General features: G+C 40.1%; 110 protein-coding genes, 2 tRNA genes and 1 pseudogene. 57 read left to right on the top strand and 56 right to left on the bottom strand.

The features are described 5' to 3' along the window. Positions 1-103: 103 nt before the first annotated feature. The 5 genes and pseudogenes from M5F03_RS07650 to M5F03_RS07630 form a co-directional block, all read right to left on the bottom strand. Positions 104-514 (bottom strand): annotated as a pseudogene (locus M5F03_RS07650) (guanosine-3',5'-bis(diphosphate) 3'-pyrophosphohydrolase); the annotation flags it as partial. A 159-nt stretch (positions 515-673) separates the two neighbouring features. Beyond that, positions 674-1,360, bottom strand: a complete 687-nt coding sequence (locus tag M5F03_RS07645) for a GntR family transcriptional regulator (protein WP_249707827.1) — start codon at positions 1,358-1,360, stop codon at positions 674-676. 2 nt (positions 1,361-1,362) lie between these two features. Further along, positions 1,363-4,962 (bottom strand): urea carboxylase, encoded by a 3,600-nt coding sequence (gene uca / locus M5F03_RS07640; protein WP_249707826.1) that lies wholly within the window; start codon positions 4,960-4,962, stop codon positions 1,363-1,365. 19 nt (positions 4,963-4,981) lie between these two features. Further along, positions 4,982-6,796, bottom strand: coding sequence for an allophanate hydrolase (gene atzF, locus M5F03_RS07635; RefSeq protein ID WP_249707823.1), 1,815 nt, complete (start codon positions 6,794-6,796; stop codon positions 4,982-4,984). A 456-nt stretch (positions 6,797-7,252) separates the two neighbouring features. Continuing rightward, positions 7,253-7,328 (bottom strand) — tRNA-Arg (locus M5F03_RS07630). A 188-nt stretch (positions 7,329-7,516) separates the two neighbouring features. Here M5F03_RS07630 and M5F03_RS07625 point away from each other — a divergent pair. The 7 genes from M5F03_RS07625 (at position 7,517) to M5F03_RS07595 (ending at position 14,008) form a co-directional block, all read left to right on the top strand. Beyond that, entirely contained in the window at positions 7,517-8,452 is a 936-nt protein-coding gene (locus M5F03_RS07625; RefSeq protein ID WP_180120765.1) for an ABC transporter ATP-binding protein, read from the top strand. Then, the gene (locus M5F03_RS07620; protein ID WP_180023368.1) at positions 8,449-9,222 is read left to right on the top strand and encodes an ABC transporter permease; all 774 of its coding nucleotides are present in this window, start codon (positions 8,449-8,451) and stop codon (positions 9,220-9,222) included. Before M5F03_RS07625 ends, M5F03_RS07620 begins: the two co-directional genes overlap by 4 nt. Beyond that, entirely contained in the window at positions 9,222-10,040 is an 819-nt protein-coding gene (queF, locus tag M5F03_RS07615) for an NADPH-dependent 7-cyano-7-deazaguanine reductase QueF (protein WP_111883994.1), read from the top strand. Before M5F03_RS07620 ends, queF begins: the two co-directional genes overlap by 1 nt. Positions 10,041-10,057: 17 nt before the next feature. Continuing rightward, positions 10,058-10,708 (top strand): hypothetical protein, encoded by a 651-nt coding sequence (locus M5F03_RS07610; RefSeq protein WP_180108306.1) that lies wholly within the window; start codon positions 10,058-10,060, stop codon positions 10,706-10,708. A 788-nt stretch (positions 10,709-11,496) separates the two neighbouring features. Continuing rightward, positions 11,497-12,498: a lytic murein transglycosylase B gene (gene mltB, locus M5F03_RS07605; protein ID WP_078191987.1), complete on the top strand. Its 1,002-nt coding sequence runs from the start codon at positions 11,497-11,499 to the stop codon at positions 12,496-12,498. Between the two features lie 286 nt (positions 12,499-12,784). Continuing rightward, a complete protein-coding gene (locus M5F03_RS07600) occupies positions 12,785-13,399 on the top strand; it encodes a septal ring lytic transglycosylase RlpA family protein (RefSeq protein WP_078190310.1) in 615 nt (204 codons plus the stop codon). Positions 13,400-13,552: 153 nt separating this feature from the next. After that, on the top strand, positions 13,553-14,008 hold the full coding sequence (locus M5F03_RS07595) for an Mpo1 family 2-hydroxy fatty acid dioxygenase (protein WP_078191988.1): 456 nt from the start codon (positions 13,553-13,555) through the stop codon (positions 14,006-14,008). Between the two features lie 253 nt (positions 14,009-14,261). On the opposite strand, the gene M5F03_RS07590 is transcribed toward M5F03_RS07595, so the two are convergent. From M5F03_RS07590 to rpsB, 3 genes are all read right to left on the bottom strand, one after another. Beyond that, positions 14,262-14,771: a DUF3465 domain-containing protein gene (locus tag M5F03_RS07590; RefSeq protein WP_249707822.1), complete on the bottom strand. Its 510-nt coding sequence runs from the start codon at positions 14,769-14,771 to the stop codon at positions 14,262-14,264. Between the two features lie 174 nt (positions 14,772-14,945). Then, entirely contained in the window at positions 14,946-15,821 is an 876-nt protein-coding gene (gene tsf / locus M5F03_RS07585; protein WP_078191990.1) for a translation elongation factor Ts, read from the bottom strand. Positions 15,822-15,962: 141 nt separating this feature from the next. Then, a complete protein-coding gene (gene rpsB / locus M5F03_RS07580) occupies positions 15,963-16,709 on the bottom strand; it encodes a 30S ribosomal protein S2 (protein WP_078190314.1) in 747 nt (248 codons plus the stop codon). 207 nt (positions 16,710-16,916) lie between these two features. On the opposite strand from rpsB, the gene map reads away from it, so the two are divergent. Further along, a complete protein-coding gene (gene map, locus M5F03_RS07575; protein WP_078191991.1) occupies positions 16,917-17,744 on the top strand; it encodes a type I methionyl aminopeptidase in 828 nt (275 codons plus the stop codon). Positions 17,745-18,013: 269 nt separating this feature from the next. Then, complete coding sequence (locus tag M5F03_RS07570) at positions 18,014-19,240, top strand: pyridoxal phosphate-dependent aminotransferase (RefSeq protein WP_249707820.1); 1,227 nt, start codon at positions 18,014-18,016, stop codon at positions 19,238-19,240. Positions 19,241-19,343: 103 nt separating this feature from the next. On the opposite strand, the gene M5F03_RS07565 is transcribed toward M5F03_RS07570, so the two are convergent. Then, positions 19,344-20,036, bottom strand: coding sequence for a DUF2711 family protein (locus M5F03_RS07565; RefSeq protein ID WP_249707818.1), 693 nt, complete (start codon positions 20,034-20,036; stop codon positions 19,344-19,346). 535 nt (positions 20,037-20,571) lie between these two features. Here M5F03_RS07565 and M5F03_RS07560 point away from each other — a divergent pair. Further along, the gene (locus M5F03_RS07560; RefSeq protein WP_249707816.1) at positions 20,572-21,018 is read left to right on the top strand and encodes a PaaI family thioesterase; all 447 of its coding nucleotides are present in this window, start codon (positions 20,572-20,574) and stop codon (positions 21,016-21,018) included. A 51-nt stretch (positions 21,019-21,069) separates the two neighbouring features. On the opposite strand, the gene M5F03_RS07555 is transcribed toward M5F03_RS07560, so the two are convergent. Continuing rightward, positions 21,070-21,528: a hypothetical protein gene (locus M5F03_RS07555; protein WP_180115018.1), complete on the bottom strand. Its 459-nt coding sequence runs from the start codon at positions 21,526-21,528 to the stop codon at positions 21,070-21,072. A 251-nt stretch (positions 21,529-21,779) separates the two neighbouring features. Between M5F03_RS07555 and M5F03_RS07550 the strand changes: the two genes are divergently transcribed. Both M5F03_RS07550 and M5F03_RS07545 read left to right on the top strand, forming a co-directional pair. Then, positions 21,780-21,855: transfer RNA gene (locus M5F03_RS07550), tRNA-Asn, on the top strand. Between the two features lie 88 nt (positions 21,856-21,943). After that, positions 21,944-23,017, top strand: a complete 1,074-nt coding sequence (locus tag M5F03_RS07545) for a hypothetical protein (RefSeq protein WP_249707812.1) — start codon at positions 21,944-21,946, stop codon at positions 23,015-23,017. 62 nt (positions 23,018-23,079) lie between these two features. Here M5F03_RS07545 and M5F03_RS07540 read toward each other — a convergent pair whose 3' ends face one another. From M5F03_RS07540 to M5F03_RS07485, 12 genes are all read right to left on the bottom strand, one after another. After that, positions 23,080-23,904, bottom strand: a complete 825-nt coding sequence (locus tag M5F03_RS07540; RefSeq protein ID WP_249707811.1) for a DUF4198 domain-containing protein — start codon at positions 23,902-23,904, stop codon at positions 23,080-23,082. Positions 23,905-24,040: 136 nt separating this feature from the next. Next, positions 24,041-24,694: a MiaE family protein gene (locus tag M5F03_RS07535; protein ID WP_078191997.1), complete on the bottom strand. Its 654-nt coding sequence runs from the start codon at positions 24,692-24,694 to the stop codon at positions 24,041-24,043. Between the two features lie 16 nt (positions 24,695-24,710). After that, complete coding sequence (gene pdxJ, locus M5F03_RS07530) at positions 24,711-25,436, bottom strand: pyridoxine 5'-phosphate synthase (protein ID WP_249707810.1); 726 nt, start codon at positions 25,434-25,436, stop codon at positions 24,711-24,713. A 9-nt stretch (positions 25,437-25,445) separates the two neighbouring features. Beyond that, complete coding sequence (gene recO, locus M5F03_RS07525) at positions 25,446-26,162, bottom strand: DNA repair protein RecO (protein WP_180126509.1); 717 nt, start codon at positions 26,160-26,162, stop codon at positions 25,446-25,448. 8 nt (positions 26,163-26,170) lie between these two features. Next, a complete protein-coding gene (locus M5F03_RS07520) occupies positions 26,171-26,365 on the bottom strand; it encodes an NF038104 family lipoprotein (RefSeq protein WP_078192000.1) in 195 nt (64 codons plus the stop codon). Positions 26,366-26,396: 31 nt separating this feature from the next. After that, positions 26,397-27,425 carry a GTPase Era gene (gene era / locus M5F03_RS07515; RefSeq protein WP_067765139.1) on the bottom strand — a complete coding sequence of 343 codons (1,029 nt, stop codon included), beginning with the start codon at positions 27,423-27,425 and terminating at the stop codon, positions 26,397-26,399. After that, entirely contained in the window at positions 27,425-28,123 is a 699-nt protein-coding gene (rnc, locus tag M5F03_RS07510; RefSeq protein WP_111883979.1) for a ribonuclease III, read from the bottom strand. Before rnc ends, era begins: the two co-directional genes overlap by 1 nt. Next, positions 28,095-28,466 carry a DUF4845 domain-containing protein gene (locus tag M5F03_RS07505; protein ID WP_078192003.1) on the bottom strand — a complete coding sequence of 124 codons (372 nt, stop codon included), beginning with the start codon at positions 28,464-28,466 and terminating at the stop codon, positions 28,095-28,097. Before M5F03_RS07505 ends, rnc begins: the two co-directional genes overlap by 29 nt. A 20-nt stretch (positions 28,467-28,486) precedes the next feature. Beyond that, positions 28,487-29,314, bottom strand: coding sequence for a signal peptidase I (gene lepB, locus M5F03_RS07500; protein WP_180156028.1), 828 nt, complete (start codon positions 29,312-29,314; stop codon positions 28,487-28,489). A gap of 21 nt (positions 29,315-29,335) precedes the next feature. After that, positions 29,336-31,153 (bottom strand): translation elongation factor 4, encoded by a 1,818-nt coding sequence (gene lepA, locus M5F03_RS07495; protein ID WP_111883977.1) that lies wholly within the window; start codon positions 31,151-31,153, stop codon positions 29,336-29,338. Positions 31,154-31,348: 195 nt separating this feature from the next. Then, on the bottom strand, positions 31,349-31,798 hold the full coding sequence (locus M5F03_RS07490) for an acyl-CoA thioesterase (RefSeq protein WP_249707808.1): 450 nt from the start codon (positions 31,796-31,798) through the stop codon (positions 31,349-31,351). 119 nt (positions 31,799-31,917) lie between these two features. Continuing rightward, positions 31,918-33,300, bottom strand: coding sequence for a Do family serine endopeptidase (locus tag M5F03_RS07485; RefSeq protein WP_111883975.1), 1,383 nt, complete (start codon positions 33,298-33,300; stop codon positions 31,918-31,920). Between the two features lie 229 nt (positions 33,301-33,529). On the opposite strand from M5F03_RS07485, the gene nadB reads away from it, so the two are divergent. Then, on the top strand, positions 33,530-35,176 hold the full coding sequence (gene nadB, locus M5F03_RS07480) for an L-aspartate oxidase (RefSeq protein WP_249707805.1): 1,647 nt from the start codon (positions 33,530-33,532) through the stop codon (positions 35,174-35,176). Positions 35,177-35,230: 54 nt separating this feature from the next. Here nadB and M5F03_RS07475 read toward each other — a convergent pair whose 3' ends face one another. The 6 genes from M5F03_RS07475 to pabC all read right to left on the bottom strand — a co-directional run bounded on the left by M5F03_RS07475 (position 35,231) and on the right by pabC (position 40,227). Beyond that, positions 35,231-36,097, bottom strand: coding sequence for an arginase family protein (locus tag M5F03_RS07475; protein ID WP_249707803.1), 867 nt, complete (start codon positions 36,095-36,097; stop codon positions 35,231-35,233). Positions 36,098-36,108: 11 nt separating this feature from the next. Then, positions 36,109-37,065 (bottom strand): hypothetical protein, encoded by a 957-nt coding sequence (locus M5F03_RS07470; RefSeq protein WP_249707801.1) that lies wholly within the window; start codon positions 37,063-37,065, stop codon positions 36,109-36,111. 195 nt (positions 37,066-37,260) lie between these two features. Next, positions 37,261-37,680, bottom strand: a complete 420-nt coding sequence (locus tag M5F03_RS07465) for a PaaI family thioesterase (protein WP_180076822.1) — start codon at positions 37,678-37,680, stop codon at positions 37,261-37,263. 68 nt (positions 37,681-37,748) lie between these two features. Next, on the bottom strand, positions 37,749-38,354 hold the full coding sequence (gene tmk / locus M5F03_RS07460) for a dTMP kinase (protein WP_180040130.1): 606 nt from the start codon (positions 38,352-38,354) through the stop codon (positions 37,749-37,751). Positions 38,355-38,363: 9 nt separating this feature from the next. Continuing rightward, complete coding sequence (gene mltG / locus M5F03_RS07455) at positions 38,364-39,416, bottom strand: endolytic transglycosylase MltG (protein ID WP_249707799.1); 1,053 nt, start codon at positions 39,414-39,416, stop codon at positions 38,364-38,366. A 1-nt stretch (position 39,417) separates the two neighbouring features. Then, a complete protein-coding gene (pabC, locus tag M5F03_RS07450; protein ID WP_180120752.1) occupies positions 39,418-40,227 on the bottom strand; it encodes an aminodeoxychorismate lyase in 810 nt (269 codons plus the stop codon). Positions 40,228-40,388: 161 nt separating this feature from the next. Between pabC and M5F03_RS07445 the strand changes: the two genes are divergently transcribed. The 8 genes from M5F03_RS07445 to M5F03_RS07410 all read left to right on the top strand — a co-directional run bounded on the left by M5F03_RS07445 (position 40,389) and on the right by M5F03_RS07410 (position 48,457). Further along, a complete protein-coding gene (locus M5F03_RS07445; RefSeq protein ID WP_180063416.1) occupies positions 40,389-41,396 on the top strand; it encodes a sulfate ABC transporter substrate-binding protein in 1,008 nt (335 codons plus the stop codon). A gap of 176 nt (positions 41,397-41,572) precedes the next feature. Then, positions 41,573-42,586 (top strand): sulfate ABC transporter substrate-binding protein, encoded by a 1,014-nt coding sequence (locus tag M5F03_RS07440; protein ID WP_249707797.1) that lies wholly within the window; start codon positions 41,573-41,575, stop codon positions 42,584-42,586. Positions 42,587-42,619: 33 nt separating this feature from the next. Continuing rightward, a complete protein-coding gene (locus M5F03_RS07435) occupies positions 42,620-43,225 on the top strand; it encodes an alpha/beta hydrolase (RefSeq protein WP_249707795.1) in 606 nt (201 codons plus the stop codon). Between the two features lie 85 nt (positions 43,226-43,310). Next, complete coding sequence (cysT, locus tag M5F03_RS07430; protein ID WP_249707793.1) at positions 43,311-44,144, top strand: sulfate ABC transporter permease subunit CysT; 834 nt, start codon at positions 43,311-43,313, stop codon at positions 44,142-44,144. Next, complete coding sequence (gene cysW / locus M5F03_RS07425) at positions 44,141-45,028, top strand: sulfate ABC transporter permease subunit CysW (protein ID WP_078192018.1); 888 nt, start codon at positions 44,141-44,143, stop codon at positions 45,026-45,028. The genes cysT and cysW overlap by 4 nt, the downstream gene beginning before the upstream one ends. Positions 45,029-45,039: 11 nt before the next feature. Further along, entirely contained in the window at positions 45,040-46,101 is a 1,062-nt protein-coding gene (locus tag M5F03_RS07420; protein ID WP_111883965.1) for a sulfate/molybdate ABC transporter ATP-binding protein, read from the top strand. Positions 46,102-46,156: 55 nt separating this feature from the next. Continuing rightward, positions 46,157-47,080: a CysB family HTH-type transcriptional regulator gene (locus tag M5F03_RS07415; protein ID WP_180129325.1), complete on the top strand. Its 924-nt coding sequence runs from the start codon at positions 46,157-46,159 to the stop codon at positions 47,078-47,080. Between the two features lie 162 nt (positions 47,081-47,242). After that, complete coding sequence (locus tag M5F03_RS07410; RefSeq protein WP_249707791.1) at positions 47,243-48,457, top strand: OmpP1/FadL family transporter; 1,215 nt, start codon at positions 47,243-47,245, stop codon at positions 48,455-48,457. 58 nt (positions 48,458-48,515) lie between these two features. Here the strand turns inward: M5F03_RS07410 and carO are convergent, their stop codons facing one another. Beyond that, complete coding sequence (carO, locus tag M5F03_RS07405) at positions 48,516-49,226, bottom strand: ornithine uptake porin CarO (RefSeq protein ID WP_180023341.1); 711 nt, start codon at positions 49,224-49,226, stop codon at positions 48,516-48,518. 374 nt (positions 49,227-49,600) lie between these two features. On the opposite strand from carO, the gene dapD reads away from it, so the two are divergent. From dapD to M5F03_RS07380, 5 genes are all read left to right on the top strand, one after another. Beyond that, complete coding sequence (gene dapD, locus M5F03_RS07400; protein WP_078192022.1) at positions 49,601-50,422, top strand: 2,3,4,5-tetrahydropyridine-2,6-dicarboxylate N-succinyltransferase; 822 nt, start codon at positions 49,601-49,603, stop codon at positions 50,420-50,422. A gap of 113 nt (positions 50,423-50,535) precedes the next feature. Further along, positions 50,536-51,246, top strand: a complete 711-nt coding sequence (queE, locus tag M5F03_RS07395) for a 7-carboxy-7-deazaguanine synthase QueE (protein WP_180023340.1) — start codon at positions 50,536-50,538, stop codon at positions 51,244-51,246. A gap of 29 nt (positions 51,247-51,275) precedes the next feature. Further along, positions 51,276-51,947, top strand: coding sequence for a 7-cyano-7-deazaguanine synthase QueC (gene queC / locus M5F03_RS07390; protein ID WP_078190349.1), 672 nt, complete (start codon positions 51,276-51,278; stop codon positions 51,945-51,947). 13 nt (positions 51,948-51,960) lie between these two features. Beyond that, positions 51,961-52,368 carry a hypothetical protein gene (locus tag M5F03_RS07385; RefSeq protein ID WP_249707789.1) on the top strand — a complete coding sequence of 136 codons (408 nt, stop codon included), beginning with the start codon at positions 51,961-51,963 and terminating at the stop codon, positions 52,366-52,368. A 135-nt stretch (positions 52,369-52,503) separates the two neighbouring features. Beyond that, on the top strand, positions 52,504-52,962 hold the full coding sequence (locus M5F03_RS07380; RefSeq protein WP_249707931.1) for a peroxiredoxin: 459 nt from the start codon (positions 52,504-52,506) through the stop codon (positions 52,960-52,962). Positions 52,963-53,022: 60 nt separating this feature from the next. Here M5F03_RS07380 and M5F03_RS07375 read toward each other — a convergent pair whose 3' ends face one another. Then, positions 53,023-53,622, bottom strand: a complete 600-nt coding sequence (locus M5F03_RS07375) for a LysE/ArgO family amino acid transporter (protein WP_249707788.1) — start codon at positions 53,620-53,622, stop codon at positions 53,023-53,025. Between the two features lie 138 nt (positions 53,623-53,760). Here M5F03_RS07375 and M5F03_RS07370 point away from each other — a divergent pair, with 138 nt between their 5' ends. After that, positions 53,761-54,648 carry a LysR family transcriptional regulator ArgP gene (locus tag M5F03_RS07370; protein WP_078192026.1) on the top strand — a complete coding sequence of 296 codons (888 nt, stop codon included), beginning with the start codon at positions 53,761-53,763 and terminating at the stop codon, positions 54,646-54,648. 16 nt (positions 54,649-54,664) lie between these two features. On the opposite strand, the gene M5F03_RS07365 is transcribed toward M5F03_RS07370, so the two are convergent. Together M5F03_RS07365 and M5F03_RS07360 are read right to left on the bottom strand one after the other, a co-directional pair. Further along, positions 54,665-55,231, bottom strand: coding sequence for a YceI family protein (locus tag M5F03_RS07365; RefSeq protein ID WP_249707787.1), 567 nt, complete (start codon positions 55,229-55,231; stop codon positions 54,665-54,667). Between the two features lie 88 nt (positions 55,232-55,319). Further along, positions 55,320-55,889 (bottom strand): nicotinate-nicotinamide nucleotide adenylyltransferase, encoded by a 570-nt coding sequence (locus tag M5F03_RS07360; protein ID WP_249707785.1) that lies wholly within the window; start codon positions 55,887-55,889, stop codon positions 55,320-55,322. Between the two features lie 106 nt (positions 55,890-55,995). On the opposite strand from M5F03_RS07360, the gene M5F03_RS07355 reads away from it, so the two are divergent. Both M5F03_RS07355 and M5F03_RS07350 read left to right on the top strand, forming a co-directional pair. Beyond that, positions 55,996-56,796 carry an enoyl-CoA hydratase-related protein gene (locus M5F03_RS07355; RefSeq protein WP_249707782.1) on the top strand — a complete coding sequence of 267 codons (801 nt, stop codon included), beginning with the start codon at positions 55,996-55,998 and terminating at the stop codon, positions 56,794-56,796. 95 nt (positions 56,797-56,891) lie between these two features. Then, complete coding sequence (locus tag M5F03_RS07350; RefSeq protein WP_180009959.1) at positions 56,892-57,665, top strand: nitroreductase family protein; 774 nt, start codon at positions 56,892-56,894, stop codon at positions 57,663-57,665. A gap of 174 nt (positions 57,666-57,839) precedes the next feature. Here M5F03_RS07350 and M5F03_RS07345 read toward each other — a convergent pair whose 3' ends face one another. Continuing rightward, positions 57,840-58,157, bottom strand: a complete 318-nt coding sequence (locus tag M5F03_RS07345; protein ID WP_249707780.1) for a YqfO family protein — start codon at positions 58,155-58,157, stop codon at positions 57,840-57,842. A gap of 15 nt (positions 58,158-58,172) precedes the next feature. Further along, a complete protein-coding gene (locus M5F03_RS07340; protein ID WP_249707779.1) occupies positions 58,173-59,054 on the bottom strand; it encodes a LysR family transcriptional regulator in 882 nt (293 codons plus the stop codon). Between the two features lie 156 nt (positions 59,055-59,210). On the opposite strand from M5F03_RS07340, the gene M5F03_RS07335 reads away from it, so the two are divergent. After that, positions 59,211-60,953 carry an FAD-dependent monooxygenase gene (locus tag M5F03_RS07335; RefSeq protein WP_249707778.1) on the top strand — a complete coding sequence of 581 codons (1,743 nt, stop codon included), beginning with the start codon at positions 59,211-59,213 and terminating at the stop codon, positions 60,951-60,953. Between the two features lie 41 nt (positions 60,954-60,994). On the opposite strand, the gene M5F03_RS07330 is transcribed toward M5F03_RS07335, so the two are convergent. The 4 genes from M5F03_RS07330 to M5F03_RS07320 all read right to left on the bottom strand — a co-directional run bounded on the left by M5F03_RS07330 (position 60,995) and on the right by M5F03_RS07320 (position 67,244). After that, positions 60,995-61,450 (bottom strand): hypothetical protein, encoded by a 456-nt coding sequence (locus M5F03_RS07330; protein WP_180023331.1) that lies wholly within the window; start codon positions 61,448-61,450, stop codon positions 60,995-60,997. 78 nt (positions 61,451-61,528) lie between these two features. Next, the gene (locus M5F03_RS16630) at positions 61,529-61,657 is read right to left on the bottom strand and encodes a KGW motif small protein (RefSeq protein WP_283773869.1); all 129 of its coding nucleotides are present in this window, start codon (positions 61,655-61,657) and stop codon (positions 61,529-61,531) included. A gap of 328 nt (positions 61,658-61,985) precedes the next feature. After that, positions 61,986-65,822, bottom strand: a complete 3,837-nt coding sequence (purL, locus tag M5F03_RS07325; protein ID WP_249707777.1) for a phosphoribosylformylglycinamidine synthase — start codon at positions 65,820-65,822, stop codon at positions 61,986-61,988. Positions 65,823-66,209: 387 nt separating this feature from the next. Further along, complete coding sequence (locus M5F03_RS07320; protein ID WP_372491131.1) at positions 66,210-67,244, bottom strand: M20/M25/M40 family metallo-hydrolase; 1,035 nt, start codon at positions 67,242-67,244, stop codon at positions 66,210-66,212. A 211-nt stretch (positions 67,245-67,455) separates the two neighbouring features. On the opposite strand from M5F03_RS07320, the gene M5F03_RS07315 reads away from it, so the two are divergent. From M5F03_RS07315 to pal, 11 genes are all read left to right on the top strand, one after another. Then, positions 67,456-68,796: a deoxyguanosinetriphosphate triphosphohydrolase gene (locus M5F03_RS07315; protein ID WP_249707776.1), complete on the top strand. Its 1,341-nt coding sequence runs from the start codon at positions 67,456-67,458 to the stop codon at positions 68,794-68,796. 110 nt (positions 68,797-68,906) lie between these two features. Next, positions 68,907-69,509 carry a Holliday junction branch migration protein RuvA gene (gene ruvA, locus M5F03_RS07310; protein ID WP_180026954.1) on the top strand — a complete coding sequence of 201 codons (603 nt, stop codon included), beginning with the start codon at positions 68,907-68,909 and terminating at the stop codon, positions 69,507-69,509. Between the two features lie 245 nt (positions 69,510-69,754). Then, positions 69,755-70,762: a Holliday junction branch migration DNA helicase RuvB gene (ruvB, locus tag M5F03_RS07305; RefSeq protein WP_168378058.1), complete on the top strand. Its 1,008-nt coding sequence runs from the start codon at positions 69,755-69,757 to the stop codon at positions 70,760-70,762. A 97-nt stretch (positions 70,763-70,859) separates the two neighbouring features. Further along, positions 70,860-71,507 carry a hypothetical protein gene (locus M5F03_RS07300; RefSeq protein WP_249707775.1) on the top strand — a complete coding sequence of 216 codons (648 nt, stop codon included), beginning with the start codon at positions 70,860-70,862 and terminating at the stop codon, positions 71,505-71,507. A gap of 24 nt (positions 71,508-71,531) precedes the next feature. Further along, the gene (locus tag M5F03_RS16625) at positions 71,532-71,657 is read left to right on the top strand and encodes a hypothetical protein (RefSeq protein WP_257223222.1); all 126 of its coding nucleotides are present in this window, start codon (positions 71,532-71,534) and stop codon (positions 71,655-71,657) included. 66 nt (positions 71,658-71,723) lie between these two features. Continuing rightward, positions 71,724-72,131, top strand: a complete 408-nt coding sequence (ybgC, locus tag M5F03_RS07295) for a tol-pal system-associated acyl-CoA thioesterase (protein ID WP_078190367.1) — start codon at positions 71,724-71,726, stop codon at positions 72,129-72,131. Between the two features lie 27 nt (positions 72,132-72,158). Continuing rightward, the gene (gene tolQ, locus M5F03_RS07290; RefSeq protein WP_078192037.1) at positions 72,159-72,857 is read left to right on the top strand and encodes a protein TolQ; all 699 of its coding nucleotides are present in this window, start codon (positions 72,159-72,161) and stop codon (positions 72,855-72,857) included. After that, a complete protein-coding gene (tolR, locus tag M5F03_RS07285; protein ID WP_078190369.1) occupies positions 72,857-73,306 on the top strand; it encodes a protein TolR in 450 nt (149 codons plus the stop codon). The genes tolQ and tolR overlap by 1 nt, the downstream gene beginning before the upstream one ends. A gap of 3 nt (positions 73,307-73,309) precedes the next feature. After that, the gene (gene tolA, locus M5F03_RS07280) at positions 73,310-74,629 is read left to right on the top strand and encodes a cell envelope integrity protein TolA (protein WP_249707760.1); all 1,320 of its coding nucleotides are present in this window, start codon (positions 73,310-73,312) and stop codon (positions 74,627-74,629) included. A 444-nt stretch (positions 74,630-75,073) separates the two neighbouring features. After that, positions 75,074-76,357, top strand: a complete 1,284-nt coding sequence (gene tolB / locus M5F03_RS07275) for a Tol-Pal system beta propeller repeat protein TolB (RefSeq protein ID WP_171263728.1) — start codon at positions 75,074-75,076, stop codon at positions 76,355-76,357. Between the two features lie 68 nt (positions 76,358-76,425). Continuing rightward, entirely contained in the window at positions 76,426-76,995 is a 570-nt protein-coding gene (gene pal, locus M5F03_RS07270; protein ID WP_249707758.1) for a peptidoglycan-associated lipoprotein Pal, read from the top strand. Positions 76,996-77,262: 267 nt separating this feature from the next. Here pal and M5F03_RS07265 read toward each other — a convergent pair whose 3' ends face one another. Next, complete coding sequence (locus M5F03_RS07265) at positions 77,263-77,460, bottom strand: NF038105 family protein (protein WP_078190373.1); 198 nt, start codon at positions 77,458-77,460, stop codon at positions 77,263-77,265. Between the two features lie 184 nt (positions 77,461-77,644). Here M5F03_RS07265 and M5F03_RS07260 point away from each other — a divergent pair, with 184 nt between their 5' ends. From M5F03_RS07260 to M5F03_RS07240, 5 genes are all read left to right on the top strand, one after another. Then, positions 77,645-78,619 carry a class 1 fructose-bisphosphatase gene (locus tag M5F03_RS07260; protein WP_180023325.1) on the top strand — a complete coding sequence of 325 codons (975 nt, stop codon included), beginning with the start codon at positions 77,645-77,647 and terminating at the stop codon, positions 78,617-78,619. Positions 78,620-78,671: 52 nt separating this feature from the next. Further along, a complete protein-coding gene (locus M5F03_RS07255; protein ID WP_078192042.1) occupies positions 78,672-79,448 on the top strand; it encodes a TrmH family RNA methyltransferase in 777 nt (258 codons plus the stop codon). Between the two features lie 160 nt (positions 79,449-79,608). Beyond that, positions 79,609-80,223 carry an RNA polymerase sigma factor gene (locus M5F03_RS07250; protein ID WP_249707929.1) on the top strand — a complete coding sequence of 205 codons (615 nt, stop codon included), beginning with the start codon at positions 79,609-79,611 and terminating at the stop codon, positions 80,221-80,223. Next, the gene (locus tag M5F03_RS07245) at positions 80,220-80,540 is read left to right on the top strand and encodes a hypothetical protein (RefSeq protein ID WP_078190377.1); all 321 of its coding nucleotides are present in this window, start codon (positions 80,220-80,222) and stop codon (positions 80,538-80,540) included. Before M5F03_RS07250 ends, M5F03_RS07245 begins: the two co-directional genes overlap by 4 nt. Then, a complete protein-coding gene (locus M5F03_RS07240; protein ID WP_078192044.1) occupies positions 80,530-80,934 on the top strand; it encodes a DUF3106 domain-containing protein in 405 nt (134 codons plus the stop codon). The genes M5F03_RS07245 and M5F03_RS07240 overlap by 11 nt, the downstream gene beginning before the upstream one ends. Before the next feature lie 84 nt (positions 80,935-81,018). Here M5F03_RS07240 and M5F03_RS07235 read toward each other — a convergent pair whose 3' ends face one another. The 4 genes from M5F03_RS07235 to cxpE form a co-directional block, all read right to left on the bottom strand. Continuing rightward, positions 81,019-83,433: a CSLREA domain-containing protein gene (locus tag M5F03_RS07235; RefSeq protein ID WP_249707756.1), complete on the bottom strand. Its 2,415-nt coding sequence runs from the start codon at positions 83,431-83,433 to the stop codon at positions 81,019-81,021. A 24-nt stretch (positions 83,434-83,457) separates the two neighbouring features. Then, positions 83,458-85,269: a rhombotarget A gene (gene rbtA, locus M5F03_RS07230; RefSeq protein ID WP_249707754.1), complete on the bottom strand. Its 1,812-nt coding sequence runs from the start codon at positions 85,267-85,269 to the stop codon at positions 83,458-83,460. Between the two features lie 118 nt (positions 85,270-85,387). Then, positions 85,388-86,092 carry a DnaA regulatory inactivator Hda gene (gene hda, locus M5F03_RS07225; protein WP_078190380.1) on the bottom strand — a complete coding sequence of 235 codons (705 nt, stop codon included), beginning with the start codon at positions 86,090-86,092 and terminating at the stop codon, positions 85,388-85,390. An 18-nt stretch (positions 86,093-86,110) separates the two neighbouring features. Further along, positions 86,111-87,328, bottom strand: a complete 1,218-nt coding sequence (gene cxpE, locus M5F03_RS07220) for a chloramphenicol efflux transporter CxpE (RefSeq protein ID WP_180021921.1) — start codon at positions 87,326-87,328, stop codon at positions 86,111-86,113. Between the two features lie 134 nt (positions 87,329-87,462). Here cxpE and purM point away from each other — a divergent pair, with 134 nt between their 5' ends. The 3 genes from purM (at position 87,463) to M5F03_RS07205 (ending at position 89,877) form a co-directional block, all read left to right on the top strand. Next, a complete protein-coding gene (purM, locus tag M5F03_RS07215; RefSeq protein ID WP_078190382.1) occupies positions 87,463-88,533 on the top strand; it encodes a phosphoribosylformylglycinamidine cyclo-ligase in 1,071 nt (356 codons plus the stop codon). Positions 88,534-88,542: 9 nt separating this feature from the next. Continuing rightward, positions 88,543-89,172 (top strand): phosphoribosylglycinamide formyltransferase, encoded by a 630-nt coding sequence (purN, locus tag M5F03_RS07210; protein ID WP_111883942.1) that lies wholly within the window; start codon positions 88,543-88,545, stop codon positions 89,170-89,172. 267 nt (positions 89,173-89,439) lie between these two features. Then, on the top strand, positions 89,440-89,877 hold the full coding sequence (locus M5F03_RS07205; protein WP_078192049.1) for an META domain-containing protein: 438 nt from the start codon (positions 89,440-89,442) through the stop codon (positions 89,875-89,877). 84 nt (positions 89,878-89,961) lie between these two features. On the opposite strand, the gene M5F03_RS07200 is transcribed toward M5F03_RS07205, so the two are convergent. Next, positions 89,962-90,771, bottom strand: coding sequence for an alpha/beta fold hydrolase (locus tag M5F03_RS07200; protein ID WP_180059246.1), 810 nt, complete (start codon positions 90,769-90,771; stop codon positions 89,962-89,964). Continuing rightward, positions 90,768-91,793: a signal peptide peptidase SppA gene (gene sppA, locus M5F03_RS07195; protein ID WP_078192397.1), complete on the bottom strand. Its 1,026-nt coding sequence runs from the start codon at positions 91,791-91,793 to the stop codon at positions 90,768-90,770. Before sppA ends, M5F03_RS07200 begins: the two co-directional genes overlap by 4 nt. Positions 91,794-91,920: 127 nt before the next feature. On the opposite strand from sppA, the gene M5F03_RS07190 reads away from it, so the two are divergent. Next, the gene (locus M5F03_RS07190; RefSeq protein ID WP_168378069.1) at positions 91,921-92,892 is read left to right on the top strand and encodes a lysophospholipid acyltransferase family protein; all 972 of its coding nucleotides are present in this window, start codon (positions 91,921-91,923) and stop codon (positions 92,890-92,892) included. Positions 92,893-92,923: 31 nt separating this feature from the next. On the opposite strand, the gene M5F03_RS07185 is transcribed toward M5F03_RS07190, so the two are convergent. From M5F03_RS07185 to M5F03_RS07175, 3 genes are all read right to left on the bottom strand, one after another. Further along, the gene (locus M5F03_RS07185) at positions 92,924-95,383 is read right to left on the bottom strand and encodes a DNA internalization-related competence protein ComEC/Rec2 (protein WP_249707752.1); all 2,460 of its coding nucleotides are present in this window, start codon (positions 95,381-95,383) and stop codon (positions 92,924-92,926) included. Positions 95,384-95,492: 109 nt separating this feature from the next. After that, entirely contained in the window at positions 95,493-96,176 is a 684-nt protein-coding gene (gene lolD / locus M5F03_RS07180) for a lipoprotein-releasing ABC transporter ATP-binding protein LolD (RefSeq protein ID WP_078192053.1), read from the bottom strand. Then, entirely contained in the window at positions 96,169-97,404 is a 1,236-nt protein-coding gene (locus tag M5F03_RS07175) for a lipoprotein-releasing ABC transporter permease subunit (protein ID WP_180023318.1), read from the bottom strand. The genes lolD and M5F03_RS07175 overlap by 8 nt, the downstream gene beginning before the upstream one ends. Before the next feature lie 28 nt (positions 97,405-97,432). On the opposite strand from M5F03_RS07175, the gene M5F03_RS07170 reads away from it, so the two are divergent. Further along, on the top strand, positions 97,433-98,002 hold the full coding sequence (locus M5F03_RS07170; protein WP_249707750.1) for a PilZ domain-containing protein: 570 nt from the start codon (positions 97,433-97,435) through the stop codon (positions 98,000-98,002). A gap of 7 nt (positions 98,003-98,009) precedes the next feature. Here M5F03_RS07170 and M5F03_RS07165 read toward each other — a convergent pair whose 3' ends face one another. Together M5F03_RS07165 and M5F03_RS07160 are read right to left on the bottom strand one after the other, a co-directional pair. Then, positions 98,010-98,915: a DMT family transporter gene (locus M5F03_RS07165; protein ID WP_111883935.1), complete on the bottom strand. Its 906-nt coding sequence runs from the start codon at positions 98,913-98,915 to the stop codon at positions 98,010-98,012. Positions 98,916-98,920: 5 nt separating this feature from the next. Further along, positions 98,921-99,409: a YaiI/YqxD family protein gene (locus M5F03_RS07160; protein ID WP_372491130.1), complete on the bottom strand. Its 489-nt coding sequence runs from the start codon at positions 99,407-99,409 to the stop codon at positions 98,921-98,923. A gap of 266 nt (positions 99,410-99,675) precedes the next feature. Between M5F03_RS07160 and M5F03_RS07155 the strand changes: the two genes are divergently transcribed. Continuing rightward, on the top strand, positions 99,676-100,608 hold the full coding sequence (locus M5F03_RS07155) for a hypothetical protein (RefSeq protein ID WP_078192057.1): 933 nt from the start codon (positions 99,676-99,678) through the stop codon (positions 100,606-100,608). Positions 100,609-101,215: 607 nt separating this feature from the next. Here the strand turns inward: M5F03_RS07155 and serC are convergent. After that, positions 101,216-102,295, bottom strand: coding sequence for a 3-phosphoserine/phosphohydroxythreonine transaminase (gene serC / locus M5F03_RS07150; protein ID WP_078190394.1), 1,080 nt, complete (start codon positions 102,293-102,295; stop codon positions 101,216-101,218). A gap of 348 nt (positions 102,296-102,643) precedes the next feature. On the opposite strand from serC, the gene M5F03_RS07145 reads away from it, so the two are divergent. From M5F03_RS07145 to M5F03_RS07130, 4 genes are read left to right on the top strand one after another with little or no spacing between them, the layout of a single operon-like run. Further along, positions 102,644-104,131 (top strand): TolC family protein, encoded by a 1,488-nt coding sequence (locus tag M5F03_RS07145; protein WP_249707742.1) that lies wholly within the window; start codon positions 102,644-102,646, stop codon positions 104,129-104,131. Positions 104,132-104,152: 21 nt separating this feature from the next. Next, positions 104,153-105,352, top strand: coding sequence for an HlyD family secretion protein (locus M5F03_RS07140; RefSeq protein ID WP_372491129.1), 1,200 nt, complete (start codon positions 104,153-104,155; stop codon positions 105,350-105,352). Then, entirely contained in the window at positions 105,352-106,482 is a 1,131-nt protein-coding gene (locus M5F03_RS07135; RefSeq protein ID WP_249707731.1) for an ABC transporter permease, read from the top strand. The genes M5F03_RS07140 and M5F03_RS07135 overlap by 1 nt, the downstream gene beginning before the upstream one ends. Continuing rightward, positions 106,479-107,597, top strand: a complete 1,119-nt coding sequence (locus M5F03_RS07130; RefSeq protein ID WP_249707730.1) for an ABC transporter permease — start codon at positions 106,479-106,481, stop codon at positions 107,595-107,597. Before M5F03_RS07135 ends, M5F03_RS07130 begins: the two co-directional genes overlap by 4 nt. Positions 107,598-107,716: 119 nt before the next feature. On the opposite strand, the gene M5F03_RS07125 is transcribed toward M5F03_RS07130, so the two are convergent. Further along, positions 107,717-108,265: a hypothetical protein gene (locus M5F03_RS07125; RefSeq protein WP_249707728.1), complete on the bottom strand. Its 549-nt coding sequence runs from the start codon at positions 108,263-108,265 to the stop codon at positions 107,717-107,719. 459 nt (positions 108,266-108,724) lie between these two features. Between M5F03_RS07125 and gltP the strand changes: the two genes are divergently transcribed. Continuing rightward, positions 108,725-110,020, top strand: a complete 1,296-nt coding sequence (gene gltP / locus M5F03_RS07120; protein WP_078190399.1) for a glutamate/aspartate:proton symporter GltP — start codon at positions 108,725-108,727, stop codon at positions 110,018-110,020. 65 nt (positions 110,021-110,085) lie between these two features. On the opposite strand, the gene M5F03_RS07115 is transcribed toward gltP, so the two are convergent. The 4 genes from M5F03_RS07115 to M5F03_RS07100 form a co-directional block, all read right to left on the bottom strand. Beyond that, the gene (locus tag M5F03_RS07115; protein WP_249707719.1) at positions 110,086-110,529 is read right to left on the bottom strand and encodes a DUF3887 domain-containing protein; all 444 of its coding nucleotides are present in this window, start codon (positions 110,527-110,529) and stop codon (positions 110,086-110,088) included. A gap of 73 nt (positions 110,530-110,602) precedes the next feature. Next, positions 110,603-113,587: a DNA gyrase subunit A gene (gene gyrA, locus M5F03_RS07110; RefSeq protein ID WP_249707717.1), complete on the bottom strand. Its 2,985-nt coding sequence runs from the start codon at positions 113,585-113,587 to the stop codon at positions 110,603-110,605. Between the two features lie 290 nt (positions 113,588-113,877). Further along, positions 113,878-114,510, bottom strand: a complete 633-nt coding sequence (locus M5F03_RS07105) for a hypothetical protein (protein WP_249707702.1) — start codon at positions 114,508-114,510, stop codon at positions 113,878-113,880. A gap of 455 nt (positions 114,511-114,965) precedes the next feature. Continuing rightward, the coding region (locus M5F03_RS07100) for an FAD-binding protein (protein WP_249707700.1) at positions 114,966-115,343 on the bottom strand (378 nt) is incomplete at its 5' end.

Raw genomic sequence — 115,343 nt, 5'->3', positions numbered from 1 at the left:
GCAGATATTGAAAATTTTGCTTTGAACTTTGAAATTGAAATCTCGGATAATCTGTTGTTAGATTTAAATCGATCAAATGTAAATGGACGCTCCGAGCACGCTCTAATCTACTTTTAACTTTTAAATATTGTTGATAACGACGTCTATCTTTTGCTGTGACCAAAGTTAAGCGAGACAAATCCATATTGTCGTGTAAATCACTGAGTTTTACTTCACACGCAATTGCATTTTTAGCAGTACGCTGCGCAGCTTGAAATCGGTTCTCACCGGCTGTTTTAGTCAGTGCTAGTATCGCGTCGATAATATGGGCTTGAAAACCCATAGCACGAAGCTCATCCGTCGTTGTCGCAGTATCTTCTAAAATGTCATGTAATACAGCGACGATTTTAGCATCGGGATGTTGCACATTTTGCATCACACGAAGTGGATGCTGAATATAAGCTTGACCCGCTTTATCGACTTGTCCGAAATGGCGTTCAGTCGCCAATGAAATCGCGTTTTCTAAAGTTGAAATAAAGAATCTCCCCTTCGTGGTCTTTTTTATTTTTCTCCATCATATTAACCAATGAATACATCTATTTATAGCTCTAAGTACGCCCCTAACGACACAGATTGACTCGTAAAATACATATCTACCGTGAATTATCGTGAGCTAGATCTTTTGCAAATAGTTCTATGCCATTCGCGCCAACATTTCCAAAGTAATTTTTTTCACCTCTTCTTTACTTTGCTGAATATGGCTGCGCATTTTCTCCAATGCCGCTGTAACATTATGTCCAAGGATCAATTGTAAAATCTGTTGATGCTCTGCATAAGTGGCTTCAATTCGATAATCTTTAGAAAAATCTAAGCGACGAATAATACGAATTTTTTCACTCACATCCCGATGCACCTTTGCCATTTCACTATTACCGATTGCTTCAAGCAATTGGCAGTGAAATGCTTCATCTTGCATCGATAAAGTTTTTAAATCATGCAGAAACTGCTCAGGCGGAATACACCACACATTTACTAAGTCCTGTAAAGCCTGTTTGAGTTGTTCTGGTTCCATTTTGCAGAGCTGCTCAATGGCATAGCATTCCAGCAAAATCCGTAAATCATAGAGTTCTTCATAGGCTTTAAAATTGAGTGGCTTCACCTCCCAACCGCTACGAAAATTTACCCTTACATAGCCATCTTGCTGTAAACGGTATAAAGCCTGCCGTACGGGTGTACGGCTGACTTCATACAATTCTGCAATTTCAGATTCGGTAAAACGTGCACCAGGTTTGAGCTGAAAATCAAAGATATCGTTTTTTATTTTTTGGAAAACCAGCTCAGACAAGTTGTCTGAGCTTTTCCCAACAATAGCTGAGCTCATGTTTATTCCATATAAACTAGCGGTTCACCGCTATGTACCGTTTGTCCTGCACGGCAGATAATCGCTTTCACTATGCCGTCATCATCGGCATAGACTGGAAGCTCCATTTTCATCGCTTCAATAATGGCTACAGTATCGCCTTTCTTCACAGACTGTCCAGCTTCGACAAAAATTTTCCAAATGTTGCCGGTCATCGATGCATTTAAGGCTGCATACTGGCTATAGTCGGTATCATCTTGCAGGATTTCCATTTCCGCAGGTGCATCAAACTCATCTTTCCAGCGTTCAACTTCAGTTGTAAATGCCTGTTGCTGCTGCGCTTTAAATTCTGCAATACTGTCCTTTTCTATTTCCAAAAAGGCTTGATAGGCTGCAAAATCAAATTCAGTTTCTTCAATTTTGATTTCCGCCACACCATTGGCAAAGTCAGCACGGAATTGATCCAGTTCAGCTTCGGTTACTTCATAATATTTAATTTGATCAAAGAAGCGTAAGAACCATTGCTGATCGCCAAACTGCTTGTTCTTTTTAAACTTATTCCAAATGGGCAATGTACGACCAATCAACTGATAACCGCCCGGTGAGTCCATGCCATAAATACACATGTACATACCGCCAATACCGACTGTGCCTTCTGCGGTAAAGGTACGTGCAGGATTATATTTCGAGCTGAGTAAACGATGACGCGGATCAATTGGAACGGCACAAGGTGCAGTTAAATACACATCACCCAAACCTAAAATCAGATAATTGGCATCAAAAATGATGTCTTTGACTTGTTCACGGCTGTCTAAGCCATTAATGCGCTGAATGAAATCGACGTTATTTGGCAACCACGGCGCTTTGGCACAGACACTTTCTTGATAACGTTCCACAGCACCTAAAATGGCCGAGTCCTCAAATGCCATCGGCAAGTGAATAATACGGGATGGAATCTTGATTTGGCTCAAATCTCCCATCTCATTTTCGAGTCCTAATAAGAACTGAATTAAATTCGCTTGGCTGAAACACAATCCATCATATTTAATTTGCAGTGAACGCACACCCGGTGAAAGCTCTAAGATGCCATCAATGTTTGCTTCACGAATCAGCTGCATCAGTCGATAAACACGTAATCGCAAAGCCAAATCGAGGACGTTTTCGCCATATTCCAGCAAGATATAACTGTCACCTGCCTGACGATAGACAGCTTTCGGCGCATGTGCATCTGCTTCACGCACAGCCAATATCCCTTCAGGCTTACACTCAAAATTTGCCAACTCTGACTTTTCAGGCGCTTGAGCAAAGTTTTGAATATCGGCAATTTGCTGAACTTCTAAGGCATTGGCTTGTTCCACACTCATTGGATAGAAACTGATGCTGTCATCTGCCTTCAGTTGACCAATCTTCCAAAGTTCTGCTTTGGCAATGGTGACTGGACAAACAAAACCACCGAGGCTTGGGCCATCTTTAGCCAAAATCACAGGGAAATCACCAGTGAAGTTAATTGCACCAATAGCATATTCGCAATCATGCACATTGGATGGATGCAAACCTGCTTCACCGCCATTTTCACGTGCCCAGCTTGGTGTCGGGCCTGTTAGGCGAATACCTAAACGGTTTGAGTTAAAGTGCACATTCCATGTTGAAGCAAAAAATTCTTCAATATATTCAGGTTTAAAGAAATCTGGTGCACCATGCGGGCCATACAGCACACCAATTTTCCATTCCTTGCCATAGCTTGGAATACGCTCTGCTGCCAAAGCTTGCGGTGCTGCTGTTGCAACCTCCAATCCATCCAAAGGCAGGCTTGGATTAACCATTTTAATCATGTCGCCTGCGCGCAGTACTCGCCCTGCATGACCACCAAAATTACCCAATGCAAAGGTTGAACGGCTGCCTAGATATTCAGGCACATTTAGCCCATTACGGATTGCAAGATAAGTACGGCAACCCGATTCAACTTGTCCGAGTGCCAAAGTTTGCCCAGCTTTGATGCTGATCGGCTGCCAAAAATCGACATTCACACCATCTAGAGTCGAGCTGCATGGCGCACCTGCAAGGGCTACGATGCTGTCGGCATGAAATTTTAGACTTGGCCCTTGTAAGGTAAACTCAAAGCCTGCTGCCGCTTTTGGATTACCCACAACTTGATTAGCCAACTGAAATGCATAATCGTCCATTGGGCCTGATGGCGGTACACCAATATCCCAATAGCCCACACGCCCTGGGTAGTCTTGAATCGAACTTTGCGTGCCCGGTTGCAGCACTTCAATCACATTTGGCACGTATTTAAAATCATCCAGTAGACGTGTCCAGATTTGCATATTTTCAAAGCGTGCATCTGATACTACGGTATGTGCATAATCTAAGTTAGTGCTGATGCCATTCAAGCGAGTTTCCGCCAAGGCTGTTTTTAGCTTGGCAATCGCACTGTCTCGATCTGCAGCATGCACAATAATTTTGGCAATCATCGGGTCAAAATATTGTGAAATTTCAGTGCCTGTAGACACCCAAGTATCCACACGAATGTCTTCTGGAAAATATACATCCGTGAGTACACCAGGACTTGGCTGGAAGTTTTTCACTGGATCTTCCGCATAAATTCGCACTTCAATGGCAGCGCCATTGGGCTGAATATTGCTGAGTTTTTCCCAATCTAAAGCATCACCTGCCGCCACTTTCAGCATGCATTCAATCAGATCTAATCCTGTCACCATTTCAGTGACTGGGTGTTCAACCTGCAAACGGGTATTCACTTCAAGGAAATACACTTCATCACGGGCAGCATCATAGATAAACTCAACCGTACCTGCGCTGCGGTATTTCACCAATTGACCAAGCTCTACAGCAGCACGGTGCAATTTTTGACGTGTTGCTTCTGGTAAGTGCGGTGCAGGTGTTTCCTCAACGACTTTTTGGTTACGGCGCTGCAATGAACAATCGCGCTCCCCAAAGGCAACGACTTGACCTAAACCATCACCAAAAATTTGTACTTCTACATGACGGGCTTTATCGACAAAACGTTCGAGAAACACGCCTGCATCTTTAAAGAACTGCTCGCCTAGACGCTTTACACTTTCATACGCATCTTTTAATGATTGCTCATCATCACAGCGGGTTAAACCAATCCCGCCACCGCCTGCGGTACTTTTCAGCATGACGGGATAGCCAATCTCTGCCGCAGATGCGAGTGCTTCATCTAAACTTGCCAATAAACCTGTGCCCGGTGTCATGGGCACATTGGCTGCCGCAGCCAATTCACGTGCACGATGCTTCAAACCAAACTCTAAAATTTGTTCAGCCGTTGGCCCCATAAAGGCGATACCATTTTCCTCACATGCACGGGCAAAATCAGCACTCTCAGACAAAAAACCATAACCTGGAAATATTGCTTCAGCGCCAGTTTGTTTGGCTGCTTGAATCAATTTTTCAATACTTAAATAAGTCTCTGCAGGTTTGATGCCCTCAAGTGAAACCGCCACATCTGCATCTAAGACATGTTGTGCATAACGGTCTGTCTCTGAATATACGGCAACCGACTGAACACCGAGTTTCTTTAATGTACGAATCGCACGAACAGCAATTTCACCACGGTTTGCAATTAAAACTGTTTTAAACATGATTATTTCCCCGAATTTTTTAAATTGATTTTGCTGTTGTTGCTTGCAGTGATTGGATATAGGCGCGCCAGCCGCCAAATTCACTGATATTTTTTGCACCGTTTAAGCCATAAGGTTCACAAATAAAGCCTTTCACCCAACGTCCATCGGCAAGCTCGATATTGCCCATACCCAGTGGTGTTGGAATTTCGGCGACAAATTCACCAAAGCGAGCTTTTGGAATATCCCAAAGCTCGACAATAATTTTTTGACCCGCTTCCTGACGCGCTAAACCTGGTTTCGGCGGTACTGTGCCCGGCAGTGCATAGAGGGCGTAATCGGCAGAAGTGGTTGTGGTTTCGACATGCACAGCTTGGCGTGTTGTCAGTTGGAAATTGAGTGGCATGCCTGTGAGATGTGCGCCTACAACAGCAACACGAAAATGCTGTGCTGATGGTGCAGACATGACTGAATTTGCTTCAGGCAATGTTTTAGCTACTGCACCGAGTGGTAATTTCAGATGCTTTTGCCATTTTTCGGCAAAATCTGCTAAAGCCGTATCGTGCCAAGCCGGTGCAATGAATGTGATTCCAAAAGGCAGCCCGTCGGCACGAAAGCCTGCAGGTACAGCGATGGCACTCAGGTCTGCTAAATTGGTAAAGTTGGTATAGGTGCCAAAGTGGCTATTATTTTCAATTGGCGATTCAGCCATTTCTGCAAGTGTGTGTATGGTTGGCGAGCTTGGCACCACTAAGGCATCAAATTGCGCTAAGGTTTGCTGAATGTCTCGAGCCAATTCTTGCTTTAAATATTCGGCGTTATAAGCATCAACCGCAGTGTACTGCTGGCCTTTTTGAATAATTTCTAAAACTGTTGGATCAAAATCTTGTACCGATGTTTCTAATAAGTCTGCAACTGCAGCTGTTCGCTCTGCGACCCATGATCCTTGATACAGTTGTACAGCCAATTTTGCAAAAGGACTGAAATCAATTTCAGTTAGTTCTGCACCTAATTTTTTTAATTCAATTAATGCTTGCTGAAATGCAACAGCAGATTGAGCATCACCAAAAAATTCTAATTGTTTTGGAATGGCTAACTTTAATTGTGCACTGAACTTTGCAGGCGCTGTAGCAGGATTCACACGTGAATAACTGTCGGTTACATCAAAACCTTCCATAACTTCTGCCACTGCAGTTGCATCAACGACAGTTAAAGCAAAAATTGAAATGCAATCTAAGCTTTTACACGCAGGCAGTAAGCCAGTATTTGAAAAGCGACCTTTGGTCGGCTTTAAGCCAACAATATTATTAAATGCTGCGGGTATACGCCCTGAGCCTGCTGTATCTGTACCGAGCGCAATCGGGACTAAACCGCGCGCCACTACACTGCCTGAACCTGAACTTGAACCACCGCTTACAAAGTCAGAATTAAAAGTATTCGGCACTGCACCAAATGGCGAACGTGTACCGACCAATCCTGTGGCAAATTGATCAAGATTAGTTTTGCCAACAATGATGGCACCCGCTTGTTTTAAGCGTTGCACCACATAGGCATCTTCAGTTTTTATGTCCGTAAATAATTTAAACGCAGCCGTTGACGCAAAGCCCACCACATCAATATTGTCTTTCACTGCAATAGGCACACCAAATAAAGGTAAGGCCGCAGCATTTTCGATTTGTTTTAAAGCGTCAATCTGTGCAGTTAATTGTTCTATCGATGCAATGGAAATCCATGCTGGATCTGCATGATCAAATTGCTCGACCAAGGCATATAAGTCTTCGAGTTGAATTGTGTTATTCGTGTAGCCCGCTTTCCATTCCGCTAAAGTCCAGCCTAAAGTTTTTATTGGGTTCATTGATGTGCTCATTCTTGTATGCAAGTTTGAATACTGAATTGCATACATCATGCCAAAATTAATTTTTTGTTATTTTTTAGTATGTTAATATTAAAGCACCAATCGTTTTCCTATTTTATTTAGGCAATACAAAACGATAAGTGTTCTATTAAGTTTCCAAGCTCCACTATTTTGGTGCATGACTTTTATAATCGTGTTTTCAATAGATTCTTTTGATTTAGATGCAGATATAAATACAGTGAACTTTCTATTTTCAATATTTATAAGTTTTCGATTTAAATGTTTTGTATGACTTTGAACTTTCAATATAAAGATTGAGAAATATTTTGAAATTTATGTGTTTGGAAAAAGATACATCAATATTGTTTTTTTGAAATTGATTGGGATGAATAGAAATAGAGATATAAAAAAAGCAGTTGATTTGCAAAATTTAGTTAAACAATCAAAACTAAAAAATGGTGCGCTCAGCGGGACTCGAACCCACGCCACAGGCTTCGGAGACCTGTACTCTATCCAGTTGAGCTATGAGCGCTTATTTTGGATTGCGCACATCATAACAAAAAAAACTGTAAGGTAAAGCAACTATATAGATGTTAGGCTTTTTTCTGCTTAAGCTTTATACAACGTTCTATTTATAAAATGCAGAATTCCATACGATTTACTTGGTTTATTTGCCCCGATATCGCACAATACTCACACTATTTATAGAGTGAATTATTTATGACTGATGCACTAACGTTAAAGCAGCTGTCAAAAACCTATAAAAATGGGTTTCAGGCGCTTAAAGGTATTGATTTAACAGTACCCGAAGGTGAATTTTATGCACTTTTAGGTCCCAATGGTGCAGGAAAATCTACCACGATTAGTATTATCAGTTCACTTACCCGTAAAACTTCAGGTTCTGTTGAAATCTTTGGCCATAATTTAGATACCCATCCCTCGCATGCAAAGCAGTGTTTGGGCGTTGTCCCTCAAGAATTTAACTTTGGTCAATTTGAAAAAACGTTTGATATTTTGGTGACTCAAGCTGGTTATTACGGTATTTCTAAAAAGATAGCAGAGAAACGTGCAGAGGAATATTTAGAAAAGCTTGGCCTTTGGGAAAAACGTAGCACCCAAGCACGCATGCTATCGGGCGGTATGAAACGCCGTTTAATGATCGCTCGTGCCATGATGCATGAACCTAAACTGCTGATTTTAGATGAGCCGACTGCTGGTGTTGATATTGAACTACGCCGTTCGATGTGGGATTTCCTCACAGAAATGAACGAAAAAGGTACGTCTATTATTTTAACGACACACTATTTAGAAGAAGCTGAAATGTTGTGCCGTCGAATCGCAATTATTGATCGTGGTGTGATTAAAGAAGACACCAGCATGAAAGGTTTCCTCAGTCAGTTGAATGAAGAAACATTTATTTTCGATCTAGCCGAACCCATTGAACCGATCCATATAGAAATTATTGGTGTCCGTTTCAACTTAGTAGATCCTGTCACCTTAGAAGTCACTATGGATAAAGCCCATACCTTGAATGATTTATTCCAACTCATGGAATCTCAAGGTATTCAGGTTCGTAGTATGCGTAATAAATCTAACCGACTAGAAGAACTGTTTGTCCGTATGGTCGAAAAAAATCTTGAAGGTGCAGCACAATGAATTTTAACCAACTGTGTATCGCCCTCTACACCTTAGTGTATAAAGAAATTCGCCGTTTCATGCGTATTTGGCCGCAAACTCTTCTCCCACCTGCGATCACCATGAGTTTGTACTTTGTGATTTTCGGTAATTTAGTTGGTTCACGCATTGGGCAAATGGGCGGTTTTAGCTATATGCAGTTCATCGTGCCCGGCTTAATTATGATGGCGGTCATCACCAACAGCTATGCCAATGTGTCATCCAGTTTCTTTAGTGCAAAATTTCAAAAAAGCATCGAAGAATTAATCATGAGTCCAGTACCGTTACACATGGTGCTTTGGGGTTATGTGATCGGTGGTGTTTGCCGTGGTGTTTTAGTCGGCTTTATTGTCACTGTGATGAGCCTATTTTTTACTGAATTACACCTGACCAATATCTTCGTAACTATATATACAGTTCTCATTACTTCGCTGCTGTTTTCTCTTGGCGGATTTATTAATGCTGTTTATGCAAAATCTTTTGACGACATTTCGATTATCCCGACTTTCGTCCTGACTCCGCTGACTTATTTAGGCGGTGTTTTCTATGCCATCTCATCACTGAGTCCTTTTTGGCAAAATCTCTCTTTAATCAACCCTGTCGTGTATATGGTAAATGCATTCCGCTACGGTATTTTGGGCCATAGCGATGTGAATGTCGGCATTTCACTGACAGTAATTACTGCATGTTGCGTTGTACTTTATGGCGTGGCGTATCATTTACTTTCTCGTGGTTCAGGAATGCGTGAATAATGAGTGTAGAACAATCCCTTTTAGGTAAAGACACCAACTACCCAACAGAATATCAACCTGATATTCTATTTCCGATTGCACGTGCCACTGCACGTGAACAATATGCCCATGTGGAAGGCATCCGCCAAGGTACAGACTGGTGGCATGTTTTTGAAATTTCTTGGTTAAATGCTTCTGGTGTGCCTCAAGTCGCTATTGGCCGTTTAACTTTGCCTGCAAGTTCAGACAACCTCATCGAATCCAAATCTTTAAAGCTCTACTTTAATAGTATGAACTTTACCAAATTTGATTCTCAGGCAGCGTTTAAAGCAACCGTTGAAAAAGACTTATCTGCTGCAGCCAATGCCGCTGTGACTATTGATCTATTTCATGTTGATGAAGTTGAAATTTCAAAACCGCAAGGCATCTGTATTGATGACTTAGAACCCACCCAGTTAGAAAATCATCCAAATGCAGCTTTACTCTCTTTAGATGAAGATGCAGCGCAAGAAGAAGTTGAAATTCAACTTTATTCACATTTATTAAGAAGTAACTGCCCAGTCACGGGTCAACCTGATTGGGGAACGGTATTTATAAGGTATAAAGGTACTAAGCCTTGTTATCGTAGTATTCTGGCTTATATTATTTCTTACCGTCAGCATAATGGTTTCCACGAACAATGTGTGGAGCAAATGTTTGCCGACATTTGGCAACATTTAAAACCAAGTCAGCTGATGGTATATGCTGCCTATACACGCCGTGGTGGATTGGATATCAACCCTTGTCGTGTATCGGATTTAACATGGATGCCTCGCCCCATTCGATTGGCGCGACAATAAAAAAATTGAGGTTAGTGATGCCATTTTTTGGTTTTATTCCTTCTGAGGAACTTCTAAGCAGTATCCAAACTGGTCACGCGAAAAAAAATTCGAGTGAACCACTTTATCCTTTACGTGATAAAACAGCTTTGCTGATTAATGAAGAAATCATTGGTGCAACTATATTAGCTCCTGTTCATCTGTTTCCTGCAAGCGATAAGCGCGACACAGCAGAAAAACTGGCTGGCTATGTCAAATCAACAGTCGCTGTATTGTTAAAGCAACTACTAGGTAAATCTCCGAATGATGTGGTGAAACAATCAATTGAATTTTCAGAACGAAGTTTATTTCAAGACGCGACTGGCACTTATCGTGTAGGTCTAAGTTTAGATGCAGGACTAGTCACTAACCTTAAAAATAGTTATGCGGAAATTAAATCGGGCGCAGATATAAATAAAGCTGCTTTTGGTGAACTGTATAAACAGTTTGCTGAAGCTGCAGTGCGTCATTTTATGAATGACTTTAATAAAACACTCGATTTAGGCATGATTAAACGTAAAGCAGCCGATATCGGTTCTTCTGCTGTGATTAAAGCTATTCATATTGCAATTGATAAGATTTTCCCAAATTTAACCAAAGAAGAGCTAAGTGCCCTTGCAGAAGCACATGATGCGATGTTTAACAAATAAATCTCGCTTTTCGTCAAAACCTAGCTTTGGCTAGGTTTTTTTATGGCTAAACGCATATAATCGAATCCCGATACAATGACTATATAGTCATGCAAACACAGTTCTAGAATTGAACAGATTTTTATTAAAAGAAAGACAGTACATTGATATCCACAATTTTTAAAAATCTACAAAGAACAGGAAGGACCTGAATATAGATCATATTTTAATGTGAGCCGTCATTTTGGCTTAAATCTCAATGCGTCCATTTTAATATTCAATCTCTTTCTTTTTTATCATTCAGTCTATATTTCTACTATATATAGCGACGTTTTCAACAGCATTGAAGTGCTGACGAACAAAAACTATGCAATGAATAAATCACTGCTTGCATATAGGTGTTTTAGACCGGTACCTTTTTAATCATGTCCCTTTATTTTTAGATATAACATTGCAACTTTTGTAGCTTCTAAACAGTATTTCGCAACGCGATAAAGTTTACTCGTTCTGCGTTTTTATGACGCATGAGTTTTAGAGTCATCTTTATTTCAAATGATTTGTGAATATTTGCAAGTTATGTAAATGAATATGTCACTTTTCAATATGTTAACTGCGAAAAAACCCTTTGCTTTGTCTTTTTTTGTATATCTATTTATGAAAGCATGCGCTGTCAGTGGTATCTTAGTTGCTATTGGTAACGTTTACCTTTAATGAGCTATGAAACCAGAAGGTCATCACAATTTTCAGGATCTTTTCCCCTCGAAATTTTGTTCATACTCATCGCTAAAGCAACTGGAAATTTTTTATTTATGCTAAATCGAAATTTTTATAAAAAACTATCACATATTGCCATTATGGCCGGTTCAATTTCACTGACCAGTTTTTGTCAGGCTAACGACTTCCAATCTCATCCGGCATATGCAAGCTTTAAACAAAATGCAATGCAAACCTATGGTCTGAGTGAAAATCAAATTGATTGGGCAATGCAAGGCAGTAAAAACCTACCCAACATTATTAGCATTATGAATAGACCTGGTGAATCAAAGCCTTGGTACCAATACAAAACCAATTTTTTAGCTGAAAGTACAATTCAACGCGGCGTTCGCTTCAAAAATCAATATGCCGACACTTTAAATCGTGCAGAACAACAATTTGGTGTGCCTCAATCCGTGATTTTAGGCATTTTGGGTGTTGAAACAGGCTACGGCAGCAATAAAGGTAATTTTATTACCCGTGATGCTTTGGCGACCCTTGGTTTTGGCTACGAACGCCGTGCGCAATATTTCCAAGATGAACTTGCTGCACTGATTGCTTGGTCATATAAAGATGGTGTTCCAACCAACTCTGTCGTCGGTTCATATGCAGGTGCTGTGGGTTATCCTCAATTTATGCCAAGTAACATTCCAAAATTTGGTGTGGACTACGATGGCAATGGTCATGTTGACCTGCGTAATTCAGCTGTCGATGCCATTGGTTCAATTGCAAATTATTTAGCAAATTATGGTTGGCAGCGTAATCAACCGATTGCTTTTGCTGCTCGCTATAGCGGAAACAACCCAGATGCTATTATTGCAAAGGATTTAAACCAGCCAACACCCTATGGTGTACTCAAGGCTCAAGGTGTAACCCCTATGAATCCATTGGTAAAAATCGATGATCTCGATTTAGTCAATGTCATCCAATTGCAAGATAGTTATGGACCAATTTATTACATCACTTATCCAAATTTTCAGGTCATTACAACCTATAACAAAAGCCGTATGTATGCGACTGCACTATGGCTTTTAGGCACTGAAGTTACCAGTCGATAAGACTGGTTTTTTCTTATAGAGCAAAAAAGTCAACAAATATTTTCACCAAAATGAGCATTTATTCGACATTTTACACACCTTGTTACATTATTGATTATTTTTTAACCAACTATTGTTAATTTTTTAGACATTTTCAAAGTATTTTAATTAAACACTAGACAGCCTATTGATGGCATGAATATTATCCATCTCGTTAAATATAGTTGCAAAAGTGAAATATCAGACGTGTTTACATGGATATCAGCGACTTAGTTGAACCAGTAAATATGCCATTGGGAGATAAACAATGCAGTCATCAATTATTAAATATGCCTTAGCGGTTGCCACGGCAGTTGCGCTAAGTCAGTCACAAGCTGAGATGGTTCAGTCATCATCATTCAATCATGATAATGACAACTCTCGTCTTGCAGCTCGTGTATTGAATAAAGAAGCTCAAAGCTTCAATTCAAACTTTACGAATTTAAGTAGCCTTTCAATCACTGAGCGTTCTGGCGATAAAATTCGTCGTCAAACAATCGCTGCTAAAATCGAAATTCCTGAAGATGAGCCTTCAGTGATTGAAAAGTTAAATACTGTTGCATCGAATACTGTTCGTAAGTTCACTCAAACAGGTACTGCTTCTTGGTACGGTCGTCAATTCCACGGTCGTAAAACAGCAAGCGGTGAAACGTTTGACATGAACGCACTTACAGCAGCACATCGTAGCCTGCCACTTAATTGCTTTATTCGTGTTACGAATCGCAATAATGGTAAAAGCGTCGTGGTGAAAGTAAATGACCGTGGTCCATTCCATGGTAACCGTGTTCTTGATTTATCTTATGGTGCTGCTAAGCAATTGGGTATTACCAGTGCGGGTACTGCAAATGTGAGCATTGAGCGCGTAGACGGTCCAAATTCTTAATTCTCCAATGAAGTGACTGCATTTAACAGACCACGCCTAGCGTGGTTTTTTTATTTGTGGCCTCTTAGCCTTTCAAATCATCAGTAATCCTGATTTTGACCCTTCCTCCATTCTTGTTTATATTGGAGTCCTTCCCCATGATTAAGGACTATCATGAAAACAATCAACGAATGGTTTGATGAATACAGCGAAAGTCATCAAAATAAAACCAATAAAATGATTCACTGGATTTGCGTACCTACGATTTATTTTTCAATCGTTGGCATATTGGCGCATTTTAGCGCGCTACTTACTGCTGTCTTACTTGCTTTAGCATTTATCTTTTACGCACGTTTAGACATTGTCCTTGCTGTTGCAATGGCCGCGTTAACGTTAATCATGGTATGGCTAATTTGGGTGCTACCAGTTGGTTATGGCTTTTATATCGCACTCTTTGTATTCGCATGGATTGGTCAATTTTATGGCCATAAAATTGAAGGTAAAAAGCCCTCTTTTTTCAAAGATCTCCAATTCCTCCTCATTGGCCCTATTTGGTGTTTAGACACATTTGCAATTAAAGTACTTGGTAATTGGAAAACACGCCATAAATCGCAAATAAAGAGCATTTAAAGCATGATTAATTTCATAGATCTCTTTTTCACTTCTTCCACATCGGTTTTCTTCATATTCGATGCTTAAAACCCTATTGTTTATAGGTGTATTTATCTCTGGTATTTCCAATCATTTTTTCTATTTATACGACCAAAAAGCCAGTGTTTAAACACTGGCTTTTACTCAATATGGTTAATCCAATTTTATGTTGATAGCTTCATCTGAATCATGATCATTTAAATGACTAAAGTTAAAAATGACTACGTGATTTTTATTGATAGGTTTTATCTTGATGCTTTAACCAACCATCCTGATGACGTCCATTCGGATCGTGATGTGTCCAGTGCATCACCCCCCCCTGATCTGAATATTCATATTCACCGTAAAATTGAACTGTATCGCCTTTTTGCAAGTTATCAATTCGTGGGGCTAGATCGATATTATGTGCAACTAAAAGGGTTTGACCATTATTTAAGGTCAAAATGAACTTTTGATGCCGACTACCTTCATTATCATCTCGAAGTACCGCTTTCACTCGACCTGTACCCTCAACCTGAACATTACTAAGTTTATTTTTAAATGCATGCGCAATAACATCTTCAGCACTCTGCCCTTTTTGTTGAGCATCTACAGGTTGTACTGATTCTATTTGTGGCTGTGCGTTTTGTTCCGCTGTCGTCTGAACTGGTGCAGATTTTTGTTGTTGTAAATCAATTCCGAAATAAGCGGCTGCAAGCGCAACAATAATTCCGCCGATGGTTAAATTTGTTTTGTTTGCCATAAGAGAGTTTAAATCTAAATTTTCAACTCATTATAGTCATTAATATGGATAAAAATAGAATCTGTGAACAACAATGTACACAATATAAAGTTTAAATAGCTTTGAAATCAGTAAAGCTACAGCCATAAAAAAAGCCCTCTAAAACGAGGGCTTTTTTCTACAAATAATCAGAGATTATTTTGCAGCAGCTTGAGCAGCAGCAACTTCTTCAGCGAAAGAAAGTTCAGCTTTTTTCTCAATACCTTCACCAACTTCGAAACGTACGAAGTTAGCAACAGTAGTACCAGTTGCTTTAAGAACTTCTGCAACTTTCTTATCGTTGTCGATAACGTACATTTGGTTCTCAAGAACAACTTCGTTCAAGTATTTCTGAACTGAACCAGTTACCATTTTTTCAACGATGTTTGCTGGTTTACCAGATTCAATTGCTTTCGCTTCAGCAATTTCTTTTTCTTTAGCGATAAGTTCAGCAGAAACGCCAGCTTCGTTTACAGCAACTGGGTTGAATGCAGCGATGTGCATAGCCAAACCTTTACCAGTTTCAGCATCACCAGCGTATGCAACTACAACACCGATTTTTAAACCGTGTTTGTAAACTGCAAGGTTGTCGCCTTCAACGATTTGAGCACGACGTACTTGGATGTTTTCACCAATTTTTTGAACAAGCGCGATACGAGCTTCTTCAACAGTAGCACCATCTTCAAGTTTCAATTCAGCAATTTGAGCAGCGTCAGTTACACCAGCAGCAAGCGCAGCAGCAGCAACTTTAGCAGAGAAACCAGCAAAGTTTTCGTCTTTAGCAACGAAGTCAGTTTGACAGTTCACTTCTACAAGGATTGCTTTGTTGCCTTCTTGAGCGATAGTGATCGCGCCGTCAGCAGCAATGTTACCTGCTTTTTTAGCAGCTTTAGCTTGACCAGATTTACGAAGGTTATCGATCGCTAATTCGATGTCACCGCCCGCTTCTGTTAATGCTTTTTTACATTCCATCATTGCAAGACCAGTACGATCGCGCAATTCTTTAACCATGCTTGCTGTAACTGCAGTCATGTTAATCTCCTAAATACGGTAGAAAATGAATTCTTTTTAGAACAGAAACGGCCCAGAGCTGTCTCTTGGGCCGTCTGCATACATGACGCTTACTTTGCCACCATCACGTGTCGCAAAAATGACAAGCTTACGTCAAACGCATTAAGCCTCAGAAGCAGGAGCTTCTTCGCCTTTAGCTTGTGCATTTGCTTGTGATTGAGCATATTCTTTACCAGCAAGAATCGCATCAGCCATAGCAGAAGCGTAAAGAGTAACTGCACGGATCGCATCGTCATTACCAGGGATAACGTAGTCTACGTTGTCTGGGTTAGAGTTTGTATCAACGATACCGATAACAGGAATACCAAGGTTTTTAGCTTCTTTAATTGCAATTGCTTCGTGATCAACATCGATTACGAATAATGCGTCAGGTAAACCACCCATGTTTTTAACGCCGCCAAGAGCGCGTTCAAGTTTTTCCATCTCACGAGTACGTTCTAAAGCTTCACGTTTAGTAAGTTTAGCGAAAGTACCGTCAGTAGATTGAGTTTGAAGGTCTTTTAGACGGTTGATTGACTGGCGAAGAGTTTTCCAGTTAGTCAACATACCACCCAACCAGCGGTGATCAACATATGGTTGACCTGCACGTTGAGCTTGTTCACGAATGATTGCAGAAGCTGCACGTTTTGTACCAACGAACAAAACTTTGTTCTTTTTGCTAGCCAAGTTGTTAGCAAAGTTCAAAGCATCATTTAACGCAGGAACAGTGTGCTCAAGGTTGATGATGTGAATTTTGTTGCGCGCGCCGAAGATGTATTCGCGCATTTTTGGATTCCAAAAACGTGTTTGGTGACCGAAGTGTGCGCCTGCTTGAAGAAGGTCGCGCATGCTTACGTTGTAATCTGCCATTTTCTTTACCTTAAAGTTTGGGTTAGGCCTCCATATACCCGCATTCTCCACCTAAAAAGGCACCCAGAGAAATGTGTCGATATATGTGCGGATTTTATTGCCCCATCGCACAAAGCTCGTGAAAGATATTCACGAAAAAGCATTTGATAAAATGGGCGGCTATTTATACCATAGTCACATACAAATTTCCAAAAGTTTTTAGAGATCATGAACAGTACTTACGAAGCTCCACGTCGATTAATTAAAACGCCTGACGAAATTGAAAAAATGCGCGTCGCGGGTCGACTGGCGGCAGAAGTTTTGGATATGATCAAACCGCATATTGTTCCAGGTGTGACTACCCTAGAACTTGATACGATTTGTCATGACTATATTGTCAATAAACAAGAAGCTATTCCTGCATGTTTAGGTTATGGCGCTGCGCCGGGTCGTCCAGCATTTCAGCACGTTATCTGCACTTCAGTGAACCATGTGGTGTGTCACGGTATTCCATCTGAAAGCAAAAAATTAAAAAAAGGTGACATCTTAAACATCGATGTCACTGTGATCAAAGATGGTTACCATGGTGATACCAACATGATGTATATCGTAGGTGGTGAAACATCTATTTTAGCGAACCGTTTATGCAAAGTTGCCCAAGAAGCCATGTACCGTGGTATGGCGGTGGTAAAACCAGGCGCAACCATGGGTGATATCGGCCATGCGATTCAACAATATGTTGAATCAGAACGTTTTGGTGTTGTACGTGAATATTGTGGTCATGGTATTGGTACCGTTTTCCATGACGAACCACAAGTTTTACACTACGGTCAACCAAATACAGGCATGATCTTAGAAGAAGGCATGACCTTTACCATCGAACCAATGGTGAACGGTGGTGACTGGAAAACCAAACTTCTTGGTGATAAATGGACTGTCGTGACTAAAGATCATAGCTTGTCTGCACAGTACGAACACACGCTACTTGTAACAAAAAATGGTGTAGAAGTGCTAACTGCTCGCCCTGAAGAAGATTTATCGCGTTTTGTTCAATAAGCAAAGTATTTGAAGTATAAAATTTAATTAAAAAGGTCACACATATTGTGGCCTTTTTTATGCCCTTTTTTTATCCGTGACTTTAAGATTTTTCCATAAAATTTGATTAAAAATTTAAGTAACTCAATGTAAATTTTCTTAATTATAGGGTTAGGATGGAATATCACACTTTTTTGCACATTGTTGATTTTGCCACTCCCCATTACTGTGCATTTAAGCTAAGATAGTGTGCTTTTTATTTTTTAATCCCTATAAGAAGGAATACTGCCGTGGACGTACGTCTGTCTGATCGTGTAAATAGCATCAAACCGTCCCCTACACTTGCTGTTACTAACAAAGCTGCTGAATTGAAAGCTGCTGGTAAAAACGTAATTGGTTTAGGCGCAGGTGAACCGGATTTCGATACCCCACAACACATCAAAGATGCTGCAATTGCTGCTATCAACAATGGCTTCACTAAATATACAGCTGTTGACGGTACTCCAGGTCTTAAAAAAGCAATTATTGCTAAATTAAAACGCGACAATAACCTTGATTACACTGCAAACCAAATCTTGGTTTCTTGTGGTGGTAAACAATCTTTCTTTAACTTGGCACTTGCTTTGTTAAACAAAGGTGACGAAGTAATTATCCCTGCTCCTTACTGGGTAAGCTACCCAGACATGGTGATCATTGCTGAAGGTACTCCTGTAATCGTGAAATGTGGTGAAGAACAACGTTTCAAAATTACGCCTGCTCAATTAGAAGCTGCAATCACTGACAAAACTCGTTTAGTGGTTCTAAACAGCCCTTCTAACCCAACAGGTATGATCTACACTAAAGAAGAATTACTTGCTTTAGCTGAAGTTCTACGTAAATACCCTGAAGTTTTAGTTGCTTCTGATGATATGTACGAACCAATCCGTTGGGACGACGAATTCTACAACATCGCAACAGTTGCACCAGACCTTTACGACCGTGTAATCGTTCTTAACGGTGTATCTAAAGCTTATGCAATGACTGGCTGGCGTATTGGCTACGCAGCGGGCCCTGCTAAACTGATCGGTGCGATGAAAAAAATCCAATCTCAATCAACTTCAAACCCAACTTCTATTTCACAAGTTGCTGCTGAAGCTGCATTGAATGGCCCTCAAGACGTTCTTGAGCCAATGATTGAAGCATTCAAACGCCGTCACGACCTAGTTGTGAAAGGCTTGAACGACATCAACGGTATTACTTGCCTTCCTGCTGACGGTGCATTCTATGCATACGCAAACATCCGTCCTTTAATTCGTGCCAAAGGTTTAAAATCTTGCACAGAATTCTCTGCATGGTTGTTGGAAGAAACTGGTGTTGCAGTAGTTCCTGGCGATGCGTTCGGTCTTGGTGGCTACATGCGTATTTCTTATGCAACTGCAGACGAAGTGCTTGTTGATGCGCTTGCTCGTATCAAAAAAGCTGCTGATTCAATCGAAGGCGTTGACGCTGCGATTGCTTCCATTGCTGCTGAAAAATAATCTGCTTTTAAAAAGTTAGATTTAAAAAACCCGCGAATATCGCGGGTTTTTTATGGTTTACATTTCACGGCTTAATATTGTGATGATTTAAAAGCCTCATCGTTTAAATCTCATGCAGTCCCCAATAGACTTCAGTTTTAGGAGTACAGAAGAATCCTTCAAAGGGGTGAATTTCTAGAATCTGATCAATGATTTTTTTTGAAGAACATAAAAAAGTACAGTGACTGTCCCAATGTGTGGCAAATAGAAGCTGATAATCTTCAGTGTAATTACATACGTCAAGCAGATCATTTGCGATCAAATAATCAATCTGCATTTTTTTCGGTTGATTTATCCCATGCTCATCAACCGTCAGCAAAAAGTCATAGCCGATTTCTTTCAATGCATATAAAAGCGGATTTTCTAAAAATGGCGAAATAAGCCCATCATCACATGGATTAATAATTTCACTCTGCTTGTATAAATCAAGAACCTGCTTTTCCCACATTTTATTTTCATATTGTTGTTTAATTCCGCCAATCATCGTCCTTAATGCAACATCAATTTGAGAGACATTCTCCAGCTCAGACAAATTTAAAATTTCATGCCATGCAATTGGATAACAGCCTTTGATAAACTCATTTTTTTCAGGCCACGTTTCAACATTATAACGTTCCAGTTCCAATGTGACTGCTTTATAAAAGGGATGCAAAATGATATACACCGATTCAAAAACGCCCTGATAATATTCTAAAATCTTTCCATCATAAGGATAAGAGGCGTAAATTTCAGGAATTAATACATTATTTTCTTTCATGATTTATATCTTCTAATTTTCATGTTTTTCAGAATACCCTTTCCCTGCCGAAGACCAAACCACCAAGTCAATTCCGGCGAAGACAATTACTTCGGGTAAAATAATATGCCAACTCAAAGGCACACCGATAAACCACATTCTGCCGATAATGGCTAAATACAGCACAGACAATTGAACACTTCTCCGTCACACAGTCTATCTACTTCACTAAGGTATATACAACTTGAGGCTAAATCGCCAAAGAGCATCGATAGAATGATATCTTTGGGCTATTCGAAGCTTTGACAAATAAATCAAAAGCATAAAAGGAATTTCCAGCACAAAATTGGCTAAACAACTTGTCATTTGACAACTTTGATAAAACCTATCTCTCTTATAGCAACGAATAGCTCTATCTATCATCGTACTACACATATAAGTCTTACCAAATCGACTCTTCATTTCATTCTATTTAATTGACGCATCTGCTGTTTTTTGTTTTATTAATAATCAAGTTCCAAAAAGGAACTAAAAACTTAGTAAAAGAAAAAGCACAATGAACCCAAAAGAAATGACTGGACTGCAACTTCTACAAGCCATGTGTGCAGGGAAAATTCCTCCTGCAAGTATTAGCGAAACTATTCCTATGCAGCCTTATGAAGTATCTGAGGGAAGTATTAGCTTTAAGGCTAAAGCAGATGCACGACACTTAAATCCGCTAGGCGACGTGCATGGTGGCTTTGCTGCTACCGTACTCGATTCTGTGACAGGTTGTGCCATTCACACCTTATTAGAGGCTGGTGTGGGTTATGGCACCATCGACTTAAATATTAAAATGTGTCGTCCGATCCCAAAGAATGTTGAACTTACTGCTATAGGAACAGTCATTAATATCAGTAAAAATTTAGGGATTTCTGAAGGGAAAATTATTGATGACAATGGCAAACTTTATGCACATGCAACTGCAACTGCAACTGCAACTTGCATGATTATACGTCCTTAATATTTTTATTTTTCTGCTCGCAATTCAATGCGAGCAGATGATGATTCAAACTTAAATTGCTGAATGTAAGGCGCGAATTAATTGGCCTTCGCTTAGATCAATGCGATTACTGCCCTTTTGAAAGCAGTAATATTTTAAAGCACTATCTAACTCAACACGAAGTTCCCGTTGTTCTGAAATAGACCATACTTTAGAACGATTTGAGCCTGATAATGCATTACCTGCCAATTGGTATAAATACAAGTCTTGCTTGCGTTGCAAAGGCACACGACGACCATCATCTTGATGTTCAAAACGTAAATGACATGGCGCGTTGATCAACCATTTTTCACTAAACCACAGTTGTAATAAATCACCCAATGCCAAGTCACGTCGACCCAAAGGCCAAACGTCAACGTATGCACCTTCGACAGGTGTTTGATATTGCTCTTGATTACTGATAATAGAAAGATAGTTTTCTTGATAAAAAGTAAAGTTTGAAAAAATCTGAGAAATAGTCAGCGTATTCATTCGCTTTCTCCTGTTTAGCCATTTTAGTGCTGGCAAGTTGGGTTTAAATCCACACTGTTTAAACATATGTTTAAACGCTCTTTTGTTGTATTCAGACTATCAATTGAATTTTTTCTTTGCAAGCCTAAGATTCATTTTTTCTAAAAAATCCTTTTTTTTGTTCAAATAAAAAACATCTATCACGCATTTCTCCTCATATTGGTATTTTTAGCTTGACCCTCTTCAAAATCTGCTTATAATCGCATTCAGATTCTCCAATAGCTCAGTCGGTAGAGCGACGGACTGTTAATCCGCAGGTCCCTGGTTCGAGCCCAGGTTGGAGAGCCAAATTCTAAAGCCCATTTATTTAAATGGGCTTTTTTAATGCCTATGATTTACATATAATCTATAAGTCATTGTCATTAAAATAAAAAAAATGTTCATTCAAGTTGATGCAGAATCAAATAAAACTGCCTTAAAACACTATCTCACTGCATTCATTTTTCTTTTAATTTTTATCAGCCCATTTGCAATTTATTTGGTGAGCTGCACACCCGAAAGTGAAATTGAGCAACATTTCAAAACACCACCCAATTTATATAATAGCGAATCCAACACCCTTCTTGACAGCAAGCTACAATGGTTGATTCCACCTCAGCAGTTTCAAAATCACAATACTATTCCCGAAATATCTGAATCTGTATTGAACGATATGACAGAAGGACTATATTGGTCAAGCACACCGATTACGCTGCAAAACCACTCTGATCAGCTATATGTTCATATCGATTTTGCAGGTCAGCAACAAATACGAAAAGATCTTGAAATTTCGGTACTTCCGTTATGCATTGTTAACGAAAAAGAAACACCATGTATGAAAGCTGGATTAAATGCAAGTGGACAACTTTTTAACATCTCAACTCAAAAAAATACGCAATATCGCACATTGGAGACCAATAAATCTTGGATCTTTTATGGCCATGATTTCCAAGAAAATTATATTATTCCACCACAAGCCACTCTCAAATTTTTAGTTAAAGCCAACATCCCTAAATACTTAACCCTGCAATGGCTTCGCCTAAGTATCAGTACCAGCCCCATTGTTGAGAAACAGCAAAATTTTATGCTCATAGCGCAAAAGAATATGAAAATAAAATATGTACTTGCACTATTACCACTCTTCATATTCGCTTTGATGCACATTTTTCAAGGGTTTGAAAGCCTTCGTAATTTATCTATCGGCGCACTTTCAGCACTTTTATTTGTAATCAACACCATCATTTGGGATATCCACTATATGGTGATTGGTTGTCTGATTTTATGTTTTGCAAGTGTCTGTTATTGTTTTGAGAGCCGATATTATCGATTGCTTTATTTAACGGGTTATTTACTAATTGCAGGCTATTCGCAGCAATATTATGGCGGTTTTAATAAACACTTTTTCGCTCAAACCAGTTTAATTTTATTGATAGGTTTATCGATGTTTTATCTTGAACCTAAAGATAGCTAAATCATTTTCATAAAAAAGCTCTGCAAATCGCAGAGCTTTTTCTCATTTAACTACCCTTCGCTTTAGATCACATTAAAACTCAAAGTATATTTATATCGTTTTAATGCGTCTCCCTTCATTTCAAAAGGCTGCTGATAGTCAATTTTCAGTAAATACTGACCACGATCTGCTAGATTAAAATTTAAGTTTCCATCTTGATCAGTTTTAAGCGTTTTATAAACCTTTCCTTCACGGCTGTAATCCGTCGTTTGCTGCAAAATTTCAATCTGCAAACCCGCAACCGCTTTTTTCTGATCTAGCACTTTCAGTTGTACTGACTCATTTTGCATAATGGCATTCGGATGAGTTTTAAATTGCACATCAAAACCATCATGTAAATGATTCACCACATGTGTAGACGTTACACGGCGCGATACAAAAGTTTCAATGATTTCTTGGGTTTGAATACTTTTGATTTGCGACTTTTTAGTCAACTCGGCTGTATAAATGACATTTGCATTCGCAGTTTTTTGAGGATCACGTACACCATTGATTAACGCTTTCCACTGCTTTTGATCATAAGCAAAACGCGCTGTACTTCCCTGCTTTTCACCACGAATACGATACGTGCCATCCTGCTTATTTTCTAAACTATAACTGCTGACTGTTTGAGTTTTTGCCCAATCGGCATCTGTTAGATGCAGCCTTTCACCTGACGGTGTATGTACATGGAAATTAAAATTTTTAATGGCTATTTCAGAAACAAACGGATTGTCATAAAAACCAGAAAGAATGGCACTATGATTATTAAATGTTTGATAGTTTAATGGCGCTACATAAGGATAATGCGCTTCAGCCTGACCAACCGCACACAAAGCGATACAGAGTAAAGTGAATTGTAATTTCATATTGAATAAGTGAGCTTAAATTGTTTGATTCATAGAGATCGTTTCATTTTAGATTCACCCAAGACAATTGTAAATAATTCTTATTATCGTTTATTTTAAGTGCATAAAAAATCCCCCATTTTGGAGGATTATTTTATCAAGCTGCTTTGACTGGCACACCACTATGAAAGCGGAATAAATCATCTGGGCTGCTAATCAGATTTTTTTCAACTTCACGAATATGCTCAATACGCATCTGAATATCTTCTTTCGGGTTCTTTAGCTTATTGGTCGTCGCCACATCCATGGCCAATGCTAAATAGTCCTCATAATGGCGTGATTCAGACTTTAGCAAATAGCGGTAGTACCGCCCCAACTCTTCATCCACATGTGGTGCAAGCGCATAGAAACGCTCACATGACCGTGCTTCAACAAATGCGCCAATCACCAAGATATCAATTAACGCTTCTGGCTCGTAAGTCCGCACTTCTTTACGTAGACCACCTGCATACCGACCAGCACTGATTGCAGTCCATTCCTGACCACGTTTTGCCATCAGTTCCAGCACTTGCTCATAGTGCAGCATTTCTTCACGTACTAGCTGTGCCAGTTTGATTTGTAAATCCGAGAAAAAACTATAACGAAACATCAAATTCATTGCTGTACTTGCTGCTTTCTTTTCACAATTGGCATGATCCTGCATCAGGATATCCAAATTATTTAAAGCTTCATCTAGCCATGCTTTTGGTGTTTCACACCCCAAGAAGCCAATGACTGGCTTCATTAGGGCATCATAATCAATATTTGACATATACTTTACTTAAAAATTAACGTGCGGCTTTAATCGCAGCTTTCATTTGTTTTACAGACTGTGCCAATCCAATAAATACAGCATCAGCAATAATCGAGTGACCAATATTCAATTCATGAATTTGCGCAATGCGCGCAATCGGAGTGACATTGTCAATATTTAAGCCATGGCCAGCATTCACAATCAATCCTTTAGATGCCGCATATTCAGCACCTCGAATAATACGTTCCAGCTCTGCTTTCTGCGCTTCAGGTGTTTCAGCATCTGCATATGCACCTGTATGCAACTCAATCGTAGGCGCACCACAGGCAATCGCTGCATCAATTTGAGCAAAGTCAGCATCAATAAATAATGAAACTTCGCAACCAATCGCCACGAGTGCTTGAGTCGCGTTTTTTACATCTTCAAAATGCCCAACCACATCTAGACCGCCTTCAGTCGTGACTTCTTCACGCTTTTCAGGAACAAAGCATACATGATGCGGCTGAATCTCTTTGGCAAATTCAACCATTTCATTGGTCACTGCCATTTCAAGGTTCATATGGGTTTTTAATACAGAACGCATACGACGTACATCATCATCTTTAATATGGCGACGATCTTCACGTAAATGCAGCGTAATCCCTTCCGCCCCCGCTTGCTCACAAATAATTGCGGCATTCACAGGATCTGGATAAGTTGTCCCACGTGCATTTCGTAGTGTTGCCACATGGTCAATATTTACACCAAGCAAAGCTGCCATAATTCTTTCCTAATGACGTTGAGTTTGATAATTCTGTATCCACAATTGACGACTTTTTAATGGACGATCGCCAAGCAAGGAAGTAATCATTTGTCGGTACAACTTAGACAGTAATTGTAACTGTTCAGAATTAAATTCCCCACCTTTTTCATAATCACACATACTTAAAATATGTTGACCTGACAATGTTGCGCGTGAGGCTTTAATGACAGGTTGAAAACCTTCGTTTAAATGAAATTGATAATTTTCATGAGGCTGAATTTGCTGTTGATTTGCATCAGTTGAAAAATCCAACGCAAAACCCAACTCTTCAAGCAGCACATGCTCAAATTGTCTAAGGATTTGCCGTAAGAATAGATCAGGGTTGGCCTGGACAGACATGCATTGAAGTTGTTCCAAGGTGTGTGCATATTGAGCAAATGTCTCATGCATCTCAACCTCTAACGGACATAGCCTCAATAAGACTTCATTTAGATAAAATCCTGAAAAAAAAGCATCCCCAAAAAAGAAAATCGGTTGATTTACAATTTCGAGTTTACTAAAGTTTTTAAGTTCGGACTTACCAGATGCTTGCAAGCAAATTGGTTGATACTGGGGAGGTGGCGTTTGCCTGAGAATACCATCAATTCGACCATGCTCCTGAGTAAACAAGTGCACAATATGACTTTTTTCACGATATTTACGATGGTGAATTAAATAACCATGCAGTATCTCATTACGCATGATTTGAAATATTAATCCTTGTCTTTCTTTTTCTTGTCGTCTTCATCTTCATCCCCATCTGGAATGACTGCACCCACAACTGCAGCAGTACCTTTAACCACGCCTTTTGTGGTTTTATAAGCCACTTTGACAGGAACAGTAACGATTTTATGAATACACCCTTGTAGAAACAAAACACATGCAACTACGGCCAATACTTTCATCATTACTCTTCCCTCAAAGTTTGTTATTTAACGATTAGATATCGCTATAACCTAAGCTTTTCAATGCACGTTCATCATCAGACCAACCACCTTTGACTTTCACCCAAAGCGTCAACATGATCTTTTGCTCGAACATTTTTTCCATATCTACACGTGCATCCATACCGATTTTCTTCAGTTTGGCACCCTTCTCACCAATAACAATGGCTTTTTGGCCAGAGCGATCGACAAAAATCGTCGCATCAATATAGGTACACGCCGCTTTAGGACGACCAGTTTTTGGATTAACTGTTGCTTCTTCTGTTTTAAACGACTCAATTTGAACGGTTAGATCATAAGGAAGCTCTTCCCCCAATTGACGCATGATTTTTTCACGGATAATTTCAGAGGCAAGGAAACGCTCTGAACGATCAGTCAATTGCTCAAGTGAATACAGTGGTGGTTGGAATGGTAAATATTTCTCAATCGTGCTGCGCAAATGATCTAAATTTGCACCACGTAATGCTGATACAGGAACAATTTCTGCAAAATTCATTAATTTTGCACGCTCTTGTATCAATGGTAATGCATGGTTTTTATTCTCTAGTGTATCAATTTTATTGATCACAAGAATCACTGGCATATCGGCATTTTTTAGCTTTTCTAACACTAAATCATCATTCTGTGTCCATTTGTCTGCATCAATCACAAACAAAACTAAGTTCACATCACGAAGTGCAGAATGTGCCGCACGGTTCATCATTTTATTGATGGCACGGACTTCTTTTTTGTGCATCCCAGGGGTATCTACAAATACCGCTTGAGATTTTTCGCGTGAGTCAATACCCACAATTTTATGACGTGTGGTCTGTGGTTTACGAGAGGTAATGGAAAGTTTTTGACCCAAAATATGGTTCATCAACGTTGATTTACCCACGTTTGGACGACCAACAATCGCCACAAACCCACTTTTAAAATCGGCTGGAATTTCAGTGCCTTGTGCACTAAAAAACTGACTAATTAAATCGTTACTGTCGCCTTGCGACTCGTGATCAGCATCTACGTGATCGGAATGAGTAGTCATTAAGACTTTTTCTCCAAAATTTCTAAGATTTCTGCCGCTACTGCCTGTTCAGCAAAGCGACGGCTTGAACCTTCACCGTATTTAACAGGGAGCCCTTCAACTGTACATTCAACTTTAAAATGTTGGTTCGGAGCATCACCCTGAATATCTACAACCTCGTAAACCGGGAGAGGTTTTTTACGTGCTTGTAAATACTCTTGCAAACGTGATTTAGGATCTTTCAGTTGATCAGTTGGTTCAATATGATCTAAATATGGCACATACCATTTAAGAACAATCGGTTCCAGAATTTTTAAATCCTGACAATCGACATAGATTGCACCAATGATCGATTCAACGGTATCCGCAAGTATAGACTCACGATGATGACCGCCAGATTTCAACTCACCTGTACTCAAGATTAATTCTTGACTGAGTTTTAAGTCATTGGCAATTTTTCCTAGCGCTTCCTGACGAACCAGTGTCGCACGCATACGCGTTAGACGCCCTTCATTTTCATGCGGGTAGGCATGGTACAGATAATTGGCAATTATCATACCCAATAATGAATCGCCCAGATATTCTAGGCGTTCATAATTGTATTTATGGCTCACCGATCGGTGGGTCAAGGCCAGTTGTAACAATTCAGGTTGTTTAAACTGATAACCGATACGACTTGCTAAACGAGCTTCATTTAGCTTGGACTGAGCTTTGATCAAAACTTTTCTCGAACTTCAACACAATATCAATATTCAATAAGAAAGGTTTTCTTATTTCATAATCTGTTTTCACTTGTAGACCATCTACATTAGTGACTTGAGCAATATCTTTAAAATTTAAATCACGTACACCATTCATATCTAAACGCTGTGACATTTGTGACTCAAACTTACTCGGAGCAATATTTTTAGGACTGCTCTTCATCAATTCTTCAATTTCATTGTTGACGAGACGATCGTCAACATACGGTCCCCAAACCGCAATTAAAGCTTTAGCTAAAAAAGCGAAACCAATCACAGCAATTAAAATTGCAATATAAGACGTTCCCCGTTGATGTCTCATTTTATTTTCCTGATGTAAGACTAATCAATACTGCCATTACGACTAAATGAAGGCAGTTTTAAACCAGGTTCCTTATGCATCCACTTGTAAAAAGCACGTCCAGTGAGGTTTTCTTCAGGCACAAAGCCCCAAAAACGACTATCCGCACTTTGATCACGATTATCCCCCATCGCGAAATAGTGACCCTCAGGAACCTTAACTTCCCAATATAAACCATTTTCTGTTGAATATTTACCATTTTCAACATAGTTGATAAATGGTGCTTGGCGCGCAACATTGACGCCTTCAAGCTCACGCATGGTAAACGTATGCTTACCCATGGTTTCTTTATGATAAATCGATGCAGGTGTATCGAGTTGATCTTTTTCACGGCTAAATTCTACAGGAACTTTTGCCACCTTTTGACCATTCACACTCAGTTGACCATGATCATAAATAATATGATCACCTGGTAAACCGACCACACGTTTAATATAGCTAATGGTTGGTTGTGGTGGATAACGGAATACAATGACATCACCACGCTCAGGCTCACCAACATCAATAATTTTTTTATTAATAATAGGTAATCGTACGCCATACTGATATTTATTCACCACAATAAAATCACCTGTTTCTAAGGTTGGAACCATAGAGTCAGATGGAATATTAAATGGCTCATATAAGAATGAACGCATCACCAAAACTATCGCTAGAATCGGCCAGAAATCATAAGCCCATGCGATAACGACATTTTCATTCCCTTTACCTTTGGTCTGCCGTTGCTTCCAGACAAACTTATCCAACAGCCAAATTAAGAAAAAAATGACTGTGGCAGGAACAAGGATCAAATTAAAGTCAAAATCCATGAGCTCATAAACCTCTATTTATTATCTTTCTACTTTCAATACAGCAAGGAACGCTTCTTGTGGGATTTCGACGCTGCCCACTTGTTTCATACGTTTCTTACCTTCTTTTTGTTTCGCAAGAAGTTTCTTCTTACGCGACACGTCACCACCATAACATTTAGCCAAAACGTTTTTACGCATCGCTTTTACAGTTGAACGTGCAATGATTTGTGCACCAATCGCTGCTTGAATAGCCACATCGAACATTTGACGTGGAATTAAATCTTTCATTTTTTCCACAAGTGCAATACCACGATGGCGAGCATCTTGTCGGTGGCAAATCATGGCCAAGGCATCGACCTTTTCACCGTTGATTAACACATCTACCTTAACTAGAGATGAACTCTCAAAACGCACAAAGTTATAATCTAACGATGCAAAACCGCGTGAACATGATTTCAATTTATCAAAGAAATCCATCACTACTTCAGCCATTGGGATTTCAAACGTAATGGCCACTTGGTTCGCCATAAACTTCATATTCTTTTGAACGCCGCGACGTTCAACACATAAAGTCATCACATTACCCAAGTATTCTTGCGGTACTAAAATGTGACATTCAGCAATTGGCTCACGTAAGTCTTCAACTGTTGAACCATCAGGCATTTTAGAAGGACTGTCGATATAAATGGTTTGACCATTTTTCATCACCGCTTCATAAATTACGGTTGGTGCTGAAGAAATCAGGTCCAGATCATACTCACGTTCTAAACGTTCTTGTACAATTTCCATGTGCAGCATACCCAAGAAGCCACAACGAAAGCCAAAACCAAGTGCATCTGAACTTTCAGGTTCAAAGAACAACGCTGAGTCATTAATTTGCAGTTTGTGCAGCGCCTCACGGAACGGTTCAAATTCACTTGAATCGATTGGGAATAAACCTGCATAGACCTGTGGTTTCACTTTTTTGAAACCCGGTAAGCTTTCAACTTCTGGTGTAGTTGCCAAGGTAATCGTATCACCAACTGGAGCACCAAAAATATCTTTAATACCCGCAATCACGAAACCAACTTCACCTGCTTCGAGCATGTCAGTTTCTGTATGTTTAGGATTAAAAATACCTACTGAGGTGATGATGTGCGTTTGACCAGTTGATTTCATCAACATTTTATCGCCTTTACGCACACGACCTTCTTTAATACGAACTAAAGAAACCACGCCCAAATAGTTGTCGAACCAAGAGTCAACAATTAAGGCTTGTAATGGTGCATTACGATCGCCTTCGGGTGCAGGAATGACATTGACTAGTGTTTCAAGCACCCCTTCAATGCCTAGACCGGTTTTAGCTGAACACGTCGGTGCTTCAGTCGCTTCGATGCCAATAATGTCTTCAATTTCTTGAATAACACGCTCTGGCTCTGCTTGCGGCAAATCGATTTTATTTAAAACAGGTAGGACTTCTAAGCCTTGTTCAATTGCTGTATAGCAGTTAGCAACAGACTGGGCTTCTACACCTTGTGCAGCATCGACAACCAATAATGCGCCTTCACATGCAGCAAGTGAACGTGAAACTTCATAAGAAAAGTCAACGTGCCCAGGTGTGTCAATAAAGTTAAGCTGGTATTCTTCACCGTTAGGATGAGTGTAATACAAAGTCACAGACGTAGCTTTAATCGTAATACCACGCTCACGTTCTAATTCCATAGAATCTAGAACCTGTGCCTGCATTTCACGATCTTGCAGGCCACCACAAGTTTGAATAAATCGGTCGGCAAGCGTCGACTTACCATGGTCGATATGCGCAATGATCGAGAAGTTACGAATGTTTTTTATATCAACAGATTTTTTAGCTTGCGCCATGGGCTACCTTGGAAAAATAAAAGCGCTATACATGCAATTCTTTATGCATAGCAAAAGCCGAATAGAAATTGCCGAGGATTATAGCAGATGGATTTTTCAAAGTATCGAAAATAATGCATTGCTTTTATGCTAACCACTTATCCTGCGTGTAGAACTTAACTAGTCTTCGCATTAATATGAGGTTTCAATTAAAACTCAGAGATCATAAGCACTAAAATCAAGCGGATTTATGCTATCTGCGATGGGTTGATAAGCTTGGGTAAATGTTGGCGACATGCGCTTTGGACGGCCTGTAGCAATTTCAATGCATGCCCACTGTGTATTGCCTGTAAATAATATCGCTTTGTCTTTAGGGCGATAAAATACGTACTGCCGAAACGAATACAATGCATTGATATCATTTAGCCAAGTTCGTAAAATAATCTCCTCACCTTCGAGCGCTGCTTTACGATATTGCACATGATGCTCAACAGCGACCATGGCATGCTTCAATTCAATATATTCTTTTAAGCCTAAACCCAAAGCTTCAATATGTGCTGTCGCGACATCTTGCATCCAACTGACGTACACCACGTTATTCACATGATTTAATGCGTCGATATGTTCAGCTTGAACTGTAATTTTTAAATCAAAGATATCGCTCATAGCGTCCTGCAAATTTTAAATTGTGGCCCACAGTCTACCCATTTTTAGCTAAGGGTGAATTGCAAAAACGCTAAAGTTAAAAAACCACTCGCTTGGAGTGGTTTTCATTTAGTAACTCATTACTGAATACGCATGCCCACAATCGCACGCTGTCCCTGACGAATCAAAGAAACACGTGCAATGCTACCATTTTTCAACTCAGAAATAACTTTCACAAAATCTTCAGCATTGTTTACGACTTTATTATTAACTTGGGTGACAACATCCCCCGGCTGAATTCGTGCTTGTGAAGCTATACCTCCTGCACGTACATCTTGAATTAAGACACCGCCTTTTAGACTCAGTTGTTTTAATTCATCTGCGTTTAAGTTGCGAATTGACACCCCAATCACTGGACCTTTTTTCACAGATGTCGTTTCAGCTTTTGCAGGCGTATCATCTGGTGCTGTGATCAAGGTTGCTGAAATATTTTGGCGTTTATCATCACGCAGTACTTCAAGCTGAATACTTTGATTTGGACCTGTACGATTAAGATAATTCAGCAGTTCGCCTGTACGTGAAATTGGTGTGCCATTAAACTTCAAAATGACATCACCCACTTTAAAGCCAGCTTTTGCAGCAGGTGAATTTGGTGCAACTTGAGTAATCAAAGAACCTTCTGGTTTTGAAAGGTTATAAGACTCTGCAAGATTACGATCGATATCTTGTAGCATGACGCCTAAATAAGCACGTGTTACCTTGCCGTTTTTCTTTAATTGGTCTGCAACATCCATTGCAACATCAATGGGAATCGAGAACGATAACCCCATATAACCGCCTGTACCACTAAAGATACGAGAATTTACCCCGACCACCTCACCAGACTGATTAAATAATGGACCACCAGAATTACCTGGATTCAATGCCACGTCGGTTTGAATGAATGGAACCGAGGTTTCTCCCATCATATTACGCATTTTAGCACTAACGATTCCTGCCGAAGCTGAATAGTCAAAGCCAAATGGTGAACCAATGGCCAACACTGGCTCACCTACACGTAAACGGTCAACATTGCCTGTGCGTAGCTCAGGAAAATTTGAACCTTTGACCTTTAACAAAGCCACGTCAGTCCGCTCATCACTACCCACAACTGTGGCATCAATTTCACGGCGGTCATTCAGTACGATGGTGACTTTCGAGGCATCTTCTACCACATGGTGATTGGTTAATAGATAACCATCTTTACTAATAAAGAATGCGCTTCCATAACCGGTCTTTTCTTGCGGCATTTTTTGCTGCGGAATAACCACCTGATTACCGAAAAAGCGTCGTAATATTTCTGGGACTTGTTGCTGCAAAAGCTCTTCTTGACTAAGCTTTTTAACCACATTCACGCTTACGACAGCTGGGCTGACTTGTTCAACCAAATTGGAAAAATCAACAGGACCCGCTGCCTGAGTCTGCACGCTAGCAACCGTAAACACAGCTGCATAGAGTCCCTTTTGTAAATACGATTTATTCATTGTTAGCATTCACTCAATTGTGCTTATCATTTGAAATACGTTAGTTTTTATCACAATGCAAGTCTAAGCTTCGTAATAAAATGTTTGATGATTATTTATGATAAACAATCTTAAACATTCCTTAAATATTACAGATCTATGAATATTTTTCATTATTTAGTTAATTTATAGTCATTGCGTTTATAAGAAAAAACAGTTGTGATGATCGGACATTTTTTAAAATTAGCTGATGGACATGTCTAATTTAAACACGACACATCAATTTGATGTGATTATTGTGGGAAGTGGCGGTGCAGGCCTAAGTTTAGCCCTATCGTTACCAGATCATTTTAATATTGCTGTTTTAGCTAAATCGACGCTGACGGATGCCAGTACATATTATGCCCAAGGTGGTGTTGCTGCCGTCCTCGATAAAACAGATTCTATCGAACAACATATCAATGACACCATGATTGCCGGTGCGCATTTATGTGAAATGGCAGCGGTAAAACAAACCGTTGAAGGTGGTAAATCTTCTGTCGATTTTCTACTGAATCAGGGTGTGCAATTTACTTTAGACGACCAAGAACAGTTACATCTGACACGTGAAGGTGGTCACTCTCACCGGCGGATTATCCATGCAGCAGATGCCACAGGTCGTGCTATTTCCACAACATTGGTTGAACGTGCGCAAGAAAAAGCCAATATTCATATTTTTGAAAATTTTATTGCAATCGATTTAATCACCGCACAAAAATTAAATCCTGAAACTGAAAACCGTGCTCTCGGTCTGTATGCTTTAGATGAAAAAACCGAAAAAGTACATACCTTTTTAGCACCCTTCACTGCCCTTGCCTGTGGTGGTGCCATGAAAGCATATTTATATACATCAAATCCCGACATTGCGACGGGTGATGGTATTGCCATGGCGTATCGTGCAGGCTGCCGTGTTGCCAATATGGAGTTTAACCAATTCCATCCAACCTGTTTATATCATCCTCAAGCTCGCTCTTTCTTAATTACCGAAGCGATGCGTGGCGAAGGTGCCTATTTACGTCTTCCAGATGGTGAACGCTTTATGCTGCGCTTTGATGAGCGTGCCGAATTAGCACCACGCGATATCGTAGCGCGCGCTATTGATTATGAAATCAAACGTCTAGGAATCCGTCATGTTTGGCTTGATATCACCCATAAACCTGCAGAATTTGTCAAAGAACATTTCCCAACATTGTATGCACGCTTAATGGAACTCGGTATTGATATTACCAAAGAAATGATTCCGGTGGTTCCGGCAGCACACTACACCTGTGGTGGCGTTGTGGTTGATGAAAACAGTCAGACCGATATTCCAGGCCTATATGCCATTGGGGAAACCTCTTATACCGGCCTACATGGTGCAAACCGTATGGCGAGTAACTCCTTACTGGAATGTTTCGTCTATGGTATGAGTGCTTCAGCACATATCACATCACAACATCAAGGGACTTATCAGGCGCCTCATGTCCCAGAATGGGATGACTCGCAAGTGACCAACCCTGATGAAGACGTGGTGATTTTGCAAAATTGGGACGAGCTTCGCCAAACCATGTGGAACTACGTGGGTATTGTCAGAACGACCAAGCGCCTCCAACGTGCCCTACACCGCATTGAAATGCTTAAGCGTGAAATCACCGAGTATTACCAAGATTACCAAGTCAGTAAAAATCTGATTGAACTCCGTAACTTAGTACTGGTATCAGAAATGATTGTGCGCTGTGCAATGGAGCGTAAAGAGTCTCGTGGTCTGCATTTCACTTTAGACTATCCTGAACAAGCAGACGAACTACGTAAAACGGTGTTAAGTCCACCCGATTTCACGGTTGATTGCCCTGTAGTTAATACTGAGTTAGTCTCTTAAAACTTTTAAATTAAAAAAGAAGCCGCACATGATGTCGGCTTTTTTTTGATTTTACTACCCATAAATATGTAATGCCGCTTTGAAAGTTTCTAAGTGCAGATTTACAAGATCATTCATATTTTGATAGCCCCCAGCCAATACAAACATCAGCGGAATATCTGCACGTTTAGCCAAGTTAAAGACCATTTCTTCACGTTTTTGTATCAAAGCGGTGCTAAACCATGATGAGCCAAAAGGGTCAGCTTGATGACAATCCATCCCTGCTTGATAAATAATTAAATCTGCACCCCATGCTTTGGCATGCTGTATTCCCTCATGTATAGCCAAAGTATATTGTGCAAAATTTCCACGATCTTTATGCACATGCCGAGTTAAAGAACGTTCATAAGTAGGACAACCAAAACGTAGCCCATAAATACTAAAGTTAAAAAGGTTCTCTAAGCGTCTAGTAAACTCAGCTGTACCATTCCCCCCATGTTGATCGCAATCGAGTACAAAGATTTTTTTATTCGGATTCTGCTGTGCCACCAAAGCCAAACCATTGAATGTGCAAAATGATCCGCCATATTCATACACTGCATGATGAAAACCCTGTGCAACATTTGCTGCAATGCCTTTTTGCAAAGCCATTTCTGCTGCCATCAACTGCCCTGCATTGATTCTCAGCACTGCATCTCGAAGCTGAGTATTCCAAGGCTTAAAACCTGAAAAGGTCGCAAGCTTAGTGGGCTGCCCTGTCATAAATGCGTCCACATAAACAGGATCATGCACTTGGCTTAAAATTTCAGCGTCGATACACTCAGGCTCATGTATTCTGATGTTCTGCCATTGTTCTAAAGCTGTTCCAACCGCCAATAATTTTTCCATACTATTGGTATGGGTATGAGCAAAATATTTTGGCGAAAAGCATACATCTAACATGATGGAAACACTCAAAGTTGCGCTATTGCCACATCAATTAATTGCTGAAGCTCAGTCGTACCTGGGCTATACAGACCATTATCCACTTGCTGCTGAAAATGTGTACTGAAGGCACGCTTTCGATTTTGAGGCGACACTGACAAAGTCGTTAAACGTAAAAACCACCACCCAGAAATAGCCTGATAAGGAATCACAAAGCCTTTAAACTCACGATTCCCCCGTTTTTCAACTAATTGTTCTGGATCATAATCGACGGAAAAAAGTGAACCGGCTGGAATACGGACACCATTCATGAGTACAGGTTTCAAGCTGATACAAGAATGGTTATCCCCCATATTTAACTTTTCCATAAATAAGGGCTGACCGTATTCATCTACAAAAATATTAATTTCACCGCTACGAAATACACGTCGATGTGCAATTTTTAAAAAGAAATTTTCAGCCATTGGACAAGAGCCAACTTTTGGCTTTTTAGCCAGTGCTTGCACTTCAACGATTTGGTTTTCAGTTGATGATTTTGGCAAAATCAGATCTTCAATCAAAGAACAAATAAGCTGACTTTCTTCCAAATTTGCATGTTGCTGGATTTGACGCAAACTTTTTTGAAAATGCAATTCTTTCTGTAAAATCTCGTAAAAGTCTGGGGATTGTTTCAATTGCTGAATATTTTGATTTAAATCTAGATGACGCCAACTAGACAAATCTAAATGATAAGCACGACTTTGATCTAAAATTTTGCGTAAACCATGCGTGTCATATTGATCAAAGAGTTTGAGATCTTGAAATTCATGTGATGCACGCGGCAAATTAATATATTCAGCTAATACACGTGTGGCTTGAGTATATCCACAGCCACGTCGTTCTGTTTGATGTGAGTAATGCTCATTCAGCATTTCTGTCAATTTTTCTGACAAAGGATATGCATGCTCCTGAAAGAGCCGAACAACTTCATGTGCAGTAGCAGTCATGTATTTAACCAATCAAATCTGTGATTCAATTATAGATTTAAAATAACACTTATGAGTTAATTGATTTCTACTAAGTTATTGAAATTATGCAAATTAAAATACACTACGCAGAAAATTCACCAACCAATGCACAATTTATTTAGACAGACTGCTGCATTTTAATCCAATCTAATTGATCAACTGCATATTTTCAGTTCAATATCGCTGCGGAGGAATCGAATAGCTACCGGTAATATGAGCCACAGGCTCTTCAACACCCTCTGAATAAACCAATACCTCACCATAAATGATGCTTTTACCGACTTTAAGTAATCGACATTCTCCCCGCAAATCTTTATTCGCCTCAGGCTTCCTTAAAAAGTTAATATTCATACTTGTGGTGACTGCAAGTCCGACAATTCCAATCTCTGCAAGTATTGCCACATACAATGCAAAGTCCGCCAAAGTCATCATAGTCGGGCCTGAAACAGTATTGCCAGGCCGCAAATCTTTTTCAGTCACATGCCAAATTAAAGTGGCAGCCTTTTCACCAACTTCAACGATAGTGCAATGCTTTAAGCTTGGCGCAAATTCAGTCTTAAGGAAATTGATAATCTCCTGTTTTGTAGCATGCATAAAAAATCATCCATAACTTTTGCTATGAATGATTTTTAAATCAATTGCCTAACAAATACTATGGCATTTTAGATCTGCTGTAGATGCGATAATGCCTGTTGGAAAACATGCTCAGGTGTTTGGGTTGCGTCAAGGCGTTTCATTCGTTCAGGGTGCGTTTGATGAATCTCAGCAAAACCTGATCTTACTTTCTCAAAGAAAGTTGCTTTCTCTTGTTCAAAACGGTCTAAAGCACCACGCTCTCTTGCTCTTAACATTCCTGTTTCAATCGGTGCATCAAGCCAAAAAGTAATATCCGGTATACGCGCAACAAAACTTGCATTTAAGACATTGAGCTTGTCACGATCTAAACCACGTCCTGCACATTGATAAGCAAAACTCGAATCGGCAAAACGATCACATAAAACGATTTTACCTTCTGCCAATGCAGGTAAAATCACGCGCGCCAAATGCTGTGCGCGTGCAGCATACATAAGTAACAACTCTGTATCATCACTCATTGCTTCATCATGATTGACGGCCAAAAGTAATGCACGAATTTGTTCAGCCATAGGTGTACCACCCGGCTCACGTGTAAGTACGACATTTTTACCCAAATTTTGGAAATGATCATGTAATTTACGAATGAGTGTAGTTTTACCCACACCTTCCGTGCCTTCAAAGCTAATAAACATGCTCACTCCTTAGTTTTTCGCACGAATTACAGATAAATATTCTTGTACCGCGCGGTTATGGTCTTGCAAATTACTGCTAAATTTATGGCCGCCATTTCCTGTTGCAACAAAATATATATTGTTAGATGAATCAGGATGCATCGCGGCTTCAATTGCTTTTTGACTCGGCAAAGCAATCGGTGTTGGTGGTAAACCATTAATCGTGTAAGTGTTATAGGCTGTTGGTGTACGTAAGTCCTGACGAGTTATATTACCGTTGTACTTATCGCCCATGCCATAAATAACCGTAGGGTCCGTTTGTAAACGCATGCCTTGTTGTAAACGACGCACAAACACCCCTGATACTTGTTCTAACTCACGATCAAGACTGGTTTCTTTTTCAATAATCGATGCCATGATCAAGGCTTCATATTTATCTTTATACGGTAAATCATTAGCACGATTTGCCCAAGCTTGATCTAGCGATTTCATTTGACGTTGGTACAAATCCTTCAAAATTTTTCGATCAGATTCACCTTTTGCAAAGAAATACGTATTCGGAGCAAATAAACCTTCTGGGTGTGAATAAGGAATACCCAGTTCCTGCAAAATCTTTGAATAAGGCAGATTGCTAATGTCATGCGTTACCAATGGGTCATTTTTTAAAGCATCAATGAGTTGCTTAAATGTCGTCCCTTCAATCACTAAAATACGATTCATTTGCGCATTTTCAGAATTCGAAATCAACTCCATAACTTCTCGTACACTCATACCTTCATGAATTTCATACACACCTGCTTTTAAGGTGTCATTGATCATGAACTTTTGGTACAACTTCAAAATAATAGGAAAATGAACTTGTTTCTCTTTGGCCAGTAGGTCAATAAATCCTGAATAGGTATCCCCTGCACCAATCGCCAACATTTGCTTTTTGCCTTCCACGGGATAGGCTTTAAATAAACTCGACCACAGTAAGATCGCCACAAGTACAACGATGCCAAGTAGCACAACCAAACATGCTTTAAATGGAAAACCTGCTTTGGCAGATTTTTTCTTATTTGTTTTTTTAGACGCGGTGGACATATTAACGAATCTGACTTAATTGAAGTGTTCGGAAAAGTTCAATACAAGCTTGAACATCTAACTCAACTCCATTCAGAGTTGATGCAATTTTCATGGGACTTAAGGCATTACAGAAAAAAACACTCTGAAAATGCGTAATTTCATCCATATTGACGTGACGTTGAGTACATGGAATCTGATGCTGCAGCATCCGTTTTAAAATTTCTGCACGCATGACACCATGCACGCCATTATAACGAAGTTCGGGTGTAATCCATCCTTCATTTGTGCGAATAAAACAATTACTGCTCACACCTTCAACAACTGTACCTTGCACATCCGTCACCAAAGCTTCGCCCCATGGGGTTTGATCCAACTCTGCTTTGAGCATAACTTGTTCTAATCGATTTAAGGACTTCAAACCCACCAAACTTGGCATGGTTAACCCAATGGCTTGATGTAATACACCACTTTCGACAGTTTCGTACTCAAAATCTGCAACAGCTTTGGGGTAATAAAACACCCAAACATCTGCTGGATGCTCAGGCAAACTATAGCCACGCTGACCAATACCACGACTCAACACAATTTTTAAAGTGCCATTGACGATATCTTGTTTACGTAACAATTTTAAAGTGTCTTCAATAAGGTTTAAATCTGCATTTAGCTTTAATCGCTCATTGCTCAATTTTAATCGTGCAATATGCAAAGCTAAAAGTTCTATTTGTCCTTGGCGAATACGTGCCGTGCTAAAACAGCCATCGCCATAGTGAAAGGCTCGATCAAGTAAATTAACTTGTTCTATTTGCTGCGCATTTTTAAAACACTGCATACGTCGTCATCCCAATTACATCACTTTATTTTAAAAAATAATCGCTCAGCATATATTTCTTTTTTGTTCATATTAAATTCTTTTTTAATTATTTTTTCTGCATTAAAACTACAGATATTCTTGCCTCATTCAACAAAACATGTATAAAAATTGAGGACAACATGAATCTATCGAAATTAAAACTTGGGGTTTTGGCTGCATTCATTTCTGCCACAGCATTCAGTGCATCTGCCAAAGATTTCTTAAATGTGTCATATGATCCAACCCGTGAATTGTATGACAACTTCAATAAAGACTTTAGTGTTTACTGGAAAAAAACCACAGGCCAAGACATTAACTTTAAACAATCTCACGGTGGCTCAGGCAAACAGGCTCGTGCAGTTATTGATGGTCTAGATGCAGATGTCGTCACTTTGGCTTTGGCTGCAGATATTGATGAAATTGCTGCACGTGGTTTAGTTGCAAAAGACTGGCAAAAAAAATTCCCGCAAAACTCAACGCCATATACATCGACCATTGTGTTCTTAGTGCATAAAGGCAACCCGAAAGGCATTAAAGACTGGGGCGATTTAATTAAACCTGGTGTCGACATTATTACCCCGAACCCAAAAACATCGGGTGGTGCGCGCTGGAACTATCTAGCAGCGTGGGCTTGGGCAAAACATCAAGCAGGTGGTAATGATGCAAAAGCCCAAGAATTTGTCCGTCAAATTTATAAGCAAACCAAAGTCCTCGACTCAGGTGCTCGTGGTGCAACAACTACATTCGCTGAACGTGGTATTGGTGACGTGTTATTGGCTTGGGAAAATGAAGCACATTTGGCAGTTCGTGAACAGCCAGGTAAGTTTGAGATTGTGACCCCTTCACTTTCTATCTTGGCCGAGCCGCCTGTTGCGATTGTAGAAAAAAATGCCAAGAAAGATGGCAATGAAAATTTAGCCAAAGCGTATTTAAATTATCTGTACTCACCTGCAGGTCAAACCATTGCAGCACAGAACTATTATCGTCCACGTAATGCGGCAGTTTTAGCAAAATATAAAAATGTTTTTAAACCTTTAAAACTCGTCACGATTGATAAAGAGTTTGGTGGTTGGAGCAAAGTACAGAAAAAACATTTTGAAAATGGTGGCGTCTTTGACCAAATCGTGAAGACCAATAATTCAAAATAATGCTTTAAATACTGAAAAGCATCTTCCTTTCGCATAAGGTCGATGCTTTTTTTTCGTAGACACACTTATTATCTTTTTTATTCATATAAAATTCGTTTTTAATTATTTTTTATGCATAAAGATTGGCGCTATTCTTCATCCATGTTACAGACTAAGTAAAAATTATTGAGGTTCACATGAGTCTTTCCGCAAAATTAAAATTGGGTGTTCTTGCAGCAGTCATCTCGACGGTTTCTTTTGGCGCAGCTGCAAAAGACTTCTTAAACGTATCTTACGACCCAACGCGTGAACTCTATGAAAGTGTGAATAAAGACTTTAGCAAATATTGGGAAAGCCGTACAGGTCAAAAAATTAATTTTAAACAATCTCACGGTGGTTCAGGTAAACAAGCACGTGCAGTCATTGATGGCTTAGATGCCGATGTGGTGACTTTAGCACTTGCAGCGGATATTGATGTGATTGCAGAAAAAGCCAAACTTTTACCTGCAGATTGGCAGAAGAAACTTCCACAAAACTCAACGCCATATACCTCAACGATTGTGTTCTTAGTCCGTAAAGGCAACCCAAAAGCAATTAAAGATTGGGGCGATCTGGTTAAACCAGGCGTGGGTATTATTACCCCAAACCCGAAAACCTCAGGCGGTGCGCGTTGGAATTATTTAGCAGCATGGGCTTGGGCAAAACATCAAACGGGTGGTAATGATACAACGGCTCAAGAATTCGTCCGTAAGATTTATAAAAACACCAAAGTACTCGATTCAGGTGCACGTGGTTCGACTACGACCTTTGCTGAACGTGGTATTGGTGATGTATTACTGGCTTGGGAAAATGAAGCACATTTAGCGATTCGTGAACAACCGGGTAAATTTGAAATTGTGACCCCTTCACTTTCAATTTTAGCTGAGCCCCCTGTTGCTGTTTTAGAAAAAAATGCAGAGAAAAAAGGTAATCTTTATTTAGCCAAAGGTTATTTAAACTTCCTTTATTCACCACGTGGTCAGCAAATCGCAGCTCAGAACTTTTACCGTCCACGTAACGCTACAACGCTTGCACAATACGCATCAGTCTTTAAGCCACTTAAACTCGTAACCATTGATAAAGAATTTGGTGGTTGGGATAAAGTCCAAAAAGCACACTTTGAAAATGGCGGCGTGTTTGACCAAATCGTCAAAGCCAACAATGGAAAATAAGGCCATTCATTGACTGAATCAGGAGAACTTGACATGACACATACAGTAATTGTCCCGGGTGTAGGCGGTAGTGAACACGTACATTGGCAATCTTGGTTACAACGTCAGCTCATGTCTAGCTCTCGTGTTCAGCAAAAAGACTGGAATCATCCTGTACTAAAAGACTGGATTAAAGAATTCGTTAAAACCGTACGACCTTTACAGGGTGAAATTCAAATTGTGGCGCATAGCTTTGGTTGTTTAACCACGGTGGCAGCATTGGCCTTGCATCCAGAACTCAATAAAAAAATCAAAAATTTAGTTTTGGTTGCGCCAGCCAATCCAGCTCGCTTTGGTGAAAATGGCTTTGCACGCGACAGTACAACGGATTACAAAGCATTTTTTCATCAGCTGAGTATTCGTGTGCCGACAACGATGTTGATTAGTGAAAATGATCCTTGGCTTGGCTTTGAAGATGCAAAACAACTTGCAGGTGCTTGGAAGCTCTACCCTGTGAATATGGGGGCTGTGGGTCACATTAATGTTGCATCAGGTTTTGGACCGTTTCCTGAAATTTTCAATTACTTAATTTCAGAAAACCACATGAAACATATCAGCTTTACTGATGAAAACAAGTATTTATTTCAATTTGCTTTTTAAGTACTGAGCATTAAGCTTGTCGCAAAATCATTTATTCAATTTTGCTGACCTTTTAAGTCAGCTTTTCTCATTTTGAGGAGTCATCATGTCGCAGCGATCCCGAGTGCTGCCAGGATTTGGTCTTTCTCTAGGCTTTACCCTAGCGTATTTATCCTTAATTGTGCTCATTCCCCTTTCAGCCGTATTTATTAAATCTTTAGGTATCGGTTGGGAAGGACTATGGGAGATTTTAAGCTCAGAACGTATTTTAAAATCGTTACAACTGAGTTTTAGTGCCGCCATTATTGCTGCGTTAGTCAATGTGGTTTTTGGTTTGCTCTTAGCATGGTGTTTGGTTCGCTATACCTTCCCGGGTAAACGTATTATCGATGCATTGGTTGATTTACCTTTTGCATTGCCAACTGCCGTTGCTGGTATTGCACTGACTTCGTTATATGCACCGACTGGTTGGATCGGTCAGTACCTTGAACCCATTGGCATTAAAGTCGCATATACCCCGATCGGTATTACCTTGGCCCTCATCTTTATTGGTATTCCTTTTGTGGTTCGCACTGTACAGCCTGTACTGAGCGACCTAGAAACTGAACTTGAAGAAGCAGCTTCTGCACTGGGTGCAAATCGCTTTCAGATCGTGACCAAAGTGATCTTACCTATTCTATTTCCTGCGCTGTTAACAGGTTTTGCTTTGGCATTTGCTCGTGGTGTGGGTGAATATGGATCGGTGATTTTTATCGCAGGTAACCAACCCTTCAAGACTGAAATTGCCCCATTGATGATTATCTCTCGCCTTGAAGAATATGATTATGCAGGTGCGACCACGATTGCTGTTGTGATGCTGGTGATTTCTTTTGCCATTTTATTCTTAATTAACTTGGTTCAAGCATGGGCAAGTCACCGTACAGGGAGAACTGCACGATGAATACGAACAGTAATGCGCTTGCGGAAAAATTACAGTCGCGTGATGCAACGCGTGAACCGACATGGGTTCGTTATACCCTGATCATCATTGCTTTAATTTTCTTCTTAAGCTGCCTGATTCTGCCATTGGTTTTGGTTTTCGTTGAAGCCTTTAAACAAGGTGTTGGCGTTTACTTCCAAGCACTGGTACATCCAGATACATTATCAGCAGTAAAACTTACGCTACTGACAGCTGTGATTGCCGTACCGTTGAACGTCGTCTTTGGTGTAGCTGCGGCATGGTCTGTTGCCAAGTTTAATTTCCGTGGTAAATCTATTTTAACCACGATTATTGATATGCCATTTTCAGTCTCTCCAGTTATTGCTGGCTTAATGTTGGTATTGATTTTCGGTACTCAAGGTTGGTTAGGCGGCTGGCTGATGGATAACGACATCAAAATTTTATATGCCGTTCCAGCCATTGTCCTTGCTACTGTGTTTATTACCGTTCCTTTTGTGGCACGTGAGTTGATTCCATTAATGGAAGCTCAAGGGACTGAGGAAGAAGAAGCAGCTATCGTATTGGGTGCTTCAGGCTGGCAGACTTTCTGGAAAGTGACACTTCCAAATATCAAATGGGGCTTAATCTACGGCGTGATTCTATGTAATGCACGTGCAATGGGTGAGTTTGGTGCTGTTTCTGTAGTTTCAGGTCACATTCGTGGCGAAACCAACACCTTACCGCTACACGTAGAAATCCTTTATAACGAATATACCTTTAGTGCTGCTTTTGCTGTGTCTTCACTATTAGCGCTCTTGGCGATTGTGACCCTGATTTTAAAAACATGGGTTGAACTACGTCAGGAACGACAAGACAAGCGTAAAGAAGATTCACAAGTTTCTTAAGGAATGACCTCATGAGTATTCAAGTAAAAAATATTGAAAAACACTTTGGTGCATTCCATGCACTTAAAAATATCTCTTTAGATTTCCCTGATGGCCAGCTCGTTGCGCTGCTTGGCCCATCAGGCTGTGGCAAAACCACCCTGCTCCGTATCATTGCAGGACTTGAATCTGCCGATAGCGGTCAAGTCATTCTAGAAGGTGAAGATGCCACTAAAGTTCATGTCCGTGAACGTGAAGTTGGTTTTGTATTCCAACATTATGCACTGTTCCGTCATATGACCGTATTTGACAACATTGCTTTTGGTTTACGTGTACGCCCACGTGCAACACGCCCATCTGAAGCCGAGATCAAAAAACGGGTTACTCGTTTGCTTGATCTTGTTCAGCTTGGTTTCTTGGCTGACCGTTACCCAGCTCAGCTTTCAGGTGGTCAACGTCAACGTATTGCCTTAGCACGTGCATTAGCGGTTGAGCCGCGTGTGTTATTACTGGATGAACCTTTTGGTGCATTGGATGCCAAAGTTCGTAAAGAATTACGCCGCTGGTTACGTACCTTGCATGACGAACTCCACATTACCTCTATTTTCGTGACCCATGACCAAGAAGAAGCGCTTGAAGTGGCCGATCAAATCATTGTGATGAATAAAGGCAACGTAGAACAGATTGGCTCGCCACGTGAAGTTTATGAAAAACCTGCAACACCGTTTGTATTTGACTTTTTAGGTCAAGCCAACCGTTTTGAAGGTCAAAATAGTAATGGCCTTATTCAAATTGGTGAAGACCGAATTTTGTTGCCACAAAATGCTAATGCACCGCAAGGCAATGTCATTGCCTTTGCTCGTCCGGATGAACTGCGTATTCATGCACAGCCGCAAGAAAATGCCATCCAAGCGACTTTTGTACGTGAGCTTTGGATTGCAGGTAAAGTCATTGCTGAACTGCATGACCGCCAAGGCAATCTGATCGAAATTTCATTAACGGCTGATGAAGCGAAAGCGCATCAATTCCGCCCAAATCAAACGGTATGGTTAAGTGCAACAAACTTGCATTTATTTGAAAACCAAGTTGCATAAAACAAAAAGTTGGGGCCGTCACAAGCCCCACTTGCTTTTAAGGTAAAATAAAATTATGAATTTCCAACAATTAAGAATTATTCGAGAAACCGTACGTCAGAATTTTAATTTAACAGAAGCATCTGCTGCACTTTACACTTCGCAGTCAGGCGTGAGTAAACACATCAAAGATCTAGAAGATGAACTTGGTGTACAGCTGTTCATCCGTAAAGGTAAACGTTTACTCGGTTTAACCGAACCAGGCCAGTCATTATTGGGTATCGTTGAACGCATGCTTGTAGATGCAGACAATATTAAACGTCTAGCAGATGACTTCAACAAAGTAGATGAAGGGACATTGACGATTGCGACCACACATACGCAAGCACGTTATGTCTTGCCGCCGATTGTGAACCAATTTAAAAAAGAATTTCCAAAAGTTCATCTAATTTTGCAACAAGCAAGCCCTATTGAAATTACAGAAATGCTCCTTCAAGGTGAAGCGGATATCGGGATCGCAACCGAATCATTAACCAATGAAGATAACCTTGCAAGCGTGCCTTACTACAACTGGCAACACAGCATCATTACGCCTAAAGAGCACCCACTGACCCAAAAATCAAATATCTCCATTGAAGATTTGTCGAACTATCCAATTATTACCTATCACGGTGGTTTTACAGGTCGTTCAAAAATTGATAAAGCCTTTGAAGATTCAGGCTTTGATGTTGATATCGTGATGTCCGCACTTGATGCAGACGTTATTAAAACCTATGTTGAACTTAATATGGGAGTGGGTATTGTCAACGATGTGGCATATGACCCAGAACGTGATTACCGTTTAAAACAAATTCCTACCGATATTTTTGGTGTTAATACCACTTGGATTGCTGTTCGCAAAGGACATTTACTACGTGGTTATGGCTATGAGTTTATTTCTTTATGTTCACCAGATGCTGACATCAAAGCGTTGAAAAAAGTCGCTTACCCAGAAGACTGATAGACCAATTGACGAATTAAAGAGGACACCTGCTGTCCTCTTTTTTTGGTAAACACATATTTTATCTAGGTTTTCTTGGCTTTATTTTTAATTGTGATTAAAATACGTTCAACACAATAAAAATTAAAACTTCATTACTTCCGACCCATAAGCCAGGACTTTATGAAAAATCAATTCGTCGCAGTGGCAGTCGGTATCGTCTGCCCCATACAAATCATGTATGCAGCAGGGATAGAAAACTCAGATCAATCGATCTCGGCCTTTCTTGAACCCGGAAATTATACTGAAGCCAGTTTCGCTTATGTTGATGCTCAAATTGACGCGAAAGTACAGAACCAAGCTTCAATTAGTGAACTAGGTGTAACTGATTTTTCTACAGGGAATCTCGCCCATCAACAATTTTCTGGGAAATTGGCACTCAAAATTCAACCGCATAAAAATATTTCTGCGGGGGTGATTTATGAACAACCCTTTCATACCGATATCAGTTATCAATATAGTCCTCGCTTACCAGATAACTCAAATATCGATATTGAAAGCGCCGATATTAACTTTAGAACGCATAACCTAACTGGACTGGTAGGCTATCAACCCAATAATAATTGGAATATTTATAGCGGTTTAAGCCTACAAACATTTAAAGGTGATTTAAAAATTTCTGGACAACAATATGCTGCTCTCAATGGCTACCATGCCGATTTTAAACAAGATGAAGCGCTTGGTTGGCTGCTCGGATTCAGTTATCAAATCCCTGAATATGCTATTAAAACTAGCCTAACCTATCGTTCAAAAATCAAACATGAAAATAAGACCTCTGAATCAACTTTATATTCAAATGGTCCTTTTCAATTAGTACTTGACACCCATACCTCAATTCAAACGCCACAAAGCGTCAATTTTGATTTTCAAACAGCCATTAGCCCACACAATGTTGTATATGGCACAGTTCGGTGGATTAATTGGAAAGATTTCAACATTCAGCCACCGCAGTTTAATGCCGTGCTTCAATACGCAGCACTCGATCCACAATACCGTGATTTAACTGATATCCAATTGGTGGAATATCAGAAAGATCAATGGTCAGGAAAGTTAGGGATTGCACATCAATTGAATCCGAGTTGGCTCGCTGCTGCAGAGTTTATTTGGGACAACGGGACAGGAAATCCGGCGTCGACCTTAAACCCAAGTGATGGCTATCGAGGTTTAGGTTTAGGTATGATGCATAAATTTAACCCGAACAATTTTCTAGCGACTGGCTTGTATTATATGAAACTCTCAAAACCATCGAATACTGAAACATCTCATATTTCAGGTCTTGCAAGTGTCTCAGACAATGATGCCATGATCTATGGTCTGAAATTTGGTCACAGATTTTAAACGCTTTCTAAAAACAAAAAAAACGAGCCGAAGCTCGTTTTTTTGTTTCAGTAAGAACTTACCAATGGTAGCTCACACCTACTTTACCTACTGGAAGCCATTCATATTTGTCATCTTGTTCGATGCTACGTTCATGGTCAGCAAGTAATTCGCGGTCAGCAGCAGTACCACCAACAGCCGTTAATTTTGCAGTTGGGTTACCAGTGTAATAAGCACCTACTTCACCGAATACGCCCCAGTTTTTATTTAATTTTGGTGCAAAACCAAAACCTAGGTATGGTGCGATATCGTTATCGTAAGACACTTTACCGTTTAGGCGTTCGAAAGAAGTTTCTTTACCATCAATTTCGATTTCACCGCTTTTCGCTGTAGATTTCAAACCATATTCAGTGTCGATATAACCTACACCCGCAGCAACATAAAGACCTTGAGCCCATGGATTAGCACTTGCACCCCAAGGACGAACTTCTGCATTTAAGTAACCAACTTTGTTATCCATATCCATGTCGTATTTTACGCCATCGACAGATAAATCATCAGACCATGAAATATCACCACCGTTATAACCTAATGCAAGGCCGACGTATGGGTTCGCAGTCCAAAGTAACGCACCACCATAACCAGTCGTACCCACTTCTAGACGAGCGCCAGTTGGGATAAGTTGGTTTTGATCAAATGCATAGCCATCATGAACTACAGAGGTATCTGCCATTGCAGTACCTGCAGCAGTAAGTAGAGCAGCTACTGTTAATAAACGTAATGATTTCATGTGTTTCTCCTCAAAATAAACTTTTATTCAGATTTTACAGACTTGTTATATGGCACATGTTAAAAGGAAACACAGCTCAACATTTATGCAAATTTACTGATTTTTTGTTAACTTTTGATACATTTAGATTTTAATATTGATTAATAAAGAGTTTTTGTTTCATTTTTTTAAATATAATAATGATGTTAAGGAACAATTCTGTATATTTTGCGTATTTTTTATACAAACCTTATGAAAATGCTAAATTCATCACTCTTAATTTCTTGGTTTTAGTACTTGCTTAATAATTAATTCCGATCCTAGGCCGATTTACCATCTATTTTTAACTCGATTTAGTGTAAAATCTTGGAAAATTTTTTTCTGGATGGAAGAACATGTCTCAGCTTTCAACAATCATTGAACAAGCGTTTGAAGACCGTGCTAATTTCACTGCAGCTGACTGTCCTGCTGAAGTACGTACAGCAGTAGAAGAAGTGATCGCTGGCCTAGATAACGGTACATTACGTGTTGCTGAAAAAATTGATGGTGAATGGATTGTTCATCAATGGGTGAAAAAAGCCGTTTTGCTTTCATTCAAATTGAACGACAACAAACCAATGGAAGCTTGTGACTTACGCTTCTATGACAAAGTTGACACTAAGTTCTCTGACTGGACTGAAGAACAATTTAAAGCTGCTGGTGTACGTGTAGTACCACCTGCTGTAGCACGTAAAGGTTCTTTCCAAGCAAAAAATGTTGTATTGATGCCTTCATATGTCAATATTGGTGCATATGTTGACGAAGGTACAATGGTTGATACATGGGCAACTGTTGGTTCATGTGCTCAAATTGGTAAAAATGTTCACTTATCTGGTGGCGTTGGTATTGGTGGCGTTCTTGAACCACTTCAAGCGAATCCAACAATTATTGAAGATAACTGCTTCATCGGTGCACGTTCTGAAATCGTTGAAGGCGTAATCGTAGAAGAAGGTTCTGTGATTTCTATGGGCGTATTCATTGGTCAATCGACTAAGATTTATGACCGTGAAACTGGCGAAATCCACTACGGCCGTGTTCCTGCTGGCTCTGTTGTGGTTTCTGGTAGCCTGCCTTCAAAATGCGGCAAATACAGCCTATATGCTGCAGTAATCGTGAAAAAAGTTGACGCGAAAACTCGTGCGAAAACAAGCTTGAACGAATTATTACGCGAAGACTAAGTCTTTATTTCAGCGGAGCATTCGTGTTCCGTGGAGCTTCTATCGCTCCTCGTCTCTACGGTTAGCAATAATCGTAGAGATTTTTTGTTTTTTTATATCTGGTTAATTTTGTTATGAGTACCCTTCGATCTTCCGCTATTCCTGTTTCTGATCCGTCTGCGGGTTTACGTATTACGGAGATTTTTTATTCATTGCAAGGTGAAGCCAATACCGCAGGTTTGCCTACGGTCTTTATCCGCTTAACGGGCTGTCCGTTACGTTGCACTTATTGTGATACAACCTATTCGTTTGAAGGCGGTGAACGCCAATCATTAGAAGAAATTATTCAAACTACTTTAGATTTTAAAACCCCTTATATTTGCGTGACGGGTGGTGAGCCGCTTGCTCAACCGAACGCCCTTCCCCTCATGACTCGTCTGGCCGATTTAGGCTGCGAAGTCTCATTAGAAACCAGCGGTGCTTTAGATGTCTCTAAAGTTGATCCGCGTGTTTCTAAAGTTATGGATTTAAAAACCCCAACTTCGGGTGAAGTTGCACGAAATTTGCTTAGCAACTTCGATCATCTAACTCAACACGACCAAATCAAATTTGTGATTTGTAACCGTGAAGACTATGAATGGTCAAAACAGCAAGTTGAGCGCTATAAGCTAAACGAAAAAGTTAGCACCATTTGGTTCTCCCCTGCATTCGCAGTAGAAAAAGGTGCGGTTCGTTTACCTCAACTTGCACGTGATTTAGCACAATGGATTTTAGAAGACCATCTCCCTGTTCGCTTCCAATTGCAATTACATAAGTTGCTTTGGAACGATGAAACTGGTCGTTAAGTTTTAAAGAATTATTTGGAGTAATGCATATGCGCCCTCGTGCCATAGTTTTATTGTCTGGCGGCTTAGACTCAACCACTTGTTTAGCTTGGGCTCAAGCACGTTATGAATGTATTGCCTTAAGTTTTATGTATGGTCAACGTTCTACGACAGAACTGGATGCTGCTCGTGAGTTAACTAAGCAGGCTGGTGTAGAACATCGTGTCATTAATATCGATTTAGGTAACTTAGGTGGCTCTGCGTTAACTGACCATAGCATTGAAGTTCCTGATCATGAACAAGCCGGTATTCCTGTAACTTATGTACCAGCGCGTAACACTATTTTCTTGTCATATGCTTTAGCTGCGGCGGAAGTTTTTGGTGCAGAAGCAATTGTCATTGGTATCAATGCAGTTGATTACTCAGGCTATCCAGACTGTCGTCCAGAGTTTATCGAAGCATTTGCCAACATGGCTCGCCTTGCAACAAAGGTTGGCGTTGAAGGAAAACCACTTAAATTTGAAACACCTCTGTTACATTTATCCAAAGCAAATATCATTCGCTTAGGTATAGAACATGGCGTAGACTACAGTCAAACGGTGTCTTGCTATCAAGCAGATGACCAAGGTCGTGCTTGCGGTAAATGCGATAGCTGCCGTCTTCGTAAACAAGGTTTCGTTGACGCAGGTGTTGAAGATCCGACACGTTACATACCGAAATAACAAGGTAGGGTTTATGAAAAATTTAAAATCAAACATTATTCTTTCTGCTGCTTTCTCTACAGCTGCATTGTTTGCTTCAGTTGCACACGCTGACAACGACAAGCTTCAACAAGCATATAAGAGCACTAACGTAAAATCTTCGTTAATTAATGTTTGTAAAGAAGAAACTGGCAAAGGTAAAAAACTAACTGCCGCTGAAGTTAGCAAATACTGTACTTGTGCTGTTGAAGCAGATGGTCGTTTAACCAATGCTCAAAAATGGGAAATCCAAAGCACAATCAACCAGAAGAAAAGCCCTGCAACACTCGCTTTTGTTCAAAAACAAAATAAAGACCTTCAAGCATGTTTCGGTCCTCAGTTAACAGGTAAATTAAAAAATTTAACTGAAGAAGCAATGAAATCTGCTCAAGCGAAAAAATAATTTTTCGTCTTAAAAAAGCCTGCAATTGCAGGCTTTTTTATTGCTTTAAGTTCAAAGTAAATTCTGTATGATGGTCATATTTCACATACTTTGTTTAAGCCCGTTTAGGGATAAGACATGAAAAAGGAAATCTTCATGACTGAAATTAGCTTACCAAATCAAACCTTTCCAACAACGACTGGTGAAGTCAACCTTGCAGAACTAAATGATGACTGGCTGATCGTCTACTTCTATCCTAAAGATTCAACACCGGGTTGTACGACGCAAGCCATTGGGTTTTCATGCTTAAAAGATCAGTTTGATGCGCTTAATACCCCAATCTACGGCATTTCTCGTGACTCGGTTAAAGCCCATCAAAACTTCACTGAAAAGCAAAATCTAAGCATTGATTTAATCAGTGATAAAGAAGAAGTGCTATGTCAGCATTTTGACGTGATTAAAGAAAAAAATATGTATGGCAAAAAGGTTATGGGTATCGAACGTTCAACCTTTATTTTCCATCATGGCAAGCTGGTAAAAGAATATCGCAAAGTCAAAGCTGCAGGCCATGCAGAACAAGTCTTAGAAGATTTAAAAGCACTACAAGCAGCATAACAGTAATGATTTGAGCCCGCTCCTTTAGGAATGGGCTCAAACTTAATAAGAAGCTTCTAACTAGAGCAATAATGAGGCTGCAATTCCCCACATCACAACGCCAATAATAAAGTCTAAAACTTTCCATGCCTTTGCACTTTGGAAAAGCGGTAATAAATAGCGCGCACCAAAACCGAGGACAAAGAAAAATACCCATGAAGCTGTAATTGCCCCAATCGCAAAATATACTGCGGTCGATTCAAACTTCGTGGAAATAGACCCAATCAGCACAACCGTATCAAGATATACATGTGGATTTAACCATGTTAAAGCCAAGCAGATTAGTACCAACTTCAATAGTTTGGTTTCATTCTTCTCACTGGGCGCTAAACTGCTCGAAGTTTTGAAGGCTTGCAGAAAATGCTGTGCTCCATAAACTGTTAAAAAAGTTGCGCCCAAATATTTAGCTCCATTGACAATTTCCGGATGACTTTCAACCAATTGGGAGAATCCGAGCACACCTAGCAAGATGAGTATCGAATCAGAAGCAGCACAAATAGCGCAGAGCCAAAAGACATACTGCTTTTTTAACCCCTGCTTGAGAATAAACGCATTTTGCGCACCAATCGCGATAATTAGGCTAAATCCAATTGCGAGCCCTTGCATATAACTGTGCAACATTTTTAACTACACTTTCAAAGCTTTAAATGAATGTTGCTATTATCCAAGCTAATTGCTAAAAATAAGTATTTATAAATAAATATCAATATAACTAAGTTTTTCTTAGTTTGTGAAATTTCTAATGCTCATAGGTGACTCATGTTACAAAGCAAACATAGCGAAGCTTTTCTTGCAGTTGCTGAAACAGGAAGCTTTGAACAAGCGGCACTGCGTTTAAACATTACGGCATCTGCGGTCACGCTCAGGCTGCAAACCTTAGAAAAGAAATTAGGTCATGTACTCATTGTGCGTGAACGGCCCTGCCGCCCAACACTCGCAGGCCAATCTTTATTGCATTATCTACAACACAGCAAATTACTAGAACATAATTTTCTGCAAAATCTAACAGGACAAACGGCGAATGCTTTCTATCAAGTCAATATTGCAACCAATGCAGACTCACTTGCGACATGGTTGCTTCCGCTACTCAAAGATCTCTTAATTGAAGAAAAAATCGTGATTCATTTTCAGGTCGATGATCAGTCACAAACACATCATTTATTAGAAGCAGGACTAGTCAATGCCTGTGTCACAACAGAATCGGAAGCCATGAAGGGCTGCATTGCAGAATATCTGGGTGAAATGCATTATCGATTTGTAGCAACCCCTGATTTTATCCAAAGATGGTTCGGTCAAGGCGTGACGCGAAATGCCTTAAGGGCTGCGCCTGCACTGATTTTTAATGAGAAAGATGACCTACATACGCAATCGATTCAGAAGAATTTCGGGCTCAATCCTTCACAATATCCGCATCATTTCATTCCCTCTTCAACTGCATTTTTTGATGCCATTACGATGGGCTTGGGCTATGGATGGTTACCCGACTATCAAAGCAAAGACTTATTAGCAGCGGGAAAATTGATAGAGCTTTCAACAGAACTCAGTATTGATTTAGCCTTGTATTGGCATCATTGGAACCAACAATCAATTCAATTACAGAAAATAACTGCTGTTATGCTACAACACGCCAAAGATCATATGTGTTGAAGCCAGCAAAATAGGGTTATTCAATCCGCCATTGGCCTTTGAGCTGTATCAATACTTGCTCACCAACACCACCAAGTGCTTTACGCATACCAAAATCACTACGTTTAATGGTTGCTAAAGATTGAACATCCAACACTTTTGGATTTTGTGGACTAGGGGCAAGTGTGGTATCGAAGATCACAGGCTTAGTGATGCCACGAATGGTGAGATCCCCTCGAATCATATACTTGGCATAAGCCACGGGTTCGATTTGTTTACTGACAAACTTCACGTGCTTAAATTCAGCGGCATCAAAATATTCACTGCCCAAGATTAATCCTTTCAAGCTTGGGTTACTAAAACTGATGCTATCCACATCTAACACTAAATGCGCTGAACCTTTATGCGGAATTTCAGGATCAAATTTTAGGTTCGATTGAACCTTATTAAAGCGGCCTTCTACAATAGACAGCCCCACAGATTTAATACCAAAAGTGACCTGACTATTAGGCGTTAGCGTCCATTCAGCAGCATGTAGGGGAAATACGCAAGATAAAGCGAAAGCTCCCATATATTTTGCAAACATTCCCTGACGCAAACTCATGTTTTTCTCCTGAATAAAACACAGCCAAAAAGCACTACAATGTTTATTTTTTTACTCCATTGTGGTGCTAGAAATTTTAGCGTTTTTTTTATAGCAGATTTGTTTTATCCTGAGTCATAAATTTGTGTTGAAGTTGTTTATAAATGTCTGTCTGTTGAAATTTTTGCAAAAAATCAATGGTACCTTGAGGAAAGGCATCTCGTTCAATTTCACCACGAAAATACGCTTCACGTACTGGTGTCGCAGAAATCGCCCCTTCTAGACTTTCCAGCTCAACCATTTCCCACTCGGGGAAGAATTTTAAATAATAAGAAGAATCATCTTTAAAATGTCCAATCAAACCGACTTTTGCATTCGTTTCAACTACATCATCTACCAAAGATTTGACTAACTTTTGCCATTTTTCATCGTTATATACATCAATCACATGCACAAACTTGATTCGCTTCTGATCTTGCTCTGAAAAATTCGACAAGATCATCTGCTCACGTTCTACAGCCAAAAATGGATTTTTGATATTACGTTCATTTTGCGCCGAACCAAGCGCCAGAAGCACATATTGACTTTGTTGCAAGGCAATTTTAATGGTTTGCAGATGTGCTAAATGGAACGGCTGAAAACGCCCAATGAAAACCAAATAATCAAATGTATATTTCATATCAAATCAAACTTTTTATGAACTGAGCAGTTGTGCCACAGGCTGAAATATGCGACATAATGTCGAGCATAAAATCAAAACGAAACTTTTACGCAAGGATAGTACGATGACACTGAGCTGTATTCAACAACCCCATGAACATTTGAATGCGAATTTGGACAATGGCGTACTGACCTTAGCCATTAACCGACCTCAGGCGAAGAATGCGCTGTATACAGAATTATATCTGTGGATTGCAAAAGCATTAGATGAAGCTGATCAAGATACTTCAGTGCGTGTAGTAGTACTCCGTGGTCAAGATGCAGACTTCAGTGCGGGCAATGACATGCAAGATTTTATGAAATCTGCTGCTCAAAAAGGACAAGCTCCAGCTTCAGAAGGCGCACCTTTTATTTTGTTAAAATCTGCTGCTCAATTTTCTAAGCCGCTGATTGCTGCGGTTCGCGGTGTTGCCATTGGGATTGGTGTTACGATTCTGCTTCATTGCGATCTTGTCTACAGCGACAATACTGCCCTATTCCAAATTCCGTTTGTGAGCCTTGGTCTATCGCCTGAAGGTGCATCGAGCAAGCTATTGGTTCAACAAGCCGGCTACCATAAAGCGGCGGAATTACTGTTAACTGCTCAGAAGTTTGATAGTGCGACAGCGCTTTCAGCAAATTTGGTCAATAGCATTGAAGAAGATGCTTATGCGACAGCTGCGAAAAAAGCAGCACAGTTATCTGCACTTCCACTAGCGTCTTTGGTTCAATCAAAAGCATTAATGAAACATAATGTAGATGAAATCGTGGCATGGATTGATCATGAAGCTGAGATTTTCATGGATCGTGTAGGCTCTCCAGAAATGATGGAAGCTGTTGCCGCCTTTATGCAAAAACGCAAATCTGACTTCTCTCAGTTCAATTAATGTTTTAATGTAACTAAAAAACCACTCATATTTGGGTGGTTTTTTTCATCTCAGCCCCAATCTATTTTCTAAATTAAAAAACTGGATGTTTCCACATGACCGCAGTATCACAAACTGAAACTAAACCTGAAAAGAAACGCTACTACGAGCCTGCGCCTGAAGGCATCGATATCGAGAATTTTAAAAAAGTTGTACAAAGCCGTCGTTCTGTACGTAAGTTTACCGACAAGGCCATTCCAAACGACGTTTTAGATGAATGCTTAGACCTCGCCTTGCTTGCACCGAATTCATCGAATTTACAACCGTGGACATTCTATGTCGTTCAGAACCCTGCAAAGAAAAAACAATTGGTGAAAGCTTGCTTAGGGCAACTAGCTGCAAAAACTGCTGCTGAATTGATTGTCTGTGTCGCGCGTACCGACCGTGTAGATGAAATGGCAAAACGGAATATTTCTGAATTTCCATTTCCTGAAGCACCCGCAGCGGTACAGAAGTATTACAAGTTTATTCCTTATAACTATAAAACTGGTTACTTCAACGCCCTAGGTAACTTTAAGAAAGTTGCTTTCAAAGTTGCACGTACACTGGATAAACAATTGCCTGTAACAGCTTTTAATGAAGCAGATGCAAAACTTTGGGCGAGCAAAACCACAGCATTGGCTTGTGAAAACTTAGTTTTGGCTTTACGTGCCTATGGTTTTGACAGTTGTATGATGGAAGGTTTTGATGAACCTTTGGTGAAGAAGATTTTAGGATTAAATGCCCAGCAATACCCAGTGATGGTGATTGGTGCAGGTGAACGGGCTAAAGATGGTGTATTCTTCCCGCAGTATCGTTTTGACCGTGAGCTGTTTATTCAGAAAATATAATTTGCTTTCAAAAGAATAGTCACAACCGCAATCGACTGCATAACTTTAAATATTAGGTAAGTCCCGTCTCCCTTCGGGAAGAGGAGCATTCTTCGTAAGAGGATGAGGGGCATAATCTGATAAATCCTCTCCCTAACCCTCTCCTTTAAAAGGAGAGGGAACTTTCATTATGAATTAAAAACTTACATCCACCATTTGAATGAACTCAAATGCTGGCTCTTCATAAGGATGACTTACTTTTAAAGCCCTTGCGACCTCACTCGCCTTCTCTTCAGGTACAATCATTTCCACTCGCCATTCAGGGATAGACTCTAGCTGCTCCAACTCACCAATAAATGGATTTGCACCTTTTACAGGTTTAAATTGCCCCTTCCCTAAAACTTGCCAAGCACAGTGTTCATAGTTTCCTATACCACCTGCTCCTGCTTCAAATACGGCCAGTTTAGTCGACTCTAAGTGAGACTCAGGTACATAATAAATCAGTTTTAACATTGGTTATTCCAGACGCTATTGTGCAGTTACATTATTTAAAGCACTGTAAATCATTTTCAATGCAACATTATTCGATGCATGCGGATAGGTTGCATATAAACCTAGTTTCGGTAATTCCACATCTGTTTGAATGACTTTGACCGAATCATTTAAAAATTTGAGTAAATATTCGGGCACAAAACTCAGGCCCATGCCCATATTAATCAAATTTAAATGCTGCATGACATTTGTTACCCACAGCATATGATCATGTTGATGCTGATCCAAAGGAATCAAGGCATTTAAGGTATCGTAAAAAACAGGAGAAGCATTTTGTTCACACATAATAATGGTGTGATTTTTTAACTCTTGAAGTTTTAAGATTCGATCTGATGGATGCAGATGCGCTGCACCGACTAGATAGATCTGCTCATTTAAAACCTGAATATTGGTAAAGTCGTCATGACTTAAGTGATATCGCGTAAAACTAATATCCAATTCAGTATTTTTTAGTTTTTGAATCTGCTCTGTACACGTCAAGCTATGTAAATGAATTTTTAAATCAGGGATATGTTGTTTTAATTGCGCCAAAATACTCGGCATAATTTTCAATTCTGCGACATTTAAAAAGCCAATATGTATTTGATTATTTTTGGCTTGCGCCACGTGGCGAGCTGCAGCTACAGCTTGTTTGGCATTTTCTAGTGCTTGCTCTGCATATTTCAGAAAAGCCTGCCCCTCATCGGTCAGCAAGACTTTTCGGGCAGAACGTTCAAATAATTGCACCCCAACCTCTTGCTCTAAGTCTTTAATTTGCTGACTGAGCGATGGTTGTGCCGTAAATAGTTTTTCCGCTGCCTTAGTGAAACTCTGTTCTTTCGCCACCGTCACAAAATAACGTAAATGTCGTAATTCCATTCGCTTCACTCCACACACTCACTACATCACCTGTGTCATGCAGTCAAAATACCAATAGATCTATAGTTTATATGAATATCCATTCTACTCGGAAAATCATTTGCCTAGACTGCGGACTATTCCAAGTTTGCGCTTCACATACACATGGAGTTTTGTATGACACAGCAATACGATACCGATGTTCTGATTATTGGCACAGGGCCTGCAGGTTCTACTTTAGGTTTGGCCTTGGCAAATTACGGCATTCAGGTTCAGCTTTTTACCCAATTTAATTGGTTAGCCAATAGTCCTCGTGCCCATATTACCAACCAACGTGCGATGGAAATGTTACGTGACTTAGGTATCGAAGAACAAGTTCTCGACATTGCCACACCTTGGGAACAGATGGGTGAAAGCCTCATTACCACGAGCCTTGTCGGTGAAGAAATTGCCCGTATGAGTGCTTGGGGAACCGGTGATGAACGTCATGGCGATTATATTAAAGGCAGTCCTTGTCCATTGGTCGATCTCATTCAGCCGAAAATGGAAGCTTTGTTGGTAAAAAATGCGGCTGAACGTGGTGCGATTTATAATTTTAATACTGAATATTTATCACATATACAAGATGAACATGGCGTAACAGCAACCTTTTTAAATCGTATTACAAATACTGAATTCAGCTTACGTGCCAAATATTTGGTCGGTATGGATGGGGCAAAATCCAGAGTCCTTGAACAGCTTGATTTACCCCTTGAAGGGGTGATGTCTCGTGCAGGTACAGTCTATGTAACCTTTAAAGCTGATCTTTCCAAATATGTGCAACACCGCCCTGCTATTTTGCAATGGATTGTTAACCCTGAAGCCAGCTTTGGTGATCTGGGTATGGGCTTACTCCGTGCCATTACACCTTGGAATGAATGGATTATGGGTTGGGGCTTTGATATTTCCAAGGGCGAACCACAAGTCACCGAAGAACAAGTTCGTGCGCGTCTAAATGCCTTTGTCGGTGCTGAAGTTGAAAATGTCGAGATTCAAAAACTATCTTATTGGTATGTGAACCAAACATGGGCAACTGAATACTCGAAAGGTCGTGTATTCTGCGGCGGTGATGCGGTACATCGTCATCCACCATCAAGTGGCTTAGGTTCAAATACCTGTATGCAAGATGCTTTTAACCTCGGTTGGAAATTGGCATATGCCATTAAAGGTTGGGCTGCTCCTACTCTACTTGATTCTTATACATTAGAGCGTGCGCCTGTTGGCAAGCAAATCGTGGCGCGTGCCAATCAATCTCGCTTTGACTATAAGCATCTCAAAGAGGTATTTGGTTTTGACCAAGGCATCACAACTCAAGCTCAAATGATGCAACGTATTTTTGCGAAAGATGAACAAGCTGCAGAAATTCGTCAAAAGCTATATCAAGCCTTAGAAATTAAAAACTTTGAATTTAATGCTCAAGGTGTAGAGTTGAATCAGCGCTATACATCCAATGCCATAATTGCTGAATCTGAGCCTGAGATCTTTGCCAAAGATCAACAGCTTTACTTGCAAGCAACCACGCGTCCAGGGGCTAAAGTTCCACATACTTGGATTATTGATGCCAAAGGCGATAAGCAATCAACTTTAGATATTACAGGGCATGGTCGTTTCACCCTACTGACAGGTCTTTCAGGAAAAGGTTGGAAATCTGCTGCTGAATCGTTGAATCTACCTTATTTAGATGTGATTCAAATTGGTTCCCGTGAATACCGTGATGTGTACGGTACGTGGAATGCTAAATCTGAAATTCATGAATCAGGCACTGTCTTAGTTCGTCCAGATGGTTATGTGGCTTGGCGATACCAAGACAGTACCAATACTGCTTTTGATTTTGAAAATACGTTGAAGGCGGTGTTAAAACAGATTCAATTGGCTGTTTAATCAAAAAAACCACCTTCGGGTGGTTTTATTAATTCAATATTTTAGGATTTTTCTTTCCAACAATGTTGTTTTTTTTCTACACCTATTTCAGCTTTATCTAACAACAATACTAAATTTTGTGTTCGATTATTTGAACTTTTTGGCACAAAACTATTTTGACTATATCCATTTTTATAAACGCAAATCGACCAACTATATTTTGCTGGAAATATATGAATAAATTGCAAACTTTTCTCTGCAGAAAATGTAGCAATTCCGTCCTGTGTTTTTTTTAATGTAGATTCAGTAAAAGACTTGCCTTGCCATGTTGTAAGATTTAAAAATACTTCTGCATCGTCCAACTTTTCATTTTGATCATTGATAACAGTTATATTAATTTTCGGATGCTTCGTTTTTAAAATAGGAAAGCACCCACTTAACAATGTTGACGGAAACATAAAGCCTAAAAGTAAAAATATTTTTATATCTTTTAATAATACAAATTGTTTAAAGCTCATTATTAATTTTTGCAGTTTTTTAATTATGCATTAGTTTACATAAAAAACCGCCTCACGGCGGTTTCAATTGTTCAAATATTACATCTGCAACGCATAACCAAAAAATAAAAACACCAACTGCAAACACACGACTGCACCAAAAAGCTTCCAACCCTTTTTACGCAGCGCAGACTTATCCACTGCCGAATATTCTACTATTTTAATCATGTCATCACCTCATCATGAGTGTTGATACTGAACTCGTTTACTTATCCATCTTTCTTTTATCTTGCTAGTCTTTAATCTTGCATAGTTATTGTGCATAAATTACACACTAGCATGTTTCCACAAATATAAAAGCAAAATCTAAACCAAGTTCAGTGGGAGAAATAAAAATTTAAAACCAACAAAAAACCACCCGCAGGTGGTTAAAAATCGAAAGCGATTATATGTGTAAAAATAAGCATTCACAATAATTAATATATCTTTTGGTAAATTTTAAACATAAAAAAAGCCACCCGAAGGCGGCTCTTTTCTATTATTCATCTATCTAAGATTAACCAATAAATTTACGTGCATTACGGAACATACGTAACCAAGCACCGTCTTGATCCCAATCTTCTGGTTTCCAAGAATGCTGAATCGCACGGAAGTTACGTTCAGGGTGCGGCATCATAATCGTTGCACGACCGTCTTTAGACGTTACACCTGAAATCGCTTCTGGCGAACCATTCGGGTTCATTGGGTAATGCTGCGTTGGGTTGCCTTGACTATCTACATAACGCAAGATCACTTGATCGCCAGCATTCAATGCTGCAATGTTTTCTGCGCTTGTAACCACACGACCTTCACCATGTGCTACAGCGATAGGAAGAATCGAACCTTCCATACCTTCTAACAATACAGAATTTGATTTTTCAACGCGTACGTTTACAGCACGAGCTTCAAACATCTCTGAAGTATTGCGGTGGAAACGAGGCCAAGCGTCTGCACCTGGAATTAATGGTGCAAGCTGAGACAACATTTGACAGCCGTTACAAATACCTAGAGAGAAAGTTTCATCACGGTTGAAGAATTTCTCAAATTGGTCACGAAGTTTAGGATTGAACAATACAGATTTAGCCCAACCGCCGCCTGCGCCCAATACGTCACCGTAAGAGAAACCGCCACACGCGACTAAACCTTCAAAGTCATCAAGACTGATACGGCCAGCAAGCAAGTCGCTCATGTGTACATCTACAGTGTTGAAGCCGACTTTATCGAATGCAGCAGCCATTTCTACATGACCGTTTACACCCTGTTCACGCAGAATCACCATGTTTGGACGGCGTTCATTGATGTACGGTGCTTCGATAGGCTCGTTCAAATCAAATGTTGGTTTTGCAATTAAACCTGCATGTGATTTGTCAGCGATTAACGCATATTCTTGATCCGCAGTTTCTACGTTGTCACGTAGACGTTGGATTTGATGTGACACTTCAGTCCATGCTTGCTGTAATTCAGCACGGTCTAAGCTCAAACCATTTACAGTTAAAGTATCTGTATCATTTACAGTACCTACCACTGCAATTGCATCTTTAAGGCTAGACGCTGCAACTTCAGCTTCTAAGGCAGCCCAATCTGCTTTGCTGATTTGAAGCACTGCACCAATTTCTTCTGCAAACAAGCTTGCAGTAGATTGATCTTCAAGTGCTACACCTAGGCGTGAAGCGAACATCATTTCTGCAACAGTCGCCAATAGGCCGCCATCACCGATGTCATGGTAAGCCTTGATTAGATCGCGGCTGTTCCAGTCTTGAACCAATGCAAAGAATGCTTTGAAGTCATCAAAACTGTCTACATCAGGTGTTACAGAACCAATTGCTTTATAAACCTGAGCAAGGATCGAACCGCCAAGGCGGAATTGACCTTTAGAAAGATCGATACGTACAAGTACAGACTCGATATTTTTAAGTTCAGGTGTCAATGTTTTGCGAACATCCGTCACAGGTGCAAATGCTGTGATCACGCCTGTCATAGGAGATGTTACAGATTTATCAACACCGTCATCATTCCAAGTTGTACGCATAGACAATGAGTCTTTACCTACAGGAATTGCGATACCTAAAGCAGGACACATTTCCATACCGATGGCTTTAACGCCTTCGAATAGCGCTTGGTCTTCACCTTGTTGACCTGCAGCAGCCATCCAGTTAGCAGACAATTTAATGTCACTGATCTGGTCGATTTTTGCAGACATGATGTTTGAAATTGATTCTGCTACAGATAAACGTGCAGAAGCAGCAGGATTCAACAACGCAACTGGTGGACGCTCACCCATTGCCATCGCTTCACCTGTATAACCAACAAGGCTAGTCGTTGTTACTGCAGCATCCGCTACAGGCACTTGCCAACGACCTACAAACTGATCACGTGCAACCATACCTGTAATCGAACGGTCACCAATGGTGATGAGGAACGATTTAGATGCAACAGTTGGATTCTTAAGAACGCGGTAAATCGCATCTTTCAAATCTGTTACTGTTTCAGCAGTGAAGTCATCGCCTTTACGCTCAATGGTTTCGTATGAACGGCTCATGCGTGGTGTACCGCCAAGCATCACTTGCATTGGCATATCCACAGCTTTGTTTTCAAATAATGGATCTTCAACAGTCAAATGACGCGCTTCAGTCGCTTCACCTAGTACGGCGAATGGACAGCGTTCACGTGCACATAGTGATTCAAAGAGTTCTAAAGATGATGGACGGATTGCCAATACATAGCGTTCTTGCGCTTCATTCGACCAGATTTCCATCGGAGACATGCCTTTTTCAAGCGATGGAATTTTACGCAGATCAAGTACCGCACCTAACTCGTGATCGTTCACAAGTTCAGGCATTGCATTTGAGATACCGCCCGCGCCTACGTCATGTACAGACACGATTGGGTTATGATCTTCCATGCGCCAGCAAGCATCAATCACTTCTTGGCAACGGCGTTCCATTTCTGGGTTTTCACGCTGTACAGATGCGAAGTCTAGGTTTTCACCCAACTTACCGCTGTCTACAGAAGACGCTGCACCGCCACCTAAGCCGATGAGCATTGCAGGACCACCCAGTACGATGAGTAAATCGCCTGGTTGAATTGCATCTTTTTCTACATGGTCAGGACGGATGTTACCATAACCACCGGCAATCATAATTGGCTTATGGAAGCCTTTTACGTCGCCATTTACATTTTGCTCAAATGTACGGAAGTAACCATTTAAAGCAGGACGACCGAATTCGTTGTTAAACGCAGCGCCACCCAATGGGCCTTCAATCATAATTTGAAGCGGAGATGCCATACGAGACGGCTTACCGTAGTTTTCTTCCCAAGGCTGTTCAAAGCCCGGAATATTCAAGTTAGATACAGTAAAACCTGTTAAGCCTGCTTTTGGCTTACCACCACGACCTGTTGCGCCTTCGTCACGGATTTCACCGCCCGAACCTGTTGCTGCACCAGCAAATGGTGCAATCGCTGTCGGATGGTTATGTGTTTCCACTTTCATAAGAATGTGAGCAGCTTGGCTCTTGTACTTATAAACATGGTGACCTGTTTCAGCATCTTGCTTTGGATAGAAGCGTTGTGTGTCAAAACCCACAATTACAGAAGCGTTATCTTTATATGCCGACAATACATCTGTAGGTGATTCTTTATAGGTGTTTTTAATCATTTGGAACAATGATAATGGTTGAACTTCACCATCAATTGTCCATTCAGAACCGAAGATTTTGTGACGGCAATGCTCTGAGTTCGCTTGAGCAAACATCATCAATTCGATGTCATGCGGGTTGCGACCCATTTTTGTGAATGCATCGGTTAAATAATCGATTTCTTCATCAGAAAGCGCAAAACCAAATTCAGAGTTAGCTTTCACCAACGCTTCTTTACCTTGACCCAAAATATCAATTGAGTTTAAAGGCTTTGGTTCAGTTTCAGAGAAAAGTGCCGCAGCATCTTCAATAGCATTGAAAACACTTTCGGTCATGCGGTCATGTAATGCTAGTTTTACTTCATCAGAAACAGCAGTTACGCCCTTCAAAGTAAACAAAACACCGCGTTCAAGGCGATGAACCGGTGTATTACAGTTGGCAAAAATGTCTGTTGCCTTAGACGACCACGGAGAGATGGTTCCAACACGTGGCGTCACTAAAATTTGGACTTCGTCACTTGCTGCTTGGTGCAATTCAAAAGATTGACCATCGTTGAGAAGCTGTAAAGCGGATTGCTGTTGTTGCTCGTTGAGCGCTTGGTCAAAAAGGTAAACCCATTGACTTTCAATTGATTGAACAGAACTAATTGACGTTAAACGTGATAATAGTTGAGTTTTCTTAAATGAAGAATGTGCAGGTGCACCGGCAACGATAAACATGCTGATTTTGGCTCCACGGGATGATCGAAAAGACCATGCCACAATGTGACTTGAGAGAGCGCATATTCTACTGTGTATTAGTTAAATCAGCTAGATGTGAAAGTGAAATTGTAGTGCTTATATCGGGAAGTTTAGGCAACAATGCTTTTATTTTTAAATAATAAAATTGAATTTAGTCGCACAGATTAACACAAAATTATCTGATTTTTTCATTTCATCCTAAGAATAATATTCAAACTAGAAAAATGTTTTATTTTTCAACAACAACTCACTTTTTAATCAAGCGTTCAAATCATATTTGAAAATTAATTTCAGGTCTAAATGTGTGAGATTTAAACCTGAAATTCATAAAGACTAAAATCAATTCACATTTGAAATTGAAACATTTTATTTATTCAAATCTGACAATAGATGTTGAATTACATTAAGGGCTAAGTTCAGTGAGTTTACATCTACACCATCAATCGTATCGCAAGCCTTGTGGTAGCACGGTGCAAATTCGAGTTCATCACCTTTCATTTGCTCATTAAATAAAATTAGTGAAGTAACGGGAACTTTCCCTAAAAATGGCAAAGTATCGCTTGCTGTTAAAGTCGTTACATCATCTTTAATCTGCATATTATTGGTTTTAAAATATTGACGCATACTTTGTTCTAATGCAGCATCCTGCGGGTGCTTAGGTAATTGACTCATGCTGTCTAAGATTGGCTGATAATCACTTTGTGCAAGTCCATTGGCTTTAAACTGTGCCGCCATTTCTGCAATTGATGAATGGTCACCATCGGCAATCATGATATTCGGATTCTTTGTTCCCACCATATCAACATTGATATAGGCTTGAATGCCTTGAAGCTGTTTCTCACTGAGTGATTTCACAAAAGCTTGTGAACCTGCAATACCAACCTCTTCCGAATCCCAAAAGGCAAGATATAGTGTGTGTTTAGGTTTTACCTTTTGCTTCGCATAGTCTTGTAATAATGCTAACAATACTGCAACGCCTGAAGCATTATCATTAATCCCCGGCCCCATTTTCACCGAATCATAGTGCGCGCCGACAATCACAGCGGTATCTTTGGATTGCCCTTCAATCTCAATCACAATATTTTGCCCAACGGTCTTTTCTCGATTTTCAAATGGCAACATTTGCGCGTGCAAGCCTGCTTTCTTGGCTTGTTCAAGAATATATTGTGCAGAAGCCAATCCACCTGCTGTACCTACTGCACGATTGCCACCATTTTGTTCCGCAATTTCTTCAAATGTTTGTAAATGATGCATCATGCTATTTTCTGATGCAGCAACATTTTGGTTTGGCTGCACTTTCGTTGTATTTTTTTCTGTATTGAAACTTGTACAACCTGACAAAAAAAATGTCACGCCCAAACTTAGTGCAGTCAAAGTAGGAAGAAATTGTTTTCTATACATTTAAATTATTCTCATTGAAAATTAAAAAATGGGATAAAAGGTAAATTTGCTCATCTATACTAACAGCCCTTTTTTAAATTTCTGTTTTGTTTTGCATTTCATTAAGGCAAATCACTCATACATCTTTTAAGACAAGTTGTGTCGCCCCACACTAGTGCTTTTCTGCTAAGTTTGGCATTATTCAATTCAAGTAATAATTGAATAATGATAAATGACTCAAATGCGTTGGCTTGAACTTCTTTCTACAGTTCGTATTGGTAGCAATAAACACAGTTCTGAACAGGCACGTAGCCCTTTTCATAAAGACTATGACCGCATCATATTTTCGCAGAGTTTTCGACAGCTTAATCGCAAGACCCAAGTTCATCCTTTAACTCAACACGATGGTATTCACACCCGACTTACGCATTCACTTGAAGTATCTTGTATCGGGCGTTCACTCGGCATGTTGGCTGCGGAAAAAATTAAAGATGAATTGCCAATGTGGATTTCGCCTGCCGATGTTGGCGCGATTATTCAAGCCGCTTGTTTAGCACATGATATTGGCAACCCGCCTTTTGGGCATGCTGGTGAATATGCCATTCGCGAATGGTTTGATGATGCATCACATACAGACTTTTTAAAAGATTTAAGCCCAGAAGAAGAAGCCGATGTTCGTCAGTTTGAAGGTAATGCACAAGGCTTACGTTTACTGACTAAAATTGACTATCACCCAAATGATGGTGGTATGCGCCTAACTTACGCAACCTTAGGGGCTTACTTAAAGTACCCATGGCTATCCAAAACCATTGCATCACAAGGAAATACGCCTGCCAGTAAGCGTGCCAAGTTTGGCTGTTACCAAGCCGAAAAAGACATCTTGCAGCAAATTGCAGAACAACTCGGCTTAATTCAACTCGGTGAATATCATTATTGCCGTCATCCTCTGACTTATTTATTAGAAGCAGCGGATGATATGTGCTATGCCCTGATTGATTTGGAAGATGGCATTATTCTCAATATGTTGAGTTATAATGAAGTTGAGCCAATTTTCCTTGACCTGATTGGTGATTATGGTATTCCTGCCGAACTTGCAATGACGGATACCACATGGCAGCAGAAAATTGCCGCTTTGCGTGGCCGTGTGATGAAGCGTTTGGTTGAAGAAGTGACGACAGCTTTTGCACGTCATCATAATGAAATTTTGTCTGGCCAACTTAAAGGCAGTTTATTGCAATATTGCAGTGAAGATATTGAAATCGGGATTAACCGTGCCAAAGAACTGGCTCGTGATAAAATCTTTGAACATCCGCATAAGGCAGGTTTGGAAATTATTGCACACCAAAGTTTGCAAAATATTTTGGATGCCTTTATTCCACTGACCACGCCCAATAAAACTTTGAGCTTTAAAGAGCAACGATTGATGTCTATCTTACATCGTTCAGGAGCACATTTTGGGCCGTTGCATTATGAAAACATCATGCAAGTATTGGATATTATCTCTAAGTTTTCAGATCATCAAGCCTATAATTTAGCGCAAGAGTTACAAGGGAATAAAGTTGGTTTCTTTTAAACCATTAAAATATCGAAGGCTAGCAATTCACTATCCTTCACGCTAATCTCACAACAAATTGAAATTGAGCAAATAGCTCAGACTAAACTGAAATAAAGTGAATAAATGACATGATCGGATGCTTAATTGGCGAAGTGCTGGCATTGGAAGCACCAACAGTATTACTCAATGTAAATGGTGTGGGCTATGAAATTGACACCCCACTTTCAACATTTTGCCAACTACAGAAAGGTCAAAAAATTACCCTGTGGACACATCTGGCTGTTCGTGAAGATGCACAACTGCTGTATGGATTTAGCAATGCTCAAGAAAAACTGATCTTTCGCACACTATTAAAAGTTAATGGCGTAGGCCCTAAAATGGCACTGGGCATTTTATCAACATTAAGTGTTGAAATGCTGATTCACACGGTTGAACATGAGGATGTAAACACTTTAGTCAAAGTTCCGGGTGTAGGTAAAAAAACCGCTGAACGCCTCATGATTGAGTTACGTGATCGCTTTAAAGCCATGGCTTCAGGTACGGCACCAACGAATTCAACTGTTGAACAAATTCAATTTACGGGCAACTCTGCCGTAGCCGAAGCTGAGGCGGCATTGCAATCATTAGGTTACAAGCCAATTGAAGCACAAAAGCTAATTAATGCCGTCAAAGCTGATTATACTGAAGCCAGCGACATTATCCGTGCTGCATTAAAGTCGATGAATAAATAATTTTTAGTTTCTAATGAGCACTGCATCCTTTGCCTTTTAGAGCTATAGACAGTATGTGAATCACGCAGGCGACAAGGATGTCGCCGTTAAACTGTGCTACAAGGACGTAGCATCAGTTTAACAAATGGGTTTTGTCACTTTTGCCCAGTCAAAAGTGAGAATCGCCTATACAATGGCATTTAAAGTTCAATCGCTTTTTGAGGCTATGATTCTTCCACAACGATATAGAGATTAGTTAAATAATTATGCAAGACCGTCTTATCAGTGGTTCAGAAAAACCCGAAGACCACTTCGACCGTGCCATTCGCCCAACATCCCTCGATGACTACATCGGGCAGCCTGTCGTCCGTGAGCAAATGGAAATCTTTATCGGTGCTGCGCGTGGCCGTGAAGAAGCGCTGGATCACACCCTGATCTTTGGCCCACCGGGCCTAGGTAAAACTACACTGGCCAATATCATTGCCCGTGAGATGGGTGGTAACCTAAAATCCACTTCTGGCCCTGTTCTTGAACGTGCAGGTGACTTAGCTGCAATGCTGACCAACCTTGAAGAAGGTGATGTATTATTTATTGATGAGATCCATCGACTTTCACCGGTCATCGAGGAAATTCTCTATCCAGCGATGGAGGATTACCAACTGGATATCATGATTGGTGAAGGCCCTGCTGCCCGTTCGATCAAACTGGATTTACCACCTTTTACCCTTGTGGCAGCGACGACTCGTGCAGGCCTACTGACCTCTCCTTTACGTGACCGTTTCGGTATCGTACAACGCTTAGAGTTTTATTCTGTCAAAGACTTAACGCATATTGTGACTCGATCTGCAAACTTGATGGATGTACCCATGACTGCCGAAGGTGCTCAAGAAGTTGCACGCCGTGCACGTGGTACGCCACGTATTGCCAACCGTTTATTACGCCGTGTTCGAGATTATGCCCAAGTCAAAGGTACAGGCGAAGTGACCCAAGAAATGGCTCAACGTGCTTTAGATATGTTGAATGTCGATAAAGATGGTTTAGACACTTTAGACCGTCGTTATCTTTCAATGTTATTAGAACGTTTTGACGGCGGCCCTGCAGGTGTTGAAGCTTTGGCTGCAGCTATGGCAGAAGACTCAGGGACGCTAGAAGATGTGATCGAGCCTTACCTCATTCAGCAAGGTTATGTCATGCGTACTGCACGTGGACGTATTGCCACCAATATGGCTTATTTACAGTTTGGTATGACACCACCAGAGCCGAAAGATAAATAGACGATTATTCACTGAACGACTTCAGGGAGTTAAATTCTCCCTGAATGTTTATTTAAATTTTTAAATAAATTCAATCCACTACAAACAGCAAACTAAAATGATAAATCTTGAGAATAGAATAATTAACAAAATTAATAGCGAATACATTCAAAACCTACCATTAGACAGTGCCATTGAACACATTCCCAGAGAACAACCTATCAGTTCATTTAGTCCAAAACAAATGAGTGATTTTGAAAGCTTATTCCACACCGAATACAATTATTTTATCACTGTCGAATGTGAAAACATTCTTAGCAAAGAAACCATAGAAGTAAGTGAAGATAATATCTTAGCTATTAAACAATCGCCTTCTGCATATCGTATAAAAAACCTGAGCTTCAACTATACTTCTGCCCTCATTTTTATTGGGACGTACTATCACGACGACGTACAAGCTTTGGTCAAGGAAAACTTTAAGCCAGCAAAAATTAATACATTTTATTTCAGCCTCTCATTCTTTGCTTTAGTCATACTCGTTTATGTGTTTTTCTGGATAGATCTAGCTAATAAACTTTTACTTATGTTAGTTATTGGCCTTGGCTTTTGCTGCTTAACGTATATGTATGAATCTTTAAAGGCATTACTCCCAAAGCAACAGAAAAAGAAAATGGAAGAAACTCACTTTCATATTGCGGGATATTTAGCAGCTCATCTACAGGATTTTGTCGATGCAAAATTTAAATTAGATGAACAAACAAATTAAAAGTAGTCTCTTTTTTAACCAATAATGACAACTACGAAAGTTAAAGATTTACGTGAGTTGAAACCTTGTGCCATTGGACTGATGACTCACGGTGCTAAACTGCCCGTCATTGAAGCACTTGACGAATCATTGAATTATCGCCATTTTTAAATGCTCTAATTCTATGCTGAAGTGCAGAACAATATTTTTCAGATTTTATAAAGACGGAACACTCTCATGGCGAATAAATTCGAATTCAACATTCGTGTATATATTGAAGATACAGATGCAGGTGGCATTGTTTACCACGCAAATCATATTCGCTTTATGGAACGTACCCGCACAGAATGGCTGCGCGCTTCAGGTGTAGACCATTATTGGCATCAAAAAGATTACAACTTTGTCGTTCATAAAATTAATGTGAAATATTCACGTCCTATATTAATGGATGACCTGATTACTGTTACAGCAAGTGTAGTTTCGTGTAAGGCTACGTCATTTGTGTTGCAACAAAATATTTATCGTGGTGATATTATGCTGGCATCAGGTGAGGTAGAATTGGCATGTATCAGTGCAGAGATGAAACCCCGTCGCCTTCCTGATGAAATACGTGAACTGATTCTGAAAGAATTGGAACAAGATTAAAAAAATTATTTGGCACATGTAGTAACTATGGCAACTCAACTAGAATCAACACTCAAAGTTTCAGACCTCATCTTACAAGCAAGTCCTGTCGTACAACTGGTAATGCTCCTGCTGCTCTTAGCTTCGTTATTCAGTTGGTATCTGATTGCCAAGTTACACATGAGTTATAAAAAAGCGCAGGCCGATGATGAACATTTCCAAAAAATCTTTTGGTCTGGCGCCGAACTCAACACTTTATACAACAATGCTCAGCTCAACTCGAAACGTGTTGGCCTTGAAGATGTCTTCTATCAAGGTTTAGGCGAGTTTTTCAAACTTAAAAAACGTAATGCCAGCGCAGAACAATCAATTGAAGGTACAGAACGTATTCTTCGCGTAGGTTTAAGCCGTGACCAAGGACATTTAGAAAATGGTTTAGGCGCGCTTGCGAGTATTGGATCGGTTGCACCCTATGTTGGTTTATTCGGTACCGTTTGGGGCATTATGAACGCTTTTATTGGTTTGGCAGATGTTGACCAAGTCACCCTTGCTACGGTTGCTCCGGGTATTGCAGAAGCATTGATTGCAACGGCCATTGGTCTTTTTGCGGCAATTCCTGCTGTACTTGCATTTAACCATTTCACAGCCAAAGGTGAAGCAGTTTATAACGATCGTGCGCTTTTTGCCGAAGAAATGGTTGCGTTATTACAACGCCAGTCTGTAGGTTCAACTCAGGACAATGACTAATGGCTATTCAACGTTCTGGACGCTTTGAGCGCATCAAAAAACCATTAAAAAGTGACATGAACGTCGTACCTTATATTGATGTCATGTTAGTTCTTTTGGTGATTTTTATGGTGACCGCACCAATGATCACGACAGGTGTTAAAGTCGACTTGCCACAAGCCAACGGTACGCCTATGCAAGCGGAAGATCGCCCTGCGATTGTTACACTTGAGGCGGATGGAACGATCAAACTCGAAGATAAAAATCATCAGAATGATGTACTCACACTTGATGAACTAAAATCTGTTTTAACTGCTTCACAAAATGAAGCGAACGAACAGAAAAAGCAAATGAGTGTCCTGATTAACGGCAGTGAATCTCGTCCTTATGGTGAAGTCATGAAACTCATGTCTGCCCTTCAAGATGCAGGTTTAACACAAGTAGGTTTACTGACTGAGCCATTAAAATAATTTATGAAAGATTTCAACAAGCCGCCTTTTAAACAAAAAGCCGTTGCGATTGGTTTCACACTAGGTGTTCATATCGTCGCTGTGGTTGGCTTACTTTATCTTGGCATGAGTAAACCACCTGAGCCCCCTAAAAAAATAACCACTGTTTTGGTAAAACCGGAAGATTTGAAACCTGTAACTCGTGAAGTCACAGAGTTTGATGAAACCGCGCATGAAAATGTAGCTGAACAAATCACGCAAACAGCAGAACCTAGCGTTGAACCAGCACCCGAGATTCCAACGGCTGCACCACCTAAACCAGCAGAACCACCTAAGGCAGATCCACAGGTTGCTGCTCAACAGGCACTCGCTGCGGCAAAAGCACAGCAGCTTGCTGAACAAAAAGCTGCGGACAATGCAAAGCGTGCTCAAGAACAAGCTAAAGCGGCTGAAGCTGCAAAACTAAAAGCACAACAAGAAGCCAAAGCGGATGCGGCTAAGGCAAAAGCAGATGCTACGGCGAAAGCCAATGCTGAAGCAGCAAAACGTAAAGCAGATGCTGATGCCAAAACCAAGGCTGAAAAAATCCGTGCCGATGCTTTAAGAAAAGCAGAAGCTGACAAAGCCAAAGCTGCAGCAACGGCAAAAGCCAATGCAGATGCAAAAGCCAAGGCCAATGCGGATGCTGCAAAACGTAAAGCAGATGCAGACGCGAAAGCTAAAGCCAATGCGGAAGCTGCAAAACGTAAAGCAGATGCTGATGCAAAAGCCAAGGCCAATGCGGATGCTGCAAAACGTAAAGCAAATGCGGATGCTGCAAAACGTAAAGCAGATGCAGACGCGAAAGCTAAAGCCAATGCGGAAGCTGCAAAACGTAAAGCTGATGCTGATGCGAAAGCTAAGGCCAATGCAGAAGCTGCAAAACGTAAAGCAGATGCCGATGCAAAAGCCAAGGCAGATGCAAAGGCTAAAGCCGATGCCGAAGCACGCGAACGTGCAGCCGAAGAAGCCAAAGCTTCATCAGCTAAAAAAGCAGCTGAAGAAGCCGCACAGAAAAAGGCTGAAGCGAAGAAGATTGCATCTACTGCAAAGAAAGATTTTGAAAATAAAATCCGTCGTGCATGGGACACACCTTCTGACTCTGCGGGTAAATCGGCAACTGCTCGGGTGACATTATCAGAAAGTGGTTCAGTCCGCTCAGTTATTGTGAACTCTAGTGACCCTGATATGAAAGCCAGTATTGAAGCCGCGGTTCGTGCTGCAGCACCGTACCCAATGCCAAGCGACCCTGATGCTAGACGTGAAGCACAAAGCTTTACCTCTACATTTAGATCTTCAAATTAAGTTTGATAAATCCCTGCATTGATTGCGGGGATTTTTTTATATTTCTTCTGAATATGGCAAACTTTGGAAAATTTATTGATTAGATGGGTTCATTCACTGATTTTTTGAATGAAACAAATTCTATTTGGTCGACACTTTTCATAAAATGACATATATATAAGTTTTACTAGCTCAGCCTAATTAAGAGCTACTTATTTCTTCTAAACATTTGATTCAAAAATTAAATTTCAACTATATAGAATTATCATTTCCAATTCAAAATGTGATGTTGTCTGCACCAATTTTAAGATAAACTTCAGTGAACTCGAATAAAATCTCTGCATTTTTCACAGTGTTATAACAGTTCAGTCATATTTTCATGCTTTTAATAATCCAAAATCATGCCATTATGTGACACAACCTAATACAGACAATAACTCACATTTTTAGAGTAGTTAGCGAATGATGGAAATGACGCGTAAACATCTTCTTTGCTTAGCAATTATGACCGCTTTGAGTCCAGTTTTAATCACTCAAACACATGCACAGCTTCATCTTGAAATCACCAAGGCGCCTGAAGAGGCACCTAAAATTGCGATCGTGCCTTTTAGTAATGACTCAAATATTTATCCAGTGGTTGAAAATGACTTGAACCGCTCAGGTAAATTTACCAGTGCCTCTAAAAACTTACCTGCAACTGCAACAATAAATTCACCTAATGCAGAAGCATGGAAAGCTGCGGGCGTACCCTATGTCGTGACAGGCACATCAAAAACAACAGCAGATGGCTCTTATGAAATTCACTACCAACTGTATGATGTTGAAAAAAAACAATACCTGTTAAATGAACTACTCACTGTACCTGCTTCACGTTACCGTCAAGCAGCGCATATGATCAGTGATGCAATCTATCAAGCTTTAACTGGCATTCCAGGTGACTTCAGCGGCCGTATTGCCTATGTATTGCGTAATGCAGCAACACCAGATCAGCGCTATACCCTACAAATTGCAGATACGGATGGTGAACAACCCCGTACCATTTTGACTTCACGTGATCCAATCTTGTCCCCTGCTTGGACACCTGATGCTAAAAAGCTAGCTTATGTTTCTTTTGAAACCAAACGCCCTGCAATTTACATTCAAGACTTAGCAAGTGGTAACCGTGAAAAAGTTGCAAGTTTCCGTGGTTTAAATGGTGCTCCAAGCTTCTCACCTGATGGTAAATCGATGTTGTTTACCGCTTCAATGCATGGCAATCCTGAAATCTATCAAATGGATTTACAGACTCGCCAATTAAAACGTATGACCAATGACACAGCGATTGATACAGAAGCACGTTATGCCCCTGACGGTAAATCATTTATTTTTACCTCTGACCGTGGTGGCTCTCCACAAATTTATACCTACAACTTAAGTGCTGAAAGTGTAAAACGTTTAACTTTCCGTGGTGCATTTAATGCCCGTGGCACTTTAAGTGCTGATGGTAAAAAATTAGCTTTGGTGCATCGTCCTAGCGGTAGTAACTATAAAGTTGCGGTTCAAGACATTGGTTCTGGTGTAACCAATATTTTAACACCAACAAGTTTAGATGAATCCCCAAGCTTCTCTCCAAACGGTCAAATGGTGGTGTATGCAACACGTGAAGCAAACCGTGGTTTGCTCTCGATCATGTCTTTAGATGGTCGTTTCCGCATGAACTTACCAAGTGAACAAGGTGAAGTTCGTGAACCAGCTTGGGCACCGAAATAAACACTGCATGATTTATTCAACAATAACTTTTTAATGAAACATCATAAATAACCGTCATGGAGACCAATATGAAAGCGATGAAACTGATTGCATTACCTGTTTTAGCTACAGCATTAGTAATGACTGGTTGTGCCAGCCGTAAACCTGCAGCAGACACACAAGCAGGACAAAACCCAAATAGCTCAACCACTGTAAACACTTCTGGTTTAAGTGAAGATGCAGCACTCAATGCACAAAACCTAGCCGGTGCATCATCTAAAGGTGTAACTGAAGCGAATAAAGCATTTTTAGCGAAGCGCGTAGTACACTTTGACTACGACAGTACAGAGCTTAGCAATGAAGACTTACAAACCCTTCAAGCTCATGCACAGTTCCTTGTTGCTAATGCAAACTCACGCGTAGCTTTAACAGGTCATACCGATGAACGTGGTACTCGTGAATACAACATGGCGCTTGGTGAGCGTCGTGCCAAAGCTGTTGAAAGCTTCCTGATTACAACAGGTGTAAGCCCTAACCAGCTTGAAGCAGTCAGCTATGGTAAAGAAATGCCAATCAATGCAGGTCATGATGAAAATGCATGGAAAGAAAACCGCCGCGTAGAAATTAACTACGAAGCTGTTCCTCCGCTACTTAAATAAGACTTGAAAAAGTCTGAGCTAAAAAAAAGCACTCATTAATGAGTGCTTTTTTGATTTAACCCGTATCATTTAATTTATATCGTTTCATTTTCATCGTTCTGTTGCAGCGTTCTTTGCTTTAACTCAATTTAGCCCTTTAACTCAGGATAAATTCGATTAGCAGCTTTAGAACTTAAGAAAATATCCAATTAAAAATGCAAATGAACGACTTTTAAAACGATATCCTTAGCTTTACCAACTAGAAAATTAGCTTAACAATCCAAATCATTACGCTTCTGCTTCTGGATGTTCAGCATTTTCTTTTTCTGTTTGCATCGACTCAATGAGATCATGTTTATTGAACTTTTTATACTCTGCTTTTGCTTCGTAACTGCTCCATGCAGCTTTAACGGTATCCGCAGAAATATCGTCTAAATTCAATCCCTCAGTTGCAGTCGGAGTCGCATCAAATTTTTGTGTGGTCATTGTTGTGCTCCCTGTCTTTCGATTTATACATTAGATTCAACATAGCATGTTATTCAGGACTTGCAATGGTAAAATCACGACAAATAGTCTAGTTTAATTTTTCTTTTCCTTCGTTCTCATCTAAAATGTTGCACAATCACATTTTTATCATTTTTGATAAATTAATATTTGGAGTTTTCCGGTTATGTCAAATCTCACCCTTTCCCAATTTCTACAACAACAAAGTGGTAATCTTACTCCTGCATTAGCACAAGTTATTGAAACAATTGGTAATACATGCAAAGACATCGACCTTCTTTTACAAAAAGGTGCTTTGGCTGGTGTATTGGGTAGCGCGCAACACGAAAACGTTCAAGGTGAAGAACAAAAGAAACTTGATGTCATTTCAAATGATTACCTCATCGATGCATTAAAAGTTCATCCACATGTCGGTGGTTTGGCATCTGAAGAATTAGATGAATTCACACCAGCTCAAGAAAATGGCGATTATCTTGTCTTGTTCGACCCATTAGATGGTTCAAGCAACATCGATATCAACATGTGTGTTGGTACAATTTTCTCAATTCTTCCTTCAAAAAATGCCGTAACGCAAGCTGAAGATTTCATGCAAGCGGGTGTTAACCAAGCGGCTGCAGGTTATGTACTGTATGGCCCATCAACAATGATGGCTCTAACTGTCGGTGCTGGCGTAGTCTTCTTTACTTTTGATCCAGAAAGCAAAGAATTCTTATTAACTAAAGATGCAATTGCAGTTGCAGCAGATACTAAAGAATATGCAATTAATGCATCGAACCAGCGTCACTGGGAAGAACCTGTAAAACGTTATATCGACGAACTTCTTGCAGGTAAAACTGGCCCGCGTGAAAAAGACTTCAATATGCGTTGGGTCGCATGTATGGTGGGTGATATTCATCGTATTCTTTGCCGTAGCGGTATCTTCATGTATCCATACGACTTCAAAGATCCGAAAAAAGCAGGCCGTCTACGTTTAATGTATGAAGCAAATCCAATGAGTATGTTGATGGAACAAGCTGGCGGTGCTTCTACAACAGGCCGTGTTCGCATTCTAGACATCCAACCAACAGAACTTCATCAACGTGTTCCTGTGATTATTGGTTCTAAAAACGAAGTTGACCTAGTTACGTCATACCATAATTAATTTCTTATAACGAAAGTCAGTATTTTTGCTGACTTTCGTGGATATCTCCCTCATGGCTCTGATTTATCTCGAATCAAAAGACAACCCGAAAATTAAGCACCTCCGTGGCTTAATCGAACAAAATGCCTACCGTAAAAAACAAGGTCAAACTGTTTTGGAAGGCACACACTTGGTGTTGTCATGGTTAGACTCAAAACGTCCAATCAAATCGATTTTCACCACTGAACAAGCAATTAACCATGCTGATTTCGACCGCATTGCGGAACAATATCAAGGTGCTGTGTTCATTCTAAGTGAATCTTTATATAAAGATATCAGTACACTTGGAACATCGATTGCTTGCTTAGCGATTGTGGATTTACCAAGTTCAAGTGAAGCGCTTAACTTCAGTGAAGACACCTTAATTTTAGACAACATTCAAGACCCAGGAAATGTAGGCACCCTACTCCGTTCTGCTGCAGCAGCAGGTATTGAACAAGTTGTTTGTACCAAAGGCTCTGCATCGCTCTGGTCACCGCGTGTATTACGCGCAGGTATGGGCGCACATTTTTCATTAAATACCTTTGAAAATATTGCCCTTGAAGATATTTTGACTAAATTCAAAATTCCAGTGTATGCAACAAGCTCACATCAGTCTGAAAACCTATATAGCAAAAATTTACGCAAACAATGTGTGTGGATTTTAGGCAATGAAGGTCAAGGTGTTTCTGAGTATGCATTACAACATGCAGAAGCCGTTGCGATTCCTCAACCGGGTGGTCAAGAATCACTAAACGTAGCCATTGCTGGCTCGATCTGTTTTTTTGAAATGGTACGTCAGCGTCAGTAAAATCGTTATTTTATTGTATTTAGCGCTTAAGCCTGAAAAAAATAGACTACACTAGAAAAAATAATAATTCTTTTTGTCAACCTAACCGTTATTTCCATCGTTATTTGTATATGAATATGGAAATAATGGTGGGTATCCGATGACAGGATTTTCCATCTCTATGGATTTAGCACCCAAAAAGTCCGAGACGCAAGACAGCAGTGTTTTAAAAAGCACGGCTGAGTCTCGCCTGAAAAACTTCATGAATGAGGTGACGGGGCGTGCTTTAGTAATGATGGAAAGTGCAACGCATAGTCAACATGGCATTGCCATGGACTTGGTGCAAGAAGCCTTTATTTCCTTACATAAAGCTTATGCTGAAAAGTCCACAGAGGAATGGTATCCCCTGTTTTACACCATTTTAAATAACAAGCTGCAAGACTGGCGTCGAAAAGAAGCACGTCGTTCGCAGCCGTTTTCCTTATTTAGAAAAGTCAGCCTAGATGACGACGATATCGAGATACAGGATGTGGTAGATGAATCTACACCAAACCCTTTCGACTTTCTGGATCAGGCTGTCACTGCAGAGGAAATACAAGATGCTATCGCAGAACTTCCAGTCCGCCAGCAACAAGCATTTATGTTGCGAGCTTGGGAAGGCTTTGATACGCATACAACTGCAGAAATTATGAATTGTTCCGAAGGCAGTGTGAAAACACATTACCACCGTGCCATTCAAGGTTTACGTACCGCTTTGGCACATTTGAATCCACATATGGGAGGATCATCCGAATGAAACAAGATGATTTCTTAAAGCAAGTAACTTCCAAACTTGATGGACTCGCACAGCACCATAAAGACAAAGCAACTGTCATGAATAACGTGCTTGAAGATATTCATCAGCGCGAAACTTCACGTTATGGTTTCTGGAAAATGTCTGGCTTTGCACTTGCAGCAGCAATTGCAGGTTTTGTCATTTTACCAAATGCGACTGTACTGGATGACAAACCACAAAATCAGGTGATTTCAACCCCTAAGCTCTCTCCTCAAATGGTGGAAGATCTTGAAATGTTGATGGTTCTGGGTGAGGACAAAGTTCCACATGGCAGCTAAAAAATTAGCAATTGCATTCTGTGCTTTTAGTTTTTTGCAAACCAGTTTTGCTGGCTTTGATCGCTTTTGGATATTTTCAAAAGATGCAGATACTCAAGTCAATGAAACTTGGGATTCGCTATCTGAAGCAGAACAACAGGCTTTAATTAAAAAGTATCAGGCACTCAAAGAGATTCCTGCAGATCAACGTGTCAGCTTGCAACAGCGCATGGATTGGTTCACCCAACTTCCAGATAGTGAAAAGCAGCGTATGCGCGAAACATGGCAAAAAATGAGTACTTTAGAACGTAAAGAACTCGCGACACGTATGCAAAAAGCTAGTCCTGATGAACGACCTGCTATTCGCGATGAGTATATCAACAAATATTTACAGCCTATCGCTGTCGCTCACTAATCTAAAACAGCAGCATGTTGCGAAAATCAAATCAATTACATTAGTTAAGCCATAAAAAAGCCTCTTATCGAGGCTTTTTTTGTCTTACTTGCTCAACCGACGCTGACGATACATACCTAAACCAATCAGTGTCAACAGCCCAAATAATCCCATCGAACCACCGCCGCTAGAAGAAGAGTTGGTGTTTTTCGCGGTATTCTTAAGGGTCAAAATTGCATTGTTTGATGCAATGGCGTCACTATCGACAACGCTATATTCAACAGGATAGTCAAACTGACTAAAGCCATTTTTTACTGAGAAGGTAATTTTTCCACCGTAGCAGGTTTCCTTTAAATAACTTGCTGGGCAACTGCCACTATACTCAGCTTCAAAGTTTAAACCTGCTGGGATTTTCGTAAAACGAATTGGAATAATTTGGCCTTCTTCATTTTTATGCCATACCGATTTACCCGCTGGCATAGATGCAACTGGACCATCACCATCATCATTAGCATTCTCTAATAAATTATTGACGGTAACAGACAAATTATTTGACGGACTAATTGTGTATTGAGCAGCTTTGGCCACTGGGGTCATATTTTTAAATGCCACACGTACTACACCAGAAGATTCCGCCTGACTCCCTGTCTTTTGTTTTAGCGTATATTTACAAAAACCGTATTCGGTAGGCGCTGTTGTTGCCCCACTAGTGCGATATATAACGATTTGTTTTATTCCCGCATCCCAATCACAATGTAGGTCATGTGGTGGATTACCCACAATACTTGCTTCGCCTGTACTAGACACCGTAATTTCACTGCCAATGCCGATTGGTGAAGTCGTTACAGTGTAGTTGTCAGCATTTAAGGCGATTTGTCGTGTTTCAGCACTTCCATTCACAGACTCTTCTTGAGGTAATGATGCTGGGAATGGATCAAAATAAACTGCACGATACTTAAGGTTATTTTTTAATGCACTTAATACCGCTTCGTACTTTGTTAAATCATCCTGATTGGCAACTTTATATTCTGCATAATTTGGATCTTCGATATCCTTTTTCAAACTATCAATTGTATTTTGATACTTATCTTGCAGAGCTGTTAAAGACTCATTGGTAATATCTGCCATATCTGCTGCGGTTAAATTCATTAACTCAACCGAACCAATATCACATGTGTTTCTTTGCGTAGGTGATAACTGTAAAGTACCATCTGTGATCCGCAAAATGCCCCGTTGATCCGCATCACTACAGCCGTCTAAGCCCAGATTGATCAAGTCAAAACCACTGCCGATTGCTTTCGGGTAATACAAAGGTAAATACAAATTATAAGCAGATTTTGTTTGTAGGGCGCTTAATAAAGTCCCCATAGCATAACTACTTACATCATGGTTTTGCAGAAAGCTTTCCGTACTATTCAGCACACTTTCGGGTAAATCACACTGTGCGGCTGCCAGTTCAAATGCATTATTACTTGCAACAAATTTTTGACTATTATCAGGTACAGCGTTATTGAGATAACGACAAGATTTACCACCAGTATTGTAGGCCAATACATTGAAATACCAAGCCTTTGTACCATTGTTATCATAATAATAGGTACTAGCCGCATTGTTCTCGACTATTGTATTACTGGTTAAAACGAAGCTAGAAAAAGCACTTAAACGTTCCGTTCCCTGAGAAATGGCGCGGATAATACTACCCGTACTTGGATTTGCTTGGTTTTTTGCAATCGTATTTGCTGTCAGTTCAACCTTGGCATTTCCACAGAAGTCCATCACACTATTGCTCGTCGATGAACCATTTTGAATAATACTGCTTTGCTGGAACACAATTTCAGGCTGGGTATCCCCCAAGTTCCCGATACAGTCCATAGCTACAACACTACCTTTAGGTGCGACGTTACCCTGAACTAAACTGCTCACCAATAATGTTTTTTTCGACATATTATGCGCAACGGAGTAGATAGCACCGCCAGCAACTTTGGCCTGAGAGTTTTCTATTGCACCATTATTTAAGGTAAATGCTCCCCCTAAATACAAGGCACCACCACGGTCTTCTGCCATCCCGCCAGTAAGGCGTACATTATTGACGATAAAGTTGGCTTCTGAGCGTGAAGTATTAAAAATACGCGATTTGCCTTGGGCATTAATCGTCGTTCTAATATCTTCATAGGCAGGAAATTTCTGCGTCAGTAAATTTTTTGAATCATAGTTAAAGCGATTTTTCCCCTCAATCACGATCTGATTGAGCGGAACTAACTCACCTTTGGTCAGAAGATATTCACCTGCTTCAAGTTGAATATAATCGGTCTGCCCATTATTTGGGTTACCGACATTACATCCACCAAAAGATTTGTTTTTACGCGCAGTTTCAATTGCTTCACGTAAAGAACATTGATTGAGATTTTCACCATTTTCATCCTCAAAGGTCGTAACTTTGATGATGTTACTTGTCGCTGCCATAGATGACATAGCCGCAAGGACCATGACCGCCAGCAATCCTTTTTTATAATTTTTCATGTGCTGTCCTTAATTCTATCCAGACTATTTTTTAAAGCGACGAAATCCAACTAAGCCAAGTAGTGCAAAAATACCTGCCCAGCCTAGAGCACCACCTGATGTTTTAACTGTTTTACTTTCCATTTCATTGTTTGGTTCTTGGAAAATACGCACTTCTGCAGCTAAATAATTTTTTGCCGAAGTATTAAAACGGGTTGAAGACGTCACCACACGCAATTCAAAAATATCTGCGCCATGCCAATTTCCATTTGGCGTGTATTCAAAATCACCATTCAAATTCAGTGTAAATTTACCTTTTGATTCGGTGCTTTGTACAACTATTGGACAACCATCTTGCCATGGCTCACCTGTTGGATTTGCCATACCCATCACTTTTGTACATTCTTCTTTTGGAATTAAATCACTGTCACCTAAAGCATCTAAGATATTAAACTTCGCCACTTCACCTGTACGTATGTCTTTACCTAAGCGAGGCATGCTCACAGGAACCACAATTTCGATAGCCCCACGATCACACCAAACATCATCCAAATTACGATTTTTTCCACGCTGATCAGAAGACTCACAATACACATGATGCTCATTGCCATCTGCTGTGGTCTTCCCCTTATTTAATATCGGGCTTGAGAAAATCGTTTCGTAATCTAATAAAATACGAGGACGTAAATAACCAATAAATGCGTTGTTTGCTTTGGTAAATGGACAGAAAAGTGCATTACGATCTTCTGTTAAGGTTTTACAGCTACCTTCATCTTCACCCGCGATTAAACTTGTCCCAGACCACACATCATTTAAATTTGCAACAGGCCCAACAGGACAACTCGCAGCCACTAAGTTGTTATAAAAAACAGATTTGTCTGTTCCTGAGTTCACAACTTTACAATCTTGAGCGGTGCCACTGAGCGCATTACCAATCACCACACTATTGGCTAAATAAGCATGCTCAGAGGTACTATTTAGTTCAATACCACCACTGTTCTTCAGTACTGTAATATTATTGAGTGCTAAACCATCACGTAAATTGACAGCAAAACCTTTGTTTTTGAAAAAGGTACTATTGGCAATGATATTTTGAGGGTTACTGAACACCAACTTGCTGATGTCTGCGAGCCCATTTTGATTGTAAACAATCGCTCGACCAGAAGTGCTTTCATTATTTTTAAATAAAGATGTATAGATTTCATAAGCCGGTGCTTCTGAGTAAATTGCACTACCATCTACCGCTTTGTTGTTTTGAAAAATCGTGGTTCGTATATACAGACGGCTTGCTACAGCTGCGCCATCTTCTGAGAATCCAACATTGTAGATTGCACCACCAAGTCGTGCATTACCATCTTCAAACTTTACATTTTCAAGTGTGAGTTTTTCATTATTAAAAAGGATGCCGCCTTTATCAGCGCACTGATCTTGCTTACATCCTTTAAATGAAATTTCTTTAAAATTGATCGCAAGTAGTTCTTTTTCGCCATCATTAATATTAAAAATTTGATCCTTACCCGTCATTTCAATGACGGCATTATTAAGACCGAGTACGACATCTTCATTGACGTTAGTGTCATACACCGTTTTCAGGTTCAATTCCGCTTTAATATCAATTTTTTTAGTGAGTTTATAAACTTCATTTTTCTTCAGAGAAATTGAGGCATAGGAGTCTTTACCCCCGCAACCATTATATCCGGCTTCTGGCATACCATTATTAATATATTCTATGGCTTCACGAAGTGAACATTCCTTGTCATCCTTTACAACATCTTCAGTGGTTGTAACGATAATTTCTGCGCTAAATGCATGACCTGCTATGAGAAGCATGCCAATGCCTATGCTCTGTTTGAGCATATCCATCTCCTTAAATATTTTTTATCTTTTTATTCTTAAGTTGCACAATCCTTGCAACATTAAAATATTTTTATGTACTTTGTCACAGCTTGAGTAATTACTCAAGAATTTTTATTGCTTACCGATATTCATCAATTAGGGCAAAAATTTGTCTTAAATTGGCATGACTCAATTTGACTTTTTCACCTTTTAACATCTGAATCAGTTGTTCTAAAGATCTAAGTAAAATGGATGCCTGATGCGGCCCATGTGCTAACAAGTAATCTACAATTTGTTGATCCATATGGATGCCACGTCGCGCCAAAACAGAGTTTACGAGTGCTTGTCGGTCTGCGTATAAACTACCATTTGGTACTTTTACACTGACAGCCTGAGTTAATCGAGACTGTAAATCTGGCAGTTCAAGTTTGAGTTCAATGGGCGCCAGCCGAGATGAAAAGACCAATTGACCACCTTCTTCGTTATTATAATTAATCAGGTGAAAAACAGCTTTTTGCCAATGTGGAACTCCGCTAATCGCTTCAATATCATCTAAAGCCACTAAGTCATAGCGATCGAGCGAAGTAATCGCTTCAGTGGGAGCATCTAGCAATTCAAGTAATGAAACTTGAATTGCTGATTTGCCAATTTCTAAATAGGAGTCACATATTGCAGACAGTAAATGGCTTTTTCCTGTGCCAGCTCCACCATAGATATAGAAACGATTCATTAAACCAGCATGTAACTGACGAACACCATCGATTACATGCCCCCAACTCGGCCCAGAAAAATCACTAATTCGGGCATCGAGTTGTGGTTCTATATCTAGCTGCAATTGACGCATATCTATATTTTGGCCTTATCAATCTTTATGTTCTGATCTTTCAATGTTACTCGAAATTTCAGGATCTTGCAGCGAATTTGCAGACTGATTTTTGAGCTCAATATCGACAGCAACTTGATTGGTTTCTACGTTTAAAGTGCCACTTGCAGCATCATTTACGACAAGTACATCATTTCGGTATAAATTACTTTTCTCGTAATTTTCGCGTGCATGACGTAATAAGACCACAATAATCGCTGCAACGGGTAGTGCAATGAGCATTCCGAGGAGTCCTGCCAATTGCGCGCCTGCAAGGACTGCAAATACCACTGCCACAGGAGACAAACCAATTTTGTCGCCTAATAAGAAAGGCTGTAAAATATAACCTTCTATTGCCTGCCCTACCATGAATACCACCAGTACTAAGGCCAAATGCACCCAATCCAAACCGAATTGGAACAGGCAAGCCACAATTGCCGAAATAATACCTACCGCAAAACCCAAATACGGAATAATACTGGCTAGACCCGCAATCATCCCAATGATGATGCCAACTTCAATACCGACTAATTGGAGTCCAACCGCATAAACAACGCCCAATAAGAACATTACCAAGAATTGGCCTTTTACAAATGCACCTAAAACTTCATGACATTCGCCCACGATTGTGAGCGTGCTTTTTTCATATTTACGTGGAATAAGTCGACGCATGTTTTCTAACATACGCTCCCAATCTAATAAGAAATAGAAAGCTATGATTGGAATTAAGACAATCGTGCCACCAATCTGTATGAAATTCAGACCCGATTGTGCCACTTTTAACAACATGGCTTGGATACTGTCTGCACTATAGTTGGTTTGAATATACTCCATGATCGCTGCTGACATTTGCTCTGTATCAATTTCCATCGGTACAAGATTAAATGTCTCTGATAACCACGGCAGGAATGTATAGTTGACCCAATGAATATTGCTTGGAATATTGTTTTTCGCATACATCAACTGTTCCCATACCAGTGGTACGAGGAACCACATTGAAAGGAATATAGCGACACCAATTCCAATAAAGACCAAACTGATAGATAACCAGCGCGGCAAGCCAATATTATGTAATTTATCGACTAAAGGGCTAAATAAATATGCAATTAGAAATGCGCCGATAAAAGGAACAACTACAGGCTTTAATAAGTATAAAACCCATATGATCAATGCTATCCCAGCAAGAATAAATATTCGGCGCAAGGTGCGATCACCCATATAAAGTCACCTTTTTTCAATGTAATCGTTATAGAAAGGAAAATATTTTAATAAAGATAACATTTTAGTGCGAAATAGCATAAGAGTTTTCCATATTCAGGTTATAATCCCCGCGCGAATGCGGAGACTTCATTATGAGCAACTCAACTTCTACCCCAAACACTGGTTTAAGCTACAAAGATGCAGGTGTCGACATTGAAGCGGGCGACGCGTTAGTCGATCGTATCAAATCTGTCGCGAAACGTACTGCACGTCCTGAAGTAATGGGCGGTCTAGGCGGCTTCGGCGCTCTTTGTAAAATTCCTAAAGGTTATGAAGAACCTGTTCTCGTATCTGGCACAGATGGTGTTGGTACAAAATTACGTTTAGCATTGAATTTGAACCGTCATGACACAATTGGTCAAGACTTGGTTGCAATGTGCGTAAACGATCTTCTTGTATGTGGTGCTGAACCACTGTTCTTCCTTGACTACTATGCAACTGGCCACCTCAACGTTGACGTTGCAGCAAATGTTGTGACTGGTATCGGTGCGGGTTGTGAACTTGCAGGCTGTGCATTGGTTGGCGGTGAAACTGCTGAAATGCCAGGTATGTATGAAGGCGAAGACTATGACCTTGCAGGTTTCTGCGTAGGTGTAGTTGAGCAAAGTAAAATTATTGATGGCTCTAAAGTTAAAGCGGGTGACGTTTTAGTTGGTGTTGCATCTTCTGGCGCACACTCAAACGGTTACTCACTTCTTCGTAAAATTTTAGATGTGAAAAACGTCGACCTTACTCAAATCGTTGATGGTCGTCCACTTGCAGATACAGCAATGGAACCAACACGTATTTATGTAAAACCAATTCTTCAGTTATTGAAAGAAGTGGATGTACACGCTATGGCGCACATCACAGGCGGCGGTTTACCGGGTAACTTACCTCGCGTACTGCCAAATGGTGCTCAAGCGGTAGTCAATGAAGCATCTTGGGAATGGCCAGAATTATTCAAACTACTTCAAAAAGAAGGTGGTGTTGAACAATTTGAAATGTACCGCACATTTAACTGTGGCGTAGGTATGGTTCTCGTGGTTGATGCAGCCGATGCTGACAAAACTGTTGAATTACTCAATAGCCTTGGCGAAAAAGCATTCACAATGGGTCACATTGCAGATAATGCTGAATCTGTTGAAGGCGCTGACGAAAAAATCCGTGTAGTTTTCGCATAAGCAACGTTCATGATTAAAATTGCTGTACTTGTTTCAGGCAGCGGATCTAACCTGCAAGCCCTGATCGATGCCAATCTATCAGGCCAAATCGTTGGGGTGATTTCCAATAGACCTGACGCTTTTGCACTGCAACGTGCAAGAAAAGCAAAGATTGCAACTGCAGTCATTGAACATAAGCAATATCCAAGTCGTGAAGCTTTTGATGATGTGATGCATCAACAACTGCTCGACTGGGATGTTGATTTGGTCATTTTGGCAGGCTTTATGCGCATTTTAAGCGCAAAATTTGTCAAAGCATGGGAAGGAAAAATGATTAACATCCACCCTTCTCTGCTGCCAAATTATAAAGGTATGCATACTCATCAACGTGTTTTAAACACCGGTGATGTCTTCCATGGCTGTACAGTTCACTATGTGACTGCAGAACTGGATGCTGGTCAAGCGCTTGCTCAAGGCGTGCTTAAAGTCAATGTGCATGATCATGCTGAAAGTCTGGCAGATCGGGTTCACGTGCTTGAGCATGTGATTTACCCTCAAGTGGCAGAATGGATTTGTAATGGCACCATTCAACACACTGAAAACGGTGTTTTATATCGTGGCGAGCCTTTGCAACAACCTGTTCAATTCTGTAAGTTCTAAACAACTGTATAATTTAACAATCAACGCATCTTAGGGTGCGTTTTGTTTTTCAGTGCCAAATAAAACTCTATTTATTACTAAAATCTAAAATCTAAAATCTAAAATCTAAAATCCATTTTTGCAGAATGTTCAACTTTATGATCAATATGTAGTTTTTAGTTAAATTAAAGCTTTTAGCATCATTAAAATAATAAGCTTATATTGCAATTAGTAAACCTTATAAATCTAGAAATATTACATCCTTCAAACAAAAGTGGAGAAAATCACATGTTAAAATCCATCACACTGGCGACTTGTGCATGTATAACACTGGGTATGATTGGTTGTGCTACGACATCAAATCCGGCTACTGATCGTAATTTAGATAAATTACAAAACAAAAATTGGGTTGCGAGTGAAATTCAAGGCGTTAAGCTTGAAGCTGACCCTAACAATTCGAACGTACCCACCATCACTTTCGACGATACTCGTGTAAGTGGTTCTGATGGTTGTAATCGATTCATGGGCGGTTACGCTGTGCAAAACACAAAAATCCAATTTTCAAACCTTGCTACAACACAAAGAGCGTGTTTGACTGCGACAAATATTCCTCAACATTTTTCGCAGGCATTGAGCCAAGTTACTCATTATGATGCCTCTAAAGATCATTTGAAATTTTTAGATGCCAACAACAAAGTTGTTTTACAATTTGAAAATGCGAAATAAATCTCAAAGTAGAAAGTAGAATGTTTCATTCATAAAAAAAGCACTCTATAGAGTGCTTTTTTTATGTGTTGTGGTTTTTAAGGTTTAATGATGACGCTTAGACGATTTGAGTAAATCTTTGATCAATTCCACAGTTTCTACAGGATGTTCTAAGGGGAACATATGACTCCCCGCAGCAACTTTAAATGGAATCGCAAATTTTTTCTCTACCATTTGTGGAAAGTGCCGAGCTAAAAATGGTCCCTGCTCTGCAATTAACTGCTGTACAGGTACTTGCGGTTGAGCATGAGGTAACCACCACAGTGAAGGATTGGTTCGAAAAATATGAACTTCATCATCACGTGAAATCGTCAATTCCACCCCACCACGCAGTTTATCGTCCATCAAGGCATGATCAATATAAGCTTGATAACAGTCTGGATCGAAATCTTTATAAAAACCTTTCGGCCTTAAAAGCTCTGCTGCTTGTTCACGGCTGTCCCAATGATCACGACGACGCTTCGACAATCCTGCTGGGGACATTTTATCGAGGACTTTAAGTTTGAGGAGTTTTGCGATGTGCAAAGCAAAAGACTCTTTACCCATGATCATAGGCGGATCAATCATTAACACTTGTTCAAACAATTCTGGACGTTGTAAAGCAGCCTGAAATGTTAAAACCGAACCTAATGAGTGACCTAATCCAATCACCTTACGACCATTGGCCTGACGTACAATACTGTCAATGACTTGCTGTGTTAAGCTCTTCCAATGGTTATCGATTGGGTAACGCTTATCTGGCCCAAGTAAAGGTACATAGATCACATCATATTCATCACTCAGTAAATCAAACAATTTTTGATAAACCCGTGATGGCACGCCATTGGCGTGCGCAAAATGAATTAACGGTTTCATTGTAATTTCGTGCTGTTTTCAGATTGAACCTGTTGTGACAATGCGCTTGCCAAACCTTGACCAAACGAACTTCCCATACGACCTAGTACAGAATCAAACGGACTATTTTCAATGGTATAGTTCACTGCTTTTTCAGTTTTCAATTCACGTTTCAGGCTATTTAAACTACCTGTACGGTCAGCAATACCTAGCTTCACAGCCTGATCACCCGTCCAAAATAAACCTGAGAAAATAGCTGGATCATTTGATTTTAATTTCTTACCGCGACCTTCCTTCACTGCATTAATGAAATGCGCATGAACATTATCAAGTACACCTTGAACATGTGCTTTTTGTGCTGCATCAACAGGTTGAGTCATGGATAAAATGGCTTTGTTCTCACCCGAAGTCATGGTGCGATCTTCTACACCGAATTTTTGCATCAAACCACTAACACCATAATTCGGCATAATCACGCCAATCGAACCCACTAAACTTGAAGGATTGACAATAATTTCATCTGCCGCAGACGCAATATAGTACGCACCTGAAGCGCCTGTATCACCAATAATGGCATACAGTTTTTTATCGGTATGGGCTTTTTTCAAGTACTGAATTTCTTGCCAAATTTCATCAGACTGAACAGGTGAACCACCTGGTGAATTAATATTTAAAACAATCGCTTTGCTTTGTTTATTTTCATAAGCTTTTTTCAAAGCTTTGATGGTATTTGCGCTGTTTACACTTTGCTTGTCCGCTGCAATGGTCCCAATGATATCAACCACAGCAATATGTGAACCCGCTGTCGCTGCTGGATCAGATGACGACATGCTGCAACTTTTTGCCATCGCAATGATAATAAATAACAAATAAGCAAAGGTTAAAAATTTAAAAAATATACCCCATCTACGTGCTCTACGTTGTTCTTCAACGGAAGAAAGCACGGCTTTTTCTAATATTTTCCATTCATTTCCAGTTGGCTGCTGAATATTGTTTGAAGAACTTTGCTGTTTTTCTTCAGGTTTTGGTGGCCATTCGGACATAAAAAAACCCATTTGATTGTTAATTTGTAGTCATTATATACACGCTAATCGCTATAACTGTCTAATCAATTCATTTTCCCCTATAATTATTTTAAATTTTCTTTCATTTCTTTCAGACTTAAATAAGATGACCGACCAAAATTCACAGGACACCACATATCACCTGTTAAAATTTATCAGCCGTCAACCTATTCAAATTTCAAGATTAATTGCAAAAGGTTTGGCTGGGTTAGTCAATGTTTTAAAAATCTCTAAAACCTACTCTACGATTCAACGCAATCTAAAAATTGCATTGCCTGAATTATCAGAGTCAGCTCGCATTCAACTCACTAAACAAGCGATTCGAAACGAACTTTGTTCTTATTTTGAATTTTTTAACATTTGGGGTGCAAGTACAGAAAAAAATATTCAACGAATTCATCACGTACATGGCGCTGAATATTTACATGAAGCGCTCGCCCTACAAAAAGGCGTTGTACTCGTAGTACCACATTTTGGTACTTGGGAAATCATGAATGCATGGGTTGCGCAGTACACTCAAATGACCATCATGTACAAGCCGGTAAAAAGCGAATCTGCCAACAATTTTGTCCGTGCTGCTCGAAGCCGTGAGCAAGCAATATTGGTTCCTACGGATGAATCAGGTGTACGTCAGATTTTCAAAGCCTTAAAACAAGGTGGGACGACTGTGATCTTGCCAGACCATACCCCCAATGCCGGCGGCGAAATGATTCCATACTTTGGTATTCCACTAAAAACCAGCAACTTAAGTGCAAAATTAATTCAAAAAACCAAAGCACGTGCGCTCTTACTGTATGCCATTCGTAACGATAATCATGGTTTTGATATGCATATCGAACCTATGGATGAGAATATCTATCAAGGCAATGCAGATGATGGCTCTATAGTTATCTTTAAAGCAGTGGAAGATTTAATTCATCGTTATCCAGAGCATTATCACTGGAGCTATAAACGCTTCAAAGCCAACCCAAAATTGAGAAATCTATACAATATTAGTGATGAAGAAGCCGCTCAACGCATTCGTGATATTCGTGAGGAATATCAAAGACAGCAAACAATAAAAAATGTGGCAGAATGACATTTTCAAGCAATACACTTGAAGCAGTTTTCTATTCAGATTCTTTAGATAGCCTGCGATATAGATCGAGCCATTTATACTTTGTCCGCTCTTCAATTAGTTCAATTTGCTGTTTATTTTGCTTGAAATGGATACTTCCACTTTGTGCAGTTTGCAAGAGTGGAATGTCTAATTGTTTGAGGCGTGTTTGGGTCATGTTTGCAGGATGTCCATAACGATTAAAGCGCCCTGCAGAAGCAATCGCCAACTTTGGCTTAAAATGGTTTAAAAACGCATAGGATGAACTGTGCCGACTACCATGGTGTCCGAGCACCAAGACATCGACTTTTAGGTCTGGATAATCACTTAATATTTGATATTCAGTCTCCCAACCCGCATCCCCCATCAATAGAAAATGTCGTGAGCCATTGACGTCTTTGACCGTGACATATAGAACACAAGAACGTTCATTGGCATTCCATTTGGCATCTGTCAGATCTTCAGGCTTTGGCGAGAGTATTTCAAAATAGACTTGCTGATCCCAATTCCACTGCTGACCACGCTGACATAAGCGCTGTGGAGCTTGGTTTATGGTTTGTACCCGCTCATTACTTGAAAGCTGCCCAATATCAAGCTGTTGCTCCAATGAGAAAAAGCCACCGCTATGGTCTTGATCTAAATGAGTCAATAACACCCGATCTAGTCGATGAACTCCATTCACACTCAAAAATGGCCGGATGATATTCTGCCCGACACTAAATTGACTTTCATCATAGTTTCCACCGAAGTCCACCATCATATGATGATCTACAGAACGGATATAGATCGCCTGCCCTTGCCCCACATCTAAAATTGAAAGCTGAAAATTTGCTGAATTTTTCCATGGGATAAACAGAGTAAAAAAGGCAATGACCGCCCAATATTTTGGCAAGATTCCTTCAGGTAAAAATAAGATTACTATGGCGAGTATCAACAGTACGATCTGAGTTGACGTCAATGCGACATCTTGCATTTGTGGTGCAAAGAGTCGATCTAAGCCATAGAGAAACACATGCAATATTTCCAAACACAGATCATTGAATAAAAAAACCAAATGCGCCAAAGGTGTAGAAATATAAGAAAGTGCCCCTCCGATGATATCTAAAGGAACCACCACAGTCCCTAACCACGGGATGGCGAATAAATTACTTAATGGGCTAATCCAAGTCACTTGCTTGAAAAAAATCACCATCAATGGAAATAAAGCGACAAAGATTTTCCATTGTGATTCCACCATCAACCACATTGAATGCTTTAACTTTTGCCAAAAACTGGCTTCCGCTTGAGCCAGTAAATGCTTCCTTAAGGTTTGATAAATCCGCAGTAAAATAAAGCATGCGCCATAAGACAACCAAAATGCCGCGGATAAAATACTAAAGGGATCCACAAGCAATAAAATTGCGGCACTAAAAACCAGCAGTTGAAAAGGCTGAATGGTTTGCCGTAACAAAAGTATGCTACTGGCGACAAGGCAGATCGTCAGCGTTCTTAGCGCCGGTATTTCAAAACCAGTAAATGCACAATATAAAAGGACACAAAAGATAAAGGGCACGACCAATACATATTGTTTGGGCCATTTGAGATAAATTTTGGGACAATATTTGCGAATACCTAACTGCATCGCCCAACAAAGCATACTGGCAAAAACAAGTACATGTGGACCAGATATCGCCAATAAATGACTCATTCCAAAGCGTTGAAATAATTCACTGGTTCCATCAGTCAGTAAACTTTTATCACCTGTAAGCAATGCTAGCAGTAAGCCATGATTCCGCAGCGGCTGTTGGTATATAAATGCTCTTAAATATAAACGCTGCTGTTCGACTTTTATTTTGAACTGATGCAACACACCTTGATGTCGTTGATACTGCTGCCCATAGCCCATCGCAATCACATGTTGAGGTGGTATTAATTCCACCAACTTCACCTTTAAACTGGCATGTATATTTTGCTGTACGCTCCACCGCTCTTGGTCAAATGCACCTTCTGTCACATAGCTTTGGGTAGGTCGTAACTCACCATACATACGATAGTATTGTCCAGGGACCAACTGAATCGTCTGTTCATTATTTTGCAAAATTGAATTGGGTAAATACGCCATAAAATATTGAATCTGCTGATTCACATTGAGCACTTCAATTTTTTGCTGAATTGCTTGGTCTTTGAGTTGGCTGATCTGTGGAATATACGCTATAAACTCGCCTTGTCTGCTCTGATGTTCAACCAATGCCAAACGCTGATCGAGTTGAGTATTGGCGAAACTAAAGCCGAGAATTGCACCTATGCAAAGATTTGCACTGAGCTGTAAGATTTTCGAAAAGATACTTTTTAGTTTTAGTGAAATGTAGAGCTGTAGCACTAGCCAAATCAGGACAATAAAAAGCAACTGAGCTGTCGAGAGTTGTGGATTCCAAAACATGAACCCCATAAAAGAAATACCTAAAATCCAGCCAATACAAAAACTTTGTAACATGAGTCGTCATTATTTTTATTATGTGCTGGCAATAATAAAGCCCACCGCGGTGAGCTTCAATCAAACAATCTTAATCCACTAATTTTTTTTTACAAAATCAATTTAGCGCTTAGTCATCTACCCATAAACCATCTTGCATATGCAAAATCGCATCAGCAGATTGAGCTAAATATTCATCATGGGTCACAATTAGCATTGCCATGTTAAATTCTTTACGTAACTCAGACAGCAACTCAAAAATCTTCACAGCGGTTTTGCGGTCTAAGTTCCCTGTTGGCTCATCAGCCATCATCAACTTAGGTCTTGCTACCAATGCACGAGCCAAAGCCACACGTTGACGTTCACCGCCTGAAAGCTCACCCGGTTTGTGCGTCATGCGGTGGGAAAGTCCAACGCGTTCCAAAAGATATTCAGCTTGCTGCTTCACTTCTTTGAAGTTACTCGACTTACGTAACATCAATGGCATTGCCACATTTTCAAACGCGGTAAATTCAGGCAACAAGTGATGGAATTGATACACAAAACCTAAATGCTCATTGCGGATATAACCACGCTCTGCTTCACCTAAAGTGTCAAAGCGTTGACCATTAATCAACACTTGACCCGATGTTGGACGATCCAAGCCACCCAATACATGCAATAACGTACTTTTACCAGAGCCACTTGAACCAACAATTGAAACAAACTCACCTGCTTTGACTTGTAATGAAAGTCCGCGAATTACATCGACTGTAGACTTACCATCAGTAAAAGATTTGGTAATGTTTTGGGCATCTAAAACTAAATTACTCATAGCGTAGAGCCTCTGCAGGTTGAACTTTAGCTGCACGTAAAGCCGGATAAATAGTCGCGATAAAGCTAAGACCCAATGATAAGGACACAATCACCACAACATCTTGCCATCTTAAATAAGACGGTAAATAGTTGATGAAGTAAGCATCAAACATATTTAAGCCCAGTGTAGTATTTAACCAACCAACTAAATTACTAATACTAGATGCAGCAATAATCCCTAAAATTGCCCCAGACACCGTACCAATCACCCCAATCACTGTACCTTGCACCATAAAGATCCGCGTGATTGTAGCCGGTGAAGCACCTAGAGTACGCAAAATGGCAATATCGGATTTTTTATCAGTGACCACCATCACCAATGAAGACACGATATTAAATGCTGCAACCAATACAATCAGGAACAGCAATAAACTTACCATTGCCTTTTCCATTTGAATCGCACTAAATAGGTTGCCGTGTGTATATGTCCAGTCAGAAGCATAGAAGTTTGCAGGTAAATCACGCACAATTTCTTGAGACACTTGTGGCGCTGCAAAAATATCATCCAACTTCATACGGATGCCTTGCGCACCATCTGGCAGTCTTAATAAAGTCGCTGCATCGTTCAGAGCCACATAGCCCATCATCGAATCAACTTCTGCACCAATACTGAAAATACCCACAATTTTAAATCGTTTAAAACGCGGAACGACCCCAGCCGGAGAAGGTGTTGCTTCAGGAAGCACCAAGGTCACACTGTCATTCAAACCTAAACCCAAGGCATCTGTCATTTGCTTGCCAAGGACAATACCAAATTCACCTTTTTTCAGGTTATCGATACTGCCTTCCACCATATGGTCTTGGATAATTGATACCTTTTTTTCATACTGCGGTTCAATCCCACTGACCATAATGCCAGACACTTGACCTTGTGCCGTCAACATTCCCTGTAATTGGGTGAATGGTGCGACCCCTTGAACATGCTCATGCTGCTCAATTTTTTTTGCAAGTTCAGGCCAATTTGTTAAAATTTGTGTTGAAGAAACAGTGGCTTGAGGTATCATTCCTAAGACACGAGTTTTCAGCTCACGATCGAAACCATTCATCACAGATAAAACTGTAATAAGGACTGCCACACCAAGCGTGAGGCCGATCATGGATACCAGAGCAATAAAAGAAATAAAGTGGTTACTGCGCCGAGCGCGAGTGTATCTCAACCCTATATACAGCGAGATTGGTTTAAACATAACCATCTAGTCCGAGGTAATATATATTATGGAAAACTTACAGCATCAAAGCGTTCAAACTGAACGCCGTGTAATGTCGCGTATCGATGCTGCTTTGCGCATCAACTATCAGATTATCTCTGATGATGTTGCACTGAATGATCCTTACGATCCTAATTTTGTATTGCCGCGCTATTTTCTACTACTTGCTGAATTAGATCAATTTGATCATGCACTCAACTTCGAATTAGAACAATTAGCTGAGAAAGATCAACAAATTGCTCGAATCTTATCCTTATTTAACCAAAAGTTAAACCTTATTACGGGTTCTTTATACGACGCAATTGTACAAAGCATGTTACCAGTGCCTGAGCATGTGAATTTTTCCGAGACCGGTCTGAGCTTTTTTAGCGAACGCGCGATTAAAGAAGGTACTTATATCCATGTGACCTTAAGCCACCCTGAAAATTTCTTCCATATTGCGGCAACTGCGCAAGTGGTTTATAGCCGTGAAGAAGAAAGCAACTTATACCGTACGGGTGCCTATTTTATCACACTGCTCCCTCAAGACCGCGTCAAACTTGCAGAGTGTATCGCACTGACCCAAAACAAAGAGTGATTTTTAATCAATGTTTTAATTTGTGGGCGAGCTCTCTGTTCGCCCGAAAATCTTTATAAAAATAAACAAACAAGCCTGATAATAGAATCACAGCACCAAGTAAAACCATCAATGATAATTTTTCATCATTCAGTAAAGCACCAAAGAGCATAGCAAGCATGGGTGTGAGTACCGTTGTTAAAGACAAAGTTGTCGCCTTGATGTTTTGTACCAGTTTGAAATAACAAAACATTGCAATCAATGAAGCCATAATCACTGCATAAAATAAGCCAATGAGTGCTTTGGTCGAAGGCATCTGTGTCGGTGCATACTGCCAAATAAACGGTAGCATTGCAGCAGAAAATAGTGCTGAGATAAGAATCGAACCCGTGGCTTGAGACATGGGCTGCAATGGCGCATTGACTTTTTTCACCCAAAAAATCGACATACAGTAGACGAATACGCTCATTAACATTAAGACGATGCCAACAGGCTGTACGTGCTGATCACTGCCGCCTAAGCAAATAATGGCTAAACCACAGACGGCAATCAACATCCCCATCCATTGCAAGCGATGCAGATAGGTATGAAAGAAGAAACGACCGATCAGACCCGTCATAATTGGCGCCAAACCAAACATCAGGGCAATAATGCCTGAGCTGAGATAGGCCGTTGCCATATAGGTAAAAATCTGAGAACCAATAAAACTAAATGCCCCCGCCAAATAACTGTGCAGGGAGGTTTTATCCATCGGAAGTTTATGTTTAAAAATAAACAATAATGCGACAGCCAAGGGTAATGCGATAAAAAAGCGTAATGTCAGTGCCCAAAACGCATTGATATCACTGACACTCCAAACGATGGCAAGTGGCGTGGTCGACCAAATGAACACCAACAACGCATAGGTCGTCGCTAGATTTGTTTTAGATGGCATGGTTTTTACTTCTGCGCCGTTTTACGTTTTTGCTTTTGAATGGTTTGATCTAAGCTACTAGAAAATTCGCGCTTATCACGTTCTGAAATCGGGGCTGGACCACCGGTTTGCACACCTGCGCCCCGTAAAGTATCCATAAAGTCGCGTAAGTGTAGACGTGCTTTGACATTTGCTGTGGTATAAATCTCACCCCGAGGATGTATCGCTATACCGCCCCGCTCAATCACTTCAGCAGCAAGTGGAATATCCTGTGTCATCACGATGTCGTGCTCTTTCATGCGCTGAATAATTTCTTTATCCGCTGCATCTGCCCCACTCATGACTTGAATCGAGTTAATTCGCACCGAAGGCGTTATCCCAACATTTTGATTGGCGACAAAAGTGACTTCTAACTGGTAACGATCAGAAGCACGAATAATTACATCACGTAAAATGCGTGGTAACGCATCTGCATCCACCCATAATTTAAATGGCAGCACTGATTTTCCATTCACTTTTAAACATGGCCCATAGTAACAAATCTACATGACAATTTGGGGATCTGCATCCGCTGAATGGATCTACATTTCTCTAATCATGAGAATCGAAAAGCTGCAAAATGACTCCAACTTGGGCTTATTTTCCAATGCTTTTACATTTAAATCCTACTGAAAACATTTTTTATGCATGATTTCATGATAAATATGACGTCGGTGACTTGAAAATTTCAAATAACCCTCGATTTATTAACTATGAAACCAACCCAATATCAATTGTGCATATGAAAAAACAAAATAGCCCTGAAATTATCACTATTGAAGATCAAACTTTTGGTAGTCATGTTGAACATTGGAATTTACTTACCAGTAACCCAGCGACAGATGTGCCGGTATGGTTAGGACAGGCACTCGATGCGCCAATCATGCCAATGGGCTTATGTGCACAAGAAAGTGATATGGATGCTTCTTCATGGCTCATTCAAGGGCCTGCCAAAGCCAGTATTCAATTGTGTCAGGTCATTGCTGTTGAAAATAATAAACCTAAAGCGGTAAAAACGGCTTTTCCAAGCTTTGATAGTCCATATAAAACCAAAGCAACTATTGAGCGAATTATTACCTGTAAATCCAATACGCAAGCTGTGCTTTGCCTCGACTTAGGCGCAAATACCAGTGTGTATGCTTTTGATAGTTTATATAGCGTCAATCACGACCAATATGAAAAAGATGCAACCTACAGTGTGCAACTCAATGCTTGGGCCTATGAACTCGAAGCTGTCGCAGAACATGAACAATTGGTCGTCGATGATCCCGCGTCGATTAAACATCATCGTGCTTTAAACGATATCTTGGCAGCAAATAATGGTATTGCCCCTGCAGACTTACACGAACAGATTAAAGCGTGGCAACCAAAGTCTGAAGATGACAAAGCACCAGTCACCGTCGATTTTTCTAAAATGGTTGCATACCTATATGGTGAAAACCTCGGACAAGAAGACGAAGCATGGTTCCAAGGGCATATTGTTGGCAAAACTGCCATGCAATTTAAAGAGCAAGACTATACGCTGTATGATGTGACCTTAATCCACGAAGAAAACCAAGAAGCGGTGATTGTTCGTGTTGCAACAAGAAATCCGGCGCATAAAGATTTCAATGTTGGGCAATATATTCGTGGCAACCTGTGGATACAAGCCAATATTTACGCAAAATCAGCCTAATTTAAATTGAAAAAACCAATTTCACATAAAAAAAAGCCGCCTCAGTGCGGTTTTTTTTATTTCTCGCTAATCATGTGTATTCGCTGAATATTTAAATGATTGAATATTTCTTATCCATAAACCAGTCAATATATTCTATTTTTAAATTCAAATTAAAATAACTTATCCACAATATTAAATTCAAAATAATGCTGCTAAATAAATCCATCTACAAAGGGTAAAATATAAAAATCTAATATAAATAAATAAGATAGGAAATTTATGAAACTAAATTTATCAATTCAGTTGCTTATTTTTAAATAAACTAAATAGTTTAGTAAGTTTACGGCAGATAGTACTTTATTTAATCAAATAATTATGTTAAAAATGCGTTTAAGAAATAGTAATTAACGATAAATAGATCGGAAAGAATATCTATGAAAGTCGTGCAAGAAGAAAACTTATCGCAAGTTGACCATCACATGGAATCTCGATATCAAATCGAGCCAATGTCCTGCTTATTTTTTATGTTAGGTATGCTGATTTGTGCATACGTTTTACATACTTTTATTTTTTAATCTATTCAATAAAAAAACCGGCATTTGCCGGTTTTTTTATGCCTTTACAATTATGCGTTGCGTTTCGCAAAGTCATCCATAAAGTTAACAAGTGCTTGAACGCCTTCAAGTGGAACAGCATTATAAATACTTGCACGCATACCACCCACTGAACGGTGACCGGCTAAATTCAGCAAGTGGTTTTCTTCAGCTTCTTTCAAGAATTGTTTTTCCAATTCTGGGTTCGCCAAAGTAAATGGTACGTTCATGATTGAACGGAATTCTTTTGCAATTGGGTTCGCATAGAAATCGCTTGAATCGATATAACCATAAAGCAATTCAGCTTTTGCCATATTCGCTTTATAAATTGCGTCTACACCACCCTGCTCAAGTAACCACTCAAAAACAAGGCCAGATAAGTACCATGCATAGGTTGATGGTGTATTCACCATTGAACCATTTTTTGCTTGAGCTGAATATTTCAAGATACTTGGAATATCTGCTTTCGCCTGATCCAATAAATCATCACGAATAATCACCAAAGTTAAACCAGCAGGACCAATATTTTTCTGAGCGCCTGCATAGATTAAACCGAACTTAGATACGTCTAATGGTGCAGATAAAATGCTTGATGAAAAATCGGCAACCAATGGTTTGTCTGTTTCAGGAATGTTGGCAAACTGAAGACCACCAATGGTTTCATTATCCGCATAATGCACATAAGCCGCATCATCAGATAAGTTCCAAGTGCTTTGATCAGTAATCGCAAGTTTACCGTCAATGCTCGTACCCGCTTCAACGACATTAATGTCGCCATAACGCTGTGCTTCTTTCAACGCTTTTTCAGACCAAATACCCGTGTGGATATAGTCTGCTTTGCTGTTTTTACCCAATAGGTTTAATGGGATCGCAGAGAATTGAAGTGATGCGCCACCTTGAAGGAATAACACTTTATAGTTGTCTGGAATATTCATCAGCTTACGAAGATCAGCTTCTGCTTTCTCTGCCACAGCAACATAGTCTTTACTACGGTGGCTCATTTCCATGATCGAAAGGCCTTTGCCTTGCCAGTCAAGCATTTCAGCTTGAGCTTTTTCTAAAACGGCAGTGGGTAATGCAGCAGGACCAGCACAGAAGTTGTACGCGCGCATGAGTTTTCCTTTCAAAGTGAAACACAATAAAATGATGGCATTTAACCATATCTGACGCGTGCTTGCAGTAGTTAAAGCTGAAAATATTCCAATGCTGTCTGACATTTGAAGTCAAAATTTCAATAAAGATCAAAATTAATTCTTATTAATTCAAATTATTAGATTTACTGATATTTTTTATACCTTGAATTGATGCTAATTTAAGGTCTTGATGTGAGAAAAATGATGTGCGCTACAAAGATAAAATTTATTTACATATGTATATGAAACAATACAACAACTTAGTGAATTTACCCAACTTCATCACAATGACTATAATGAACCCATCCTAGCTGTGAGTGTATTTTTATGCCTTTACCTCGAACAGATTATTCTATAAAAATTAAACATACATTTCGTTCAGGTTTACTGCTTGGCCTTGGTTGTTTCAGTGGCTTTTTTAGCCCCACGGTACTTGCGCAAAGTATCAGTTATAGCCAAGCAGAACAAAGTCTACTCACTAGTTCGTATAGTACTCAGGCCAACCAAGCGCTACAACAATCTGCCGAACTTCAAGCTCAGGCCATTAAAGGCCTTGGTTTACCTCGTGTGGATTTAAACGTCCGTGCCTATGCCTTTCATAATGAACTCGATATTCCTCTCGGCGCCTTAAAAAACAACTTAGAACAAACGCTGAGTAATGGCATTAATAATAAAATTGATGAAAGCTTACCGAGTGATTTGGCAGACCCATTAAAAGACAGTCTGCAACAGCCAATCCGTGATGGTGTCGGATTAATTCCAGATTCTTCCCAAGTGGTCTTAGATGATCAAGTGATCCGCCCTACCGTTTCCGTAATGATGCCGCTGTATACCGGTGGGTTAACGTCTAGCGCCAAGGAAATTGCCAATATCCAAGCCAAACGCAGCGCGATAAGCAGTGAACAACAACAAGATGTGCAACGTTTTGAATTAATCCAAGCCTACTTCAATGCTCAATTACAAAAAAAATTAGTCGAAAGCAGCCGCTTCAATTTAAATGCGATGCAACAACACTATGCCAATGCGCTCAAAATGGAACAACAGGGTTTTATTAGCAAAGGCCAGCGTATGCAATTTGAAGTGGCGAAGAATAATGCACTCAGAACTTTTCAAAATACTGAAGCGAATTTTCGCTCTAGCTTATTTAAGTTAAACAACTTAATGCAAAGCAGCCAAATTACTGATCTTTCAACGCCATTATTTATCAATCACCAAAACAATCAAAATATAACCGCCTTACTAAAAAGTTATCAGGATCAGTCTAGTTTGGTGCGTAAAATGCAATTGGACAGTCAATTGGCTGGTGCCAATGTGAAAGCCCAAAGCGCAGCAAAAAAACCCAACGTCTTTGCCTTTGGTGAATATAGTCTTGACGATAAACAAAACTGGATCGTTGGTGTTGCCGCTCGCTACAACTTATTTTCAGGTGTTGATAAAAACAAATCCGTACAAGCTGCTGAACTTCAACGCTATGCTTCTGAGTTAATGACTGAACGTACCAAACAAGAAATTGAAAGTCTGATTTATAGCTCTTTTAATGAAGTCACCAGCGCTCAGCAAAGTCACCTGTTGTTGCAGCAAAATCTTAAAGCCGCACAAGAAAATTTAAGAATCCAACAGCTTTCGTTTAAAGAAGATATGGGTACGGCCACACAAGTCATTGATGCACAAAATGCATTGAACGGGCTACAAAGTGAAATGGCGCTTAATGCTTATAAATACGTGATGTCACTTGCAACATTGCTACAAAGTCACGGGAGCATTGACCAGTTCCAAAGCTATATCAATCAATCACACACCGATTACATCCGTTAAACTTAGACTGGGGAAATGCACATGAATCAGGATTCAACTGATCAACCAAAAGACACCTCAACTGAGGATAAATCATCTGTTACATCAACAAATGATACGGTTGTACCAAAGCCTGTTATGGAAAACAGTAATACGCAAGACGAAATCGCGATGGATAAAAAGCCGACAGAATCTGTTAATTCAACGTCTCTAGAGCAAGACCACTCTTTCTCCCCATCAAAACACCAACATAAGAAATCTATACTGATAAAAATTGCCGTTGGCATTATATTGATACTACTTTTGGCATTGATTGCATTTGGTCTATGGAAAAGTTATCAGCCCAAGCAGGTTGAATTACAAGGTCGAGTGGAGGCTGAAACCATTCACATTAGTACCAAAGTACCTAGCCGTATCGAAGAAATATATGTGCATGACGGTGAAAAAGTACAAGCAGGTCAAGCACTGGTTCGTTTAACAAGCCCTGAAGTCGATGCAAAAAAACAACAGGCTTTAGCTGCACTCCAATCTGCGCAAGCACTGCAATCCACAGCTGAACGTGGCTCTCAACAAGAAAATATTGATAGTTTATATGCCAATTGGCAAAGTCTAAAAGCACAGCAACAATTGGCGCAAACCACCTACCAACGTGGTCAAAACCTCTATAAAGAAGGTGTGATTTCACGACAACGCCGTGATGAAATGCAAGCTGCCGCAGTGTCTGCTGCACAAATGACAGAAGCGTCTTATCAACAATATGCGCGTGCAAAACGTGGCAGTACACCGCAACAACAAAGCTCGGCAGATGCCCAAGTCAAGATTGCGCAAGCCGCGTTGGCTGAAGCCAATGCACTTGAGGCTGAAACCAAATTGTTTGCACCCTCCAATGGCACCATTTCAAAAACCTATGGCAAAGTTTCAGAATTAGTTGCGATGGGTGTGCCCGTTGTAAGCCTGATTCAAGATGATAGCTTATGGATTAGCTTAAATGTCCGTGAAGACCAGTATGCTCAAGTGTATCAACTCAAGACCATGCATGGATTTATACCCGCACTGAACAAATCTGCCGATTTTAAAATTGATCACATCGAAGCCGAAGGTGAATTTGCAACGATTAAAACCACGCGGCAAACGGGCGGCTATGACATTCGTAGTTTTAAAGTCCAACTGAAACCCGCTCAACCGATTGCTGACTTAAAAGTGGGTATGAGCGTTTTGTTTAAAATTGAAGAGCGTAAATAATGTTTAGGGGCATTCTGCGTGAGTTTCGCTATTTGATGCAGCATAAATGGGACTTGTCTATGGTCACACTTGCCCCTGCCCTTGTGATTTTGCTCTTTACTAATATGTTTGCTCAAGGCAAACCAGATCATTTACCCATCGCGATCATAGACCAAGATCAAAGCAGTTTAAGCCGTAACATTACTCATTTTGCGCAGCTCAACCATACGTTAAAAGTAGCCACCATTACACCTAGTATGGACGATGCTGAAAAGCTGATAAATCAAACCCACATTTGGGGCTATATTCATATTCCTGCTGGCGCAGAGCAACGACTGGTTCAAGCAAAAGATGCAGAAATCAGCATTGCCTATAACCAAAGCTATTTTAGTGTCGGCAATAGTATTTCATCAGCCATGTTACTGAGTACACTGCAAGCCATGGCCGATTTTAGTGGTCATCACTATTTACAAAATACCATCCCCTACCTCGATGCACCGACGCCCAATGTTAAAATTTCACCCTTATATAATCCGGGTTTAAATTATGAGTTCTATTTAGAGCCTTATATGATTCCTGCGATTCTGCATTTATTACTGTGTTGCTGTGTAGCATTTTCGGTTGGTCAAGAAATCAAATATGGCACTGTAAATCAATGGGTGAATCCAAGTTCTATCTTTCAAGCTTTAATCGCTAAAAATCTCAGTTATGTTTTCATTTTTACCGCTTGGACATGGGCGTGGATGTTGTGGCTAATCGCGTTTCGAGGTTGGTTTGTTCAGGGTTCATTATTGCTCATTTTGCTCGGGCAATTGTTTTTTTATACAGCCTATGCCTTTATCAGCTCTACTGTAGTTTTGGCGACACGTGATCTCACCAAGTCATTTGGTTTTATAGCGGTATATGGTGGCTCATCACTGAGTTTTGCAGGGGTGACATTGCCGCTGAATAACGCGCCGATGTTTACAAAATTCTGGGCCAATATTATTCCCTATACGCCTTATGCCAAATTACAAACAGAACAATGGGTCATTGGTAGCCCAATCTCCATTTCAATCACACCGCTTGTCACCCTGATCATATACTGTCTGTTCTATTTTGTTCTTGCCAGCTTCTTTTTACGTAAAGTACTAAAGGAGCAAGTCATATGAATGTAATCGTGTCATTTCTATCAAATTTGCTCAGACACTATATTCAAACCTTTAAAGATATTGTGAAGCACAGTTCGATTTTTACCACCTTAGTGCTTTCTGTTTTTCTTTACAGTTTTTTTTATCCCATTGCTTATCAAGCGGAACACGCAGAATCGCTCCCCATTATTGTGGTGGATGAGGAACAAAGCATACTCACCAATACGATTATTGGTGCTGTAGCCAATAGTCCCAATGTAGAAATTCGAGCTGTGACTGGTAATTTTGCGGAAGCTGAAAATATGCTCCGAAGTCAGCAAGCTGACGGGATTTTACTGTTGCCGAGTAATCTTTCAAATAGCATTCGCCGTGGTGAAACCGGTGGAATTGGTTTATATCTCAGTGCTGCAAACTTTCTAAAGACTCAAAAAATTGGCTTAGGTTTAGCCAGTTCTATGGAAAATGCCCTCGTCGAATATGCAGAAAAATTCCAGAACATATCTGATTTTAGCCCTGCTTTGTCTATCCATAAGATTCCATTATTTAATCCACTTTCAGGCTATGGCAGCTATATTTTCCCAGCGGTTGCTCCCTTAATTATTCATCAGACGATTTTATTGGGTCTGTGCATGCTTATTGCGACCTATCGACAAAACACCACATGGCGTCCAAGCTATACACAATTAGCTGGCATTTTCTTGTGTATTTTGACCATTGGAACTTTGGGGTGCTTCTATTTATTTGGTTTTACCTTTTGGCTGAATGACTATCCACGGGGTGGAAATTTGTGGGGCATGTTCATTGCTGTACCCATCTTCCTCAGTTGTATTATTGCGATGACGCTCTATCTCGCCACCTTTCTTGACCTGCCAGAACGTGCAGGACATGTCATCGTTTTTAGTTCTATTCCGCTATTTCTACTTTCGGGAACGGCATGGCCGCATGCAGCTATGCCTAAATGGATGCAAATACTCGCTCAAGCATTACCTTCGACCCAAGGCATTCAAATGTTCCTTCAACTCAATCAGATGGGTGTGCCTACAGTAATCGTCATCCCAAAACTGCTTTACCTCACAAGTATTGGACTGATTTTTTTATGTCTTGCTGTCTGGCGTTTAAAGTTTGCCAAAAGATAAAACTGTTTGTGCTGTAAGACATGTCTGGTCTCAAGCGAAATGCGTTCAAACCTATTCATCATAGACTCGAACGCTTTGCTTCTTAGCATGTCTGAAATTTTAATGCTTTCTGTCGCCAATTAACTGTATGCTGTTGGCGTCACAGTCGATGCCTCATCCACTTGAATATCAAAATCATCTGCATCTGAAGTGATCTCAGTAACCAAATCATCAGATTCTTTTTCTGCAGTGTTTTCAAGCCAGAATCCTTTCACTTTATCGTCCCCATCATGACCTGCAAAGACCACACTCATATACAGTTCTTTTTGCGGATAATCATACTTATACACAATCGTTGTGGTCTCACCTTCTCCCAGCCGAGTATTTGCCATTCGCTGAATCACTTCCGCCTCAGCGCTAGGTTGACCTGCAGGAATCAGCTTTTTCATACGTGAAAACAGCTCTGGATCTGCTAGCATCGCATCACGAACATTTTCTTCAACCAATGCCAAAAAGCTGTCTTGATGGGGTTGGTGTAGTGCTGCGAATAATTTTTCTGACTTGGTACGCTGTGAGCTTGTCTCACTTGGTAGGCTTGATTCGAATTTTGCAATCAAGAAATCGCCAATTTTTTCACAAGCCGTTATAGGTAAGATTAAAGTGATGATGACGAGTAATTTTTTCAACACCGTAAAAGCCCTCTGGTTATTATTAAAATATATAAAGTTAAAATTTAGTTCGGATAATCTGTATGATTTATAGATTTTTCACTGATTTATCTGCCTCACAAGTATAAAGCAAACTTCTATATAAAAATGAAAAATACAAGCTCACATTTAGTTTTTCGATCTTTCTAGGCAAATCAGAGATTTTGTGAAGTGTTTATTAATAACTCAATTTTATTCGTTTTATAAATTAAATTTAACAATCGAATCGCTTATACAACTAAAAATGATAATTTATCGATCAAACAGTTTGGTTTTGATCAAAATCGATGGCTGTATTCTCATATAAACTGCAAAATATTGTCGTATTTATCTCCCAAATTATTCAGAACTTTTTGTCATGGCGGACTCAGTCTGTCTGCAACATTTGTTCGTGGATGACTGTGGGCTTTTTTCTCCCAAATCTGACATAAGAGCTGATGTATGAAAAAGATTAAGGTGAGCCTTGCCTGGCAAATCGTGATTGCTCTCATTCTAGGTATACTTGTTGGTGCTTTCCTACACTATTCTCCTGAATATCGTGATGCTTTAGTTAATAACTTTTTGACGCCTTTGGGCTCAATTTTTATTAACCTCATTAAGATGATCGTTATTCCGCTTGTTGTGTCGATGCTTATTTTAGGTATTGCCAATACAAGTCACGGTAGCAACTTAGGTAAACTAGGTTTCAAAACGATTATTTATTTTGAAATCATTACCACTGTTGCTATTTTAGTCGGTTTAGTTGCAGCCAACGTATTCCAACCTGGTGCCGGCATTGATATGTCTGCATTGACGCAAGTCGATATTTCAAAGTATCAAGAAACAACACATGAAGTCAGTGAACATTCTCATGGTTTGATTCAAACAATACTTTCACTTATTCCATCTAACTTTTTTGCAGCTTTGACGAGTGGTCAAATGCTCCCAATCATTTTTTTCTCTGTGATGTTTGGTGTAGGTTTAGGTGCGCTTGATCAAGAAGTAAAACAACCTTTAATTAAAGTGTTGACCGCTGTTTCTGAAACGATGTTTAAAGTTACTCACATGATCATGATGTTTGCACCTATTGGTGTATTCGGCTTGATTGCAGCGACTGTTGCGAATTTCGGCTTCAGCTCTCTTGTACCACTGCTTAAGCTCGCAGTTTTAGTTTATGGTGCAATCTTCTTCTTTATTTTCATCGTATTAGGTGCAGTTGCCAAATTCTGTGGCTTCAGTGTTTGGGCCATTATCAAGATCTTAAAAGATGAATTGATTCTCGCATATTCAACTGCAAGTTCTGAGACTGTCCTACCCCGTATTATGGAAAAAATGGAAGCTTACGGTGCTCCGAAACCGATTACCAGTTTCGTGATTCCAATTGGCTATTCATTTAACCTCGATGGTTCGACCCTATATCAAAGTATTGCGGCTATCTTTATTGCTCAGCTTTACGGGATCGATCTGACAATCACTCAACAAGTGATTCTAGTACTGACCTTGATGATTACCTCTAAAGGGATTGCAGGTGTACCTGGCGTTTCTTTCGTGGTCTTGCTAGCAACTCTCGGCAGTGTCGGTATTCCTCTTGAAGGTCTTGCATTTATTGCAGGTATTGACCGTATTTTAGATATGGCACGTACTGTACTAAATGTGATTGGTAACGCGCTTGCGGTACTGGTGATCAGTAAATGGGAAGGCCAATTTGATACTGAAAAACAAAAAAATTATGCTGCTAATCTAAAAGATGCCGCTTAATTTTATGTCATAAAAAAGGACGCTTCGGCGTCCTTTTTTACAGCTTTGTTTTATTTTTCCAAACTTTATTTATTTTTTTCGCCAAAAACTGAAATATTAAAATCTCGAATTTTGTTACTTCCTGCGGGTTTATCAAAACTTACATCATACTGTACAAGGTTTTTATTGGTATAACCGTACTCATAAGTAACTGTATATAAAGACGGCTTTTCAGTCGATTTTTCAATGTGCTTAGCCACTATATTTTTACGTGAGTAATCTTGTTTCGGAATACCTCGTGCAAATTTACGCAGCTCTTTTTCATTCTGTTCAAACTTCGCTTTGAGTTCTGGTTCAAAGTAAGTGTACAGCTTATCAAAATTGCCTTCACGTAATTGATCATAGGCAGCTTGGGCTACTTCAGTCTGTTCAACACTTGGGTCTGGTATTGCATTTAATGCTTTTTGGCCAATTTGGTCACAGCCGCCAAGCCCAATAAGTGAAGCCATTGCAAAATATTTTAATTTCATATTGTACTCATCAATCTAAAATTATCTGTCTATAAAAAAGGACGCCGTAGCGCCCTCTTTTCTCAATCTTCAATTAGTCTTCTTCAGGCTCATTGAGATCTGATTCATTGTCATTTTGATCAATAATTGTTGAATCATCTACAAGCTGCTCAGTTTCGATTGCTTCCACTTCTTCAAAAGTTTCGTCTTCTTCAACTGCTTCGATCGCCACAACACCGACTAAGATCTCGCTTTCACCTAAACGGATCAAACGAACACCTTGAGCATTACGACCTGTTTGTGCCACTTCAGACGCACGTGTACGAACCAACGTACCACCATCTGAAATTAACATTAGCTCTTTAGACGCATCAATCGCTACCGCACCAACGAGTTCGCCGTTACGTTCAGATGTTTTAATTGCAATAACACCTTTACCGCCACGTTTCTTGGTTGGGAAGTCATCTACTGGTGTACGTTTACCATAACCATTAGCTGAAGCACAAAGTACTTCACCGGTTTCCGGAACAACCACCAATGACACAATACGACTAATAAGAGCTGAATCAGAGGTATCTTCATCATCCGACTCGACATCCGCATCCTCAGCGTCTTCAGCTTGAGCTGCTGCACCAATGGTCACGCGCATACCACGAACACCTTTGGCAGAACGGCCCATTGAACGCACGTCAGTTTCTGCAAAACGAATGGCTTTACCTTCGTTTGAGAACAACATGATTTGTTGTTCGCCGTCGGTAATTGCAACACCGATTAAGGTGTCATCACCATTGAGTTCAATCGCGCGTAGACCGTTTGAACGAACATTCGAGAATTGTTCTAGTTCAACACGTTTAATCGTACCGTATTCAGTCGCCATGAATACATAGAAGTTTTTACGAACCGCTTCAGCTTGTTGTGCGAAGTCATTGATGATCTCATCATCAAGATCAGTGGTAGAAAGCTCTAAGCCCAACTGTTTCAATTGAACACGTAATGCATCAGACAAGTCATCTGCACCGTCTTCAGTCTCAGCAAGTGCAGCTTCTAAACCAGCAAAATGACTATTAATCACTTCATTAGTTTGTAACTGTGCACTATTGGCTTTTACAAATGCTTTAAAGTCAGCCAAACGTTCTTTAAATTTCTTCGGCGCATCGACCACTGGTAAAATAGCGGTGATGGTCTCGTTTTCATCTAATGGCAATAAGTTCACCATTGGACGACCTTTCGCACCACGAGATGCTTGAGGTACTTCATATACTTTCAGACGATAAACTTTACCTACATTGGTAAAGCAAAGCACTGTTGCGTGGTTTGAAGTCACGATCAAATGTTGGATGTAATCGTCTTCTTTCATTGAAGTTGCAGACTTACCACGTCCACCACGACGCTGTGCAGCGTAGTCTGACAATGGTTGAGTTTTTGCATAGCCTGATTTAGAAACAGTTAGTACCATTTGCTCTTCAGGGATTAAATCTTCACGAGAGAAGTCGATACGTGATTCCACGATATCGGTACGACGTGCATCGCCATATTGTTGAAGGATTAAAGCCAATTCCTCTTTAATCACGTTCATCAACAAGTTGAAATCGTTCAAAATTGCAGTGTATTCAGCAATTTGACCTAGAATTTCTGTATATTCAGCTTGTAACTTGTCTTGTTCTAGACCAGTTAAGCGATGTAAACGAAGTTCTAAGATCGCACCTACTTGGGTTGGAGACAGACGATAAATATCACCTGTTAAACCAAATGGACGTGCTGGATCTTCGCCTTCAATTTCATCTGGTCGGACAGATACCGCACCCGCTTTTTCAAGCAATGCAACAACACCACCGCCTGCCCACTCGCCCGCTTGTAAACGTTCGCGTGCTTCGCTTGGGTTTGCAGATGTTTTGATGGTTTCAATGATCGCATCGATATTTGCGAGTGCAACCGTCAAACCTTCTAAGATATGTCCACGTTCACGTGCTTTACGCAATTCGAACATGGTACGGCGTGTAACCACTTCCTGACGGTGACGGATAAACGCTGCAATAATATCTTTCAAGTTCATTAACTTAGGCTGACCATTATCGAGGCAGACCATGTTAATGCTGAATGAATTTTCTAATTGGGTATTTTGGAATAGGTTATTTACAATCACTTCGGCGTTTTCACCACGCTTCAAGTCAATTGCAATACGCATCCCTTCTTTATCTGATTCATCACGAAGTTCAGAAATACCTTCAAGTTTTTTCTCTTTAACCAACTCAGCAATACGTTCAATGGTTTTTGCTTTGTTAACTTGATAAGGAATTTCAGTGAAGACAATCGTGCTACGGCCCGATTTTTGGTCTTCTTCAATGTGATATTTACCACGGATATGCAAACGGCCTTTACCAGTACGGTACGCATCGACAATGCCTGATTTACCGTAAATGATGCCGCCTGTAGGGAAATCTGGACCAGAAATGTGTTCCATTAACCCTTCAATGCTGATATGCGGATCGTTGGCATAAGCAAGACATGCATTAATGACTTCTGTCATATTATGCGGAGCCATGTTCGTTGCCATACCTACAGCAATACCAGCTACACCGTTAATCAACAAGTTAGGCACACGTGTTGGCATGACTTGTGGAATACGTTCAGAACCGTCGTAGTTGTCTTCCCACTCTACGGTATCTTTCTCAAGATCCGCTAAAAGTTCGTGGGTTAATTTACGCATACGAACTTCGGTATAACGCATTGCTGCTGCACTGTCACCATCGACAGAACCGAAGTTACCCTGACCATCAACCAATTGATAGCGTAAGCTGAAATCTTGAGCCATACGAACAATGGTTTCGTATACAGCTGAGTCACCATGTGGGTGATATTTACCGATGACGTCACCGACTACACGGGCAGACTTTTTGTAAGCTTTGTTGTAGTCATTGCCCAATTCGTGCATTGCAAAAAGCACACGACGGTGAACAGGTTTGAGACCATCTCGGACATCTGGCAACGCACGTGACACAATCACGCTCATTGCATAATCGAGATATGAGCTCTTCAGTTCATCCTCAATGGCAATCGGTCTAATTTCCGATACGCTCATGCATACTCCTTGTTATACAAGCAGAATTCTGCCCGCATTTATATATCGTAAATCTGTAAAAATTAGTTCAAAAAACACTGAACCAATATCAAAAATCAAGTCGGACAGTATAGCATAAAAACCCTGATTTTTGTGCCAATCATCTTGCACTAGAACCATGATTTTTTGTATTTATTTTAAGCATTTTGATTTTATTTACTGTGAAAAAAACCTCTACGAATAGAGGTTGTTTAATGTTCAAAATATTTCTTTTCGAAGCTTCAAATTTAGACCCATAAATGTGATAAAAATCACTCTTTATGATATTGCATGACCTCTAATTCTTGAGGCACATGATCATGCTGCAACCATGGGTATGCTGTTAGAAACAAACCAAAAATAAGCGGAAATTCATAAACTTCTTCGATGAAATCTTTATAAGCCAAATCGTACAAAAATAAAAAACTAAGACTTCGACTATGCTCAACTGCATCAGAAATAAATAAGCCCAATATCACCAAGCCTAATGGCCAAATTGGCAAAGCCAAGGTTTTTAGTTTATGTACAATTTCTTGACGCAAATAAGGCGAAAATAGCATAAAGACGACTGGTGCAATCATGAATACCGAAATTAAACGAAAATATGGTTTAGGCACATCAGGAAAATAGTCACGCCCCCAACTAATACTACGACCAAATAGCAACAACCACCATGCAACAGCCCACAACCAAAATTGTTTCTTTCCATCTTGCATTTCAAGTGGTCGAATATAGAAAAAAGTATAAATCGCAAAAAACAGCAATAAGAATGCTTGGACCGATTCAACTGCTGTAACAGTCATTCCATCAAATAAAGGAAAAGAGATACTTTGTAAAACAGGAAAAAGTAAACAGCAGATCATCAGCACCAATACACTGACTGGTAACTGAAAATCAAATTTCAAAGGGAGACTCCGCCTAAAAGGCAAGTTCAATAAAAAAGCAATGTTAACACAAAATATACAATCCTTTAAGCTTGCTTTAAGTTTAAGATTCAAACTTGAAGGATAAATTTTTATTATTTTATTTTAAATCTTTGTATTTTTATAATTTATTTATCTCCATCCTATTACCAAGCGATTGCGCCTGCTTACTTACCATTTAAGTTTCAACATACGTTTAGCTTACGCTACAGTAGTGTCTAATACCAATAATAAGAAATCACATCGTATGAATATTGAAGTACTAAATTAAGAATCCACTCCCCCCCATAAGCATGAAACATCTAACTGCAATTTATATATGTACATTTACGTATAATTAATCGATTAAACATAACCAAGAAGACCTACTAATTCTTCAAACAATAAAAACGCCCCTAAACCATAAGCTTAGGAGCGTCTTGAACTGTGTTCAGAAATTAGATTTTAGATACTAATTCTGGAACTACAGTGTTCAAGTCACCTACTAACCAGTAATCAGCTACTGAGTTAATTGGCGCTTCTTCGTCTTTGTTGATCGCAACGATCACTTTAGATTCCTTCATACCTGCCAAGTGCTGAATCGCACCTGAGATACCTACAGCGATGTACAAGTCAGGAGCAACAATTTTACCTGTTTGACCCACTTGCATATCGTTTGGTACGAAACCAGCATCAACAGCTGCACGAGATGCGCCTTGCGCAGCACCAAGCTTGTCCGCTAATGGATCAAGAACAGTGTGATAGTTTTCACCTGAACCAACACCACGACCGCCTGAAACAACAATACGCGCAGCTGTTAATTCTGGACGTTCAGA

It is taken from the genome of Acinetobacter amyesii (genome assembly GCF_023499985.1).
GTDB lineage: Bacteria > Pseudomonadota > Gammaproteobacteria > Pseudomonadales > Moraxellaceae > Acinetobacter > Acinetobacter amyesii.
Note: the sequence above shows the minus strand (reverse complement) of the source record. Positions and strands in the feature narration are given on the sequence as shown.

Coding starts and splice junctions, on each gene's coding strand:
- M5F03_RS07645 (WP_249707827.1), bottom strand. CDS start 1,360: ATGAGCTCAGCTATTGTTGGGAAAAGCTCAGACAACTTGTCTGAGCTG.
- uca (WP_249707826.1), bottom strand. CDS start 4,962: ATGTTTAAAACAGTTTTAATTGCAAACCGTGGTGAAATTGCTGTTCGT.
- atzF (WP_249707823.1), bottom strand. CDS start 6,796: ATGAACCCAATAAAAACTTTAGGCTGGACTTTAGCGGAATGGAAAGCG.
- M5F03_RS07625 (WP_180120765.1), top strand. CDS start 7,517: ATGACTGATGCACTAACGTTAAAGCAGCTGTCAAAAACCTATAAAAAT.
- M5F03_RS07620 (WP_180023368.1), top strand. CDS start 8,449: ATGAATTTTAACCAACTGTGTATCGCCCTCTACACCTTAGTGTATAAA.
- queF (WP_111883994.1), top strand. CDS start 9,222: ATGAGTGTAGAACAATCCCTTTTAGGTAAAGACACCAACTACCCAACA.
- M5F03_RS07610 (WP_180108306.1), top strand. CDS start 10,058: ATGCCATTTTTTGGTTTTATTCCTTCTGAGGAACTTCTAAGCAGTATC.
- mltB (WP_078191987.1), top strand. CDS start 11,497: ATGCTAAATCGAAATTTTTATAAAAAACTATCACATATTGCCATTATG.
- M5F03_RS07600 (WP_078190310.1), top strand. CDS start 12,785: ATGCAGTCATCAATTATTAAATATGCCTTAGCGGTTGCCACGGCAGTT.
- M5F03_RS07595 (WP_078191988.1), top strand. CDS start 13,553: ATGAAAACAATCAACGAATGGTTTGATGAATACAGCGAAAGTCATCAA.
- M5F03_RS07590 (WP_249707822.1), bottom strand. CDS start 14,771: ATGGCAAACAAAACAAATTTAACCATCGGCGGAATTATTGTTGCGCTT.
- tsf (WP_078191990.1), bottom strand. CDS start 15,821: ATGACTGCAGTTACAGCAAGCATGGTTAAAGAATTGCGCGATCGTACT.
- rpsB (WP_078190314.1), bottom strand. CDS start 16,709: ATGGCAGATTACAACGTAAGCATGCGCGACCTTCTTCAAGCAGGCGCA.
- map (WP_078191991.1), top strand. CDS start 16,917: ATGAACAGTACTTACGAAGCTCCACGTCGATTAATTAAAACGCCTGAC.
- M5F03_RS07565 (WP_249707818.1), bottom strand. CDS start 20,036: ATGAAAGAAAATAATGTATTAATTCCTGAAATTTACGCCTCTTATCCT.
- M5F03_RS07560 (WP_249707816.1), top strand. CDS start 20,572: ATGAACCCAAAAGAAATGACTGGACTGCAACTTCTACAAGCCATGTGT.
- M5F03_RS07555 (WP_180115018.1), bottom strand. CDS start 21,528: ATGAATACGCTGACTATTTCTCAGATTTTTTCAAACTTTACTTTTTAT.
- M5F03_RS07545 (WP_249707812.1), top strand. CDS start 21,944: ATGTTCATTCAAGTTGATGCAGAATCAAATAAAACTGCCTTAAAACAC.
- M5F03_RS07540 (WP_249707811.1), bottom strand. CDS start 23,904: ATGAAATTACAATTCACTTTACTCTGTATCGCTTTGTGTGCGGTTGGT.
- M5F03_RS07535 (WP_078191997.1), bottom strand. CDS start 24,694: ATGTCAAATATTGATTATGATGCCCTAATGAAGCCAGTCATTGGCTTC.
- pdxJ (WP_249707810.1), bottom strand. CDS start 25,436: ATGGCAGCTTTGCTTGGTGTAAATATTGACCATGTGGCAACACTACGA.
- M5F03_RS07520 (WP_078192000.1), bottom strand. CDS start 26,365: ATGATGAAAGTATTGGCCGTAGTTGCATGTGTTTTGTTTCTACAAGGG.
- era (WP_067765139.1), bottom strand. CDS start 27,425: ATGACTACTCATTCCGATCACGTAGATGCTGATCACGAGTCGCAAGGC.
- M5F03_RS07505 (WP_078192003.1), bottom strand. CDS start 28,466: ATGAGACATCAACGGGGAACGTCTTATATTGCAATTTTAATTGCTGTG.
- lepB (WP_180156028.1), bottom strand. CDS start 29,314: ATGGATTTTGACTTTAATTTGATCCTTGTTCCTGCCACAGTCATTTTT.
- lepA (WP_111883977.1), bottom strand. CDS start 31,153: ATGGCGCAAGCTAAAAAATCTGTTGATATAAAAAACATTCGTAACTTC.
- M5F03_RS07490 (WP_249707808.1), bottom strand. CDS start 31,798: ATGAGCGATATCTTTGATTTAAAAATTACAGTTCAAGCTGAACATATC.
- M5F03_RS07485 (WP_111883975.1), bottom strand. CDS start 33,300: ATGAATAAATCGTATTTACAAAAGGGACTCTATGCAGCTGTGTTTACG.
- nadB (WP_249707805.1), top strand. CDS start 33,530: ATGGACATGTCTAATTTAAACACGACACATCAATTTGATGTGATTATT.
- M5F03_RS07475 (WP_249707803.1), bottom strand. CDS start 36,097: ATGTTAGATGTATGCTTTTCGCCAAAATATTTTGCTCATACCCATACC.
- M5F03_RS07470 (WP_249707801.1), bottom strand. CDS start 37,065: ATGACTGCTACTGCACATGAAGTTGTTCGGCTCTTTCAGGAGCATGCA.
- M5F03_RS07465 (WP_180076822.1), bottom strand. CDS start 37,680: ATGCATGCTACAAAACAGGAGATTATCAATTTCCTTAAGACTGAATTT.
- tmk (WP_180040130.1), bottom strand. CDS start 38,354: ATGTTTATTAGCTTTGAAGGCACGGAAGGTGTGGGTAAAACTACACTC.
- mltG (WP_249707799.1), bottom strand. CDS start 39,416: ATGTCCACCGCGTCTAAAAAAACAAATAAGAAAAAATCTGCCAAAGCA.
- pabC (WP_180120752.1), bottom strand. CDS start 40,227: ATGCAGTGTTTTAAAAATGCGCAGCAAATAGAACAAGTTAATTTACTT.
- M5F03_RS07445 (WP_180063416.1), top strand. CDS start 40,389: ATGAATCTATCGAAATTAAAACTTGGGGTTTTGGCTGCATTCATTTCT.
- M5F03_RS07440 (WP_249707797.1), top strand. CDS start 41,573: ATGAGTCTTTCCGCAAAATTAAAATTGGGTGTTCTTGCAGCAGTCATC.
- M5F03_RS07435 (WP_249707795.1), top strand. CDS start 42,620: ATGACACATACAGTAATTGTCCCGGGTGTAGGCGGTAGTGAACACGTA.
- cysT (WP_249707793.1), top strand. CDS start 43,311: ATGTCGCAGCGATCCCGAGTGCTGCCAGGATTTGGTCTTTCTCTAGGC.
- cysW (WP_078192018.1), top strand. CDS start 44,141: ATGAATACGAACAGTAATGCGCTTGCGGAAAAATTACAGTCGCGTGAT.
- M5F03_RS07420 (WP_111883965.1), top strand. CDS start 45,040: ATGAGTATTCAAGTAAAAAATATTGAAAAACACTTTGGTGCATTCCAT.
- M5F03_RS07415 (WP_180129325.1), top strand. CDS start 46,157: ATGAATTTCCAACAATTAAGAATTATTCGAGAAACCGTACGTCAGAAT.
- M5F03_RS07410 (WP_249707791.1), top strand. CDS start 47,243: ATGAAAAATCAATTCGTCGCAGTGGCAGTCGGTATCGTCTGCCCCATA.
- carO (WP_180023341.1), bottom strand. CDS start 49,226: ATGAAATCATTACGTTTATTAACAGTAGCTGCTCTACTTACTGCTGCA.
- dapD (WP_078192022.1), top strand. CDS start 49,601: ATGTCTCAGCTTTCAACAATCATTGAACAAGCGTTTGAAGACCGTGCT.
- queE (WP_180023340.1), top strand. CDS start 50,536: ATGAGTACCCTTCGATCTTCCGCTATTCCTGTTTCTGATCCGTCTGCG.
- queC (WP_078190349.1), top strand. CDS start 51,276: ATGCGCCCTCGTGCCATAGTTTTATTGTCTGGCGGCTTAGACTCAACC.
- M5F03_RS07385 (WP_249707789.1), top strand. CDS start 51,961: ATGAAAAATTTAAAATCAAACATTATTCTTTCTGCTGCTTTCTCTACA.
- M5F03_RS07380 (WP_249707931.1), top strand. CDS start 52,504: ATGACTGAAATTAGCTTACCAAATCAAACCTTTCCAACAACGACTGGT.
- M5F03_RS07375 (WP_249707788.1), bottom strand. CDS start 53,622: ATGTTGCACAGTTATATGCAAGGGCTCGCAATTGGATTTAGCCTAATT.
- M5F03_RS07370 (WP_078192026.1), top strand. CDS start 53,761: ATGTTACAAAGCAAACATAGCGAAGCTTTTCTTGCAGTTGCTGAAACA.
- M5F03_RS07365 (WP_249707787.1), bottom strand. CDS start 55,231: ATGAGTTTGCGTCAGGGAATGTTTGCAAAATATATGGGAGCTTTCGCT.
- M5F03_RS07360 (WP_249707785.1), bottom strand. CDS start 55,889: ATGAAATATACATTTGATTATTTGGTTTTCATTGGGCGTTTTCAGCCG.
- M5F03_RS07355 (WP_249707782.1), top strand. CDS start 55,996: ATGACACTGAGCTGTATTCAACAACCCCATGAACATTTGAATGCGAAT.
- M5F03_RS07350 (WP_180009959.1), top strand. CDS start 56,892: ATGACCGCAGTATCACAAACTGAAACTAAACCTGAAAAGAAACGCTAC.
- M5F03_RS07345 (WP_249707780.1), bottom strand. CDS start 58,157: ATGTTAAAACTGATTTATTATGTACCTGAGTCTCACTTAGAGTCGACT.
- M5F03_RS07340 (WP_249707779.1), bottom strand. CDS start 59,054: ATGGAATTACGACATTTACGTTATTTTGTGACGGTGGCGAAAGAACAG.
- M5F03_RS07335 (WP_249707778.1), top strand. CDS start 59,211: ATGACACAGCAATACGATACCGATGTTCTGATTATTGGCACAGGGCCT.
- M5F03_RS07330 (WP_180023331.1), bottom strand. CDS start 61,450: ATGAGCTTTAAACAATTTGTATTATTAAAAGATATAAAAATATTTTTA.
- M5F03_RS16630 (WP_283773869.1), bottom strand. CDS start 61,657: ATGATTAAAATAGTAGAATATTCGGCAGTGGATAAGTCTGCGCTGCGT.
- purL (WP_249707777.1), bottom strand. CDS start 65,822: ATGTTTATCGTTGCCGGTGCACCTGCACATTCTTCATTTAAGAAAACT.
- M5F03_RS07320 (WP_372491131.1), bottom strand. CDS start 67,244: ATGTATAGAAAACAATTTCTTCCTACTTTGACTGCACTAAGTTTGGGC.
- M5F03_RS07315 (WP_249707776.1), top strand. CDS start 67,456: ATGACTCAAATGCGTTGGCTTGAACTTCTTTCTACAGTTCGTATTGGT.
- ruvA (WP_180026954.1), top strand. CDS start 68,907: ATGATCGGATGCTTAATTGGCGAAGTGCTGGCATTGGAAGCACCAACA.
- ruvB (WP_168378058.1), top strand. CDS start 69,755: ATGCAAGACCGTCTTATCAGTGGTTCAGAAAAACCCGAAGACCACTTC.
- M5F03_RS07300 (WP_249707775.1), top strand. CDS start 70,860: ATGATAAATCTTGAGAATAGAATAATTAACAAAATTAATAGCGAATAC.
- M5F03_RS16625 (WP_257223222.1), top strand. CDS start 71,532: ATGACAACTACGAAAGTTAAAGATTTACGTGAGTTGAAACCTTGTGCC.
- ybgC (WP_078190367.1), top strand. CDS start 71,724: ATGGCGAATAAATTCGAATTCAACATTCGTGTATATATTGAAGATACA.
- tolQ (WP_078192037.1), top strand. CDS start 72,159: ATGGCAACTCAACTAGAATCAACACTCAAAGTTTCAGACCTCATCTTA.
- tolR (WP_078190369.1), top strand. CDS start 72,857: ATGGCTATTCAACGTTCTGGACGCTTTGAGCGCATCAAAAAACCATTA.
- tolA (WP_249707760.1), top strand. CDS start 73,310: ATGAAAGATTTCAACAAGCCGCCTTTTAAACAAAAAGCCGTTGCGATT.
- tolB (WP_171263728.1), top strand. CDS start 75,074: ATGGAAATGACGCGTAAACATCTTCTTTGCTTAGCAATTATGACCGCT.
- pal (WP_249707758.1), top strand. CDS start 76,426: ATGAAAGCGATGAAACTGATTGCATTACCTGTTTTAGCTACAGCATTA.
- M5F03_RS07265 (WP_078190373.1), bottom strand. CDS start 77,460: ATGACCACACAAAAATTTGATGCGACTCCGACTGCAACTGAGGGATTG.
- M5F03_RS07260 (WP_180023325.1), top strand. CDS start 77,645: ATGTCAAATCTCACCCTTTCCCAATTTCTACAACAACAAAGTGGTAAT.
- M5F03_RS07255 (WP_078192042.1), top strand. CDS start 78,672: ATGGCTCTGATTTATCTCGAATCAAAAGACAACCCGAAAATTAAGCAC.
- M5F03_RS07250 (WP_249707929.1), top strand. CDS start 79,609: ATGGATTTAGCACCCAAAAAGTCCGAGACGCAAGACAGCAGTGTTTTA.
- M5F03_RS07245 (WP_078190377.1), top strand. CDS start 80,220: ATGAAACAAGATGATTTCTTAAAGCAAGTAACTTCCAAACTTGATGGA.
- M5F03_RS07240 (WP_078192044.1), top strand. CDS start 80,530: ATGGCAGCTAAAAAATTAGCAATTGCATTCTGTGCTTTTAGTTTTTTG.
- M5F03_RS07235 (WP_249707756.1), bottom strand. CDS start 83,433: ATGAAAAATTATAAAAAAGGATTGCTGGCGGTCATGGTCCTTGCGGCT.
- rbtA (WP_249707754.1), bottom strand. CDS start 85,269: ATGCTCAAACAGAGCATAGGCATTGGCATGCTTCTCATAGCAGGTCAT.
- hda (WP_078190380.1), bottom strand. CDS start 86,092: ATGCGTCAATTGCAGCTAGATATAGAACCACAACTCGATGCCCGAATT.
- cxpE (WP_180021921.1), bottom strand. CDS start 87,328: ATGGGTGATCGCACCTTGCGCCGAATATTTATTCTTGCTGGGATAGCA.
- purM (WP_078190382.1), top strand. CDS start 87,463: ATGAGCAACTCAACTTCTACCCCAAACACTGGTTTAAGCTACAAAGAT.
- purN (WP_111883942.1), top strand. CDS start 88,543: ATGATTAAAATTGCTGTACTTGTTTCAGGCAGCGGATCTAACCTGCAA.
- M5F03_RS07205 (WP_078192049.1), top strand. CDS start 89,440: ATGTTAAAATCCATCACACTGGCGACTTGTGCATGTATAACACTGGGT.
- M5F03_RS07200 (WP_180059246.1), bottom strand. CDS start 90,771: ATGAAACCGTTAATTCATTTTGCGCACGCCAATGGCGTGCCATCACGG.
- sppA (WP_078192397.1), bottom strand. CDS start 91,793: ATGTCCGAATGGCCACCAAAACCTGAAGAAAAACAGCAAAGTTCTTCA.
- M5F03_RS07190 (WP_168378069.1), top strand. CDS start 91,921: ATGACCGACCAAAATTCACAGGACACCACATATCACCTGTTAAAATTT.
- M5F03_RS07185 (WP_249707752.1), bottom strand. CDS start 95,383: ATGTTACAAAGTTTTTGTATTGGCTGGATTTTAGGTATTTCTTTTATG.
- lolD (WP_078192053.1), bottom strand. CDS start 96,176: ATGAGTAATTTAGTTTTAGATGCCCAAAACATTACCAAATCTTTTACT.
- M5F03_RS07175 (WP_180023318.1), bottom strand. CDS start 97,404: ATGTTTAAACCAATCTCGCTGTATATAGGGTTGAGATACACTCGCGCT.
- M5F03_RS07170 (WP_249707750.1), top strand. CDS start 97,433: ATGGAAAACTTACAGCATCAAAGCGTTCAAACTGAACGCCGTGTAATG.
- M5F03_RS07165 (WP_111883935.1), bottom strand. CDS start 98,915: ATGCCATCTAAAACAAATCTAGCGACGACCTATGCGTTGTTGGTGTTC.
- M5F03_RS07155 (WP_078192057.1), top strand. CDS start 99,676: ATGAAAAAACAAAATAGCCCTGAAATTATCACTATTGAAGATCAAACT.
- serC (WP_078190394.1), bottom strand. CDS start 102,295: ATGCGCGCGTACAACTTCTGTGCTGGTCCTGCTGCATTACCCACTGCC.
- M5F03_RS07145 (WP_249707742.1), top strand. CDS start 102,644: ATGCCTTTACCTCGAACAGATTATTCTATAAAAATTAAACATACATTT.
- M5F03_RS07140 (WP_372491129.1), top strand. CDS start 104,153: ATGAATCAGGATTCAACTGATCAACCAAAAGACACCTCAACTGAGGAT.
- M5F03_RS07135 (WP_249707731.1), top strand. CDS start 105,352: ATGTTTAGGGGCATTCTGCGTGAGTTTCGCTATTTGATGCAGCATAAA.
- M5F03_RS07130 (WP_249707730.1), top strand. CDS start 106,479: ATGAATGTAATCGTGTCATTTCTATCAAATTTGCTCAGACACTATATT.
- gltP (WP_078190399.1), top strand. CDS start 108,725: ATGAAAAAGATTAAGGTGAGCCTTGCCTGGCAAATCGTGATTGCTCTC.
- M5F03_RS07115 (WP_249707719.1), bottom strand. CDS start 110,529: ATGAAATTAAAATATTTTGCAATGGCTTCACTTATTGGGCTTGGCGGC.
- gyrA (WP_249707717.1), bottom strand. CDS start 113,587: ATGAGCGTATCGGAAATTAGACCGATTGCCATTGAGGATGAACTGAAG.